This window comes from Vagococcus fluvialis (assembly GCF_048815235.1).
Taxonomy (GTDB): Bacteria; Bacillota; Bacilli; order Lactobacillales; family Vagococcaceae; genus Vagococcus.
Genome location: NZ_JBMEAO010000004.1, coordinates 57,672 through 161,191, shown reverse-complemented (window position 1 = coordinate 161,191; position 103,520 = coordinate 57,672). Strand labels below are relative to the sequence as shown.

Below are 103,520 nucleotides of genomic sequence, written 5' to 3'. Positions count from 1 at the left end.
ATGACTTAACGTACAGGGGGCCACCTGTACGTTTTTATTTTAACTAAAAAAAGCAATCAAATAAATGAATTTTACTCATAAATTTGATTGCTTTTTTGTTTTATTCAGAGACTTATGTCACAGCCTCTTTTTTATTGGTTTTTGATTACAATTTTAACTAACAGGAGTAGTTCTTTTTTAGCTTTATCATCAAATGATGCTCCCTGTCCATACAAATGTGATTCATATAGTTCTGTTAAATCGCTAAAATAAGGCTTGTAATCAGAGTATTGCATCTCAACTAAACTAGCATATTGAATCAAAGGCATGTTTTCTTCTCGATACACTTTTTGCTCAATTTTAGCTAGTACTTTTACATAAATATTGTCCCATTCTTTTTCTTGGTATTTTAAAACAAAGAGAGCATTTAAGTATAATCTGTAACGCCAAGCTACAAATAAAGATACAGAGGCAATAAACAATAAAGTATAACCTATAAATTTACCTATTGTAGCCAATTCTTTGGAATCAACTTTTTGTTTTTTTACTTCTTCTTTCTCTTCTGTAACCGTTTCTTTTGTCTCTGAACTCTCAGACACTTGATTAGAGTCTTTTGTCTCTTTTACAACCTCATTAAGTTTGTCATTGTCATTAACTGACTCTTTCTTGTCAGTAGTTGGATAAATAAACGTCGGGGTTGGTTCAAATGGTATCCAACCGAATCCATCGAAATAAACTTCTACCCAAGAATGAGCATCTTGATTTCTAATAGAATAAACATCTAAATCACCTTCTCGTGCAGTGACGATTCCTGTATTAAATCCTTTAACCCATCTTGCCTGTATCCCCACACTTCTTAACATCACAACCATAGACGTTGAAAAGTTATCACAATAACCTACTTGTGATTCAAAAAGAAAATGTTCCACATAATCTTGTTTATCATGTGGATAAACTGTTTCGCTTTTTGAATATCTTAAATCAGGTGATGTTTTTAAATATAGTTCAATACTTTCTACTTTATCCATTAAATTATGTTTATCTTTGGTCAATTCATTAGCTAAGTCTGTTACTTTTGGAGAATAATTTCCTGGTAATTGTAAATAATCAACTTCGCTAGTCAACTGATTCCCTGGCGTGTCTTTAGGTATCTGATTTCGTTCTAGTGACGGGGTCAACTCAATTTCAAGTTGACTTTTCAAACGACTTCCTTCTAAATCAATTCGATTAGTAGTCATATCCTTAATAAAATTTTTCTTATTATTAATTGCACGTATCTCAGACTTTCCATACATCGTTGGCACATAATTTTCAGAAGTTAAAAATAATAATTTAATTTTCTCAGAGTCACTACTAAACATTTCTCCATTTTCAACCATTACCAATTCTTCTGATTGACTGACGTCTTGTCTAGTACCTGTTGTAGTTTCCCATCCTTTTCCCGTGTAGTAATCTTTGCTATCAATTCGCCAATAATGAGGGGAATCTTGATAGGCTTTAAATTGCACTCGGTGATCATCTTGAACTGCCCCACCAAGTTCAGAATCATCCTCACCAAATCCTGTTTGAGAAACAGAACCATACTTTCTTTCATTAATTGCTAGATAAAAACCCTTATTGGATAGTTGATTTCTAACGGTAGTCGTTTTATCGAGAAAAAAAGTTTCAAGTTTTTCAGTTGGTGTCATATAAGTGATACATAAAATCAAACTCACTAATCCTAATGGTAATACAACTGATTGCCAATTGATTACTTGAGATGATATCAGTGCCTTTAGAAATAAACTAATCATCATGATTAAAAGAACTTGAACAGTAATAGTAATATCATTAAAGATATTAAGTAATAACAAATAACTAATTAAAGAGCAGCCAATCAACAAGACTTTTTTACTAACAAATTGAAGTTCCACTAGTATTAATAACGATAGTAATAAAAAAAGATGAGGTAATAGCTGTGGATATTCAGTGACCGTTCCAGATGTTACTTCTTTTAGTTCAAAGATTAATCTCTTACTAATGAGCCACATAGTACCATTTTGAAAATAATAAAAGCTGGAACTGACAATCAATAAGTAGATTGGTATTTTCAAAAAATAATTTTTAATAAAAATAGCAATTAGAATAAGGATTAACATTGTTAATAAAAAGCCAGACTGGTTTGGTACATTAAATACGGTTAAGATAGCAGGAAGAGCTAATGAAAACATAAATATAGACAGAAAAATAAACAAAATAGCATCTAATTTAATCTGTTTCATTTTTAATTACCTCCTTCTAAAGTCACATATTCAACAACATAAACTATTTAATGAGGTGATAATTTGTCTAGCTCTCTATCTAAAATTTTTGATTTTCTTGGCGTAAAGACAATCATTTTTTTACGAAGATTACTTGGTAATTCTCCCGGATCTTCACTGGCTTCAATAACAGAAAAATCTTTCGTTTTATTATCATTCTGACTATCAATTCCTTTTCCTACCAAATAAAATGAAATATCAGGATTTTTGATTGTTTGATACAAATAAAAGAATTCAGCTAATAAACTTTCAAAATGTTTCGATTCACGGCCATAAAAAACAAACATCCAAGACATTTCTGAATCTACTTGATATTCTCTAATCATAAGTTGTTGTCTTTTACTAGATTGTTTCCAATCAATTTTTTTAGGTGAATCTCCCGGTTGATAACCTTTGATTTTTTCTAAATCAAAATTATTTTGCCCAAAAGGGATACTTGGATAATAGTTATTTATTTGATTCAATACAAAGTCAGTATGATTAATAGATGATGGTAATACCAAAACCTCTTGATCAAATATTGTCCTTTTACTTTTTTTGAAAAAATAAAAGAAATCATAACTCGCTATTTCAATTTCTAATTTTGTTATTTGAGTTCTTTTTTTAGGAATCCATTCAACCTCTAAGGATAACTCCTTTTTAAAAAATAAAAATAATTGTCGCTTAATTCCCAGCTGTTCACACTTTATTAATAGTATAGGATAAAACAATCTTTTTTTATTCTTGCTAAAAATATCTATAGTTATTTTATTTGATTCACTCACACGTGTAGAAACAAGATTAATAGGTTTGACAGAAAGATGTTTTAAAGATTGATACATTGAAAAGAGATTGATTATTAAAAAAAGCGTCAAAAATAAAAACAACAACCAGCCTACTAAACTACTAAAAACAAGCCAATAAACACCTGTGCCAATATAAAAAAAATTAAAACATAACACGGTTGCTAACTTCTTTAACTTAGTCACCCTAATCCCTCCTCACAGGAATAGGAACTCGGTTAATAATTTGCTGGATTATCTCACTCACTTGTTCTTGATTTGACATGTCTTTGTTTTTTAATTGAATTCGGTGGCTAAAGCAAGCTAACATAATATGTTGAAAGTCCTCAGGGGTAACATAATCTCTTCCTTTCAATAATGCATAAGCCTTCGCCCCTTGAACGAAATCAAGACTTCCTCTAGGACTCACCCCTAACAGAATACCATCATGAGTTCTAGTTCCATTAACAAGTTGCAGAGCATACTCAGCTACTTTTTCAGATAAATAAACTTGTTTAACTTCTTCTTTTAGAAAAGCCAACTCTTCTAAGGTTAGTATTGGGGTAATCTTTATTTCTTCTCTTTTTTCTCCTAATAATAAGTTTAATTCATCTTTAAAATCTGGATAGCCAATATTTAACTTAAACAAAAAACGATCCAATTGAGCTTCTGGTAAGGGATAAGTTCCCTCATATTCAAACGGGTTTTGTGTCGCTAATACTGTAAAATGTGGTGATAATGAATAAGTATGATTATCAATAGTGACACTTTTTTCAGCCATTGCTTCTAAAAGAGCGGCTTGTGTCTTTGGTGTCGTTCGATTGATTTCATCAGTTAATAATAACGTTGTAAAGACTGGTCCTTCATGGAAAATAAATTCTTGGGTTTTTAAATCATAAACAGAGACACCTAAAATATCACTAGGTAATAAGTCTGGTGTAAACTGAATTCGATTATAATCCATCTGTATACCTGAACTGATTGTTTTAACTAATAATGTTTTTCCTACACCAGGTACATCTTCAAATAAAACATGGCCTTGAGCCAAGATTGCTGTTAACGTTAATTCAATTACTTCTTGTTTACCTAAAATGACTTTTGAAATCTCATCAATGAGTAAAGGTAATTTTTTCACTAAATCCATAGACCTATCGCTCCCATCTAATACAATTTAAATTGTTCTATCCATTATAGCAAAATATTGTCTTATTTTTATAAATAAAAAGAGTTTTATAGGTAAATTTTGTTAACTAAATAAAATTACTCTATAAAAAAAGCTATTAACCCAAAATTATTATTCTGAGTTAATAGCATATTCTTACGTTAATTAGTCGTCCATCTCTACTTGCAAAACATCACCAGTTTTAGCATCTAATTTCACTTTATATTCTTTATTACCGTCTTTAATCTGTACTTCCCAATAAGTCGTTGATAATTCTCTATCTAATTCCCACTCGACAGCTTTTCCACTTTTAGCTTCTTTTTCAGCTATTTCAGTGGCTTTATCTAAGCTGATTACATTTGTTAAATCTAGTTTGTCGGCTTCTCTTTTTACACCTGCTTGTTCATCTTTATCTAGCTTTTCTGTTTTATCTTTGATGGTGTCTTTGCTCTCTGCATTAATTTTTAGTTCATATTCATTATTATCATCTACACCTTCGACTTTATAAACAAAGCCACTTCTTTCATTCTCTAACTTAATTGAAGTAATATCACTATCAGCAAACTGTTTTTGATACAAAGTAACTACATCTTCCACACTAGCAATCTTTGTTTCACTTGTTTTTTCAGAAGATACTTTTTCTGCATTTGAACTACTTTCTTTTGTAACAACCTCACTAGAAGTATTGGTTTCAGTTACTGGTTTCTCAATTGCTTGTTGCTTACATCCTGTCATTGTTACAGCTAATAATGCTCCTAAAGTAATTAATATTTTTTTCTTCATGTTCTTTCTCCCCTTCTCTTTATCTATATTTATTATATGACGTCTTTGAAATCTATAAATCAATTTAATGTAAACATCTCATGAAGATTTCTTCATCTTGGTAATAGAACAATAAATTTACTTCCTTGAGGATGATTATCTTCTACTTTTATACTTCCACCATAATATTCTACATTTTTTTTCACAATAGATAATCCAACACCAGATCCTTCTGCTTTACTAGTTCTTGATGTATCTGCTCTATAAAATCTTTCAAAAACATTGGGTTTATCTGTATCAGAAATTCCTATTCCCTCATCAGCAATTTCTAAGTAAATATTATTGTCTCTAGTTTCCAATATCACAGTTGTCTTAGTCTCTGCTTTTGAATATTTAATCGCATTTTCAATTAGATTTTGAACTACTTGTTGTAACTCACTTCGTATACCTACTAGGGTCACATCATTTTTAATCTTTGTATCAAATTCACGTAAATGAATAGAATGACTCTTTTCTACTTCCTCTCTAACTAATTGAGATAAGGAGATTTCTTCTAACTTTAATTCATCTCTTCCTTTATTTAATTCCAGTAATTGTCGACTAAGTTTTTCTAGTCGTTGTGATTCAGAATCAATAAAAGATAAAGATTTTGGTATGATTTCTGGGTGACTTTCACCTCTTCTTTGAATCAGTTGAACGTGTCCTCTAATAGCTGCGATTGGCGTTTTTAAGTCATGTGAAGCATCAGTAATAAATTGTTTTTCTCGTTCAATACTAGCTTCTTTATTGTGTAATAACTCATTAAAAGCCATTGCGACTTCTTTCATTTCAATCGGTTGTTCTGGAATTGACAATTGATTTCTATTACCGTCATCTAGTGTTCTAATTTCTTCAGACATTTGATTTAATTCGCTACTCCAGTTCTTGACACTGCGATAAATTAATAAACTACCTATCAGAACTGCTAATAAATTAAGAACTAGACTAATCATAAACATTCCATAAACAAGTTCTACAGCCGTCTCGCTATTAATCGCTAACTGAACAGTGAAAGTATCATATTTTTGTTGAGTCACATAATAAATCCCTTCATCACTAAAAATTAATTTAGGTACAAAAGGCAACGATTTACCTATGTATAACTCCTCAAAAAGTTCTTTGGATTTACTAGAGTAGTAACGTTCGTTGTTACTTGTTGTTACTACTAGGCTATCTTCGTCTTTAGGAGAAACTATTGTATTAATTTGTTGCTCCCAGTCTATTCCTTTTTTATTTTGAACATTAATAGACTCATATACAGTCATCGCTTTATTTTCAAGAAACTCGTAAACAAAACTCGACGCTGCAATTAAATAAATGATATTCATTGCTAGTAACAAGCTTAAGAAAAGATAGATAAATCTTTTGGTTAATTGATATTGTGTGGTTTCTGTCCTCTTTTTATTTCCGAAGAACATAACCAACACCTCTAATCGTTTGTATCATTTTATCTTTATTAACAGGAGCTAGTTTGTTTCTTAGAGTTCGAATATAAACATCTACTACATTTGTTTGGCCAAAATAATCATATCCCCAAACGTCATTTAGCAACTCTTCCCTTGTTTTAACAATATCAGGTTCTTTCATTAGCAAATACAAAACACCAAACTCTTTAGGTGTTAATTCAATAATCTCAGAACCAACACTTAATTGATGTTTACTAATATCCATTGCTAAGCCTTCAAAATTTAATTTTTCTATTGTTTTTTCCTGTTGCTCCATTCTTCTTTGAATCACTCGTATCCTAGCAAAAAGCTCTTCAATTTCAAATGGTTTAGTTAAGTAATCATCTAAACCAGTATCTAAACCAATCACAATATCTCTTGTTTCATTTCTTGCAGTCATCATAATAATCGGAATATCACTTTTTTTCCTAATTCGTCTTGCCACTGTAATCCCGTCATAAACAGGTAACATCCAATCTAGTAATATCAAACTTAGGTCTTGTTGATACTTTTCATAAAAAGTTAAAGCTTCTTCACCATCTTGTGCCCAAATAACACTATAACCTTCTAACTCTAATTCTGTTTGAATAAAACTAGCTAAACTTTCTTCATCTTCCACTAAAAGAATTTTTAATGTCGTCATAAGTTACCTCCTTGATTGTTTCTTTAATGTTAGTTTACTAAACTTTTTACAAAACTACTATTAAAGTAACCACTATTTTCATGAAGATTTCTTCATAATAAAAAGACAAACCAATTACTTTTAATAATTGGTTTGTCTTCAAAATATGTAATATTAGAATAATTAGTCTCTAACACCATATGCCACATAATTAGTATTTAACAACTGCGCCACATGAACGTTTTCTGATAAACTACTACCACCAACAGAACCACATCCTAATGTTAATGATGGGTTTAGGTTTGTTGTGCCTCCAATTGCTCCTAGAGCTGCTAGTGTATTAACTAAAATACGAGAAGCTGGAATTCGAACACCAAACTCTCTAACAATAGTGTCATCTTCTGAGTGAATCATTGCTGTATGTCCTGCTCCTTCATTTCTTAATAAAGCTTCACATGTTTGAATACCTGTTTCAGTATCTTTCACTGTAAATAAAGCTAAAATGGGAGAAAGTTTTTCACGAGAATAAGGATTAGCTTTACTAATTTCTGATTGCTCTGAAATCAATATTTTTGTTGTTTTAGGGACTTCTATACCACTTAATTCAGCAATCTCAACAGCTGGTTTCCCAACGATTTCCGGATTCATGGCCCCATTTTCACGCATAATAAACGCACCAACTTTAGCTGATTCTTCCTCATTCATTATATAAACATCTTGTTCTACTAATTCTTTTAATACTTCTTCTTTAATAGCTTCTTCAACTACTAATGATTGTTCCGAAGCACAAATCGTTCCATTATCAAATGTTTTACTTGCAATAACACGCGAAATAGCTTGCTTAATATCTGCTGATTTTTCAATCAAGACAGGTGTATTACCAGGACCTACTCCAATCGCTGGATTACCTGATGAGTAAGCCGCACGAACCATTGCTTCTCCACCAGTTGCTAAAATTAATGCCGTTTGACGATGAGCCATTAATTCTTGAGTTCCTTCCAATGAAGGCTCTGCTATAACTTGTACTAAATCTGCTGGGGCATCTAAATCTACTAAGACTGACTTGATAATATTCACCGTCTCAGTAATTGCTTTTAAAGCTTTAGGATGAGGAGATAAAATAATCGCATTACGTGTTTTAAGAGCTAACAATGATTTGTAGATAGTTGTAGAAGTTGGGTTAGTTGAAGGAATAAGTGCTGCAACAACTCCCATAGGCACTGCTACTTTTAGCATTTTCTTTTCTTCTAATTCTTCAATGATTCCTACTGTTTCAATATCTTTAATACTATTATATAAAACTTCACTCGCAAATAAATTTTTAGTCGTTTTATCTGTCGCATTACCAAATCCTGTCTCTTCTTGTGCTAATTTAGCCAATTCGACTGAGTGATCTCGTAAACTGAAAGCTACTTCTTTTACAATGTTATCTACTGCTGCTTGGTCAAAGGTTTCATAATCCTTTTGTGCGGCTAAAGCTTTGTCCATTAATGTCGTAATCATATTTGGTTTTTCAATTGTTGTTGTCATAATTTTTTCCTCCTCGTTATCTATGTCTACACTATACAACGAGTTAAGCGGTTTCTTTTAGGACTAAAATGATGTCTTTTTGTATTATTATATCTATCTTTGTTAAAAATATAACATGATAATTTTTAATTTAACTTATTCGTTACTCATCTGTTTCACACAGTTATTTTGTGCTATACTCGACGTATAAATTTTGGTTAAGGAGCGGTTAATATGTGTTACGTTCAAATTGCAACGCCTTTTGAAAAAGATCGATTGTTTATTAAAAAGATTATTAGACAAGATTTTTTTAATATCACATTACTAGAAGATGCTTATTCAACGGAAGATGTTCTTCAAACAGCTAATAAAGAAATCATTAACATCCTAATCCTATCTCTAGCTAAAGAAATGAAAGAACCTTTTAGATATAAAACTGAAGTTCTTCAGAAACAACCAAATACAAAAGTCATACTAATTGACACTGAAAAAAACTTTGATAATCTCCAAAAATCTATTCGTTGTGGCGCCATTGATTATTTAGTTGCTCCACTTGATGAAAAGGAATTACAACAAAGTATTCATCGAAGTATTTTATCTTTAAACCAAATTTCATTACTACACTATTCGACGACTCAAATAACCGATAATCGGTCAGAACAAATTAATCAAATTATCCAATATATTCACTTAAATTTTAAAGATGAAATCTCTCTTGATACATTAGCTAACTTTTCTCACATGCATCGGAACTATGTTAGTCGCTTATTTAAAGAAGCAACTGGTATGTCTTTTACTGAATACCTAACCTTTTATCGAATTGAACAAGGTAAAAAATGTTTAGTCTCAACAGATGATTCCATTTCTTTAGTATCTGAAGATGTTGGCTACGCTGACCCTGCTTATTTCAGTCGAATATTTAAAAAAGAAACGGGTTATACTCCTAACCAATACCGACAACAATTTACTTCATCTTATGTCCCAGCAGACACTGATTTTGCTTTAACGTAAAAAAAGAGAACCTTTTGACAGGTTCTCTTTTTGATTATCTTTTTCTTAAATCTCTTTCATAAGTTGTTTCATTAGCTTTACTTACTCGGCGCATTCTACCCTTAATAGGCATTTGCTGAAGAGCTCTAAATACTGTTTCACCTTTACCATTCAGAATTTCTACAAAAGTTGAAATATCCATTAAATCGATCACACCAATATCATCACCTGTGACACCTTCGATATTACAAATCGCACCCACTACGTCTCCTGGTCGCATTTTTGTTTTCTTTCCAGCGTTAATATGAATTTTTAAAATCTCATCTTTAAATTGATGACCTTTTTCTTCTTTTAAGACAACTCGTTGACTGATTTTTTGTCTAAATTCATCTTTACTGATTTGAACTGCTGCTTTTGAAGGACGTTTTAATTCTTCAATTAATCTTTTTTGAGAATCTAAAATTAAGTTAAATTGTTTTCTATCTCCTGGATTAACAATAGATAGCGTTGTTCCCGTATTCTCAAAACGAGCTGTTCGACCAATTCGGTGGATATAACTCTCTGTTTTTTCAGGTATGTCATAATTGACAACTAATTCAATATCAGCCACATCAATTCCTCTTGCCGCAACATCAGTAGCCACTAAATGACTGAAGTAACCACGTTTAAAATCTTGAATTGTTTGGCTTCGGTCTCTTTGCTCCATACCACCATGTAGTTTTTCTACTCGAATGCCTAACTGTTTTAAAGAATCTGTTAAACGGTCTACCATTATTTTGGTATTACAGAAGATAATACTACTATTTGGATTTTTCACCACAAATAAATCTTTCATAACCGCTTGCTTATCATCGTCTTCAACATAAATAAATTCCTGTGTGATTTTAGGTTTAGTTGTAGCTGTTGCTTGAATTTCAACAAAATGAGGTTTCTTTAAAAGTTGTTGTGCTAAATTCATAATCTCTTTAGACATTGTCGCTGAAAAAAGAGCGGTTGTTTTTTTATTCGGTAAAGCTCGTAAAACACTTTCTACTTGCTCCACAAATCCCATAGCTAACATCTCATCTGCTTCATCAATGACAACAGTTCTGATTTTACTTAAATCAATTGTGCCACGCTCAATATGATCCATTAATCTTCCTGGCGTTGCCACAACAATATGAGTTCTTTGTTTTAAGTTTTTTACTTGAGATTGATAAGAACTTTTCCCAAATACCGCCTCTACTTTAATTCGTTTGTATCGACCAATATTAAAAATCTCATCTTTAATTTGTGTAGCCAATTCTCTTGTCGGTGTTAAGATAAGTGCTTGTGGTGCACGTTCTTCCCATTTTAATCTTTGACATAAAGGAATACCAAAAGAAGCTGTTTTACCACTTCCTGTTTGAGATTTTACTAATACATCTTTTTTGTCTAATAAAAGAGGTATTACTTCCTTTTGTACTTGGGTTGGTTCATTGTATTTTAAGACAGATAAAGCCTTAATAATACTTTCATCTAAATGATAACGTTCAAATTTATTTTCAGTCATTTTTTACATCCTTCTACTTTAATAAACAAGTAAAAGATGACCCTTTTTCCTCGTTTAATATTATTTTTAGCTTAAACAGTTTAACACGCTAGAGAAAATAAGACACGCAAAAAGAAATATCTATCATTGAAATCACACAAACAGAAAATAACTATCTGGTTCTTCTTTATTTTTTAAAATATTTTCTAGCATGACTTTAAATCTATTTTCTAATGTTGGTTGCTCTAAAATTTTAAATATCGAGATAGCTTGATAACAAGATTGGAGACCTTCTTCTTTATCACCAAATACAATTGTGTACCAGCCTTCAAAAAATAATTGAAACGTACTACTAGTTAAATCTCTTTCATCTTTTAATAATCTTCTTGAAAGCTGTAAGGCTTCACTTGCCCACTTTTGATGACGGAAATTAACAAAATAAGAAAAACTAGAAAAAATAACTTCAATCTTTAAATGCGACATAACGTGTAGCTGACTTTCTTTTTCAGTCCTTGAAATAGCAACCTTTAACAAATGATTGACCTGTTCTCCATTAAATGTAAATACAAAAATCCTAAATAAAAGAACTTCAAAAACTCCCCAATCTTCAACTTTATACAAATAAGAGACGACAGGCTTTGTTAAATAGTTAATTTCTCCCATTATTTTTTCAACTGTCTTATCATCGCTATCATCAAGATTAGATTGATAGGTAAAAATACAAACGTCACAATAAATAATCACGAAACGTTGCCACCCTATTTTAGGATTTAATTTTTCTTTAAAACCCTTCATTTCAATAATACCTTGTTCAAAACCAATTTGATTAATATTTGTAATAACTTGCATAATCTCTGCTAAACAAAAATAAAATTCACTTGTTAAATAACCACGTAATACTTTTAAATCACGATTAAGCGTTGGACGACTTTCCAGTTCTCTTAAATAGAAAAATTCCTCAAAAGACACATTGATATTTTGTAGCAATCTTTCTAATCGATGCATGCTAATATTTGAATTACCTTTTTCAAACTTGCTAATAAAAGAAACACTATTCAACTCATCAGCAATCTGTTCCAATGAAAAACCTCTATCTTTTCGTAGTTTTCTAAATAAAGTTCCTTCTTCCAATACCTCACCTTTTTTCCACTATAGTAGAATTTCTATCTTCATTCATTCTACCCCATCTATACTTAGTTTAACAAATAAACTTTGAGGTGATTGATATGAATATCTATTTAAAAAATAAAGGCTATCGTACTTTAACAAATGCTTCTTTACTAAATGCCATTGGAAACAGTCTTTATAATATTGTATTTATTGTTTACGCTAGTACGTTACCCTTTAATACCCTAGCTGTTTCACTCGCATCTATGGCTATCTTTATCCCTAGTTTCTTTCAACCCTTTGTTGGCTATCTAGCAGATAAAACAACTAAAAAACTGCGATGGAATGTTTTATCTCGACTGATTCAAGCAATGCTTTTTATCTTACTAGCAGTATTGATTTTATTAGAACCTAATTTTTCTCTATTTATCATTTTACTTTTAATTAATGTTCTAGGCGATTGCTTCGGCTTTTTCAGCAGTGCGTTACAATTACCTTTTGTTAAACACTTGATTCCAGAAACTGACTTAAGAGAAGCTATGGGTTTTCAAAATGCTCTTCAAACATTAGTTCAATTGATTTTTCAAGGAATCGGTGCCTTTTTCATTGTTAAATTAAATTATAATTTTTCATTATTCGCTATCATTAACGCCCTTACATTTGTACTCGCGGCATTAATTATTATTAGTCGTTATTCTCTTCTTTCTAAAATCAATATTCAAGTCGAAGAAGTAACAAGTCATTTATCTTCGTCATTTAAACATGATTTCAAAGAAACCTTCCATCTATTATGGAAAAACCCTTTCTTAAAAATGATAGTTATCTTTGCAGTCCTTATCAATTTACTTGGTTCTTCAACAGATGGTTTACTAAATATTTCTCTGCTTAGTCGCGAAAATTTATGGGTTAATAATCTCCCTAATACATTGGCTCTTGTTGGGATTAGTACGTCTATTGGTTTATTACTAGGTTCTCTTTTAACAAAAGACTTTTTCAAAAATGTATCTAGTTTAACTCTGATTAGTCTCATTTTACTAAATACTCTTTTACTACCAATAATTGTGTTAGTCATTAAATCCAAATTTATTTTGTTTGGTTTACTTTTCACTTTAGGTTATTTATTAGGTAAAATAAATCCAAGAACCTCTGCTTATATCATAAGTGAAGTGCCACAAGACAAATTAGGTCTAACAAGTGGTATCTTTAGTATCTTAGTCATGGCAGGAACTCCTATTGGCCAACTTATTTTTTTAGGAACTGCCAATATAGCAACTGACACATTAAGTTGGATAATTTTTGCTATTTTCTCTTTAATATTTTTACTTATTTCACTAGTCTTTAGCAAACAAGTTGTTGATCCAATCACTTCTAATTAATTTTCAATCAGCCAAATGACAAAATAGCAGATGAAAACAATGACTACTTCCTGTTTTCATCTGCTATTTATTTTACGCTAATCCTAAAGCTGCAATAATAATTGAAAAGACTATGACACCTACTAAAAGTGTAGTGGTTTTAACTTTTTTACCTAATAACCAATAGATAACAATAAAGAATAGCGCTGGGAAAAAGCCTAACATAATTTGATCAACATACTCTTGTAGTGGCACTGCAATTTCACCAGAACCAACTTTTTTAGTTAACTCAAATACAACGTTTGAAGCAGTCATTCCCCCAATAACCATCAGCCCAAGCATCGAAGCTGCTGAGGTTATTTTCTCAATTAAGCCACTATCTCCTAAATCACTAAAGAATTTAGCACCATATTTAAACCCTTTATCTAAACAGATATAGCGTAAGATAAAATGAGGTACATTGATAATTAGTAAGAATAAAATCGGCCCTAAGATATTTCCTTGAGTAGCTAAAGAAATCGCAATCCCTGAAGCAATAACTTTTAAAGTTCCCCAAAAGAAAGAATCTCCCACACCAGCAACCGGTCCCATTAAACTCGATTTAACAGCGTTGATACTTGCTGGGTTAAAGTTAGGATTTTTACTATTCTCTTCTTCCATTGCACCAGAAATACCAAATAATAAGGTTGAGATATGTGGTGTTACTGACATAAACTCTAAATGTCTTTCTAAAGCTTCTTTTTTATCTTCTTTATTTTTATACAAACGTTTAATTATTGGAGCCATTGTATAGGCATAAGCCATATGCTGCATTCTTTCATAGTTCCAAGATGAATCTAGAGTCAATGATCTAAAATAAACTGACCAAAAATCTTTTCTAGTAATCTTCGAGTTTTCTGAAATTGTTTTTTCTTGATTATTAGAATTCGTTGTCATCAGCATATTCCTCCTTTTGTTTACTTCCTTCAAAATTCATAAATAGCATCACAACAACAATTCCAAATAACGCAATTCCCACTACTGTTACTTTAAGGTAAGCAGCAAGTAAAAAGCCTAATAATAAAAATGGAACTGTTTTTTTAGACATCATCATACGCGCTAACATGGCAAAACCAATAGCTGGAATAATTCCTGCAGCAATATCTAAGCCGTGTGTCACAAATTCTGGTACATAAGATAATACTTTTTCAATAAAAGGAACACCTAAATAAAATCCTAATGCTACAATTAGTGCTAAAATAACTTTATTTCCAATACCTGCAATAATATGAATTCTTTCGACACCCTTAATATCCCCTTCAGCTGCTTTTTTATCTGCTCTATGAGCTGCACCTGTTAAAAGGAATGTCATTTGTAAGTTATCAATTAATAAAACAAGTGTCGCAATAGGCACAGCTAGAACAACAGCTGCTGATACAGATTGACCACTCATAATAACATACGAAGTTGCGATAATTGTTCCTGACACAAAATCAGGTGGATTACTTGCCCCAACAGGAAACGCTCCCATAAATACTAACTCTAAAGTCGCTCCTAAAGTAATCCCAGCGGTTATGTCCCCTAATGCTAAACCAACAAGTGGTGCAACAACAATTGGTCTGTTCCACATCGTTGATCCAAACCAACTATGTAAATAAGCAAATAATGCTATTAAGAACATCCAAAGTACATTCATAAATGTAACTTCCATATTAATCTCCCCTTAATCTCTTATGGCAATAACTTTTCAATATCAACAGCTTTTTCATCTGGTACTAATTGAACCGTTTGTTTAATCCCTTTAGCTGACATTTCGTTGATTAATTTAATATCATTTTCTGATAAATGAACCGCTTTTGAAATTTGTTTACGATCTTCCCCATTTTTCATACCACCAAGATTAATCTCTGTAATTGCTGGCACTAATTGACTTAAGCGGTAAACATCCTCAACTGATTCTGATAAGATAAATAATTTATATTTATCTGTTACACCTGAATTTAATGCTTTAGCTGAATCTTCAATGTTTTTCATAACTAACTTCACACCAGATGGTTTAGCCATCTTCATAGCGCTCATTTTTAAACTATCATTCATCAAATCGTCACTAGCGATCAATATACAGTCTGCATCTAAAAATTTAGTCCAAGTAAATCCTACTTGTCCATGAATTAAACGATGGTCTACTCTTACTTTTTTAATCATTTAGCTCACTCCTTAATTGTTTGACAACGTCCATAAATTCTTTAACGTGTTCTGCTTTTAAATCTCCTGTATCTTTTCTAGTGTCTTTGAAATAACTTCCAACAATAGCAGCATCCCCAACTGCTAATTGTTCTTTAACATTGTCCTTAGTTAATCCAGCAGCCACTACTAATGGAAACTCACCCAATTCTTTTCTAAATAGCTCAATTTTGTCCATTGATGTTTCTTGACCTGTTGCATTCTCTGTTACAGCGATTGCATCACATCTTGTTTGCCCAATAGCTAAATCCTCTTCGACAGTTTTCTCAGAAAGCATTGGTTGATACTTGAATCTAACTCCACCAATTAGTAAAGCATCTGTTTGACTACGGTACATCTCAAAAAACTTCTCTAATGAATATTCATCTCTTGGTTTAACGTGTCCTACGACTGAATCAATTTGCATAAAATCTAATTTGTATTGGTTAGCTAAATAAAAGCCTAGAGCATCTACATTTAATACATTCACCCCAATAGGAATTGATAAATCTAAAGAAGTAATATAGTCTAAAGCTTTTACAAGATGATTGTAATTACCATAATAGTTTTCCATTAAAATAGCGTCTATGTCATTATCGACATAAATTTGAATTTCTTTTTTTGCTCGCTTTAATATGTCAGCTTCAGTATCACCTTTTAAATGGATTACACCGATAATCGGTTTTTTATTTTTAAATAAATTTAAGAAGTTACGTTTCATTTATTTCCACTCACTTTCAAAAGTCATCATTGTCTTCTTCAATTAATTGAACTCGTTTAATACCATCTCTTGCATTTGAAATAACTGTATCTACTAAATCTTCAGTTAATTCTCCTGGTGTTAATAAAAATTCAAGAGCAAGATTTAGGTTTACACCTGACACTAAAAATACATTTTGTTCCTGAGTTAACGGAACAAATGAGTTAACAACGCTTGCTCCAAACAAATCTCCTAGTATTAAGTATTGTTTATCAGATGCCAAATTTTTAGATAATTCCTCAGCAAAATCTGAGGCACTCTCACCAGGTCTTAATTGATAAGTAATAATCTCATCAGCAGACTCTCCTGCAATCATTTGAAGTGATTGTTTAATGCCTTTTGAAAAATCCCCATGAGTAGCTATAATCATTTGTCTCATAACTAATCCTCCCCTAATTATTGTATGAACGAATAGCAACTTTATAAACGTCACTCTTAATAAATTGTTCGTTAAAGTAAATAATCTCATTGTTTTCCCCTAAAACAGTTTGATTTATTTTAACGAGTGGTTCTTCATGCTCTACATTCAATGAGTCACTTAATTCATCATCAGCCAAAGCAATTTCGATAATATTATCAAAATACACAGGCTTTAATCCATAGTTTTTTAATGTATTTAATAAAGACGTATCGGCTAAATCAATCTTTTCTAAAAAATCACAATCGGTTCTGAATGAATCTGTTTCAAAGATTGCTGGTTCCCCATCAAGCAATCTTATTCTTTTTAATCGAATAATTTCCGTTCCTTCAGAAACCCCTAAGTACTCACTAATCCTTTTTCTTGCAGGTTTTCTTTCAATCGAAATTATTTTAGTGGTTGGTACTTTTTTCATTTGTAGACCTGACTCTGTAAAACTGCCCCCAGCAGACATCGTCTCTACATAAACTGGCATTGCCACAAAAGTTCCCTTACCATGTTTTTTTACTAAAATATTTTCTTCCACTAAAAGCTTAATCGCATTTCTAACAGTCACTCTAGAGACACCATAAATATCCATAATTTGTTCTTCAGAAGGAATCTTATCCCCTACTTTATATTCCTCTTCTTGAACTTTTCTTAAAATAATATCATGTAACTGTTGGTATAACGGACTCATTGAATTAGAATCTAACTTACTCATGATATCCTCCTTTCTTTAATACGTGTTAATACGTCTTGTTGATTCATATACTAAAGCGTTTGCATTTTTTTGTCAAGCGCTTTCTCTCCTCTATTTTTATAAAGAACATCTTTATGTTATTTAAACAAAAAAAGTAGACTAGCTTTAACAAAAGCCAGTCTACTTTTCCTTATCTTATCTTGCTGCCATTTTTTTAAATCTTTTCATACCAACCATTCCCATTATAACTGTAAAAATAGCAATTCCCGCTAAACTAAACCATAATGGCATTGCTGTTGTTGTTTCAATCATTGTGCTTCTAAGGGCTTCATTAATATAAACTAATGGATTAAGTAACACTAAACCTTTCATAATTGGAATAACTGATAACGAATCCCAACTAAAGAAAATCGCTCCTGTAAAAATAATTGGCATTAAAAATCCAGGGAACATTGCTGCTATTTGCATTGGTTTCACAATCGTTCCAACCAATAATCCCAAAGTTGCTGAAGTAACTGAGCTTAACAATAAAATAACTACTAACATCAGCATATCAAAACTTGTCATAGAAAATTCTAAATTACTTGCCATAAAAATGAGTGAAATAGGTAGTACTAATAATGCACCAATCCACGATTCAATAATTCCTACTACCATTTTTGACCACGCTGTTACTTTGATACTAACAGGCGCTTGTAACCTGTCTTCAATTTCTCGCGAGTTGTTAAAATCCATTGAAAGAGGAACTGCTGTCCCATGAATCCCTGTTATTAATAAACTCATTCCAACCATTCCAGGAAACATTTGATTTGGAAAATCAGATGATAGAATCCCTATTTTAGGCAGTACATACCCATAAGTTAGGATTAAAATAAAAGGTAACATGGCTACTCTAAAAATAAATTCTCCCCAGTTTCTTAATTGAATCATTAAATCTCTTTTTACCATTATCCAAAAAACCATTGATGTTTTCACTTGATTTCCCATTTTATTTGTCCCCCTCGTTTGTTATTAAATGAATGAAAATATCATCTAAAGTAGTTGAACTTAATTGAATATTCTCTAATTGAATCACTGAATGATCAAATAAATGAAGAACATCCGTTAAAGCTTCTTTACTTGATTTAGGATAGATAACATAGTTTTTTCCATCTACAACTTTGACACTTTTAACTGTTGCTAATTTCTCTATTTGTTTTGTAAAAATATCAGATACTTGACCAACTTTTAAATAGATTAAGCTTTCAGAAGGTATCTGTTTTCTTAATTCGTCTATTGTTCCAATAGCTTTAATTTCTCCTTTATTGTAAATGGCTACTCGATCTGAGAATCTTTCTGGTTCTTCCATGTAGTGAGTTGTTAAAAAGACTGTGGTTTTATTTTCTTTATTTAGTCTTAAAACATGTTCCCATAAAATTTCTCGGTAAGCTGGATCTAATCCTGTTGTTGGCTCATCTAGAAAAAGAATAGCTGGTTTATGCATAATAGCACGAGCAATTTTTAATCGTTGGGCCATTCCCCCAGAAAAGCTCTTCACGTAATCATCTTTCCAATCATATAAACCAAAATCTTTTAATAAACTTTCTGCTCTTTTTTCTGATTCTTCTTTACTTAGTCCAAAATAACGGCCATGATACAACAAGTTTTCATGAGCTGTTAATCCTCTATCTAAGTTATTATGTTGAGCAACAATCCCTATTTTAGTTCGCGCATTAATCGGATTTTTCTTAATATCCTCACCATCAATTTTAATTGTTCCTGATGTAAGTGATAACTGAGTTGTTACCATATTAATGGTTGTACTCTTTCCTGCCCCATTAGGCCCTAAAAAACTAAAAACTTCACCTTCATATAAATCAAATGAAATACCATTTACTGCTGTGTGCGATTCGCCATTAGCTTTTTTAAAGACCTTTTTTAAGTTATTAACCTCTAATATTTTTTTCATTTTTATCCTCCTTCTATAATTTACATTTGTAACTTGAATTCATCTTAACTTATTAATTTACAAACGTCAACTATGAAGATAAAAAAAGTGATAGGATTATCTCCCATCACTTCTCTTGTTACGAACGTCTTCTTCTAATAAATAGTCCCATGCTTGAAATTGACACAATTGCTATTCCTATTAAACTAGACAACAGAGTATCAGCCTCACCTGTTTTAGGTAAGAATGAACTACTTCCTGATTTAGGTAGGTGTCCTTCTCCAGGAGTTTTTGGTTCCACTGGATTAGTTGGATCTGTTGGGTCAATTGGTTTAACCGGTTCCTCTACTAACGTATTGGTAATGGTTGTTCCATTCACTTTACTAGTATAGCCTTTGACTGGAATTTCTTTTACTGTGTACTCATATTCATTTAATTCTTTATCGTATTTTGGTAAATCACCAAAACTAAAGTCCCAGTTGCCAGAAGCATCGGCTTGAACTGTTTGAGATTTAAATGCTTCTTTTCCACCATTTTGATACAGCTCTACAATAATTGAATCTGGTCGCTTATTGGCTTTATTATTATTATCTTCCCATAACTTTTGACCACTAATTTCTGTTAATTCTTCATTACGGTAAGTATTTGTAATAATAGTCCCCGCTACCTCACTGTCGTAATTAGCAACAGTTTTTTCTTTTACCGTGTAGGTATATGGATTTAATTCCGCATCATATTTTGGTAAGTTTTCAAATGAGTAATACCATTTATTATCTAAATCCGCACTGACTTCTTGCGTTTTAAATACTTCTTTACTGTCGTTTTGATACAACTCAACAGTGATACTATTTGGTCTAACTTTTAATTTATCATCAAAGTCTTTCCAGCGTTTTTCACCTTCTACTTTTGTTGTTTCATCATTACGATACGTATTAGTAATAGTTGTGCCTTCGACTGAAGAATCATAGTGTTTCACTACTTTTTCTTTAACAGTATATGTATATTCATTTAAGTCATCATCATATTTTGGTAACTCTTTAAATGAATAATACCATTTACCATCTTCATTCGCCTGAATTCGTTGTGTATCAAATGGTTTTGCTCCACCATTTTGATACAGTTCCACAGTGATTTCATCTGGACGAGACTCTAATTTGTTATCAAAGTCTTTCCATAATTTTTCACCTTCAACTTCTGTTACTTCATCGTTACGATAGGTATTAACAATGGTTGTTCCTTCAATTGAAGAATCGTAGTGTGGTACACCGTGCTCTTTAATAGCATAAGCATACTCATTTAACTTTGGATCATACTTAGGTAGATCTTCAAATGTAAATGACCAACTACCATCTCTTGCCATTTTAACTTCTTGGGTTTTAAATGGTTCGCTACCTTCATTTTGATAAACATCCACAAAAATCGATTGTGGACGATATTCAAGTTTATTCCCTGAATCTTTCCAAATTTTTCTACCACTTAATTTAATTAGATGGTCATTTCTAAAAGTATTGGTAATGGTTGTTCCTTCAATTTGACTACTGTACAGTGGTACAAATTGTTCTTTAACAGTGTACTCATACTCATTTAGATTCTCATCATATTTCGGTAAGTCTTTAAATGAATAGTTCCAGTCACCTTCTTCATTACCACTTACTTCTTGTGATTTAAACGGTGTTTCTCCACCATTTTGATATAAGTGAATAGTAATACTTTCTGGTCTTAGATGTAATTTATTATCTTGATCATCCCATATTTTCTTACCACTTAATTCGGTTATATCATCATTACGGTAAGTATTAGTAATTGTAGTGCCTACAACTGATGACTCATAGTGTGATACTTTTTGTTCTTTCACTGTATAAGTATATTCATCTAAGTTGTCATCATATTTCGGTAGATTCTCAAATGTGTAGTTCCAATCACCTTTTTTATCAGCCTTAATAGTTTGTGATTTAAATGGCGTTTTCCCGTTATTTTGATACAGGTCTACTGTAATGGTTTCTGGACGTACATTTAATTTATTATCTAAATCATCCCATACTTTTTTACCAGCCACTTTTGTCACATCATCATTGCGATACGTATTAGTAATCGTTGTTCCACTAACATCAGAAGTATAATGTGGTACTTCTTGTTCTTTTACTGTGTAACTATATTCATTTAAGTCTTTATCATATTTTGGTAAATCTTCAAATGAATAGCGCCAATTATTATTTTCATCTGCTTTTACTTCTTGTGTTTTAAATGGTTTTTGACCGTTATTTTGATACAACTCAACTGTAATTGATTTAGGTCTAGCTTGTAATTTATCTTGATTATCCTGCCAAATTTTCTCACCATTAACTTGTGTTAAATCATCATTTCGATACGTATTAGTGATTGTTGTTCCACTAATTGCTGTTTCGTAATGCGGCACTTCTTGCTCTTTCACTGTATAAGTAAATTCATTTAACTCTTCGTCATATTTGGGTAAGTTTTTGAATGAATAACGCCACTGCTTATCAATTCCAGCTTTTACTTCTTGCGTTCTAAACGGCTTATCCCTGCCATTTTGATATAATTCTACAGTAATTGTGTTCGGTCTGATTTCTAATTTGTTATTAACATCTTCCCAAACCTTCTTACCTTTTACTTCAATTAAATCATTATTTTGGTAGGTATTGGTAATCGTTGTTCCTTCAATATTACTTGTATAATGTGGAACAACTTGCTCTTTTACAGTGTAATCATATTCATTTAAATCAGTATCATATTTTGGTAAGTCTTTAAATTCATAGGTCCACTTGTTAGCTGAGTCTGCTTTTACTTCTTGTGTAGCAAAAGGCTCAAGTTGATTATTTTGATACAACTCAACAATAATTTTTTCTGGACGAGAGTTTAATTTATTATCAAAATCTGTCCATACTTTTTCACCTTTGAGACTGGTTTTATCATCATTACGATAAGTATTTGTGATGGTTGTTCCATCTACCTTACTGTCATAATGATGGACTTCTTGTTCCTTAACTGTGTAACGATATTCAGTTAAGCTCTCATCATATTTTGGTAAATCAGTGAACTCATAGGCCCATTTATTATCTTTTCCAGCTTTTACAACTTGTGATTTGAATGGTTTTTCACCTTCATTTTGGTAAAGGTCAACAGTAATTGAGTCTGGACGAGAGTTTAGTTTATTTTTCTCATCTTTCCACACTTTTTTACCATCAATACTAACTTTTTCATCATTACGATATGTATTAGTAATCGTTGTTCCACTAACAGCAGAATCATAATGAGGGACTTTTTGTTCTTTCACTGAGTAACTATAAGCGACTAATTTCTCATCATATTTTGGTAAGTCATTAAACGCATACTTCCAATTACCATCTTTATCAGGCACTACTAATTGTGAACGGTAAGCATCTTTACTGTCATTTTGATATAAATCAACAGTAATAACACTTGGACGAACACCTAATTTATCATTGAAGTCTTCCCATTTCTTTTCACCTTTAACTTTAGTTGTTTCAACATTTTTAAAGGTATTGATGATAGTTGTTCCTTCAATAATAGTTGTATACCCTTCTACAGGTTGTTCTTTCACTGTATAAACATACTCGTTTAAATCTTTATCATATTTGGGTAAGTCAGTAAATTCATAAGCCCAATCATTGTCTTTACCAGCTGTTACTTGTTGCGTTTTAAATGGCTTCTTACCATTATTTTGATAAAGTTCTACAGTAATTGAATCTGGGCGTTTATTTAGCTTATCCCCTTCATCATTCCACTGTTTATTCCCTTCAACTTTAGTAAGATCTGTATTTTGATAAGTGTTAGTGATAGTTGTTCCTTTAATTTTACTTTCATAATGAGGAACAGATTCTTCTGTTACTGAGTATTTGTATTCATTTAGTTGATCATCATATTTTGGTAATTTCTTAAATGAATAGTTCCAGTTACCATCTTCATCAGGTGTTACTGTTTGGGTTTTGAATACTTCTTTATTGTCATTTTGGTATAAATTCACTTGGATAGACTCTGGACGAGATTCGATTTTATTATCAAAATCACCTTTCCAAATCTTTTCACCAGTTACCTCAGTCGTTTCTTCATTTAGATAAGTATTTTTGATATCCATACCTGTCACTTGACTAGTATAGTTATTAATTGAATGCTCTTTCACTGTATAGATGTACTTGTCTAGATGACTGTCATATTCTGGTAAATCTGTAAATTCATAAGTCCAATGACCTTTTTTATCAGCTGTTACTTTTTGAATTTTAAATGGACTTTGACCTTCAACTGGCGTTGGTTGATCTACAGTTGTTTGATATAACTCAACAAAAATACTATCTGGACGTTTGTTTAGTTTATCTTCAAAATCATCCCATGTTTTCTCACCTGTTAAAGAAATGGTTGAAGTATTTTGATACGTATTTCTGATTAACGTACCTTCGACTTTACTATCATAATTCTTCACTGTTTTTTCTTTTACAGTATAATCATAAGCTTTTAGTTGGTCATCATATTTGGCTAAATTCTCAAATTTGTAAGACCAATTACCATCACTATCAGCTTTCACTGTTTGAGTTTCAAGTGGTTGATCGCCATCATTTTGATATAGTTCTACTTGGATTGATTTTGGACGTGTATTCAGTTTGTTGTCCTCATCTTGCCAAATTTTTTGTCCTTCAATACTTACTTTTTCATCATTGCGGTATTTGTTCGTAATAGTTGTCCCTTCAATTGTTGTCTCATAATGAGGTACTACTTTTTCTGTGACTGTGTAAGTATACTCATTCAACTCATCATCATACTTAGGAAGATCAACAAAATCATATTGCCAATTACCTTCACTATCAGCAGTGATTTCTTTTTTATCCATAGCATCTTTAGAGTCATTTTGATGTAATTCAACAACAATTGATTCTGGGCGACTATTTAGTACGTTGTTTTCGTCATCCCATACTTTTTTACCACTAATACTTGTTGTTTCATTATTTTGATAAGTATTTGTAATCGTTGTGCCATCAATTTCTGTTGCATAGTTTTTAACTGGCTGCTCTTTAACAGTATAAGTATATTCATTCAAAGCATTATCGTACTTAGGTAAGTCTTTAAAGCTATACTTCCAGTTACCATTACTATCTGCTTTTACTGTTTTCACACTGTAAGGAGCTGTTTGCTCATTTTGATAGAGTTCAACTCGAATCGATTTAGGACGTTTATTTAATTTGTTATCTAAATCGCTCCATTTTTTCTCACCAGTTACTTCTACTTTGTCATCATTGCGATAAGTATTTTTAATAGTTGTTCCTAGTATTTCACTATCGTATTTTGGTACTTCTCTTTCTTCAACATGATAGCTAAATAATTCTAACTGTTCATCATATTGAGGGAGGTCTGTAAACTCATACGACCATTTCCTATTACTATCAGCTATAACTTCTTGAGTGGCATAAGGCTTTTCTTGATTATTTTGATATAAATCAATATAAATTTTATCTGGTCGAGTATTTAATTTATTACCTTCATCTTCCCAAATTTTCTCACCTTTTAGACTAATCGTTTTTTTGTTGATATATGTATTGGTAATGGTGTTACCCTTCGTTTCAGTCTCATAGCCAGGAACTTTTTGCTCCTTAACTGTGTACTCATAAGGAACTAGTTTATCATCATATTTTGGTAAATCTTTAAACTCATATGACCATTCATCTGTTCCACTCGGTAATAGAACTTCAGTTTTATATGGTTTTTTTCCACCATTTTGATAGAGATCTACTTTAATCATAGAAGGACGAGTATTTAATTTATCACTTTGATCTTTCCAGATTTTTTTAACAGGAACTGTTACTTTTTCATCGTTTTGATAGTAGTTTGTAATAGTCGTGCCTTCAATTTCTGTTTTGTAACCAGGAACTTTAGGTTCTCTTATTGAATACGTATATTCTTCTAGGTTTGCGTTGTATTTAGGTAAGTCTTTAAATTCATACAGCCATTTACCATCTTTACCTTCAACAACATCTTTGGTTTCTAATAATTTATCGCCTTGATATAGCTCAACTTGAATTGATTCTGGGCGAGTGTTTAATTTATTTTCTAAATCTTTCCAGATTTTTTCACCAGAAAGATTCACTGTCTCATCATTTCTATAACTATTAATGATATTAGTGTCACTAACAGCACTATCGTAATGAGCAACAGGTTGTTCTTGAACTGTATAAGTATATAGATTTAACTCGTCATCATATTTTGGTAACTCTTTGAAAGAATAGTACCAATAACCTTTTTCGTTTGGAGTCACTTCTTGAGTTTGGTAAACGTCACTAGAATCTGATCGATACAAATCAACTTTAATTGATTCAGGACGAGATCCTAATTTATTATCATGGTCTAACCAAGCTTTAAATCCATTTACCTCGATGGTTTCAGGATTATCATATTTATTAGTAATCGTTGAAACATTACTAACCGGATCATCTATGATAGTTGCTGTGTAATCAGATACCTTCATCTCTTTTGCCGTATATTCATATAGTTCTAGATTATTATCATACTTTGGTAAGTCTTTAAATTCATATGACCAATTCCCATTAGAATCTGACAAAATAGTTTGTGTTTTATAAGGAAGACGACCGTTATTACGGTAAAGGTTAACACGAATACTTTCAGGTCTAGTATTTAGCTTGTTACCTTGATCTTCCCATTTTTTAATAATCTTAACATTAGTTTTATCATCATTTACATAGTGATTGTAAATAGTATTTTCTGACCCTTCATAAATAACACTTTCATAGTGAGGAACCTCGACTTCTTTTACTGTATATTCGTAAAGATCATAGTTCTCATCATACTTCGGTAATTCTTTAAAATCATACTTCCAATCACCTTGAGCATTTGGTGTCACCTCTTGTGTTTGATAAGGTTGGTCATTACCATTTTGATAAAGTTCTACAGTAATTGAGTCTGGACGAGTACTTAATTTATTTTCTAAATCCATCCAAATTTTTTCACCAGACACTTCTGTTTTTTGATTATTTTTATAAGTATTAGTTAAGTCATAACCATCAACATTCAGTGTATAATCAGGAATTTCAACTTCTTCAACACGATAACTATATTCATTTAACTTACTATCATATTTAGGTAAATCAGTGAAACTATATTCCCAATCACCATTTTCATTTGGCAACAAAACTTGTTCTTTAAATGGTGTTTTTAAGCCACTTTGATAAAGTAAAACAGTTATTGATTCTGGACGGGTTTCTAATTTATTTTCTAAATCTTTCCAGATTTTTTTACCATGAACCTCAACTTTTTCATTGTTGATATAACTATTGATAATATCATCATTAGCAACCATAGTCTCATAGTGATCTACTTCAAGTTCATTTACAGAATACAAGAATTCATTTCCAAATTCATCGTATTTAGGCAACTCATTAAATTCATATCGCCAACCATCTAACACACTAATTTCTTGGGTTATCAGTTGATTATCGCTACCCATCATTGGTTGTTCATTTTGATACAACTCAACTGTAATACTTGATGGACGAGTACCTAGTTTGTTCTTTTCATCGTTCCAAATCTTAGTACCAGAAATACTTGTTTTAGCATCAAGTTCAGTTGCTCGGTTAATGAATTGTGTAGCTCCATCATCATGAGTAGCCGTGTAACCTGGTACAACCTCTTCTTCCACCCAATAGTTAATTTCTTCTCCCATTTCATCATAAACAAGTAAGTCTTTAAACTCGTGTTCCCAATTATTTTCTTCTGATAAATTCACTACTTGATTAGTTGGGTGTAGTGTTACTTTTAATTCTGTTGGGCGGATATTAAATTGGTCCTCAAAATCGTCCCATTTTTTACTAACTCCTAAAGATGTTTTTTCAGTATTAACATATTTATTAGTAATTGTATAATCTTCAATAGTTGTTGTGTATTTAGATACCTTTTTCTCTCGGACAGAATACTCAATCTTATTTCCTAAAGCGTCATATACAGGATAACCTTTATTAAATTCATATTTCCAATCATGCTTAGCATCTGTTTTAGTTTCGTCAATTTTAGTATCCCCATCATACAGGTATATAGTTACTGAACCTGGACGAGTTTTAAATTTATTATCATAATCATCCCATACTTTTTCTCCAGAAAAATTAATTTTCTCTTGATTAACATAGTGGTTAATTAAATCATTTCCTACTACCTCAGATGTGTAACCATGTTGGTTATTAATAATTACTTCTTTTACAGAATAAGTATATTCATTACCTTTGTCATCATACTTAGGCAATTCTTTAAACTCATAATGCCAATTAGTTTCAGCCGTTACCACTTGATTTGTTACTTGTCCGTCATTTCTTACTAATTGAACTGTCACATCTGAAGGTCGCGTGTTAAATTTATTTTCATAATCATCCCACGTTTTTTCGCCTTCTATTGAAATTGTTTCAGTATTTCTATAAGTATTAGTTAAGGTAACAAGTATTGTATTATTTTCCTCTGTAACTTCTTTAGATACAGTATATGGCGCTGGTACTTCTTCTGTTACGCTATATTTATAAATAACACCATTTTCATCATATTTAGGTAACTCTGTAAATTCAAAGGAATAACCTTCTGATTTTTTCACTTCTTTTGTTTCAATCACATCATTGTCTTGTAATAAATGAACCTTAAAAGATTCTGGACGTGTCTCAAATTTATCATTATAATCGTCCCACAGCTTATAACCATTAATTGTTATTTTTTCATTATTACGATATTTATTGATAATATTACTTCCGTCATAAACTGGCTCATTATAACCATTTCCAACAGCTTCTTCTTTTACTGTATAGACATAATTTTTGTTTGTAGTTCCGTTAATTTTAGGCAGTTTCTCAAAAGCATATTCCCAATTACTTTCTTCACTTACTTGCTGACTCATTATTTCACCTTTGTCATCAAGCATTACTTCACCATCTTGCAATAAAGTAATTGTTACAAAGTTCGGGCGTAATTTAAATTGGTTTTCATAATCGTCCCATATCTTCATTCCACTTAAACTTGTTAAAGCTTCATCTTCATTTAGTTTATTGTTAATTGTTACTAAATCATTTTTGGTGTTATGAGTTGTAATATAGGTTGATATCCCCTCTTCTACTACGGTATAAACATAGGCTTTTCCATTGTTATCGTATTTGTCTAAGCCATCAAATGTATGCTGCCAGTTATTACTTTCTGAAAGTTCAGTGGAGCTTAATTGTGTTCCATTTTTTAGTAGATTAACTTTTATTTTCTCAGGTCTTATGTTTAACAAGTTATCTTTATCTTCCCATTTTTTTATAACAGAAATTTCTGTTTTCTCAGTGTTAACATAAGTATTATAGATATCATTTCCTTTAACACTTGTTGTGTACTGGTCAACTGGCTGTTCTTTGACACTGTATTTTATTTCATTACCTGATTCATCATATTTAGGTAAATTGGTAAAACTGTATTTCCAGTCACCTGATTTATCTGGTTTTACTGTTTTAGTTTCTACAATTTTGGTTCCATTATAAAGTTCAACTTTAATTTCAGAAGGACGTGTTTTAAATTGATTGTCATAATCGTTCCAAATTTTTTCACCAGTAATTTCTGTTTTTTCAGTGTTTCTATATACATTGGTTATTTTATTATCACTTATCGTTGATGTGTAACCATTAGGTACATTATCTTCTTCTACTCGGTAGATGAATTTATTACCTTTATCATCGTATACAGGTAAATCAGTAAAACTGTACTTCCAATCCGTTTTTTCAGATACCTCTTGATCTTGTAACCATGTATTACCTTGATATAATTTTACAGTAATTGCTTTAGGACGAGTATTGAATTTATTGTCGTAATCATCCCATACTTTTTGACCCGTAACTTGTGTTACTTCATCATTCAAATAAGTATTCGTAATATCATACTCATTTACCGACTCTTTATATCCTTTAGGAACAGTATTTTCTTTAACTGTATAGACATGCTCTTCTTTACTATTTCCTTTGAATTTATTAAGTTCTTTAAACTCATATTTCCAATTAGTTGCTTTTGATACTTCTTGGAAATCAATTTTTATATCATCTTGATATAAATCTACAGTGATACTTTCAGGTCGTTTACCAAAAGCATTTTGTTGGTCTTCCCACTTTTTCTCACCTGATATAGAAATTTTTTCAATTGGTTTTACCGTATGTTTATTTCTTACAATAATATGATATGGATCATCTTTATCTACTGAATGATAATCAGTGTATCCGTCAACTTTATCTTCTTTGACAGTGTATTTAATTAGTTGCGAACGACTATCATACATGTCCAAATCATCAAATGAAAATTTCCAATTTGTTTTAGCTGAAACTTCTCGAACTTGATTTGGTACTTCAACACCATTGGCTTGTAGTCTCACAATGACTTTATCCGGACGAATTGAATCTTTATCTTCTTCATCATCCCATCGTTTTTCACCGGTTACTTTTGTCTTGCCTTTTAAATTTAGTGTATTCAACAAACTATATTGTAAATGCTTGCCACCTATGTAATTTGGTACTACAGCTTCTTCTATCCAATATTCATATTCTTTATTTGCCGTTTCATATTTGGGTAGGTCTACAAATTTGTATGACCAATTATAATTCCCAATCGGGCTTACCACTTGAGATTCGTAAGGTTTATTAGGATTATCATTTCTAAATAAATTAATAGTTACATTTTCGGGTCTAGTATTATATTTATTTGAATGATCATCCCAATTTTTATTCCCTTCAATAATAATAGTTTCTTTTGGAACTGGTTTGTAAGAATTAGTTATCGTTGTTCCTGATACTGTTGAGGTGTACCCATCTGGTACGTTTACTTCTTTTACTGTGTAATCATATGGTTGATCTTTACTATCATAGATTGGAACCTCTTTAAAATTATATTCCCAACTATCCCCTTTAGCTTCTGTTTTTTTATAAGGAGTACCATTTTGTAATAGTTCAACAGTGACACTATTGGGACGTTTGCCATCAACGTTTTCTTCATCACGCCAGATTTTTTTCCCGTTTATATCCATCGTTTTTGGTTTAATCAATGTATTAGTTAAATCGTATTTCCCTGTGTTCTCTGTTTCATAGTCTTTAACAGGAACTTCTTTTACTGAATACTTATATTCACGGTTATTTTCATCGTATTTAGGTAAATCAGAAAATTTATATCTCCATCGATTATCACTACCTGCTGTAACTGTTTTAGTTTGATAAGGCTTGATACTATTATCACTTCTCATTAGCTGAACTGTAATATAAGCTGGCCTTGTGCTTTCTTTATTACCATTATCTACCCAAATTTTTTCACCTTCAACAACAGTTGTTTCTACAGGTTTTTCCGTGTAAGTATTGGTAATTAGTGTTCCATCAACTTTTGATGTATACCCTTCTGGTACATTTACTTCCTCTACTGTATAGCGATAGAGATTACCATTAGTGTCACGTTTGGGTAACTCGGTAAAGGTGTATTTCCAGTCATTTGCTGCTGTTGCTTCCGTTTTAGTTAAAAATTTATCATTTTGAAGTAATTTTACTTCTACACTCTTTGGACGTTTTCCCGCTAAGTTCCCATCATCTTTCCATTCTTTTTTACCTGAAACACTTATTAATTCAATTTTTGTATAAGTATTAATTATATTGTTTCCATCTACTTTAGACTCATACCCATCTGGTGTATTTTTTTCTTTGACTGTATATTTATAGTCATCTCCTGTAGACTCATTTACTTTTGGAAGGTCCTCAAACTTATACTCCCAATTAGTGTTTGAACTAACTTTGGTTTCAGTTAAATAAACCTTATCTTGATATAACTCTACAATAATACTTTCTGGTCTATCTCTAGCTGCATCTTCGTTATCTTTCCATATTTTTCGACCTGATAAACTGGTTGTTGCTGCCTCTTTATAAGTATTGGTAATCGTTGTACCATTAACTGAAGTTTCATAACCATCTGGTACCTCAACTTCCTTAACAGTGTATTTATATTCTTGACCTGTTTTATTATTTATTTTTGGTAACTCACTGAACTCAAACTTCCAATTATCCTCTTCGTATACATAGTCATATTCATAATGATTGTTATCCTGTAACAACTCAATTTTAACTCTTTCTGGGCGTTTCTTAGCTTTATCGCCATCATCATTCCATTCTTTTTTACCTGAAAGACTTGTTGTTTCTTTGTTATGATATGTATTGGTAATGACATACTCATCAATTGATGTGTCGTAATTCGGTATATTGTCCTCTTTAACTGAATAATTTATTTTTTTACCATTTTTTTCTTCTGGTAAATCAGTAAACGTTCCTTTGTAATTATTATTTTTGTTTAGTGTTAACGTTTCACCTTGTACCGGTTCGTTGTTAGCATATAGGCGAACTGTTACTTCTGGAGTCTCTATTCCTGATGGAACATTTTTCCATTGTTTCTCAATAGGTATATCAATTGTTTTTACTGCTTGTCCTTCTTTAGGATTTGCTACAACTTCTTCAATTGGAGTTGTATTGTCATCAACAACCTTAACAATACGGCCATTCTTCATTTCATTACTAATTTCATAACCTTTAGGTGCTTTAGTTTCTACTAATAAATAATCACCTTTAGTTAATTTTCCAAAATTAGCAATCCCTTGATTATTTGTTGTTACTCGGTCAACAACCTTATTCGGGTCTTTTGATGTCCCTCTGTACAAAGTAAATTCAGCACCGCTTAATACCTCTTTGTTGTCATCTTCTGAAACTTTTTTCACAGTAAAATCTCTTAATTTCCCTTGAATCGTTCCTGAACTATCAGATACTTTTACTGGAATAGTAATATCTATTGGTTTGTCTGTTTTAATCACTCTATCTGCTGTAATACGAACACTATTTTTAGCTGTTTGATCACTCCCAAGAGGTGTTCCATAAGGGAATAATAATCTCCCTTGATAAGTTAATAATAATTTTTTATCAACTTCATCTTTCATAGTTATTTTGAAGTAACGTTCTGTATAATCAAGTTCGTAATCTTTTCCTTCAACTAATTTAGTTCCAGTTGCTGGATCTTTTATTTCGATAGTCTCTCGAATAACGACTTGATTTTCCCAATTTTCATCATAAATAACCACATTATTTAATCGGTAGCCATGAGGATTGATATCTACTTCCCAATCAACTTTATTAATATCATTAGCATTTTGTTTCCCTCTTTTTTTCAATAAATAATTGTTAGCATTATCAATTGTTAGAGAAGCTGTTGCTGATTTTTCCTCTGTAAAGTCATCACTATAATAAGCAGTATTTCTAACTTCTTTTGTTAAAACATCTAAATCATTGACGAGTTTTGTTCTGAATACCACTCGTTGGGCATTAGACGTCTGTTTAAGATTAGTTACTGTTAATTGTTTTTTTGAATCACTATAATCCACTGTTGCTGAAGATAAAGCATTCCAAACAGTCCCATCACGGTACTCTACTTTAGCTGACCCATTGACATAAGTTTGATCTGTCGGAATAGGATCTCGAAGTAAATTATCCTTAGAAATAGGAACATTAGCTCTTTCATTAACTTGAACGGTCCACTCAATTTCACGTGAATCTGGTATGTATTTACCGGATTTAGAAAGACCTATTTCTCCTACTTGTGGTGGATCGTAAGTTTGTCTATCTTCATCTTCTTTTTCGTTTCCATTAACAACATAGTGGTAATTTGCTTGATTGCTTTGTGATGTGTTTCGTTCATAATCTGACGTGTAAGTCACTGAAAAACGATCACTTGTTGGTTCATTATAAGTAATTGTAAAACCTGTGGCTGTTGTTGATGTCTCATCAAACCACTCTAACTCAAAATCTCTTCCTGGAGCCAGTTGTTTTTTAGTTGTTTCATTCATCACCTTTAAGGTTGTTTTTCGTATCGTTCCTTGATTAAGTTTATCCGTTACCCACCATTTATCTAGTTTTTGTTTTTCTGGATTGATATCCAATGTCCATAAAGCTCCATCTAATGAGGGACGAGGTTTACTCTTAGTAATCGAGCTTTGTCCATCGCCTTCTCCGTTGCCATTATCTTCAACTTCTTGCGGGACATCTACTACTTGCTCGCCAGAAATCACTTTATTTCTAATCGAACCTACTTTAGGATCTTTAACTTTAGTTTTATATTTTATAACAACTGGTTTAGTTACATCTTCTTTAAAACTAAATTCAAAAGATTCTCTGTTACTCGCTACATCTACATCGTGACTTAAATTAGGATTCACATTCATAGGGTCTTCTGTTAGCGTTCCATTTGTAATCTCATCTTTAAAATGTGCATCTTTTTCTTGGATATAAAAAGAATTTGGATTATATGTAATTTGCCATTCAACTATTTGGCTTTCTTTGTCATAAGATAATACTTTTTTATCCATTACCCCTTGGCTACCAGCATTACTAACTGCATCTGCATTTAGCATGATCTGCTTACCTTTAACATAACTCTCTAATAAAATGTTATTTTCTACATTATTTTTGATACCAAAAGGAAACGGTGTACTAATATACATAACATGAGGTTGATTTATTGAATCAAATCCTAAATCGATGTTACCATTGCTATCAAATGTCTTATTTTTTACATTAACTTCTTCTCTTTCAGTGATATTACCACTTAAATCAACATCTGCTTTGACCATCTTATCAATGTTGATACTTTCAGCAACGGCGTTTCCACCGCCAAGTTCTCGTGTTGTTTCTGTTAACTTAATGTTTTCCATCTCTTCATATGTTGGGTTTAATAAAATCTTCCAATAATAAGTGAACCCATCATTTCTTAAATATTCTTTTTGAATATAGGTATTAATTTTCCCTACTACATAAATAAAACCACTTTCTGAATTAGACACATAGGGAACTTCTATTTCATATCCACCAGGAATGGTAATACTTTTTTCAACAAATTCTACTTTAAAAGCTAAGTGACCATCCACATCATCATGGGTTTGAACTTGCTCATTAAAGACCATTGTGACATGTCCTTCTTTACTAGAATAATATTTCCCATAAATAGCGCCGTTGTCTGGATCTACCAAGTCTCCTTCTTGATCTTTTGTTAAACTAATATGTTCAGATTTAGGTAGTTCAAATTCAAAATAATCTCCTGACTCTACTTCTTTACCTAATTGATCTGGAATGGCAAAAGTATAGTGAATTTCAAAAACATCTCCAATTTTTAATGGATTTGACTCACTTATCTCTTCTACTTCTCCTTTTTTGTTTGTTAATTTCATTTCTACATCAGTTAGAATTGTTCTATTACCTTCTTTATCTTTTGGTAATAAATGAGCACTTGGTTTATCTAATATACTTTGACCTTGCCCTTCTGCAAAAGCTTGAATCGTTCCAATCGTTGTTATAAATTGACTTAAGATACTCATTGTCAAAACCATTAACATGAAGATTGATTTTTTTTGTTTCATCATTAATCCCTCCATTTTTACATTTCATTTAATAAACGTTTTTTATATTTACATATTTAAATAAAAACGATAATCTCTAACCATTAAGTCTATTTAATACACATTTTTAATAATTAAGTATAGATTCTTCGTCTATTAAATTTTATCATAACTTTTTATCAAATAAAATTATTTTTTTATTTAATGAGATATCTTTTATTATTTACAACTTCCTCAGAACCCTTTACCTCTCTATTTTAAGTCTATTTAATACGATAATTTTATCACTTACATTTATTTATTTATGACAATCTATGTCTATTCAACAGACATTCTAAACGATGTTCATTTAACAAGCTTTTAATAAAAAAACAAAAAAAGATACTCTGACAAGTTCGTTAACTTATCAAAGCATCTTTTTCTACATTATTTTTCATATCAACTTTATCAATTGTTTTACCTAACACAAAATTTTCAGTAGTTTGATGAATAATTTTCCCCTCAACTACTTTATATAAATTATAACTAAAACGTTGATCAAATCTTACTAAACCATCTCCTTCATCTTCTCCTACAAAGGACATTCCCCCAACAGTATAATATTGAATACCGTTAATATCACCTGTAAAGGTATGATGAGTATGACCATTTAGTAAGCAGGTTACTGGGTATTGACTGATTAAATCTATTAATTGATTCGACTGAGGTAAAGCTGGTGTACTACATTGATTTTCAAACAAATGATGATGAGTCATTAAATAAATCTCTTTATCCTGAAATGTATTTAGCTGTTCTTCCAACCATTTGAATTGTGATTCTAACATATCCCCATCATTTGCTTCATAAATTGCACTATCAAATGAAATTAAATAAAAGTCCTCAAATTCAGTTACAGCATTATAGTAATCTTCATTACCTTCACTCTCATTAAGCCAACCTAAACGAAAGTTTGTTTTAATATCGTGATTACCTAATGTGATAACTATTGGTATTTCAGGCATTTCAGCTTCAAGCCATTTTTTTAGATGGGCGTAATCTTCTGGAGTGCCGTCTTCAGTTAAATCCCCACTGATTAATAACAAATCTATATCTGCCATTGATTTAGCATGATCTAAAGCTGTTTTCAAATGTATTAACGGATTATCCATTTTCGATATCATTCCTTTATAACCCGTTACAAAGGTCTCATATTGTAATCGAAAATGAATATCTGATATATGTAATATATTCATACTATCGTAATTTCTTTCTTAAGATTCCCGTAATATAGTCTAGAATAAATACCATTAAGACAACTCCTAATAAAATGATACTCACTTTACTCCAATTACGAGTTTGAATCGCAAAAATAAGTGGTGCGCCAATTCCACCTGCACCAACTAATCCTAATGTTGCGGCACTTCTAACAGCAATTTCAAAATGATTCAATGATAAAGAACTGTAGATTGGCATAAGTGACGGTACTCTAACAAAAAATAAAGTTTGCCAGAAGTTAGCACCAACTGCCTCTGCTTCTTCTATTAATTTTTCATCCATTGCTTCTAGTTCTTCTGTATATAATTTACCCAACATTCCTATATGATGGACACCTATTGCCATAACCCCTGCAAAAGGTCCTGGTCCAACAACTTTAACAAAGATAATAGCAAACACTAATTCTGGAAAAGCTCGTAATACATTACAAATTATCTTTCCTATCTTGGCAACAATAGGTGCTTTTTTCCATAGGTTAGAAGCACTAAGCAATGTAAAAGGAATAGCGAAAAGTGTTCCGATGAAAGTACCCAAAAAGGCTATGCCAATCGTTAAAATAAGCAAACTAATTAAGTCTTCCCCACTTCCATCATAAACAAAGGTCCAATCAGGATGACTTAATCCTTTTAAAACATCGAGTCCCATTTTAGGTGAAAAAGTACTTAGTCCTGAATAATCTATACTGACGGCTGAATAAATTAGTAGTATTAAGAGAATCAAAAGAAAGATTATCGTTTTTCGACTCATTTCTTTAATCATCATACAAATGACCTCCTAATTCTTTCACTCATTTTATCAACAATAAAGACAGTAACTAAAATAGTTAAAATAATAATCGAGACTCGTTCATACTTCATTAATGCTAATGATGAATTTAAAATAACCCCAATACCACCTGCACCAACATAGCCCAATACAGTAGAGGCGCGAACATTTACTTCAAAAGCATAAAACGAATAACTTACAAATTGACTAAAGATTTGCGGAGCGATTGCCCAAACAGCCATTTGCGTTCTTGTTGCTCCCACGGCTAATTGTGCTTCTATTGGTTCAAAATCAATTGTTTCAATCGCTTGAAACATCAACTGAGATACCATTCCAAAAGTAAATATTGCAATGGTAATAACACCTGTTGCTTCCCCAATACCAAAAACAGCAACTAATAAGGCAGCTAGTAGCAAAGTTGGTATCGTTCTAATAACACCTAATAAAAATCTAAAGAAAACTGAAATAATTTTATTACCTGTAACAATAGGTGTTGCTAAAAAACTAACTGGTACAGCAAGAAGGACACCAAGAAATGTTCCTAATAGAGACATTTGTAGGGTTTTTATTAAAGGAGATACTAACTTAGGAAAGTAACTAAAATCTGGATGCATTAGCCTTGATAAAAAAGCCCACATTTGGTCAGAGTTTGTAATGACTTTCGTAAAATCAGCATCTGTTATTCTCATACTAAATAAAAGAAATAAACCTAACACAATAATTGTCATCGCTTTTTTGTACCAAGCAAAATGGACAGTATCTTTAATCTTCACTGGCTATCACTTGCCTTTCATCAAAGATACTTTGACCATAAATTTTTTCTAAACGCTCATCTGTCAGTTCATCTGGATTGCCATCAAATACAACTTCCCCTGCTTTTAGAGCAATAATTCGGCTTGAATATTCTCTTGCTAAGGGAATTGAGTGTAAGTTAACCAAAATCGTTTTGTTCATCTCTTGATTAATATGATGTAAATCATCCATCACTTTTTTGGTTGTAATGGGATCTAATGATGCAACTGGCTCATCTGCTAGTATAACTGGTGCTTGTTGAACTAAGGCTCTAGCAATTAGAACCCTTTGTTGCTGACCACCACTTAATTCATCACTTCTAGTATGTAGCTTATCTGAAAGTCCCACACTCTCTAAAGCTTCTATCGTTCTCTCATAGTCTTCTTTGGTAAATAAACCAAAAATACTTTTTAATGTTCCGTAATAACCTAATCTACCTGACAAAATATTTTTTTGAACGGTACTTCTTTTCACCAAATTAAAGTGTTGAGATATTAAGCCTATCTCTCTTCTAATAAGGCGTAACTCTTTCTTATTAGCTTTTGTCACTGAACGTTTATTAACTGTGATCTCACCTGAAGTGATTTCTTCCAACCCATTGACTGTTCTAAGAAGAGTACTTTTTCCTGCACCACTTAAACCAATTACTGAAACAAACTCACCTTCATTAATTGATAAGTTAATATTTTGGAGCCCCTTCACACCATTTGGATACGTTTTTGACACATTATCAAAAATAATCACGCCTTATTCCACCTCATTCTTTCATGTAAAGAGCCTAGAATAATCCCCACTATCCAAGGCTCTACTTTTATTTATCTTATTCTGCTGCTTTTTCTGTATACTGACGAACTGTATCATAAGCTGAGTCTGCTGCTTCTTGATAACCTAAGTGGCTCCACATGCTCATAGCTTCTGCCCCTTTTTCATCATCTTTCATATTTAAGAAGGCTTCTTTAACTTGTTTTTTTAATTCATCATCCATTGACGGTTGCACTGCAATAGCATCATTTGGAATATCACCTTCTGTTAAGTATAAAACACGTAATTCTTTAAATAAATCTTTGTCTGAAAAAGCTGAACCAAATACGTTTCTCGCTCCTTCAAATACAAAAGCTGCGTCCACTTGGCCATTTAAAACAGCTGTCATTTCACTTGGAATATCGTTAACAGTTGTTAGAGTTGAATCTGTTGTTGGATCAATCCCTGCGTCTTTCATCTCTGCAACTGGATAAATATAACCACTAGCTGAATTAGGACTTAAAGTAGCAATTTTTTTACCTTTTAAATCTTTTAATTCTTTGATGTCACTATCTGCCTTAACTAATACTTCACCTTTGAAAGTGTTTGATAATTTTCCTTCAATCGGTAAACCTGTTTCTAAATCCATATCCCCAATTTGAGAAGTTAAAATTGCCTCAGCTGCTCCCATATCTTTTGCTTGAACATAAGCTGCTGGTGGCATAATCCCAATATCAACTTGTCCTGAAGACATTGCTTCAACAATCGTTGAATAATCTGTTGCTAAAGTAACTGAAACTTCTTTATCTAGAGCTTTTGATAAATATTCAGCAAAAGGTTTTGTTTTTGCCTCCATTGAACCATCATTGTTCGTTGGAACAAATTGAACGACTAATTTTTCTTTTTCACCTTTAGTAGCTTCCTTCTTGTCTGCTTTTGTTCCACAACTTGCTAATGTTGCAATTGCTAAAACACTTAATAAACCTGTTGCTAATTTCTTAAAACTCATTTTTCTCCTCCTATATGGAAATATCTTTGTCTTACATTAACAGAATACCAAGTTTTTTCTTTTTTTGAAGTGACACACGTCACATTTAACTTGATTTTACATTCATTTTACATATAAATCACTAAAAACGTTCGTATTGTACCATATTCCTATATAAGATATAATATAATAAAACATCGAAGTTAATTAAGGAGCTTAGAAAACAACATGAAAAAAATTTCAGATGGTTCAAGCTTAAACAAATATATCCAAACATTTAACCTACAGTCCTATCTCTCTCATGACCTTCCAACTATTTCGACTTTAGTTTCATTTGAAAAAGACGAACATCTCATCACAATCGATACACCTTCTGATTATCTATATTTCTTAGTAAAAGGAACTGTCAGAGTTTATTCCTATTCTTCTGACACCCAAAATATTGTGATCAGTAGAAGTCAACCTGTCGCCATTCTTGGAGAAGCTTCATCTCTTTGGAATATGCCTCCAAAAGGAAATGTAAAAGCAGAAACATCGTGTATTTGTGTCGGTATTAGTCTCAAAAAATATCGTGAACTTTTACAAAATGATGTGTTGTTCTTACAAAATATTTGCCAAATCCTAAGTTACCGTTTAAACAACGGGATTACCTTGGCCACTTCTTTAACAGAACCTGTAGAAACCCGTTTAGCACGTTTTATATTAGATAACTCCATTAATAATAGATTTTCTTTCCAATTAACAACTTGTGCAGCCATTCTTAATGTCAGCTATCGCCATCTATTAAGAACGATTAATAGTTTCAAAAAAGATGGCCTCCTTGAAAAAGAAAAATCTTATTATATTGTTCAAGATAAACAGCAATTAGAAATAATTGCAGAGAATTTAAGTTAAAAAAATAGAGGCTGACCCAAATGTCAGCCTCTTGTTTAATTATACGAATCATTTTTAATAGTCAGGGGATAAAAAGTCTGCTCCTACGACAACTTCACAAAAAGTGAGCAATCAAAAATCACGATTGTTCACTTTTTGCTCCAGTTGCTCAGAGCAAAACGACTTTTGACCCACCCTGTTTTTAATGTTCGTTTGGATCATCAATAGCATCTTGATGAGTTGGGTGAACTGTTCCTGGTACGTGATCTGGTCCAGCATAAAGTGTATAAAGTTTTAATGGTGTGTCACCGATATTTTCTACATTATGCCACATATCCGCAGGTACAAAAATAGCATCATCATCAGATACTTCTTTGACAAAAGTCAAGTTATCTTCTGCATCTCCCATTTTACATAACCCTTTACCTTCTTCAATTCTTAAAAATTGGTCGATTCCTTCATGAACTTCTAGACCAATATCGTCTCCTGGTTGAATAGACATTAATGTCATTTGCATTTTACTACCTGTCCATACTGTTGTGCGGTAATTATCATTCGCTAAAGTCCACTCTTCAATATTTTCTACCACTGGTGTTTTTCCTCTATCTGTAAAATCAAAATTCATTGTTCATTCCTCCATTTTCTCTTTGATAATTAAACTATAACACTTTATATTTTATATTAATAATAATAACTATTAAATAAGAATGATTATCATTAACAAGTGAAAAAGAAGGAATGACCTTAATCATTCCTTCTCTTCCATATAGTAGAAAATTTAAAAATATCTATATTACTTCAACTTCTTCATCCAACTCTGCCCAGTGATTGGTCGGTCCATGACCATGACCTACAAATAATTCTTCCTTTATCGCTCCTTGAATAAATTGTTTACCAATAATGATAGCTTCTTTAACCTCTACTCCTTTTGCTAGTTCTGCTGCAATACAAGAAGAAAATGTATCTCCTGTTCCATGGGTTTTTATCGTATTTAATCTAGGACTACTTAACCAAAAATCTTCTCCAGATTCAAGTAAAACATAATCACGAGCTAGTTCACTCTCTGAATGCCCGCCTTTTACAATCACGTGGTTTACTCCTAGCTTTTGTAAATCAACAGCCGCTCGCTTCATTTCTTCTTCTGTTTTAACTTGATAGCCGACTAAAACCTCTGTTTCAGGTAAGTTTGGAGTTACAATAAAAGCTAATGGAAGCAATTCATTTTTTATAGTTTCAATTGCATCTTCATTTAGTAAAGCGTGTCCTCCTTTTGCAATCATCACAGGATCAACGACTAAAGGACCAAAATTCACTTTTTTTAAATTTTCAACAACACATTTAACATGTTCGTTATCAGCTAACATACCAGTTTTAGCAGCTTTGATATCAAAATCAGCTGCTAAGGAATTAAATTGGTCTGTTACAAATTCAACAGGAATGGGAAAAGCATTTTGTACACCTAATGTATTTTGCGCTGTTAAAGCTACGACAATACTCATACCAAAAGCTTTTCTGTTTTGAAAGGTCTTTAAATCAGCTTGGATACCTGCTCCACCACCTGGGTCACTTCCAGCTATTGTCACAACTTGTGGCGTGCTATTAGTCTTCATCAACATTTGCTCCTTTAACCTCATCTATTAATTCTTTTAATTTTGAAACTTTAAGAGGAACGTTTTCTGCCTTCATAATATCACTTACAATTGAAACCCCAGCAATGGGTGTCCCTTCAAATGAAAGAATATTTTCTTCTTTAATCCCACCTATTGCTACAGTTGGAAGTTTACTCTCATTGATTATTTGAGTTAAAGTTTCCATTGATGTTAAATGGGTTTGAACTTTTGTTGTTGTTGGATAGATAGCTCCCACACCTAAATAATCGGCACCATCAAATTTAGCTTCAATTCCTTTAGCTACTGTTTTTGCTGATACTCCTAGTATTTTATCTGGACCAATTAATTCTCGTGTTTTCCAAATCGGTAACTCATCGTCCCCAATATGAACACCATCTGCATCAATGGCTAAACAAATATCAACTCGGTCATTAATTAATAAAGGAATTCCATAACGATCTGTAATCTCTTTTACTTTCACAGCTAGTTCATAAAAATCACGAGTAGATGCTTCTTTTTCTCTTAATTGAAGCATGGTGATTCCACCTTCACAGGCTTCTAAGATAGTCTCTAAAAACTTGTCATCACTCATTCCATCACGATTAGTGACCAAATATAATGTTAATGCTTCCTCAATCATAACCATTCTCCTTTGATTTCTTTCCACCAAGTATTGTCTGTATAGACTAAAGAAAGATGATTCATTAGTTCATTTCTAAAATTAGACATGGGTGCTGGCGTTCCTACTTGTTCAAAAGCTTTTTCTCCACAAATATTAAAGTAACTAACTGCCATCACTAAACTCGTTCCAACTGTTTCACCTTGTGCTAACAAAGATGTAATTAGTGCCCCTACCATATCCCCTGTTCCTGTAATTTTATCCAGTTCAGCTACACCATTTGCTAGAAAATAAGTAGCTTCTTTCGTCACAATCACATCTGTTGCTCCTGTTGCTAAAAAGGCTGTATTAGGGTATCTATCGGTATATTCACGAAGCTTATTAGCTAAACCCTCTAAAGATTCTTTTGTTTGATCTGAAGCATGTCCATCTACTCCACGTCCTTCAGAAGTTAAGTCACATAATTTTTTCATCTCGGATGTATTGCCTTTAACAACTTGTGGCTTATTTTCCATTAATCTTAAAGCCAATTTTTTTCTTAAACTTGAAGCTGAAACGCCCACAACATCAATAACTGTTGGCGTATTAAAGGTAACTGAGTAGTCACTTGCCTTCATTAAGCTTCTCTCTCTTTCAGGATTTAAATGACCTAAATTTAAAAGTAACCCATTTGTTTGTTGGAATAACTCATCAAACTCTCTTGGTTCATCTGCCATAATCGGCTTGCTATTAACATACAATAAGGCGTTAGCCATACTTTCACAGGTGATTTCATTTGTCATACAATGAATTAAAGGTGATTCTTGAAAAAATTTAGCTGTTCTTTCTTTTAGAAATAAGGGTTCCATCTATCATTTCTCCTCTAAAATAAGCTTGTAATTGTTTAAATTTAGGTACTTCTTTTAATTTCTGATACACTAAAAAACCAATTAAAGATCCTGAAATTGCTCCTCCAAAAAAGCGTGGTGTGTAAATGAACCAATACATTTCTTGAGCACTTCCTGTAAACCAAACCATTACTGGATAAGAAAGTAGCGAACCAATAAAGCCTGTCCCAATAATTTCTCCAATCATTGCCCCATAAATACTTTTACTATATTTATAACCAAGGCCTGCTAAAAAGGCTCCAAACACAGCACCAGTTAATGCAAGTGGAGGTACTCCAAGAAGCAGCATACGTAACAAACCGCAAATTAACGCCATTGCAGTTCCATACCAAGGTCCCATTAAAGCGACTCCAATGACATTCATCACACTCGACATCGGGGCCATCCCCTCTATTCGAAACAAAGGAGATAGTACGACATCTAAAGCAACCATAAAAGATAAAATAATTAACTTTTGAAGTCTAGTATTTACTTGTAGCATTCGTATCACCCTTTGGCCACGTTTGTAATGTATACGACATTTCCCAGAATAGATATTCCATTCTAGAACTAATGACAAAAGCATCAATCATTTGTTGTTGCTCAATTTCATCAGCTGTATCATATAAACGATTGATTAAATCACATTGGTAAGCAACTTCTTGAGCAGCTTCTTCTCCTGCATAAGTTTCAATCCAGCGCTGGTAAAGTGAAGTTGGCGAACCTGTTTTTATTAGTTCAACACCTATTTCCTGATATAGCCAAGCACAAGGTAAAAGACCTGCTACGGCACTTTTTAACGAGCCATCTAATAATTGGCGGTACATATGAGATACATAATTATAAGCAGTTGGAGCGATTGGCGTATTATTAATTTCTTCATCTGTGATATTTAACTCTTTAAAAAAGCCCTCACGTATCGAAATTTCTCCCTCTGCTAAATGCATCGCTCCATCTAACAACATTTTTTTAACTTCTTTATCTTCTATTTTTTCTGCTATTAACAAATGGATGTTACTAAAATGCTCTAAATAATAGCGATCTTGAATCAAGTAATATCGAAACTCTTCGGCTCCTAAAGTCCCTTCTTGTAATTCTTTAATAAAAGGATGAGTAAAACTGCCTTCCCAGTGGGGTGTCGTTAATTCTCTAGCTTTTTTTGTAAACATTTAATTTCCTCCTAAAGTGTGATAAATAATAAACTATTTCCTATTAGTAAAATGCCTATTGATAAAGCAATATAAGTAGTCGGTGTGACAAAAGATAAAGATAGAACTCTTTGACCTTGATCATCAAACCCTCTTGAGATCATGGCTTCTGTATAATCGTCTCGCCAGTTATAGGCAATAAAAATTGTTTTTAAATAGAGAAAGGGTGAAAATACAGTTAATCTTTTTCCACGTAACAAACTAGCATTTCTAAGTCCTATTACTTCATTTTTGATAGTTGGAATAGAGTGCACAACGACTAAAATGCCATAAACAAAACTCTTAGAAAATCCTTTTTGCTCCATCATTAAAAGAAGTTCCTCAATATCAATCCCAAAAGCAAACATCATTCCTAAAGATGCAAAGGCAAAGGTTCGACTAAATAAAACCCACGCGTCGTGTAAACTTGCCCCGTGAACGGCAACTGACCAATAAGTTGAAAGAGCCGGTATAATCGGAATAATAAAAACACCGATTAAGCCAATATAGCTTTTTTTATAAATCAGATAAATAATACTCAGCACTACAACAAATAAATTAAGAGGAATTGATTTGATAAATGATAGTTCTAAAGTAAAAACCATTAAAAGAATAGCTAGATTAAGCGTATTGGTTTTGACTACATTCAATTATTTCCCCTCCTTGATGTATTTGTTCTCCCACAAAACTCAACGTCTTGTGGCTTAAATTAACATGGTAATCACTGTTTCCTGATAAAGGAGCTAACCTATGAGAAACGATAATAAAACTTTGCTTATCTGATTTTTCAATCATCCAATCCATAAACAACTGACAGGCCACTTCATCAAGCCCTGTAAAAGGTTCATCTAATAGTAACAACTCTCTATCTAAGCTCAACATACTTACTAGTTGAATCATCTTTTTTTGCCCTTCACTTAAATGAAATAAGCTACCATCTAATTTGTCAGCAAGTCCTAATCTACCCAACACTTCCTTTTGCTTTTTCTTCTGTTCCTCAGATAAAGTTGTGTTAAAACTTAATTCTTCTCTGGGTGTTAGTTGGACAAACTGATGAGACGCATCTTGAACAGTTAAAGTTAATTGTTGGTACAAAGCTTTATTTCGTTTTATTTTTTTCCCGTTTAGATACAACTTACCTTTGTGTTTTTTCTGTTGAACAATCGCACTTAACAAAGTTGATTTTCCAACACCATTATCTCCAGTCAAAGTTGTAATCCCTTGGTTAAATAGGTAATCTGTTGGTTCCAGTAAAATACGTTTTCCATGTCCATACGACACTTGATTTAATTGTAATAACGGACTAGAAATCTCAGTTTTTTTCGAAAGAATTGGAACTAGTTGGCTATCTAAAATACTTAAATTTTCTTGAAATAAACCATTTTTACCAAGTGTTACCACCTGGTCAACTAATCCTTGATATCCTGACAAATCGTGATCACAAAGAATAATCGTTTTTCCTAAGTCTCTTAGTTCTGCTAGTAAGGCAATCAATTCATGTCTAGATTTAATATCAATACTCGCAAAAGGTTCATCTAATAAGAGAATAGGTGCATTCATTGCTAACAAGACTGTAAGGGAGGCTCTTTGTTTTTCTCCTCCTGACAAACTAATTAAATCTTGATCTAAGAAATGAGTTGTTTTCGTTAACGCCACAGCCTGATACATTCGCGTTTGAATTTCCTCGTAAGAGTAAGATAAATTTTCCAAAGCAAAAGTTATTTCTCTTCTTAACGTTCGCATTGTAAATTGTTGATTGGGATTTTGAAATACCATTCCGATTTGAGAAGCTTTTTCATGAATCGTTTTATTTCGCATCTTCTCTCCACTTAGAAGAACTTCTCCTGAATAATCTAAGTCAGCAAATCCTGCTATAATTCTTAAAAGGGTTGATTTTCCACAACCACTGTCCCCCCTTAAAATATTAAAAGTTCCTGGATGGAAACCGTAATTTAATTGTTTAAAAATGAATTGCTCTTTTCTTTTAAAAGAAAGATTGTCTAACAAGATATTCATCATTATCTCGCTCCTGCTAATTGCTGAACTCGGTTATAACTCTTCATAATTAACTGCACCATAACAACTCCAAAAAACATAACGGAAAGTAATCTCACAACAAAAAGAGCGGCAATCATACTAATGCTATAAGTACTATATCCCATTCTAAAAAACTCATAACCAAAACTTAAAACTGTCGTACCAATCGCTCCATAAACAAGTGGCAACGTATCAAAGCGTTTATAGCCAGTTGCCATAAAACCAAGCTCTGTTCCTAACCCTTGAATAAATCCTGATAATAAAACGGCTGGTCCAAAGTAAGACCCATATAACATCTCAGCCAAAGCTGCTAAAACTTCTCCTAATAATGAACTCCCTTTTTTAGGAATTAACACACCAGCCATTGGTGCAGCCATTGTCCACATCCCAAATAGTATTGTGTTAGCAAATGGTGCTAATCCCATTGGTGTTAAAGCTGCTGAAAGAATGGCATATAAAAAGCCTGCTCCCATAAAAATACCACCAAATAAAAATGCTAAAAATGCTAACAAAACAACATCCTGTACTGTCCATTTTGAACTCACAAAAAAACCTCCTTTTATTTCCTAATAAGTCAGAAACAAAAGAAGGTTTTACTTAAGCAAATTTTCCCCTAATCTTTTTATTCAAATAAAAAACCCCACCAAAAAAAATTGGTAGGGTGTTATGACAGAATAAATTACATAGGTTAAACAAATTACTTTTGTTCAACGTTCATTGAATACATTTCTCTTCGCCAGTACTAACTGGAGCAGATTCAATGGGTATTATCTCAGCTTTTACGCACCCCAAATGTTTCTTCTATTAAGTTATGGATTGAGTATAACACGCTTTCATTTAGGAAACTAGATGAAAACTAATCTAATGATAGACATTTAAGACAGAAACCCTCTAGAAGCTTAATCTCATCATCTTCTGTTTGTGTTTTTTTACTAAATAACGATTGTTTATTATCATTAAAACTCTCTCATAGTGAATTATTTTAGTCTAGTATTGCTAGACAGCCTAAAATACTTTGATATTTTATATCAGCCAAAGCTCCTCTAGAAGATAAAATAACAGGAACCTGAGCTCCCATCACAATTCCAATGCCTATTCCATTACCAAAAATGCCTAAACCTTTAGACAATAAATTTCCTGCTAGTAAATTAGGCATTAATAAAATATCCGCATCTCCTTGAATATTCCCTTTAAAATGCTTACGTTCTGATCTACCTGTATCCATTGCAATATCAAATGAAATAGGCCCTTCTATGATACAATCTTTAATCAGTCCTTGCTGATTCATTTCTTTTAGTTGGTTTGCTTCAACTGTTTCTAACATTTTAGGATTCACTTTTTCAATAGCACAAACTGCCGCTACTTTAGGCATGTCGTAGTTCAAAGCTTTTAATACTTTCACCGCATTAGCTAAAATGACTTGTTTTTCTTCAAAAGTCGGTGCAATATTAATCGCTACATCTGTTAATACAACTAGTTTAGGATATTTTTCTAGTTCCATAATATTAACATGAGAAACCACAGAATCCACTGCAATTCCCGTGTCTTTATTAACAACTGCTCGAATGATTTCAGCCGTATCTAAATGCCCCTTCATTAAACAATCTACTTTATTTTCCTTAACAAGTTCAACAGCCCTTTTAGCGGCTTCGTTATTATCTGGTAAATGAATGATTTCATAGTCTTTAGGGCTCTCATTTTGATAGCCTAATAGATGTTCAATTTCCTCTTCTTTACCAATCAAAATAGGACTAATCAAACCTTCTCTTTTAGCTTTGACTACTGCTTTTATCGTTTCTGGATCATGAGCTGCCGCCACTGCTAAACGCTTACATTTTTTATTTTTAGCTAACTCAAAAACTTCTTCTAAACTTCTTAACATCCAAATACTCTCCCTTATATCATCACTATTAAAAAAGACTTGAAATACTTTCTCTCAAGTCTTTTTAACTTTATTTTCTCTTACGTTTACTACTTTTTTGATGGCTTTCTTTTTTTGAACTGGGTGTTCTTTTTGTAGATTCTTTTACTTTTTTAACGTTAGACCTATTTGATTGTTTCTTGTTGCCCTTAGTATTATGATGTCTTTTTTTAGATGCTTTCGTATTCTTTTCTTTGCGCTTCTTATAAGCATAAACACCTAAACCAACTCCAATTAAAACAGCAAGGAATATAGCTAAGTTTCTCCAAAAATTAGATTTCGCTTTTGCTTTTTCTTTGATTTTCATTTCCGGTTTAAAAGGTGTGACACGTTCTCCTCGAACTAAGATACGATGTGTATTAACCATATAAGGTGTACACGTTAGTAAGGTGACATAGTCGCCTCCTGGAATTATTTGTAATTCAGAAAAATCATCTGGGTCAATAACCTTAATTTGGTCAACTTTATAGGCAAGGGTTTCATCCGCCACATTGATGAAAAAACTATCTCCTTCTTCTAATTGAGGTAAATCTGTAAACAGTTTGGCTGTTGGAAGTCCTCTATGGCTGGTCATAACAGAGTGGGTATTCTCGCCACCAAAAGGCATGGAGGTTTCTTTCATAACACCAACTCCGTTACTAATTTGCTCATTATTAGTCCCGTAATACACTGGTAACTCTAATTTAATTTTAGGAATTTCAAGTACCGCAATCACATCACCTAGTTTTTCTTTATGAGCAAAACTAATTCCCTGTTCTTCTAACCTCTTCTCTGCCTCAACAGAAAAATTGTCTGGTGTTAATTTAGCTTGATCTTCTTCTAACTGGGCATTATGTTCTTCTAATTCCTTTTTGATTTGCTCCAAACTTTTAGCATCTTGATTCGTGACTGTTTCTCGGTAGTTTTTAGCCACACTTTCTAAGGTCCAAGAATGATACATTTGTGCAATGAATGGATAAATAAAAACTAAGACTCCAACGATATAAAATAACCAAACAAGCAACATCAAGTGCTTACGGTTCAGCTTCGTTTTTTTGCTTTTTCTTTTCTTCTTCACAAGTTATTGCCTCCCTTATTGATTATTTTTTTCGTCTTTTCTTAGTTTTTTTATTTCTCTTACTTTTTCGTTTCTTTAGCCAAATAATAATCCCTATTACCAGAATAACAATCAATACTCCGATTAACAACTTCTTATAATGATCTTTATTCCCTTGTTTAATCGCTTTTTGTTCATCTTCAACTCGATATTCTGTTGCTTCTCCGCGAACTAGAAGGCGATGAGTATTAATCATATATGGGGTGCAGGTAAGTAAAGTGACATAATCTTTTCCAGGAACAATTTTTAATTTCTCTATTTCTTCTGGCTTGATAACCGTAATATCATTTACTTTGTATGCAAGTTTCTCCCCTAAAGTCTCAATAAAAAAATAATCTCCTATTTCTAATTTAGGTAAATCTGTAAAAAGTTTAGCACTAGGTAAACCTCTGTGAGCAGTAACAATAGAGTGAGTACTTTCCCCTCCACCAGGTAAAGAAGTTCCTTTAATTAAACCTGCTCCATTCTTTAATTGAGCTTCATTAGTCCCATGATAAATCGGTAACTTCACTTGTATTTTTGGGATAGATACAACACCAAGTGTATTTCCTAACTGTTTTGAATCCACTCCTTCTAATAATGACAATGGATTGGTGTCAAAATCGGGCATATCAAAACTTTGGGCAAAAGTATCAGATAACTCTTCATTATAAAGTTTAGTGACCTCTTTCTCCTTCTCTATTTCCTTTGGATCTTTGGTACCTTCTTGACTATAATAAGCTTTAGTTATGTCATTTTGAATATTTTTATAATACAAATTAGAAAAAACTGGATAAAGAGCAATCAAAGCTCCTATCAAATACAAACAATAAACGAAGATATCCTTTTTCTGAAATCTTTTTTTGGGAAGTGACTTAGAGTGTCTGCTTTTTTTACTTCTTTTCTTAGTTTTTTTTGCGATTGGTCTCACCACCTAATAAATCATTAAACAGAAAAATCGGTAGATTAATCTCTACCGATTTTTCTAAGTTAATCTGACTACATTCTAACATTGATCACTTTTAATGAGCAGTTTTTCCTCTTCGTTTAATCACAAATCCGATACCAACAAGAGCAATCCCTGCTACTAAGAAGATAATTGTACCGATACCACCTGTTAATGGAATCTTAGGCATTTTCGCGTTGGGTACAGCTACTACGTTGTTATCTGGGTCTTTTAATTCACCATTATAATCTGGAATACCGTAAATCGGTTGTGAATTTTTATCAAGTCCAGGTACTGTAAAGGCAAATGGATGATTGTAAGGATCCGTTTCAGGTGTTGGGTTGTCATCTGGCTCGTCATATTTAACGTTTTCAATTGGAGCGTATCCTTCTGGTGCACGAACCTCGATTAATTCGTAGTTATTTGTCTTGTCACCTAGGTAATCAATAGAATTTTTCGGGTCAGCCATCTCTGGGAATTGTTTAGCACTTGCATCTGATTCTTTGTAGAATTTCCAAGCACCATCACCTTTAGCATCTCCTGGATGTTTTCCTAATATTCCCTTAATTTCACTATCAATATCTTTTGGTTCTGTATCGGCAGTTCTAGGTTCAGCTAAAACATACTTATAATCTCCGACAACTTCAACTTCTGTTCCTTTGTCATTTTTCACAATTTTCATTTCAGAGAAGATATACATCTTACGGAAATGTACTTCACTTGTATAAGCTAAACCTTCTACATGAAATTGCCCTTTCGCGTCGGAATTAATTGTCCAGCCATTTGTGTATGCTGCGTTGTAGTCAGTAGTCCAACCAGAAACAGTTTTACCATCTTTAATAATTCCGTAAAGTTGTGTTCCTGCCGGATGAGTTACCATTACATCTTTTTCATTAAATGCTGTAATTGGTTTTGTCGATGTGTTACGAACTAAGAACTCAGCACCTTCAAGTTTTAAACCATTATTTAATTTGTCTCGTTTTTCAAAATAGCGTTGTCCTAAAACAGTATTAACTGATTCAGATGGTTTTGGTGCTGTTGGAATTTTTGGATCTTCTGGAACTTCTGGAGTTGGAGGTTTTGTTCCGTATCCCCATTTGTTGACAAAGTCTAATTGAGCATCATTATAAAGAGCTCCATCCTGACCTAATTTTTCATTTGTTAAACCAGAGAAGTATAGCTCAATACGGCTACCGTCACCTTCTTTAATTCCTGTTAATAAAGCAATACCAGCTGGAGTAAATGTCCAAGTAATTGTTCCACCACCTGTTTTGGCTGGTGTATCCACATTGTAATGTACTCCTGGTTCCATAACTACTTTGTCACCAGTACCTGTTCCGCGGAAGAAAATAACACTTTCAGTTCCTTTAGGTCCATCTGTATGGCCTAATTGATAAAAGTTTAATTCTTCTGCTAGCTCATCTTTTACTTCTAATTCTTGATACTCATTCATGTTAAATGCAAGTGGTGAAATTTTTAAGGTATATTTCACTTCTTCACCTACAGTATGAGTTGGTTTGTCTACCTCTTTACCAATATTTGGTTCTGTTTGATGATAGTTTTTCATAAATAAATTAACATCATAAATGTAGTTATTTACTTCTTTACCTGGTGCATCTTTTTCAGGATTAGTAACTGGTACGTTAACAATTACTGGACGAGATGGTTGTTGAACAATTGGGTTACCATCTTTATCAGAGTTAGGTGTTTTAGTTTCAACTACTAAATACATGTTATCAGCTAAGTCAAATGTGTTAATCGGAATCTTATCAAACTTAACTTGACCATTAGCTTCAGTTAAACCTTTAAATTTAGCTGTCTTACCCTCAATAAATTTACCTACTTTAAAAATATCTAGAGGTTTTGGATCATTAGCATCATAACCACCGTCTTCAGGTTTTGTAGATCCATCTTGAGAACCATCAATCATTAATGATTCTACTTCCGCAGTTGTTAAACGACCATAAACTGAGAATTCAGCTCCTGGTAATGGCTTCATTCCACCATTTTGGGTATTCGGATCTGATGTTCCTGGAAGTCCAGTTCCAGAAGTTCCATCTCCTTGAAAATCTCCTTCTAATACATTAGGATTTAAAAACTTATGAATCGTTAAACTACCTTCCTTTTCAATATTCATAATTCTTGCCTCAGCTTTAATCGGTACCCCTAACAGGCCAACAAATGAAGCGACTGATAATACAGCAACTAAAAACAAATGAGTTAATCTATTATTTCCTTTTTCCATGTCTTTTCTCTCCTTTTTTAATGGTAATAAACAACAGTGAACCAATTAATATAAATAATAAACTTGATAGGGTATATAAGGTGACGCCGATTCCACCTGTCATCGGCATCTTAGGCATGGCTGTATTTTTTACTTTCATAGCCATATTGAGATTAGTTCCATCCCATGTATAATCTTTGTTACTGCCTTCCTCTAAAACAGTTATTTTACCTGTTTCATCTTTTTTAGAGACTTTCATTTGATTATTTAAATCTAGTTTAATGAGATATTCATCTGTCCTTGCACCATAACCTTCTGGTGCTTTACTTTCTACGACTACATACTCACGTCCAATAACTAAATCATCAATTTCAAAAACACCATTAGTCTCTTTAATGACTCGTTTATCATTAGGTTTATCTTTTTCATAAACCGTAAATTCAGCACCTTTTAACTGGTTACCATTGACACTATCAATTTTTTGTAGAGTTGCTTTGTACCTGATTAACTTGTTTTCTAAAGTTAAATTATCTACAACTTGATTAGTCCCTTTATTCGTATTGGTTCGTAACTCATCAATTGGAATCGCAACTGAAAAATCGCTACCAGGTTTACCATCTTTTTCTTTTCCAGTTGCAGGATATTGTGGATCTACTAATCCTCGACCTGGTGGAACTTCACTTTCTCTAAATCTAAAGTATTGATAGTTACTATCCACCATGCCCTGAATAAAGTCAGGATGGGTCGTACTATCTATGTGAATCATTCCATTTTTATCTGTTACAAAAGTTTCACCAGAATAACGCTCCCAATCACCATTATTTCTTCCTTGAATAACAAATTTAATGCCTTCAGAGGAAGTCGGAGTATTTTGCCCCGTATTAAATTCAATTGATTTTTTGAAGTTTAATTGGTGGTTTAGCTTCTTATTTTGCATTTTTATGGTAACTGGATCTTCATCCTCATTCGTAACTATGCCATTAATTGAATACTCTTCTAGATGAAATTCTTCTGAGTAAGCTTCATTTGACCCCGAATTAGGTAATTCATAACCATATGGCGCTTTAGTCTCCATAAATCGGTAATACTTATCAGCATCTAAATCTTTAAAATCATCTTCCTCTAATAAAATCTCACCATTTTCATCTACCTGATAAACTTTGTTATTAGCTTGCTTCCATGTTGACCCATTTTTTACTTGAAGTATAAACTCAGCTCGTTTAGCACTATCAGGCTGTTTTATAGGAGTTCCTTTTTTACCTTCTTTAATAAAGAGTAATCTTCTATCCGGGACGCGAGTATTTTCGACTTCAACTAGCTTTGTTCGACCTTCCTTAATATCTTCTCTAGAAATTTCAAACTCAAACTCATTATCTTCAGGCATTCCATAACCTTCTGGAGGGTTAGTCTCTACAAACTTATACTCGCCCACTTTTAAATTACTAATAATAATTTCTCCATCATCATCAGTTATTAAATTAATATTCTCAAGATCCCATCCATTTTTAGTCCGTTGATACAAATCAAATTCTGCATTTTCCAAGAAATCTCCCGAGTCAGAGTCAGTTTTTATTAATTTGACTCGTCCAGTACCACCACCAGCAGTCCCTCCTCCTGTTGTCCATTTAACAGAAGATTTTAATGTATATTTTATTTCTTCGCCATTATTTTTTCCCTTAATAGTTACAGTTGCTTTATTGTCTAAATCCTGTTCTACTAATGGATTTAGTGGCATTGCGTAATATTCAATAGTATATTCATTAAATTCTTCACCTGGTGGATTTTCATCAGCTAATCTTTTTATAGGATCCTTTAAATTAACAACCATTCTTGTATCATTATCAAATAACTCTGCCTCTTCATCGTAAACATGTCCATATCCCCAACTACTGGCTGGCCAGTACATAAAATGATAAGCAAAATCTTCAGACCATCCATAAGCTTCTTGACCTGAAACAATACGCTGATTTCTGGGTTCATCTTCTAAGGTAATCGACTCTATATCATCAAAACTGTCAAATACTTTAACATAGTCTCCTTGAGCATTAACATTCCCAAAAATAGCTTTATATCCTAATGTCACTCGCCACTCTACATATCTAATACCATCCTCGCCATTAATAATTTTCCCTGTTTTTTGAAGTTTTGTTTGACTACCATAACCGCTACCATCTCCTCCAGTACCACCTTCCTCTGGCTCAGGAAATATAACTTCTAAATCATGGTCTGGAAATTCAATGACACCTTCTCCGCCTTCGATAATATATGTTTCATTTAAGTGAGTAACAAACTCGAATTCACCACCAATAGCTGAATTTCTTTCTACATAATCTGTCAGCTCAAATTCTAGACGATATCCTTTTTTACTATCACCTCTAACGTAGGCTGTTCCTACAACTTCTCCATTTGGAGACTCTACGTTAAAATCAAATATATCATCTAAAAGAAGTTCAGGAGGAATAGTGAATACTAAAACATCTCCTTCACGAAATTCACCATCTGGTAATTCCCATTCATAAAACAGACGATACTCTGTATTAAATTCAACTTCATCACCATCGTAGATTGGTGTCCCATTTTCAGTAGTAAACGTAGAATTAGTTACATATTGATTCCCATCAACTGACTTTCTTTCACCTGCTCTAGGAGTAACTACAACAGGATTACTCCTACTTACTTTTCCTTTAGAAGTTCTTTTCTTACTAATAGGTGCTACTCTTTTTTTAAATAAATCTTTACCTGCTATGTCTAAAATACTTTGAGGTATTTTTTTCCACTCACCTGGTAGCCTATTTTTTTTCGTTTTTAACGGCTTAGACAATTCAGGTAGACTAGGTACAATTGATTTATCTAAAGGAGGGGCAATTTCAAATGTTGTCTGATTATGACTCTCATCTTTCATTTCTAATTTAGTTTCATTATTGCTCGTTTCAGCTGAAACATTCACTAGATTAAATTCAAAAACTATATTGAACAACATAAGTCCTATTATAAGAAGTGGAGAGTATTTTCTTAATTTCTTCATCTCACTCCCCCCTTTCCATTATCCTTGTTGTTTTTAACACGATAATAAAAAGTTAGTCCTATTATTGACAATCCTACAACTAACATAACTACAGTTGCTACTTCACCTGTTTTTGGTAATCTTCCTGTTCCTGTTTTCTTACCAGTTTTCGGTAGTCTCATATCTTTTCGATTAGTAATAATCTTTGGTGAAGTTGCTTTTGTGTTTAATCCTTCTGTTTGAAACATTAATGGTTTCTTAAAGGGAGTAGTAACACCACTATTTACTTCAAATAAATTTTGATTAGATACTTTACCAAAGTCCTGTTTTTTATTTAGTTCTTTAGCAATTTTCTCTTCATCCTCTAATCCGATATAGTCTTTAGGTGCTTGAACTTCGATTAATGAATACTGATTGGTTGTATCAGTTATAAAATCTACCGATTCTTCTAAAGACAGCGGATAAATGTCAGGATCTATTTCAGATTCTTTATGGAACAACCACTTACCTTTGCCGTTAGCATCTCCTGGATGGCTTGCTAATAAATTACTTACCTCAGCTACTATACTTTCTTTTGTGGTTGTACTTGTTCGTTTGTTAGCTAAAGCTGTTTCGTAGTGACTAATGTAAGTAACATTTCGACCATTTACTTGTTTGACATCTAAGACAGCAAATTGATACATATTTCGATAATTAATTTTTTTAGTTGCTGCTAAACCTGAAACATCAAACTTACCTGATGTATCAGACGTTAAGAGCCAGTTATTACTGATTGCTTCTTGCCAGTTTGGTGTCCATCCAGTAATTTTCGATTGTTCGATAATAGCGTATAAGACAGTTCCTTTGGCGTAAGTTACTGGTGCTTTATTACCAGGTTGGCTAAAAGCTGTTATTGGTTCTTCAATCTCATTTTTGACTAAAAACTTAGCCCCTTGTAGACCTTTAGATTGTTCTAATTCATCTCTTTTTTCAAATTTTGCCTCATCATTAATCGTATTAACGACTTCTGATGGCTTTTCAACTACCTTCCCGTTTTTATCTTGATAAGTTAGCTTGGCTTTATTTGAAATTAATTTTTGAGAATTTGCGTTCTCATTGAATTTAGCTGAAAATGTAAAGGATAGATAACTTGCATCCCCTGCCTCAACTCCAGCCATTTTCTCTAATCCTTTATTGGTTATCAGCCAGCGAACTTCACCACCAGCACCAGTTGGACTTTGAACGGTATAATCAACGTTTTCACTTAGAATAGTATCTTTTTTCGAAGTGCCATTATGGAAAATAACACTTTTTCCCGGTTCAACAGGGCCATTCATTTTTTCAGCACCAACACCACTACCTGGAAAACCTAATTGAACAAAATTCAATCCTTGATCAAGTTGATCCACAACTTGAAGTTCTTTCATCTGACTCATTTGGCTTCCTAAATTATCAACTTGTAATTGATATCTAATTAATTCACCAGATGAGTGACTACTTTTATCAATTGTTTTTGTTAATTTAGGTTCAATTGAGCTAGTTGGCTTCATAAATATGTCTACATCATAAATATATTTCAGTTCATTTCTTCCCTCGATTGGATTAGTTATCGGGACATTAACTATTAATGGTATCGAAATGTCACTTGAACTATTCACTGGTCCTTCTGATTCAACAATTAAGTACAAGTTATTAGCTAGATTTTCCGTATCTATGGAAATTCCTTGCCACATAACTGCACCATCTTCATTAGTAACACCACTAAAAGCTGGCTCTCTACCTTTAATGAAATCGTTCACCTTATTTGTATTAGCTTGATACAAATCCTTACCAAACATCTGTCCTGTAGTCAGATGTTTTAATTCTTCTTGAGTTAGTTTGCCGTAAATTGAAAAATGCGCCCCTTCTACGGGGTTACTGATACTTTCTTTCTGTTCATCATTGTCTACGAAATCACTATTGTCTGAATCTCCACTCGAATTTAGTGATTTATGAATAGTAATAGACCCTTTTTTTTCAACATTTATATTACTTGCATTAACATCATTAGAAGAAAATGATATCAAGATTAAACTAATAGAAAGATAAAACAAGATTAAATAACGATTTTCCACTTTCATTATTATCATCACACCCTTCTCAACATAGAGATTTTTATTGTTTATTAAAAATAATATAAATCACTTTCTAGATAGTTTATAACTAAATGATACTATAAAGGTAATATAAAATACATTCGTTTTACATTAAAACACAAAATGTTGTTTTAACGTTAAGTAAATGAACTTTAGTGACTTTATTAATTAACTCAATCCTATATTTCATTTAATAAACTCCTATATTTAAAGGACTTTTTGTTAAAAAACACACAATTAATGAGGTTCTTATTCACTAACCTAAATTAAAATTAATTAAATATCTCGTTCGTTAAACATACTTAATTATTCTTAATATAACTAAATCTGTAACTTATTCTAATCTCATGAATCCCCTTTCTTTTATCATTTCTTTATGTTATATTCTGCGTTATAATTTTAATAAAGGAGGTTTTAATATGGTCAAAAGTCTTACATTTGGTTTTGATTCATTTGGTAATAGTGATGTGTTAAAAGAAGCTACAATTGAAGTAGATTTAACTGAAGAAAAAGATGTCTTAATTAAAACAGAACACATTAGTGTGAACCCAGCAGAAATTTCTATGAGGAAAGGATTGTTTTCTAAGAAAAAAGCTCCTACTAATTTTCGTATTTTAGGAAATGAAATTCAAGGCACAGTCGTCAAAACAAACGAGAATGTGACAAATTTAAAAATCGGAGATAATATTTTAGCTTATATTCCTAATGGTGGTGACTCTGAGTATGCCGCTATTAATCATAGGAAAGCTTTTAAAGTTCCTTCTAATATGTCTAATGAAGTAGCAGCCGGTTTCCCAATGATTGCAACGACTGCTTACTGGTGTTTAGATGATTATTTTTTTAAATCTAACAAGATGACTAAATTAGCTATTGTTGGCGCGTCTGGAAGTGTTGGCAGTATGATTGTGCAATTAGCTAAACAAAGAGGGATAACCGTTTTAGCTGCTGCTAGTCAAAAAAATAAAGACTATTTAGTCTCACTAGGGGCAGATTATACGCTTGATTATCGTAATTCTGAAGAAGTTGATAGGTTCAAAGGATGGGCTGATTACGTCATTAACGCTTCTTTGTTTAACGCTGGAGAGGAACTTGCTTTATCACTATTGAATAAAAAAGGAACTTATCTTGGGTTAAATGCTCTGCCTAATTTAGAAAATCGACCGGATGTTACTGCCTTTTTTATGAAAAAAACAGCTGAAATGAAAGACGAAGATGCTTTAAAAAATCTTTTAGAAATGTATCAAGAAACTAAATTTGAACTGAGAATCGGGCATGTTCTTCCCTTCTCTTTAGGGAGTTTGAAAGAAGCACATACTTTGATTGAATCAGGTAAAAATAACGGTAAAGTCATCCTTAAACGATAAATAAGACATGTAAGATAACAGGTTAAATAAAAAAATAAGAGGCTAACCTATGAAGGTTAGCCTCTTAAATTGTTATTTATCAAATAAGTTCTCTAATAATTCTGAAGTTAAATAAGTCATGTCTGAGATAATAACGTCTGCTTTTGTTTGATCTACAGCATGATAAGCTGGATTATTATATGCTACACAAAGCATTTCGGCATTTTTAGCTGCTTGAATACCATTAGTTGAATCTTCAATAACAATGGCATTTTCAGTTGGAATATTTAAATCTTTTGCAACTGCTAAAAAGACATCTGGAGCAGGTTTTGAATGTTCAACTTCCTCACCTGATTTGATGTAATCAAAGTACTGACTTAAATTTAAGTTATCTAGATGACTTTGAATAATAGGTTTTTCAGTTGATGAAGCCACCGCTAATGTATAACCAGCTGATTTTAATTCAGCAAGACTCTCAGCTATATTTGGGATTAATTCTACTTTTTCAGTTTCAAATAAGTGCAGTAATTGTTTTTTAGCAATTACCTTTAGCTCTTCTAAACTTTGTGGTAAATCAAAATCTTTTTTCAGATTTCCCCATATATTATCTTGAGTTGTTCCACAAAAACGACTGAAATAATCAAGTTCCACTTCTTTACCAAAACTCTTAATAATTTGATACTCAGATTTCATATAAAATTTTTCCGTATCAATTAATACGCCATCCATATCAAAAATAATCAATTCTAATTTTTTCACTTCGTCACCTCATGCTATTTTAGAAACAAATTAATCTCTTTTTTCTATTATAACTTACTTTGTAAACAAATCTATTTTCTTGTGTCAGCTGAAAGGCTTGTTGCTGAAAAAATAGCTTTTATTAATAATGGGGTAATAACAACGGCTGCTATCATTTCAGGAATACCATTTGTAGCAACTAAAGTTAGTAACACTGTTGTTAATCCTGAAGACGTTGTGTTATATGCTGTTGCCATTGGTTCTGTATAAATCGCTCCCATCAATCCTAATACTAAAACAGTATTTGTTAAAGCTCCTAATGCTGCTGATATTGCTGTTGAAATATATACTTTTTTGGTCTTTTTATATAGCAATGTAAACACAACACCTGCTACTAAACCAACTAAAATTCTTGGTAGTACTGAGATAACTGGATTAGTAAAAATCAATGTATCTAAGGGAGTCGTTGGCATTGTCCACGCTCTATACATTGTAAGTAATCCCCAAATTAATCCAATTAACATTCCATCTTTTGTACCTAATGTAATAGCTGCTACGATTACAGTAATATGAATGATAGTGATACTAACAGCAAATAATGGAATGAATCCAAGAAATGGAACCATAGACTGTACCATTATTATTGCAATCAGTATCCCCCTTATAGTTAATCGATAAGCTTTACTTTGAGTACCTGACATCATCTTTTTCCATCTCCTATGTAAAATAATTTAGAACTACTATACCATTTAGATGTATAAAAACCCAATAATTGAACTGAACTTTTATTTTGTTAAATCTTATTGCTCTTTGACTTTGAGTAAAGTAGCAAATTTCTTAGGCATTTTAGAATTAAATTTTAATTTTTTTCCAGTAGTTGGATGGATTAATACTAATGTTGCCGCATGTAATCCTAAACGTTTCATTGGATTTCCGTGAGCTCCGTATTTTTTATCTCCTACGATTGGATGACCCAAGTCCTCCATATGAACACGAATTTGATTTTTACGACCTGTTTCAAGATTAACTTCAAGTAACGTGTAATTTCGGTTACTTCTTATTTTTTTGTAATGAGTAATGGCTTCTTTTCCACCATTATCAAATGAACTTGAGTACATTTTAAATGTTTTACTTTCTGTTAACCAAGATTTAATAGTTCCTTGATTCTTTTTAACTTCACCTTCAACTACAGCTGTATAAGTTCTTTCAAGGACTTTTTCTTTCCAATTTTCTTGTAAAGCTTGTTTAGTTTGTTCATTTTTAGCAAATAACATAATACCTGATGTATCTTTATCTAAGCGGTGCACCACATAAATACGATTTTTAGGATGATCTCTTTTAACATATCCCATTAATTGATTGTGAGCTGTTACTTCAAATTGGTTTTGTCCTGCAATAGAGAGCATACCTGATTCTTTTTCAATGATAATAATATCTTCATCTTCGTAGACAATTTCAATGCCAACAAGCGCTTGCTCACTCATAGCTGTTTTATTGTCTTGAGTCATCACTCGTTGACCTGGTTTTAACGGGTGATTATGTTGCGTGATACTTTGACCGTCTACATAAATCTGCCCTCTTGTTAAAACTGATTTAATAGCGTTACGACTTTTTCCTTTCATTTCCTCTAATAGAAATGGTAACAATGTCGTTTCTTCTTTAACAACATAATATTGTCCTGAATTATTTTTTTCTTTAGTTGCCTTTACTGGCTTTTTTTTATTCTTCATATATAGTGACTCTCTTCTCTGATTTATTTATATCTAGTTTACTTTAACATGTTTTCAATGATTTTTCATTTTTATCTGTCATCTTTTTAATTTAATCCCTTTTGATTTCATTTCTTTTTTTCGCTATAATTAAGATTTGTAATCATCTATAAGGAAGAAGGAATATTATCATGAAATGGAAAAAGTTAGTACTTGCTTCACTTTTAACCACTCTTTTTTTAGGAGCTTGCTCATCTAATAACAAAAAAGAGAGTAAACAAGCCAGTGATACCATAGGCGGAGAGTTAACAGTTTTAACGAATCGTACTGATGGGGATACTATCTTTAAACAAATAGAAACTGATTTTATCAAAAAATACCCTGACGTTACTGCTGTCAAATTTGAAAACATTGCAGATTACGATCAAACAGTCATGACTCGTATGAATGGTGGCGAATACGGTGATGTGTTATTCATCCCTTTCTCAATGGCTGGAAGTAGAGAAGATTATCCAACTTACTTTGAAAAATTAGGAACAACTGAGGAACTTTCAAAAGATTACCTTGATGTCTATGAAGCTGATTATAAAGATGATGTTTATGGATTACCCGTTGCCTTAAACTCACTTGGAATTATATACAACGAAGCAGTTTTAAAAGAAGCGGGAATTACAGAACCTGCTACAACAACAGAACAATTTATTAAAGATTTAGAGACAATCAAAGAAAAAACAGGAGCAACTCCTTTTTATTCTAATTACCAAGCTGTTGCCGTTTGGGCAGGAGCACTAACTTCGTTTGGCGGAGAACAATTCAAATCTGAAACATTAAAATCAGGAGATGCCTTTAAAGAAGGAATGCCAATAAGAGAAGTCATGGATTTATTCTATGAAATGGCATCAAAAGGTTTAATTGAACAAGATCCGATGACTTTAGATAGCCAAACTGCTTTTTCTCAATTAGCTGAAGGTAAAATTGCTATGCTAATGAATGGTTCTCAAGAAGTTTCTGGTATCCAAGAAATGACTAAAGATCCGATTAACATAATGAATTTCCCTATTGAAACAGATGGTAAAACTAGCTTACCACTAGGAGCTCCTGCTGTAATGGGCATTAGTAAAAAATCAAAAAATACTAAAACAGCTGAAGCTTTTGTTGATTTCTTTTTATCTGAAGAAAGTGGCTATGCTAAAGATTTAAAAGGTATGCCTAATCTAAAAGCTGATTTGTCAGCAGACGAACAAAAATTAATTGATAATAGTAACGTCATTCTAACTGTTGCTACTGAAACACCAGAAACAAACGCGACTTATTCAGCTATCGCTGATGAAGTTGGTGTGTCTCGTTTAACTGATTGCTTACAACAAGTTATTAACATCGGTCTATATCCTGATAAAAATATGTCTTATGAAGATTATATAAAAGAATTATCAGATAAATGGACGACTGCTGCTAAGAATCATGAGTAAACTCAATAAAAAACAGCTTTTTATTTTTCTTATTTTCCCAGTTAGTTTGCTATTTATTTTTGGCATTCTTCCTATGATTAACTTAATCATTATTAGTTTTACTTCATGGAATGGGATGGGCTCTGATTTTGAATGGGTGGGGTTTAATAATTACGCCACCCTTCTTTCAAGTCCTGTTTACTGGAACTCTTTAAAAGTTAATAGCTATTACCTTATTTCTGGTATGTTACAAATGATTCTAGCTTATTATTTTGCTGTTATTCTATCTGAAAAAACATACGGAAAAAACTTTTTCAAAAGTCTTTTTCTGTTTCCATCTCTTATCAGTAGTATTGCGGTAGCTATGATTTTCAGATTATTTTTTAGTCCTGATGGGGCTTTTGATCAACTACTGACTAGTTTACACTTACAACAGTGGCAAACGTTTTGGTTAGGCGATCCCGATCAGGTCAATATTACACTTGCCAGTATTTCTTTATGGAGAAACTTAGGTATCAGTTTTTTACTTTATTACAGTGCTATTCAAAGTGTACCTAAACACTATCAAGAAGTTTGTATTCTTGAAGGGGCTACCCTTTGGCAAAAAACTTTTTTAGTGACGATTCCACAAACTAAAAAAATCATTCAACTTAATACGTTACTGCTAATCATTGGGGTGATTTCAGTTTTTGATATTCCCTTTATTTTGACAAACGGCTCTAACGGAACCACTACGATAGTTGTTCAAACCATGAAATTAGCTTTTGAGCAAAAAAAATACGGTTTGGCTTCTAGTCTTTCTGTTCTAATTACTTTATTGATTGTCTTATTAAGCGGACTACTTCAAATATTGAAGAAAAAAAGAGAGGTGAATTCATGAAATACTTAGGACATTTTATTAAATACACCTCTCTTTTGATTTGGGCTTTTATTATTTTATTTCCTTTAAGTATTCTTTTTTTAGGTTCATTTATGAGTCTTAATGAATTTTCATCCTCACAAGGTCTTCGCTTACCTGAGAGTTTTTTATACCTAAATAATTATTCAGAAGCTATCAAAGAAAGTAATTTAGTCAAAAGTTTTCTTGTGACCTTCACTATAATATTAGTAAGTGTTTTTCTAAGTGTTTTCATTGGTTCAATGGTTGCTTATGTGTACCATCGTTTCGATTTTAAATTAAAAAAAGGTCTGCTTTTTGCTTACTTTTTAGTCTCTGCAGTGCCTATGGTAGTTACTCAAGTTGGAACATTTAATATTATGACAGGGCTTGGTGTATACAATACCATTTGGGCACCTATTTTACTTTATGTTGGGGCAGATGTTACCATGATTTATCTTTATTTACAAAATATGGAGCAGATTCCTTTGGAGTTAGATCAAGCGGCGATGATGGATGGTGCTTCTTACTTTCAGATTTATCGACATGTTATTTTCCCCATGTTGATTCCAGCAACCACGACAGTTAGTTTGTTGAAAATGTTAAGTATCTACAATGATTTCTACATTCCATATCTCTATATGCCAAGTAGTGACTTACCTACTATTTCAACTGCTATTTTTAGGTTTGTTGGCCCTTATCAAATAAACTGGCCGTTAATTTGTGCTTTTATATTAATAAGTATTTTACCAATGCTTATCATTTATTTGTTTTTACAAAAATATATTGAAAAAGGATTATCTCAAGGGAGCGTAAAAGAATAATGATTCAAAAATTATGGAAATGGGGAATCGGATTTCCTGCTCGTGCTTATACCGTTATGGAAATTCGAACTGGGTTTGCTACTGGACTTCCTATCTTAAGTTCTAGTTTATTTGCAGCCTATCTCACAGGAAAGTTAAATCTACTTTATTTAATTCTCTTTTTTGTGAGTGGCTTTTCTTTCAATATTGTCGCCAATGTGGCAAATGAAATCCGTGCTTATTTAAAACAAGAAGAAAATGAAGATACTTTTACAGGCCATTTAGGAAGTGAAGGCTTAGTGCGTGGAGATGCTACCTTTTTAGATGCACTTTTAACTCTATTAGCATGGATAGGTTTAGGTGGTTTAAGTGGACTAGCATTAGTCTTTTTTACTAAAAGCATGGGACTACTTCTTTTAGGTGTCATTGGGTTACTTGCTTCCATAACTTATTCACTAGGTCCTGCTCCTTATATTGTTCTTCCGATTGGCGAGTTTGTCTCTGGCCTTTTAGTTGGGGGACTTAGTTCTCTCGTTGCCTTTTGGCTACAAGCTGGCTTTTTAAATACTTCAGCGTTTGCCTATGCTTTTATTTGTATGATGTTAACTGTCTTTTTAATGAGTACCAATAACACAGGTGATTACGATAAAGATTTAGGAGTCAGAAAAACCTGGCCCCATGTGATTGGTTTTAGACGATCTATTTTGATTCTGATTCCCGAAAGTATTTTAGTATTATTCACATGGACTTATTTAGGTTTTACCGTTTTAACTTGGTGGCAAACACTTATTGGATTCATCTTATTTTTTATTGATGGCTACTTAAGATGGCTAAAGGATTATCTTAAAATTCAAGAAGTTTATCCTGAAATGGGACGAGATTTTGGTCCTAGACCCTTATTATTAATTCGCTCATTTCATACAGTAATGGCGATATTATTTTTTGTTTCCATGTAACTCAGAAAGGACGATACTATGGCAACTATTAGATTACAACAAAATAGAATCAACCCTCTATCTCTTCCCTTAATTCTTGGACAAGAACTAGGTATATTTCAAAAAAATCACTGTTCAGTTGAGTTACAATTAGATGATCAGTTTGTTTTCCAAGGAAAAAACGCCTTCTTAAATGGAGAGATAGATGCTCAAATGGGTGATACAACTTTTTTCTTTTATTATTTAAAAGAAGGTAAAAACGCTGTTATCACTTCTACTTTAACAAGAACCATTCAATTAGTTGGTCAAAAAAATTGGCAAGCTTTAAATGAATTAACTGTGGGAATTAGTCGTACTGGTCTCTTTAGATTCTTTGTTGATACTTATCTGCATGAAGAACTACCTCCAGTGACCTATGATTTCATTAATAATACTTATGAGAGAATTCAATCTTTAGAGGACAAAAAAATTCAAGCTTTAGTAGCGATTGAACCTTTTGTAACAACTGTTCTAAGTCTACCTGAACAAGAAGTTATTTGGCATTCCAATCAACTCGATGCTTGCTTTGTGATGTGGTGTTTTGATGCTGAATTTGCGAATAAGTACCCTGAAGATATCAGAAGTTTCCACAGGTCACTTGAAGAGGCTCAAACTTACTTTAATCAACAGTCAGCTGAAGAAAAAGTGGCGTTACTTGTCAAACATTGTCATTTACCAGAAGAAAAAGCTTTGATTTTTAAAGATTTTTCATTTGAACCACAGCAAAACTATGCTGAATCTGACTTTGCCTTATGTCAAGATTGGATGTTTAACAATCAAGAAATCGATAAAAAAATAGCCCCTAAAGAAGGACTATTTCAAACATTTTAAAAGTGCTAGTTATAGCTATGTTAAGAACTCCAAGTGTTTCTTACATCTCTATAGCTAGTTTTTTTATTTACGACTAGCTAAAAATTCTCTAACTTCAACTAAATCATTTAATTGATAGGTTGGTTGATAAGCTCGTTCTTTATTAACTGGTAATTGTTTCTTTAATTCATATTTTCCAGTTAAAGGAGCCAAATCTGTAATATCATCCTCAACTAAAATAGAGGGAATACCACCACGGCTTGCAGCCTCAATCCCTGCTAAAGAATCCTCTAAAACTAACGCCTCTTTAGGATCAATCTGTAATTTTTCACATGCCGTAACAAATATCTCTGGATTTGGTTTTCCTATACTTACTTCGTCCCCTGCTACAATGACATCAAAAACATCAGGCATATTTTCTATTTCTAAATACAAATCAATAATCTCTCTTTTAGATGAAGATGCTAAAGCTATGAGATAGTCATTTTCTTTTAAGTAAGCTAGTAACTCTAATAATCCTTTTTTCTTATAAACTCTTTTTTCTTCAGCTAAAATTTCTTTTTTAGTAGCAATCATAAATTCTCGCCAAGTATCCGTAGGTAGTTCTTCACCGTATAATTCTTTTAATTCTGCTCTAAAACCAGCTTCATTTCTACCAGTTAATTGGTAATACACATTAGGATTCAATTCAAAATCAAATTCCAAAGCTGTTTTACTGTACACTCTATAGGCTAATCTCCCTGTATCAAACATTAAGCCATCCATATCGAAAATAATTAATTTCATTGTAAACTCCTCTTCTTACATTATATCCATTATTATAGCATACAAAAAACTAGCCTTTTTCAACAGTAAGGCTAGTTTTAATCAGTTTATCTTTAGAGTACTTGCCAAGCATTATATAAATTAATTAATAGAACCAAAATAATTACATATTGATACACTTGGTTAACTCTCTGGTCTGACACTTTTCCACTTACATACGAACCTAAAAAACCGCCCATAATAGCTGCTGGTATCACATAATACAATATCGTTAAATCGTAACGTTCCATGTTAGCTGTTAATAAAACTGTTGTCACTTTTGTTAGTTGAGAGAAAAAAATAGTGATTATGGAATAGACTGTTGCTTGCTTGATTGGCATATCAAATAAAAACATAAGTAAAGCAACATTTATCGGGCCACCACCGATTCCTAACAAACTAGCTAAGAAACCAAGTAATAAACCAGTGCCTATTGCAAGCAGATTAGATTGGTAATGATGATTGTTCCAAACTCCTTTACTATACATAAATGATAACAAAAGTGTTGCTACTGTTAGAGCAATCTGAATTAACTGTACTTCGCGTCCACTTGGGAAAGCTATTAATATTTTTTCAAAAACGCTATTCCCTAAGAAACCACCTAACATAGCTCCAAAAGAAACTTGAACAGCAAAAAGCCAATTAACTTTAACACCGTTTTGTAGTTGCTTACTAGTCGAAACGATTGACATCGTTAAAACTGCCACACTTGAATAAAAAGAGATAGCCGCCACTGAATGGATATTAATCAAGTCAAATATCGGCTTGATTAATACGCCACCTCCCATTCCTGAAATAGCTCCAAGGGTGTTAGCAAATACTATGACAATAAAATAAACTATTCCAACCATTTGTACTCCCCTATCTTCATATCATTCTCATTGTCTCACATTATTTTTAATAACTCTGTATCCCTATCAACTTTGTCTTTAGTTGTCGGGATAACATTTTTGAACTCTGCTGAGTTTGTTATGATAATTGGCGTTTGTAATGAATAGCCACTAGCAAGTATTCTTTCCCTATCAAATTCAATTAGTAACGCCCCTTGTTTCACAATGTCCCCTTGCTCCACAAAAGAAGTGAAATAGTTTCCATTTAAATTAACAGTGTCAATTCCAATATGAATCAACATCTCTATTCCATTATCAAAGGTTAACCCAATCCCATGCTTAGTTGGTAATAAAGTCGTTACTACACCATTAGCTGAAGCATAGACTTTATTGGTTAACGGAATAATCCCCACACCTTTTCCTAGTAACTCTCCCGAAAAAATATTGTCCTCTATTTCCGAGAGTTTAATCACTTTTCCTTTAATGGGAGCTAATATACTTTTTTCTTTTAGTTTTAGGTCATTTTTTTCTTCAATCACAGGATCCATACTATTAGAATACGCTATAGTAAGAGATAGTAACAAACCTACAATAAAAGCAACTGAAATAGCCATTAAATAACCATAAAAGGCTTTTTCCACTCCTAACTCTGGATTAATATAGTTTGGTATGCCGAATATGCCAAGCCCTCCCATGTTAAACAACTTTGAACCAAACAAACCAATAATCATGCCTGCAATAGCAGAAGCAAATAAAGTCGCATAAAAGGGCTTTTTACGAGGTAAGGTTATTCCATAAATTGAGGGTTCAGAAACACCTAGCAAGCTAGATATAAAAGCAGAGATACCTAAACTTTTAAGATTCTTATTTTTTGTTTTAATGACAACTCCTAAAACAACTCCAGCAGTAGCAAACGAGGTCGCACTTCCTAATGCCAAAATCGGATCAAATCCCATTGTAAGGATATTATTAATTGAAATAGGTATTATCCCCCAGTGTAGGCCCAACATTACTAATAACTGCCAAGTTCCTCCAATAATAATTCCTGCTATGACTGGATTAAGTTGATATAAAGTTAACGTAAGCCAGCCAAGTAAATCTCCCATCCAAGTTGCTACAGGTCCAATTACCAAAAAAGTAAGTGGTACGACTATTAATAAAGTAACTAATGGAACTAAAAATGATCTAACTATCGAAGGGATGATGTGATAAATTTTTTTATATACCTTTGAAGCAAAATATATAGCAATGACTATCGGAATAATACTAGCCCCGTAATCCATTGTAATCACTGGAATACCTAAAAAAGTAATATAAACTGGTGATTCAATTAAAGTTCCTTTAAACAATACATATAGTGGCTCAGCACTAGAAGACGCTATCCCTGTCATAACTGGGTGAACTAAGGCTGCACCTATAATCATTCCTAAGAAAGGTGGCAATTTAAATTTCTTAGAAGCTGTATACCCTAAAAATATTGGAAAAAAATACATTAAACTGTCACCAGTTGCTTGAAGTATTTTATACGTTCCTGAATCAAGGGTCAGCCAATTAAATGCTAAAAAAGTAGCCGTTAATCCCTTAATCATCCCTGTAGCAGCTAAGACTCCTAATATAGGTGTAAAAATACTAGAAATAATATCAATAAATCGATTAAATATTCCATTTGATTCAATTTTTATTGTCTCTGTACTTTCATTGCGTTCTAACAGTTTTAGTAGTTCTTGGTACACTTCTGATACATGATTGCCGATTACTATTTGAAACTGCCCTCCACTTTGAACAACTGCAATAACACCTTCCAATTTTTCAACTGCTTTTTTATCTATTTTTGCCTCATCGTTTATATTTATTCTCAAACGGGTCATACAATGTTTACACTCTATAATGTTATCTTTTCCACCAATTGCTGCTAATATTTCTTTTGCTAAATGTTGGTATGTCATTGTCTACCACTCTCTCTATATAAAATACGAAAAGCAAAACGAAAAAAATGGTTACTAGACATTCTTTTAGTTTTGCTAACTTTATCAGGATTTTTTTAACGTTCAATAAAAAATGAATAATCCATTTATCATAAAAATAATTGAATCTAAATCTAGAGTATTATGAATTGTTAGTAATGTCAAAACATCTTTTAACGTCTATTCACTTCTATACTCTTTATAAGAGAGATTTTCTAGTACAAACGATATATAATAACATTTTGCCACTTCTTAAATAAAAAAAACACATTTTGTTTAATTTATAATATTTAAGTCATTTTATTAATCAAAACCACTTATTTTTTTGTCGTTTCAGGTTAATTTTTTTTTAAATCCGTCGATAATAATTAGTATAAACTACTTACATAAAACGTTCCTTAAATAACAAGAAAAGGAGATTATTTATGAAAAAAGGAACATGGGTATTCATGATTGTTTTAATGCTTACTGTAGGTGGAATCAAAACGGCACACGCTTATTCGAAAAAGAAAAGTGGTAACCAACAAGATAACATCACCATTAAAGTAAAACCAATCACTTCAAATAGCAAGGAACTCGTAGAAACAACAGAAACATCCGAAAGGAAACAAGCAGAATCAAAAAAGACTCAACCAAGTAAAACTGAGAACTCTTCTGTGGCAAATGTTGCAGCTTCTCCTCCAAGTGAAGTAGATACACACGATTTATCTCTTGAAACACCCACCCATAAGGATGACGTAATTATTGAAGAAGTTTATGAAAACATCGTTGAAGACACTATTCCAGTGGAACAATCTAATCAAGAAAATTTTAGTGGTGTTAGCTATTTAGGCTATGACTATGAGCTAGGCTACTTTAGTGGATTTGATTATTTACCACCTTGGACCAATATGGTTTACCAGTGGACTAATTTTCCAAATCATTATCTCGTAGAAAAAGCTAGTTATCCTGGACAAACTATTTTTGGGTTACAAATTGGATCAACTGTCGTTATTGAAGGTGTCTCTTATAAGGTTTATGATATTGTGTATAATCATCCAAATAATCAAGAAGCTTTAGATATGGTGCTTTATTCTGGAGCAGCAGCATCTATGCAAGTTTGTGTTTCTCTGGATGACGACGCTGACTTAAATCTATACTTCCTTAGATAACTAAAACTAAAATAAGGCATCAAACACAAAAATTAGGAAACTCTTTTTGTATTTAATGCCTTATTTTTTTATCATTACGATATATCTAAACTTTCACCAACTGCCATTACTTTACCAGATTGTTCTTGTAGTAAATTAACAAAGTCCAATGGATTTTGCTTAATAACTGGAAATGTATTGTAGTGAATAGGAACATTTATTTTGGCTCCTATAGCTTTAGTTGCCTTCACTGCATCTTTTATGCCCATTGTAAAATTATCGCCTATAGGTAAAAATGCCACATCCACTTTAAAATCTTCTTTAATTAAACTCATATCAGAAAAATATGCTGTGTCCCCTGCATGATAAACAGTCTTCTCTCCACTCGTAATGACAAAACCACTTGGATTTCCCATGTAGATTGAACCATCTTCAACATCAAAAGCTGAACTATGTTGAGCGTGTACCATCTTAACTAAACCAAATGGAAAAGTAAAACTGCCTCCAATATTCATGCCATGAGTTCTTTTTACGCCCTGTCTTTCAACATAGCCTGTTATTTCTGGACAGGCAACAACAATCGCATCATTACTTTTGGCAATAGCAACTGTATCACCCAAGTGGTCATTATGACCATGAGTTACTAAAATATAGTCTACTTTTATTTTTTCAACATCTAAATCACTTAAAGGATTACCTGTAACAAATGGGTCAATTAATAGTCTGGTTCCATCTGTCGTTTCAATTATGATACAAGAATGACCATGATATTCTAATTTCATTGTTAATTCCTCCTTCTATTATATTAATTGTACCTTTTTATACAAAAATTCTCAAAAAAAAAAACAAATAACCTTCTTTAAAGAGCATTTGTTTCTTTCTTAATATATTCACTAGGTGACGAACCAGTGTATTTTTTAAATAATTTACTAAAATGATAAGCATCTTGATAACCAACAAGATTGGCAATTTCTTTAATGCTTAGTTCCTTTTTTAATAATAATTCCTTGGCTTTTTCCATTCGTATTTTGATTAAATAATTTATCGGACTCTCTCCTGTTTCTTGTTTAAACAATTTAGACATGTAAGTTGGACTGATATACATCGAACTAGATAGACTGTCTAAGCTGATATCTTCAGAATGATGCGCCTCTAAATAGTATTTAATGGAATTAGCTAATACAGTTTTACTTTTTTCTTTTTGTTTAATCGGTCTAATGGCTAATTTTTTTTCTGCGATTTCTCTAAGAAGTAAAAATAATAAATCTGTTGATAATAACCTCATTACAGATTCTTGATACAACTTACTCTCTTCTTTTTCAATCAATATACGTTTAATGAGCTGTTGAAATATTTCTGAATCTCCCATCTTGATGACAGGATGAATAACTGGTATCTGATTTTTTTCGTAACCTAATAATTGAAAATTATCCAAACCTAAATGCATATGATGACTGATACCTTTTTTTTGCTCTTCATAATGAAGGTCGTAAGGGTTAATAATAATCACGTCCCCTGTGTTAACTAGGTAACTTTCGTGATTGATATGATAGTATGTAGGCCCTTTCAAAACAATGCTAATCTCGATTGAATCGTGATAATGAGGGTTCGCTTTAGCTCCTTCATGGAAGTAACCATCTGCTGCATATAAGACTTCAGGTTTGAATGAAGGTTTCGCTATTTCTAACATAAACTTCCTCCCTTTAACTATAATCATATATTACATCAAAAGGGCAAGATATTCCATGTTTTAAGTCCTAAATACTCGGTAAGATAGGGCAAGTATTTTAGTTTAGGAGTTGATAAAAATGGACCACATTAAGTGGATTGCACGCTACATTAAACCCTATTGGAAAAAAGAAGCCTTAGCAAGTATTATTTTAATCATTAGTTCACTTCTTCAAATAGTTAATCCGATTATTATTGGACTAATTGTAGATAATATTGTTAATGGCAAAGGAGAAGAAAATTTAGTCCTTTACTTAAGTATTCTAATTGGGGTAACCGTTTTAAAAATCATTACCCGCTACTTGTATCAAAATATGTTTGAGCGAGTAGGACAAGATGTTTTATTTGATTTAAGAGGTGATATGTATAAAAAAATCCATGAATTAGACTTTGATTTTTTTAATCATACTAGAGTTGGAGATTTATTAGCTCATATGACAGGTGATATCGACATGATTCGTCACTTTGTTTCTTGGCTAGCTTCTACTATTGTAGAAAACGTTCTTTGGTTTATTTTAGCTATTATTGTTATGTTTAAAATTGATGTGACTCTAACACTATTTATGTTAGCCGTTACACCTTTCATTTATTTATTCCAACGTCGTCTTTCAAAAGAAGTCTTTCCAAAGTTTTTTGCTATTAGGGAATCATTCTCTCAATTAAATTCAATGGTTGAAGAAAACATTGGTGGAAATCGAGTGGTAAAAGCTTTTGCTAGAGAAGACTATGAAATTGAGAAATTCAACACAGTTAATGATGATTACATGGAAAAAAACATGGAATCAGCTGATGTTTTAGCTAAAAATTTACCTTGGTTAGAATTTTTCTCTGCTAGTCTATCTGTTCTTAGTTTAGTTGTTGGAGGTATTTTAGTTATCAATTCTTCATTAACAATTGGTGCTTTAGTTACTTTTACTAACTATTTATGGATGTTAAACAATCCATTAAGAAACAGTGGTTGGATTATTAGTGACACGCAACGTTTCTTTGCTAGTTCAGTAAAAGTTCGTGCTTTACTTGATGAGCCTATCCAGATTAAATCGAAACAAGAAAACGATCAAATACCATTCACTGGAGAAGTTACTTTTGAACATGTTAACTTTTCGTTCCCAGATGATCCTGAAACATTGATTTTAGATGATATTAATTTCTCTGTTAAACCTGGACAAGTCGTGGGGATTCTTGGTCAAACGGGTTCTGGTAAATCTACATTAGTTCAGCTTATTGGACGATTCCACGAAGCTACTTCTGGTCAAGTTTATGTTGGTGGTAAAAAAATTGAAGAGTGGTCATTAAGAAAGCTAAGAGAAAATATCTCACTTGTTATGCAAGAAGCTTTTCTTTTCTCAGACTCGATTGAAGAAAACTTATCTTTTGGTGTGGATCAATTAGACCCAACACACCTAGAAAGAATGTCTCGAATTGCTGATGCCCATCAATTTATTGAAAAGTTACCAGATGGTTATCAAACAATAGTTGGTGAACGTGGCGTTGGTTTATCAGGCGGACAAAAACAACGTATCTCTTTAGCTCGTTCCTTAATGACCAAACCAGCTATTTTAATTTTAGATGATACTACTTCTGCTGTTGATATGACAACTGAAACGAAGATTCAAAAAGGATTAAAAGAAGCAATTGATGATGCGACGACTTTTATTATTGCTCACCGCATTAGCTCTGTTAAAGATGCTGATATTATCCTTGTATTAGAGAATGGTCGTATTGTAGAGACTGGTAATCATGAATCATTACTTGAAAACGAATCTGGTATCTACGCAACGATTTACGAAAAACAATTAGGACTTAAGTAGGTGAAATCATGGCAAAGAAAAATACGTTTCGAACAGACGAAAAATTAACTAAATCTTTTAGCCTAAGTGATTTTAAACGCTTAGGGACTTATATCAAACCATATAAAAAATCAGTTACTGTTATACTAGCCATTATTATTATCTCCAATATGGTCGCTATGCTTGGACCATACTTCATGAAGATTACTTTAGATGTCTATATTCCAAATCAAGACAAAACAAAAATTTTACAAATGGGTGTTGTGTACCTCATTTCTCTATTAATTATTTCTTGGAGCATGAGATATCGAATCTTAAAAATAACTGAGCTTGGGCAAAAAATATTAAAAGATATGCGTTCTGATATTTTTATCCATATTCAGAAACTCCCATTCTCTTATTATGATTCTAGACCTCATGGTAAAATCTTAATTCGTGTTGTAAACTACATCAATACTTTAAGTGATTTACTAAGTAATGGACTAATTAACTTTTTATCTGATTTAATTAATATGGTTATTACATTAATTGTAATGTTCACTATTGATGTAAAGCTTGCTCTATATAGTTTGATTTTTTTACCGTTACTAGTAATTGCGACTCTTGTCATTCAAAAATTCCAACGAGTTGCTTATCAAACCCTTAGTAACAAACAATCAAACCTGACTGCTTACATTCACGAAAGTATTGCTGGTGTTAGAATTACTCAATCTTTTACCAAAGAAGATAAGAAACAAGAAACTTTTGAAGAATTATCACGTGAGTATCGTTCTTCTTGGATGAAGGCTGTCAAGATTATGCGTCTTTTATGGCCTGCTGTAGAGTTAACCTCTATTTTCACTATTTGTTTCCTCTACTACATTGGAGCAAAACAAATTGGTATTCAGGTAAGTATCGGAACACTGATTGCCTTTATGGCATACATGAGTAACTTCTGGAACCCAATTATTAATATCGGAAACTTTTATAACCAATTAGTGACAGCTACAGCTTACTTAGAAAGAATTTTTGAAACCTTAGATGAAGATCCGACTATTTTAGATTCAAAAGACGCTATTGAATTACCATCAATTGAAGGTACAGTTACATTTGAAGATGTGTCATTTAAATACGAAGAAAACGGACCAAATATTTTAAATGATTTAAACTTTAATGTAGAATCTGGAAAAAATATCGCTCTTGTTGGACCAACTGGTGCAGGTAAAACAACTGTTATTAATCTAATCAACCGTTTTTATGATGTTAGTAGCGGTAGTGTTAAAGTCGATGGTTACAATGTTAAAGATGTCACTCTCAATTCTTTAAGAAAACAAATTGGTGTGATGTTACAAGATACATTTGTATTCTCTGGTACTATCCTAGAAAATATTCGCTACGGGAAACTTGATGCAACAGAAGAAGAAATAATTGCTGCTAGTAAAGTAGTTCGAGCTCATGATTTTATTAGTAAACTGCCAAACGGCTACAATACGGTTGTTGAAGAACGTGGAAGTACCCTTTCTGCTGGACAACGACAATTAATATCTTTTGCCCGTGTCTTACTGGCTGATCCAAAAATCTTAATACTTGATGAAGCAACAGCTAATATTGATACTGAAACTGAAGAACTTCTTCAAAAAGGATTAAATGAATTACTTAAAAATAGAACATCCTTTATTATCGCTCACCGTTTATCAACTATTAAAAACAGTGATGAAATTTTTGTTATTGATAAAGGAAAAGTCCAAGAATCAGGAACTCATGATGAGCTTCTAAAAACAGGCGGACATTATTCACAACTTTATTACGCACAATTTGCTGCAAATGATTAATAAAAAAAGCTCTCAAATGATTAAATCATTTGAGAGCTTTTTTCGTTTCTAGTAAACCACTTCTTCTAAAAATAATCCGTGAGATGGAGCTGTTGGACCAGCATCTTCTCGCTTACGACTTGTTAAAGCTTCATCAATTGACTCCATTGGACGTTCTCCTGAACCAATTTGAAGTAATGTTCCCATTAAAATTCTTACCATGTTATAAAGGAAACCATCTCCAACAAAACTAAATTTAATTAAATTGCCTTCTTGAGTAATTGAAATTTCCTTAATAGTTCTTTCTGTCGATTTTTTACTTTTCTTAAGAGCTGAAAAAGCTAGGAAATCATGTGTTCCTACTAATTTTTCTGCTGCTTCTTCCATTAATGCCATATCTAACTCATCAAAGTAGTGGAAACTATGCATACCGTTAAATACAGAAGGAATCGTACTATTCCAAACATTATAGCTATATGTTTTTTCTTTGGCATTATATCTTGAATGGAATCTCTCTGGAACTTCTTCAATATCATTTACAACAATATCATTTGGTAAGTAACGATTTAAATACTCTAACATATCATCTAAACTCATTGTGCTTTCAGTTTTAAAGTTTGCTACTTGGCCTCTAGCATGAGCTCCTGCATCCGTTCTTCCTGAACCAATGATTTCTATTTTTTCTTCAACCATTATTTCAATAACTTTTTCGATTTTTCCTTGAACTGTTTTTTCTGAGTCACCTAATCTTTGCCAACCTAAATAACGTTTCCCATCATATTCTACAGTTAATTTTATATTTCTCATTTCTTACCGTCCTTTTTATTTGTCTTAGTTTCATTGTAACAACATTTACTTCTATCTACAATTAATCAAAATAAAAAAACTGGCTCGTTCTGAGCCAGTTTAACCTAGTCTACATCTACATTATGATAAACATCTTGCACATCTTCTAAATCTTCTAAGACAGCAATCATTTTATTAAATTGTTCTAAGTCAGTTCCTTCTAAAGTAACATCACTTTGAGGTAGCATTTGAATCTCTGTAATAGCAAATTCTTCGATTCCTTTTTCTTTTAAAGCTGTTTGAATTAAATGGAAGTCTGTTCCTTCACCGTAAACAATTACTTGACCATTTTCTTCAAATACATCTTTTACTTCAATGTCTTTTTCTAATAAGTATTCAAAAATCTCATCAGCATCTTGATCTTTTAAACCGATAATCGCTGTATGATCAAACATATAAGCAACAGCACCTGATACACCCATGTTACCACCATTTTTACCAAAAGCACTACGTACTTCAGCAACTGTACGGTTAACATTGTTAGTTAATGTATCTACGATTACCATTGAACCATTAGGACCAAAGCCTTCATAGCGTAACTCAGAGAAATTTTCATCTCCAGAGCCTTTTGCTTTTTCAATCGCACGGTCAATAATATGTTTAGGAACATTATAAGTTTTAGCACGGTCCATTACGAAACGTAATTTTTGATTTGTTTCTGGATCGGGATCACCTGATTTTGCTGCTGCATAGATTTCAATACCAAACTTAGCATAAATTTTACTATTATTAGCGTCTTTGGCTGTTTTCTTTTCGACGATATTTTCCCATTTACGTCCCATAATTTCACTTCGCTTTCATTTCGTTAAACTTATTTCAATAATTTTTCCTTTTCCATTATACTCCTATGATTTCAATTATCAAAGGTTTTTTTACCACTCTTTTTCTTCATAATCTAAATCATCAAATAGTCTGGCTTTTTCTTTCTTACTTAAATAGCGCCATTGCCCTACTGGTAAGTTCCCTAATTCAACGTTCATAATACGTAAGCGTTGTAATCGGTACACATTATAGCCTAACTCCTCACACATACGACGAATTTGGCGGTTTAATCCTTGTGTCAAAATAATTTTGAAATCATACTTAGACAGCTGTTCTACCTCACAAGGAAGTGTTTTAGTTCCAAGAATTTTAACGCCTTTTGACATATTTTCAACAAAGTCTGGTGTGATTGGCTTATCAACAGAAACAATATATTCTTTTTCATGTTCCCCTTCTGAGCGTAGGATTTCATTCACGATATCTCCGTCATTAGTTAATAGAATCAAGCCTTCTGAATCTTTATCCAAACGACCAATATGAAAAATTCGCTCTGGATAGTTAACTAAATCAACAATATTTCCTTTAACTTTTTTCTCAGTCGTACTTGTAATGCCAACTGGTTTATTTAAAGCAATATAAACATTACTTCTAGGGGCAATAAATAATTGATTCCCATCAACTTTCACTTCGTCTCCTGGATTAACTTGAGTTCCTATTTTGGCTCTTTTACCGTTAACAAATACTCTACCTTCTTCAATAAGTTTATCTGCTCCACGTCTTGACGCTTTTCCAGATTCACTAATAAATTTATTTAATCGCATATAGCACTTCCTTCATATTAATATACTCACTAATAACTATACTGAATCAATTCCTTAAAGCAAGATATTTCTTACTAGATACCACCAAAAATAACTCTTTTATCTCATAATTAGATGCCTCATGTTACAATAAACCAAAGAAATCAATAAAGGAGCATTAGGTAAATGGTTAGAATACTTGTTGTAGATGATGAAATAAATACTAGAAAATATTTAAAAACAATTTTAGAAAGAGATCATTACGAAGTTGAACTTGCTTTTGACGGCGAAGATGCCCTTGAAAAACTTGCTTCAACGCATATTGATTTGATTGTCTTAGATATTATGATGCCCAAAATCGATGGGTATGAATTAACAAAATTACTTCGGGAAACTAATAATGAATTACCGATTTTAATGCTTTCAGCCAAACACTTACCTGTTGATAAAAAAAAAGGGTTTGTTGTTGGAACCGATGATTACATGTCAAAACCTGTTGATGAAGAAGAAATGTTACTTCGAATTAAAGCCTTATTAAGACGAGCTAAAATTGTTAACGAACGTAAAATCACCATTGGTTCAGCTGTTTTAGACTTTGATTCTCTATCAATCAAACGGGATGACGATGCGCAAGTCTTGCCACAAAAAGAATTTGAACTCCTCTACAAACTTCTTTCTTATCCAGATAAAATATTTACCCGTATTCAGTTAATGGATGAGATTTGGGGACTTGATAGTGAAACAGGATGGGAAACAGTCACCGTTCATATTGCACGGTTACGAAAAAAAATTGAAGGCTATGAAGAATTTGAAATCGTTTCTGTTCGAGGTCTGGGTTATAAAGGAGTGAAACATGTATGAAAGTCAAACGTCCTAATCGCTGGTTTTTAACCCTGCTTTTTTCTGGTGCTGTTTTTTTCATTATTTTTATTACCATGTTAATAACCGGTACAACTTTTTTTGCCTTAAACAAATTAAATATTTTAAGTTCCAAACCTGAAGATTCCCCTACTCTTGCCTTAATTATTTTTATTATTGCAAGTATCATTATTGGCACTTTGATAGCAACTCTTTTTAGTCGTATTCCATTAAAGCCTGTTCATATTCTTATTGACGGGATGACTAATCTGTCTAAAGGTAATTATGACGTTTCTATTAAATTAGGGAAAAAAAATCCAGTAGGTAAAGAATTAACCAAAACATTTAATTTACTCGCTAAAGAGTTAAGTCAAACTGAAGTCCTTCGTTCTGACTTTGTTAATAATTTATCCCATGAGTTTAAAACGCCAATTGTTTCTATTTTAGGATTTGCTAAAATTTTACAAACCACTGATTTAACAGAAGAACAACAAGAATTTGTAGATATCATTGTGTCAGAGTCTTCTCGTTTAACTAATATGACAACTAATATGCTTGCATTGTCAAAAATTGAAAATCAACACATATTGACTGACACCTGTCGTTATAATTTGTCAGAGCAACTAAGAGAATCTATTATTCTTTTAGAAAAAAGATGGTCAGATAAAGAACTAGAGATTGAAGCTGATTTCAGTGAATTTTCCATAGATGGAAACAAAGAACTACTAAAACAAGTGTGGATTAATCTCATGGATAACGGGATTAAATTTTCTCCTCGAAAAGGAACACTGGCCTTTTTTATTGAAGAACAAGAAAGCCATTTAGTAGTGACTATTTTAAATAAAGGACCTATGATTCCAGCAGATATTCAAGAGAGAATCTTTAATAAATATTGGCAAGCAGATTTATCCCATGCTTCAGAAGGAACAGGAATTGGCCTTTCCATTTCCAAAAAAATCATTGAACTCCATGAAGGAACTATTTCAGTTAGCAGCTCTCCTGAAGAAACTAAATTTATCGTTTCCTTACCTACTAACTTATAAAAGCTCGTGAAAACTATTTAAAAGTTTTCACGAGCTTTTTTAGTTTATTTACAGTTAATGTTTCTCCTATAAACTAATCATAATCGATTGTAAGGGAGATAAAATAATGATTAAAATATTTAGATATTTAAGTAAAACGGAGTATACCCTTGCTGGAGTTAGTTTACTCTTTATTGTGGCTCAAGTCTGGTTAGATTTAAAATTACCAGATTACATGAATGAGATTACTCAGCTTGTTCAAACTGAAGGTAGTCAGATGAATGATATCCTTTCAGCTGGTGGCATGATGCTCTTATGTGCTGTCGCCAGTTTAATAAGTGCTGTTATTGTGGCCATTATTGTGGCAAAAATAGCTGCTAACTATAGTGCAAGATTACGTGGAAAGTTATTTGGAAAAGTTCAATCTTTATCTACTGAAGAAATTAACCACTTTTCAATTCCAAGCTTAATTACTCGTACAACAAATGACATTACCCAAGTTCAGATGTTAATTGTCATGGGACTTCAAGCAATGGTTAAAGCTCCTATCTTAGCTGTTTGGGCAATTATCAAAATTTCAAATAAAAGTTGGCAATGGACTTTCGCAACAGGAGTTGCTGTTGTTGTTCTGTTAATTTTTGTTATTACTTGTATGGTTTTAGCCTTACCAAAAATGAAAAAAATTCAAGGTTACACGGATAAATTAAACTCTGTTACTCGTGAAAACTTAACAGGCCTTCAAGTTGTAAGAGCTTATAACGCTGAGGATTATCAGGAAAATAAATTTAATGATGCCAATGAAACGCTAATGAAAACAAATGTTTTTACTAACCGTACTTTTTCTTTCCTAATGCCAGGGATCCAACTTGTCATGAGTGGTTTAACTCTTTCTATTTATTGGTTAGGAGCAACTCTTATTAACAATGCTGCTCTTGAAAATAAACTTACTCTCTTCTCTGACATGGTTGTTTTTTCATCATATGCGATGCAAGTTATTATGGCTTTTATGATGTTAGTTATGATTTTCATTATGATTCCTCGAGCAAGTGTGTCAGCTAAAAGAATATTAGAAGTTTTAGACTCAAAATCACAACTAGTTGACGGAACTCTTGATAATACACCATCAACTACAAAAGGAAAAATTGAGTTTAATCATGTAAGCTTCAAATACCCTTCTGCTGATGGTTTGGCTCTTGAAGATATTACTTTTACTGCTAATCAAGGAGAAACAGTAGCCATTATTGGAGCAACTGGTAGTGGTAAAACAACATTAGTTAATCTGATTGCTAGACAATATGATACAACAAGTGGCGATATTCTAGTTGATGATATTAATGTTAAAGATTACACGCAATACCATCTCAATAATAAATTAGGATTTGTGACTCAAAAAGCAACTCTATTTAGTGGAACGATTGCTAGTAATGTGGCTTATGGAGATAATGGTAATCCGAATAAATTAGATTCGGATATCGTAGAGTCTGTCTACACTGCTCAAGCTGCTGAATTTGTTGAGAAAATGCCTCTTGGTTACGATAATGCCGTGGCTCAAAATGGTGGTAACTTATCTGGTGGACAAAAACAACGTTTATCAATTGCTCGAGCTATTAATAGACGATCAGAGATTTTAATTTTTGATGATTCATTCTCTGCGCTTGATTATAAAACAGATCGTAATTTACGAGAAAGTCTGAAAAAAGATTGTCAAAATACAACTAAAATTATTGTGGCTCAACGAATTGGGACAATAAGAGATGCTGATACTATTTTAGTTTTAGATGAAGGTAAGCTTGTTGGCATAGGAACTCATGATGAGCTAATGGCAACTAGTCCTGTTTATCAAGAAATCGCTTATTCTCAACTTTCTAAGGAGGAATTAGCCTAATGACTAAAGACAAAACAAAGAAAAAAAATAATTTTAGTGGCAACTGGAAAAAATTAATCGCTTATTCTAAAAAATACATGCCGATTATCATTATCGCATTAGTTGCTTCAATGATTGGATCAGTTCTAACATTGATTGGTCCTGATAAACTATCAGAAATAACTGATTTAATTACAGAAGGTCTTATGACTGGGATTGATTTAGAAGCAGTTAAACATATTGGAATTCTACTTATTTTCTTTTATGGATTTGGCTCTCTTCTATCTATTCTACAAGGCTTTATCATGGCAAGTGTCACTCAAATTATCTCTCGCAATTTAAGAGATGATATTTCTAAAAAAATAAATAAATTACCACTTTCTTATTTCAATAATCATTCAACAGGGGACGTTTTATCCCGTGTTACAAATGATGTTGATACTATTGGACAAACTTTAAATCAAAGTATCGGGACTCTTGTTTCTGCTATTACTTTACTATTTGGCTCATTATTTATGATGTTAAAAACAAACGTCACATTAACTGCGACAGCTGTTGGAGCAACCTTAATTGGTTTTGTTTTAATGACTTTAATTATGAGTAAATCTCAAAAGTATTTCTCTCAACAACAAAATGATTTAGGTCGTATCAATAGTCATGTTGAAGAAATTTATTCAGGGCAAGCTGTTGTTCAACTTTATAATGCTGAAGAAGAAACCAGAAAAGTATTTGATGAGATGAATAATAGCCTTAAAACAAGTGGCTTTAAAGCTCAATGTTTATCAGGTTTAATGATGCCAATTATGCAATTTATTGGAAACTTTGGTTACGTGGCTGTTTGTATTGTGGGGGCACTTTTAGCTAATAACGGCACTATCAGTTTTGGTGTTATCGTTGCTTTCATTCTTTATGTTCGTTACTTTACACAACCTTTAAGTCAAATTGCTCAAGCTTTCCAATCACTACAATCGACTTCTGCAGCAAGTAAACGTGTCTTTGAGTTTTTAGGCGAAGCAGAAATGACTGATGAATCTCATAAAAAAGATACGCTACAAAAAGCTAGTGGTAGTGTTAGCTTTAATCATGTTAGTTTTGGTTATACTCCAGAGAAAAAAGTTATTAACAATTTCTCTGCAAATGTTTTACCGGGACAAAAAATCGCTATTGTTGGACCAACTGGAGCTGGTAAGACAACCTTAATTAACTTGTTAATGCGTTTTTACGAAGTTGATAGTGGTGATATTAAGATTGATGGCATTAAAACAAAAGACCTTCCTCGAGAAGTTGTTAACAATCAGTTTAGTATGATACTACAGGATACTTGGTTATTTGAAGGAACTGTAAAAGAAAATATCGTTTACAACATGACTGGTATAACTGATGCAGCTATTAAAGAAGCTTGTCAATCAGTTGGTATTCATCACTTTATCGAAACTTTACCAAATAAATATGACACTATTTTAGATGATCAACTAAGTCTTTCATCTGGTCAAAAACAACAATTAACAATTGCTCGTGCTATTGTGGATAACAAACCAATGCTGATTTTAGACGAAGCAACAAGTTCTGTGGATACTCGAACTGAGTTACAAATTCAACGTTCCATGGATCAACTCATGGAAAATAGAACTTCTTTCATTATTGCTCACCGTTTATCTACAATAAAAAATGCGGATGTTATTCTTGTTATGAAAGATGGCGATATCATCGAGCAAGGTAACCACGATGAATTAATTAAACAAAATGGTTTTTACTCTGAACTATACAATAGTCAGTTTGAAGAAAAAATAGCCTAACTAAAAAAACTCGTACCTCCACTGGAGATACGAGTTTTTTTATTATTTTTTCTTACTTAATTTGAGACACATCATTGCTGCGACAATAGAAATAACTGTTACAACAATATAAGCAACTTGAATGCCATGAAGTGTTGCTTCTTCTATACTAATTCCTACATTTTCTGCAGCAAAATTACTTGTAGAAATGCTCATTATGGTTACCAATAACGCTGTTCCTAATGAACCCGCAATTTGTCTAATGGTATTATACATCGCTGAACCATGAGACATTAAATCTAAAGGTAAATCATTCAGAGCATCTGTTTGTATTGGCATTAAAGCCAAACCTAAACCAAATGAACGAACCCCTTGCATGATTGCTAAGTAAGTGACACTTGTGTTCATATCAATCAATGTAAACATAAAGGTTCCTATAGATAAAATAATTAATCCTGTGAAACTTAAATATCTGGCACCCATTCTGTCATACAAAGCTCCTGTAATAGGAGACATAATAGCCATAATAATAGCTCCAGGAAGTAATACCATCCCAGATGCCATTGGAGATACACCTCTTACATTTTGAATATAAAGAGGTAATAAAATCATTCCGCCATAAAGTCCCATAATAACAACAAAATTAGTAATCGATGAAATCGTAAAGATAGGATGTTTAAAAACTGAGAAATTAAGCATTGGCAATTTTGTATGAGTTTGTTGATAGATAAAAAGGCCTGTAACAATTAAACCGATTAATACAAATCCAGCCACTTCAAATGTTAACCACGGCTTATCCCCTGCATTACTAAAACCAAGTAATAAAGTTCCTAAACCTACTGTGGATAAAATAATTCCTAAGAAATTAAATTTAGGATAGGTTTGTTCTCCAAAGTTTTTCAAAGCAAAAGTTGCTACTAAAATATTAATAATTCCTAGTGGTAAAATAACATAAAAAATAGAACGCCAGTCATACGATTGAACAATCCATCCTGATAAAGTTGGGCCAATAGCAGGAGCAAAGTTCATCGCTAAACCAATGAACCCCATCGCTTTTCCACGACTTTGAACCGGAAACATATTCATAATGACAACTGTCATTAAAGGGCTAATTGGACCAGCTCCTAAAGCTTGAATCATACGACCTGCAATTAGCATGGGATAGTTAATTGAAATCGATGCGATAAAGGTTCCTAAAGTGAAGATGACCATTGACGTTAAATAAAGATGACGCGTTTTAAATCGATCAATTAAAAAGGCTGTGGCTGGGATCATCACACCACTAATTAACATGTAACCATTTGATAACCACTGACCTTGGGCTGCTGTTATATCAAAATCCTTCATAACACTTGGTAAAGCTACGTTCATAAGTGTTTGATTCAAAAAGCTTAGAAAAGTCCCAAATAATAAAATCGCTAGAACTGTTATATCTTGCTTACTTTGTTTGTTATTCTCCATTCGACACTCTCCTTTTCTTTAACAACTCAATCATTTCTTGTTGGGTTTCATAAAATATTTGTAATTTTTCTTCACCAATTTCATCGAAAATAGCAAAATCCTCAATCCAATCAGCATAAGTTGATTTAAGAGTTGTCAGTCCTTTTTCAGTCAAAGATAATTCAATTCTTCTTCTGTTAGTGTCACTTTGCTCTCTGATAACAAGCTCTGATTGAACCATTTTTTCAACTACTTCTGACGTGGTACTCGGACTAAGATTGACACATTTAGCCAGTTCCCTTAACGAAATTTTCGGGCTTTTTCTAATGCGGTCAAGAACAAAAATCTGCGTCGTTGATAATTGGTATTTTTTAGATTGTTCTTCTAACATAGTATGAGTTTCTTTACGTAATTCTCTTAAAGAAAGCATAATGTTTTTTATTAATGGTTGATTCATTACTTCCCCTCCATAAACGGTAACGAACTATTCGGTTCCGAACAGTTACTAAAAAATAATAACTCTTATCTATGTCGTTGTCAATTCTGAAGTTTCAAAAAAAGACTAACCTTTTTCAGTTAGTCTTTCTTTATTTATTCGTGCCCCATAATCACATGTGGAACATATGCTTCTTCTAAATAATCGATTTCTTCCTTAGTTAACTCAATTGCTAATGCCTTTATTGCTGTTTCTAAATGAGCTTTTTTTGTGGCTCCTACAATGGGAGCAACAACTTGTTTCTTTTGAAGTAACCACGCTAAAGAAAGAGATGCTTTTTCAACTCCCTTTTGATGAGCCAACTCAGCCACACGTTCAACGATTATTTTGTCTTGCTCCAATGTTAAATCGTATTTACTTTTTGCTACATTATCAGTTAAAAATCGTTTTGTTGTTGCTGACCAATCTCTTGTTAAACGACCTGAAGCTAATGGACTATACGGAGTTACTCCTACTTGTTGGTCTTCACATAAAGGTAACATTTCTCGTTCTTCTTCTCGATATAATAAATTCAAATGATTCTGCATTGAAATAAATTTTGTCCAACCATTTTTTTCAGCAACTGCTTGAGCCTTAGCAAATTGCCACGCATACATCGCTGAAGCACCAATATATCTGATTTTCCCTTGAGTGACTAAATCATGTAAAGTTCTCATAGTTTCTTCAATCGGAGTCTGATAATCCCAGCGATGAATGATATACAAATCTACATAATCCATTTGTAGTCTTTCTAAGCTTTTATCTAGTTGGTTAATAATTTCTTTACGAGATAAACCACTACCATTAGGACCTTTTCGCATTGTTGAATAAACTTTAGTAGCAATAACTACTTCTTCTCTTTTAGCAAATTGCTTAATTCCTTTCCCTAGTATTCGTTCACTATCTCCATAAGAATAAACATTAGCTGTATCAAAAAAATTTATGCCTAAATCTAAGGCGTTCTTAATAATTTTTAAGCTTTCTTCCTCTCGTATTACCCACTCATGAAAACCACTTTCTGGATTGCCAAATCCCATTGTCCCTAGGCAAATTCTTGAAACATCTAGACCTGTATAACCTAATTTTCTATATTCCATGACTTTCCTCCTCAAAATTTGTTCTTTAATTTTTTTACAAAAAAAGGATTTACTTGTAAACTAAGTGTACTACCTCAAGTTCACTTTAGGTCAAGGCAAAGGAGAGATTTTTTATGGCATATTCCATTGGTGAAGTTTCTAAAAAAACAGGGATCAGCATTTCCGCTATCCGTTACTACGACAATGAAGGATTACTCCCATTTCTCAAAAGAAAAGAAAATGGTATCAGAGAGTTTGATGAAAAAGATTTAGATCATCTAGAATTAATTGAGTGTCTCAAACGTACAAATATGCCAATTAAAGATATTAAGCAATTTTTTGACTGGTATTTAGCGGGAGACAGCACCCTCAAAAATCGGCAAACTCTTTTTCATCAAGGTAAAAAAGCTATTGAAGAGGAAATCGAAACATTACAAAATGTGTTAGAAACTCTTACATACAAATGTTGGGTTTACGATGTTGCTGTTGAAGAAGGTTCTTTAGATGCTTATAAAAATGTTTCAGAACACAATCTACCTTCAGACATCAAACGTTATTTAGAAAAAAAGAATCAGATATAGCAAAAAATCTTATACTCAAATCAAATGAATGATTTGGATATAAGATTTTTTCATTAAACCAAATTATTATCTATAAAGGCTTGATACTCTCGTTTGTTTACAATATCTTCATTATTTTGATACCATGCCCACGACTCTTTAATTCCTTGCTCAAAATTATAAGTCTCTCCGATTAACTTCATTTGTTTACTAACATCAACCTCATATTGATAATCAGCAAAACTAAAGTAGTTAGTCGATTTAACATCAGAGTTCACTTGAATGATTTCTAGTTCCTGACCGACAGCTTCATAACATAATTTTACCCATTCATTAATCGTTACTAGCTCTTCATTACCAGCATTATAAATCTGTTGTTCAGGATGAGTAGTTATTAACTGATCAACCATACGACAAATATCTATCATATGAATAAATTGTAATTTCATCTCCCCGTTACCTGGAACATAAAAGGGTCTTTTCTCTTTAGCACAATCAAATACAAACGCTTCTCTATAAGCATTGTTGTACGGGCCATAAATATAAGCGGGACGAATAATATAAGCTTGAGGAACTTTACTCATTAGTAGCTCTTCTGCTTCTATTTTATTTGTACCATAACTTTGCCAGTAAGCATTTTCTCCAACTTTTTGCTCTTCTTTAAAAGGTTGTTCTAAGTCTTCTGGATACACAGCACTTGTACTAATAAAGACATAATCTTTAACAGATGGTAAGGCCTCTAGTAGCAAATTAATTTCCTCTGCCGTATAGGCGTTAGCATCTACAACTACATCAAAAGAATAATCGGCCAAAATATCACCTAAATTGTAACGGTCACCTTCAATCAGGATAACACCTTCTGATTGCTTTTTATTATTTCGATTTAATACATAAACTTCTTCTCCTTTAGCCACAAAATACTCAGCTAACGTTCGACTAACAAATACCGTTCCACCAGTTATTAAAATCTTTTTCATAGTATCCTCCTCTAATTTGAAGTTAATAGTTTAAAGATAGCAATCTTCACTAATAAATACAATTTATATGAAAAAAGTTCTCGAAAAATATCTTTCGAGAACTTTAATTGCATTATTTATTTTTTTTACCTAAAACTAATTTAGTTAATTCCATGAATACAATTGCTGCTAATGCTAAACCAATTGAAATTCCCATTTCAGTTAAACCAAATGCTTTTGGAATTGAGAAAACTGATCTTAAACCAGGTAATAAGGTTACTCCGTATAAAACGGTACATAAACTCACTGCGATAATAACCATTCTGTTAGAGAATAGACCTGCTTTAATAGCTGATTCACTGTTTGAACGTGCTGGGAATGTTTGTAATGTACGACTCCAAATTAAAGTTGAGAAGGCCATCGCCACTCCCATTTCTGGTGAAGTTTTCATTCCAACAAATTGAGCGATAATAACAGCAATACCAATTAAAGAACCACGATAGATTACTGAAACTAATGTATCTCCTGAGAAAATACCTTCGTTAGGATCTCTTGGTTTACGATTCATAATACTTGGTTCTGCTTTTTCCATTCCTAAAGCAATAGCTGGTAATGAGTCATTGACTAAGTTAATGAAAAGTAATTGTAAGGCAGTAAACGGATTAGCCCAACCTACTACTAAAGCAAAAAGAATGGCGATAATCGCACCTAAGTTACCTGAAAACAGATAGGCAATTGCTTTTTTAATGTTATCAAAGACATTTCGTCCAACTTTTACAGCACTAATGATAGATGCAAAGTTGTCATCCGTTAAAATCATTGCAGAAGCGTCTTTTGCTACATCTGTACCTGTACCCATAGCAATACCAATATCAGCTTGTTTAAGAGCTGGAGCATCATTTACACCGTCTCCTGTCATCGCTGCAATATTACCTTTTTCTTGCCACGCACGAACGATACGGATTTTATTTTCTGGAGAAACACGCGCATAAACTGTAATTTTTTCTAAATCACGTTTTAATTCTTCTTCTGTTAAAGCATCTAATTCAGTACCTGTTAATGCCATGTTACCATCTTCAGAAATACCAATTTCACGGGCGATAGCTACAGCTGTTGTTTTGTGGTCACCTGTAATCATAACTGTTTTAATTCCAGCACTTTTAGCGTCACGAACAGCATCTTTTACTTGTTCTCTCGGTGGATCAATCATTGCCATTAATCCAACAAAGACTAAATCATTTTCATCTTCTAATGTTAATTCACGATTTTCTTCTAGAGGTTTGTAAGCAAATGCTAAAACACGTAACGCTCTATTTGAGAATCCTTCATTTTTCTCTTGAATCGTTGCTAATAATTCTTCAGTTAATGGCACGACTTCACCATCAATTAACACTTTTGAACTTCTGCCTAATAAAACGTCTGGTCCACCTTTAGTCATTAATAAATGTTCGCCATCAATTAAATGAAGTGTTGACATTAATTTACGATCTGAATCAAATGGTAACTCTTGTAAACGTGGATATTTTTGACGTGTTTCACGATACGGTGCATTTAATTTTTCTGTGTAATCTAGGAAAGCAACTTCAGTTGGGTCCCCAATTTTTTCACCTTCTTCAGTGATGGCTGCATCATTAGCTAATAAACTAATATCCATAATACGTCGCACTGCTTCTGGCCATTCGGCTTGATTATCAGAAATGACGTCTGTTCCACTACTTGGCAAGTAATGATCTACCACGGTCATTTTATTTTGTGTTAATGTTCCTGTCTTATCTGTACACACAACGCTTGTTGAACCTAATGTTTCAACGGCTGGTAAATGACGAATAATAGCATGTTGACTAGCCATTCTCTTAGTTCCAAGAGATAAAACAATCGTTACAATCGATTGTAAGGCTTCTGGAATAGCTGCTACAGCTACGGCTACAGCAAACATAAAGGCATTTACAATATCAGTTGTTAAATCTTCTGAACCTCCACCAATAAAGATACGAGCGACTTGAACAGCTAGAATAACAATTGATAATACTAAAATCCAAAGACTTAGTTTTTTACTAAATAAATCTAAACCACGTTGAAGTGGTGTTTTTTGTTCACTTGTACTTTCTAACAGACCTGCGACTTGTCCAATTTCTGTGTTATTTCCTGTTGCAGTTACTAGGAAAAGACCACGTCCGTAAGTAACAATCGTTCCACTAAATACCATATTAGTTCTGTCACCAATCGGCACAGTTCCTGAAATAACTTCAAGGTTTTTTTCAACTGGAACAGACTCACCAGTAAGCATTCCTTCATCAATTTTTAAAGAACCTGCCTCAATTAAGCGACCATCAGCTGGTACATAGTCTCCAGCTTCTAAAATAACCACATCTCCAACCACTAATTCTTTAGCTAAGACAACAGTTTCTTTACCATCTCGAATCACGTTCGCATCAGGAGCTGATAAGCTTTTTAAAGCATCTAGTGACCCTTCTGCTTTTTTTGTTTGAACAACACTCACAACTGAGTTCATCATTAATACAATAAAAATAACTAATGACTCAACGTAAGCTCCCATAAACATTTGAACAACAGCTACAACTAATAAAACAATTACCATAGCATCTTTAAATGTATCTAAGAATAATGCCATTGTTGATTTTTTAGGGGCTTCTTTTAATTGATTATAACCATTTTTTTCTAATCGACTACTTGCCTCTTTCTGACTTAACCCTGAGGACTGACTACCTACCTCTTTCATCATGTCATCAAGACTGACTTGATATGTTTCCTTTTCCAATAATTTTCTTCCCCTTCTTTTCTCTTAAAAGTAGCTCCCATGTAACAAAAAAGAGACTTAAGACAAGTAATAACTAACTTGTCTTAAGTCTCACCATTTCATCTAATACCAGAAAACGACAAGTCGTTAACTTACTGTTGACATTAGCGCGACAATCTCCTTGCCACCGGTTACTCCCCTAAGAGGTAATTTGTATTATCATAGTAACAAAAAGAGGTTCATTTAGCAAATAAAAAGATAAATTCTTTTATACTTTCTTATTTCGTTTTAGTCCTAGTATCAACCAAATAATGAGAACAACGGATAAAATCGTTAATTGCAGCCATCCGTATGACTGATCCACTTTAGGTAAATTAATATTCATCCCAAAAAAACCTGTGATTAAAGTTGGAATGGCTATCGCTAATGACCAGACTGTTAAAAATTTCATCGTATCATTTAAGTTATTATTCATGATACTATCGAATATTTTAGCAATTTTATCCACAATTTTGCCTTCTAATTCTGCCATATGAACAATCTGTTCTGCTTCAATGATGGCATCTTCTAATCTTTCCTTTTCAACCTCAGATAAGTTTTTACCGAATTTAGATTTTTCCACTAAGATTAATGCCTCAACATTACTTTCAGCTGCATTTAATATGAAAGTAAGTGACTGTTGTAAATAAGCCAACTTTACTAACTCTTTATTGGTTAATTTTTTAGTTAACATATCATCTAATACATGTCTTTGTCTTGTCACTTCTCGTAAAACAGGAAAAAAACTACCCATTAAAAAATAAATTTTTTCTAACATATAAGAAGTAGGAGTATCAAGTGACTCATAGCCAGTTTCTTTTTCCATATCCTGATTCATAATAGTTGAATCACTTTCATTAAAAGTAAATAATGTCTTATCTTTTATCAAAAAACTGATTGGTTTAGTTATATAACGATTATTTTCACCAGATCTTGCTGGCATATGTAAGATAATCAATTCTTGTTCGTCAACAGGTTCATGAATGTAATTACTCTGTTCATAAGTATCTGTAACGTACTCAAGGACTTCTTCTGAAATTTTATATTCGTCCAGTAACGTATTTTTTTCTCTTGTATTTAAGGTTCTTGTTTCTATCCAATTTAGATTAGGGTTAATTTGATGTTTTGCTAGCATATTGGCTCTCTCCTCTCACCCTGAATGATTGTATTTTACTAATTCTATCATATCTGAACAAAGCACTTTATAAAAGTCTTTTTCTATTATTCAAAAAGAAAGTTCTAATAAGTAAATAAACATACTTATTAGAATCTTCTCTAATTATTTTCATTTTCAATCATTAATAAATAATGATATAAAGAACCTAAAAGGTTAGCATTATTCTTAAACTGGCATGACTCAATTCTTACTTCAACAAGAGAATTCTCCATCATAGGTAAAGAATGTCGCAAAGCTTGATATTGTTCCGTTATTTCTTTTATCAGAAGTGGTTGGACACTCATTCCACCGCCGATAACTACTTTTTCCATATCTAATACTGACTGTATATTGATGATGACAACAGCTATTTGCTGACAAAACTCTTGAAATAGTGGATAGATAAGTTCATTCTTTTTTTCCAACTCTTCAAAAACTTTGATACCATCTAACTTATCCTCTAAACCTAAAACTTGGCTAGCTTGAGTGACAAATCCTACAGCTGAACCTTTTTCTGCCACCACAGCTTGTATACCAGTCTTGTCATAACTTCCTACACCAAAACTAATTTCGCCGGCTTGAAAATGAGCTCCTTCTAAAAGTTTTCTATTAACAACTAGTCCGCCACCAATGCCTGTACCCAGTGTTAAACAAACACCGTGCTCAATACCTTTCAAACCACCTAGCCAGACTTCAGCTAAAGCTGCTGCTTTCCCGTCATTGATAATAGCAGAAGGCAACTGAAACTCTTTAAAAATATGTTCTTTTAACTTCAAACCATCTAAAAAGGCTAGAGCTCCACCATAATGAATAATCCCTTCTTTTGTATCCACTTTTCCTGGTGAACTAATTGTGACTGCTTTTATTTGCTCTTTGTATAAATCGATTAACTGATTAATTGTTGTTAAAAATGCGCTCTCATTATTTGGTGTACTAACTTTATTTGATTCTATAATTTGTCCTGAACCATTAATTAATGCGTATTTAATAAAAGTACCACCAACATCGATTCCTAAATAATTACTCATAAGTTTTCCCACCTTATCTCATTCTTATTGTAAGCATAGCACATCTAATTAAATAAAATGGGCAATTATTAACACGAAAATAGTCATTTTATGCCCTATTTGAATAACCAGATAAAATTTCCAGTGATTTGTGGTATATATGAATTATGAATAATAATGACTGCTGTTTTGAAATAGCAAGAAAGTAGGTTGTACTATGTACCATCATGAAATAGTTGATCTGAGTGAAGATTCTTTTCCTTTTAAATTAATTTTACACAACAATCAAAGGCAAGTTCCTTTTATTCCTAAACATTGGCATCGATCTTTTGAAGTGAGTTTTACTTATTCTGGAAGTATCGAATCGTTTTCAATCAATCGGACAACTTATGAGACTGCAGCTGGTGATATTCTGCTTATTAATCCTAATATTATCCATGAAATAAATGCGCCAAGTCACGCTCAAGGAGATAATATCGCTTTATCCATTTTATTTCCAGTCGACTTTATGAAGTTACATATACCTGATTTTGACAAACGATATTTTCTACAACCACAGGAACATCAACAGACTATTAAACAAAAAAAGGCATTAACTGATTGTCAGGTATTATTATCTCAAATAGTAGAAACTATGCTCCATCCTGATGAATTTTCGCCATTAATCATTAACGGTGCTATCTTCACTTTCTTATATAAGATAACAAAATATTTTTCTACCCTTGAAACTACGGCTCACACTTGGAATTCTAAATCAGACTTTTATCAAATGTCTGAGATTATTAACTTCATTGATAATCATTTTAAAGATTCTTTAACCATCTCACAATTAGCCAAAGAATTTAATTTATCTGAAGGTTATTTTTCTCGTTTCTTTAAAACTTATATGGATACTTCAGTTATGGCTTATGTCGACGAAATCCGGTTAAGAAACGCTTATCAATTACTATTAAATACCGATTTGCCTATTAATATTATTTCAGACCAATCTGGTTTTCCAAATATCAAATCCTTTAATCGTGTTTTTCGAGCCAAATATGAAACCACTCCTGCCCAATATAGAAAACTTGTTTAACAGGTCAGTATTTGACTCTTTTTATGTTTCTTTTACGCCTCAACAAGAAAGCGGTTTCTGATATAGTGAACTCATCAAAAGAAAGGTGTGTTCATTCATGAATCAAAAATCAGATGGATTGTTATTCAAACTATCCTTGTTATCTATTTCAACTGTCTTAATGTTAGCAGCTTCTATTGCACCAGCTCTACCTTTAATGACTCAGCATTATGCTAATCAGTCGCAATCTTCAGTTGAACTATTATTAACTGTTCCAAATTTCGGTATTATCTTAGCTCTTTTTGTTAGTCCAATTTGTGTTAAATTTTTAGGTAAAAAAGTAACCGTTCTCATTGGACTATCACTTGCCCTATTAACTGGAGCAATTCCACTATTTATGGATTCGTTCCAACTTGTGTTTGTTTCTCGTTTTCTATTTGGATTTGGCGTTGGGTTATTTAACTCTCTTGCTGTTAGTCTTTTAGCTGATTTTTACACTGGGGATGAATTAGCTGGGATGATGGGATTCCAAACAGTTGCTAGTGCTATTGGTGCTGCAACAGCTTCTTTTGCAGTTAGTTTTTTAGTAACAAAAGGATGGCAAGCTTCTTTTGCTATTTACCTATTAATTATTCCAGTTTTAGTTCTATTCGCTTTATTTGTTCCGATTAAAGAAAATAAACAAGTGAAAGAAGCAACGATTGTCAAAGAAAAACAAACCGTTAATTCATCTGTTTTAGTACTTACAGGACTTATTTTTGCTCTATTTGCCTTCTATATGGTCATCCCTATTAAATTACCTGAGTTTGTTATGACTAAAGAGTTAGGTTCCATGAGCTCTGTTTCAATTATAACTGCTATTTCAACACTCGTCGGGATTCCTATTGGGATTCTTTATGGTAAGCTTAATAAGTTATTTAAAGAGAATTTACTTTTAATTGGATTAAGCATCATTACACTTGGCTTTACTACGATTACGTTTTCTAATAGTTTATTACTCGTAACAATTGGTGTGTTATTAGCAGGTATTGGTTTTGGTATCACCATTCCTTTTATTTACACTAAAGTAGCTATGGTTGCACCAAAAAATTCTGTTAACCTTGCTTACACTTTTATTTTAATCGCTACTAACATCGGCGTATTTTCTTCACCACTTATCATTAATTCATTGGGAAAATTATTTAATATGCAACGAGTAGAAAGTAGCATGTTACTTGCAGTATTCGGCTTTGCTTTCTTACTTATTATCGCTTTTATCAGTCGTTTAAAAACAAAAAATACAACTCATTCAGTTGACGCTAAAGGGGAAATTTAAAATGGATATGAATAATATTGATATTAATCAAATGAGAATAGATATGAAAGAAGGAGATGCTATAAGAGATGCAGGGCTTGTTGCTCCTGAGTCTATTTTAGCTAAAAAAGACATTAGTTACGGAGAATTTGGTATCTCTAATTTATTAGACGTTTATTATCCAAAAGAGACAGTTGGTAAGTTACCAACAATTGTCAACATTCATGGCGGTGGTTTCTTTTACGGAGATAAAGAACTTTATCAATTTTACTGTATGAGCCTAGCTGAACGAGGTTTTTGTGTCGTTAACTTTAACTACCGATTAGCACCAGAGTATCTATTCCCTTCTCCACTTGAAGACACTAACAATGTACTACTTTGGATGCTCGCAAATGTTGATAATTACCCATTTGATTTAACAAATCTTTTTTTAGTTGGAGATAGCGCTGGAGCTCAGCTAACAGAACAATATGCAACCATCTCAAGTAATCCTGATTATGCCCAATTATTTTCTTTTAAAGCAGCTCCTGTAACTTTTAATGCAATTGGTGTCAACTGTGGCGTTTACTTTTTAGGGCAAGAGGAATCAGCTAAAAATGCCTTTCCTTATTATTTTGACGAACAAGATACAGATTCACTAAGTAAGCTATTCCCTGTTGAATCATTTATTACTAATCATTTTCCACCTACTAGTATTACAACCGCAACAGATGATTTCTTAAAAGAATTAGCACAACCATTAGACGCATTTTTACAAAGTAAAGGCATTGAAACAACCTATAAACTATACGAACAGCCATCTGGAGAACCTCTTTATCATGTATTCCATATTGGCCAAAAAGAAGCTATCTCTCATCAATGTAATGATGAACAAATGGCCTTTTTCAAACGATATATAATATAAAAAAACAGAGAGTGACTTAATTAGTCCTCTCTGTTTTTCATATTATCCTAATGTAATCCCACTACTTGATAAGGCTTTGTCAACTACTTCCATGACTAGTTCACTATGATCCAACTGCTTTTTAACTGCTTTCATATCGTGAGTTGAAATCATTCGATAAAATTCAGCAAACTCTTCATGCATACGGTGTGGATGAGCATTGTCATTATAAACAACTGCTTCTTCCCCATTCATTTGTTTTTCAACTTCTACAATAAGGCTTGAAGAACCGTTAATTAATATCGAACCTTTATTTCCTTGAATCGTTGAACGAATTTCAGAAGTAGAGTCTTTCGCCCCAATACAAACAACTTTAGTTTCTGGATAATCCAGTACTAAAATACCTGACGTATCGATATCTCGTTCAATATTTGGTAAGTAAATCACTTCTTTAGGTCTTCCTAATAAACCAACAACAAAATGAATATTATAAATGTTAATATCCATTAAAGCTCCGCCACCCATTTTAGGATTAAATGCTGGTAGAACTGTTCCTTCTTTAAACGCATCATATCTAGATGAATATTGAGAGTAATTACACTCAATAAGTTTTAATTCTCCTAATTCAGGCATAATCTCTTTAATTGTTTGGTAGTTACCTAAATATTGGTTAGTTATCGCTTCTACTAGTACAAGATCTTTTTTTTGTGCTAATTCTTTTAACTCTAAAAATTCTGCTAGAGTTAACGTAAAAGGTTTTTCACAAATAACATGTTTGCCATGTTCTAGTGCTATTTTAGCATATTCAAAATGTAGATGATTTGGTAAGGCCACATAAACAGTATCCATATCGGCTTTCTCAAGCATTTCTTCAAAATCAATAAAAGCTTCTGAAATATTATTTTCTTTTTGAATCGTTAATAGTTTTTCTTTGCTACGTTTAGTTCCTAAAATCGCAGTTAACTCAATTTTTGGTAATTCTTTCACCATTTCTAAAAAATGACCTACAATCATTCCTGCTCCTAAAATACCTAATTTCATGTTTACTTCCCCCTCATTTTTTATCTACCTAAATTATACCCTACTACTTTAAGAAAGTCCTAATGTGACTGAGTTTAAAATCTTTAGTTGCTCAATTGTTTGTTCTTTTGTCACAAGTTGAGGCGCACCTTTTTTTAAGGTGTTGTAAAGTGCTTGGTAAAACAAACTGTAATCCCCTTTTTCTGAAATCACTTTCTCCTCATGATAAACTCCTTTATCATCTAGATAAGTTAACGTGCCATAGTGTTCTGGTAAATCAATACCAAATTCTTGATTAGTTGGCATAAAAAATTGTTTTAAATGTTCTTCTTGGCGGTCTTTTGTTGCCTTAACAAAGACTCCTTTTTTGCCATAAATCACAAAACTTGGTCTCTCTTTTAATCTGAAATAACTTGATTTAACGGATACCTTCAACGACTTATCATAAAATAAATCTAAATCAAAGTAATCGTTCATTCTGCCTTGTCCTAATAATTGTCTAACATCTGATTGAATTGATTTTGGACTTCCAAAATAAGACAGCACTTGATCAACTGTGTGACAAGCATGTGTATAAACAAAGCTATTCGGTTTCGAATATTCTACTACACTCTCTGGTACTTCAGGGCGATAGTAATCATAGTGCATTTCAACTTCTAGTAAGTCTCCTAACACACCACTTTCAATTACTTTTTGGACTGTTAAAAAATCTGAATCAAAGCGTCTATTTTGGAAACATTGAATCATTAAATTTTGAGACTCTGCCAATTCAAAAAGTTCTTCTGCTTCTTCAACAGTTTCAGTAAAAGGTTTTTCAACTAATACATTTTTTCCCTTTAATAAAGCTTCTTTTGCAAGAGAAAAATGTGTTTTAGGTGGCGTTGATAACACAACTAATTCAATACTTGCATCATTATAAATTTCATTGATATCATTCACATACGTCACGCCATCAATAGTTTCCCAATCTGACGAATTTCTTTGATAAATTTTTTTGATTTGTATTTCAGGAATTTGTTGTGCAAACGGAATGTGATAACGATTGGTACTTTTACCATTTCCAATATAAGCTATATTTAACATGGTTTTTCCTCCACTTATTTAGTTGACTCTAGTTAAGCATAAGGGTTTAATGAAAGTAAATACTTACAGAACTCTTTAACATTTCATTCAAACATTTGGTTTGTTTGGTGAAAATACTGGAACATTATTCCAACTCATTAAAAAGAAAAGAGGTTAATTATGGATATTATTTTAGCACTCAATAAACAAGATAATTTTAATCCGACTGAACAATTTATTGCCGATTTTATACTTAAAAATCCACAAGCTATTTTAGAAATTTCTATTCAAGAATTAGCCCAAATGACATTTTCTTCAACTTCAAGTATTGTTAGATTATGTCGAAAGATTGGTTTAAAAGGATTTAGTGATTTTAAAATTCAACTTTCAGCACAACTTCAGATTAAACCAACTGACATTATTGAAGTTAATCCTAACTTTCCTTTTTCAGAAAATGATACCTATGAGGATATTTCAAAAAAATTAAGTGGTTTGTACATTGATTCTATTACTCAAACCTCTCTTCTTTATACAAATGAACTTCTTGAAAAGGCTGTTACTATGCTTATTCAAGCTAAACAAATTGGTTTATTTTCTTACGGAGACACTACAGTTCCAGCGTTAAATTTCCAAAATAAAATGATGAAAATTGGATTTAATATTCAAATGCCTAATTTACCTGGAGAAAACAGACATCTAGCAAGTAATTTTTCATCAGAAGACTGCGTTATCCTCCTTTCTTACAGTGGAGAAAGTAAAAATAGTTATCGAATTGCTAAAATATTAAAAGAGCAGCAAGTACCACTGATTGTTGTAACCGCCTATCCAGAATCTCATATTGGAAGATTAGCTGATTTTATTTTACCTGTATCTGTTAGCGAAAGTCAGACCATCAAACTGTCTACCTTTGCATCGCAAATTGGAATTGATTACGCCTTAAATAATCTTTTTTCATGTTTATTTGTTTCAAATTATGATATAAATTTAAAAAAGAGGATTACGTCAGAAGAATACTTTTTGAATGATCGATTCGTATAACACTTTAAAAGCTTATCTAGATATTTTTTAATCTAGACAAGCTTATTTTTAATGCCATTGTTCTTTTATAAACGCCACATCTAAAGATTTTAATATCCCTACTTCCCCAAGATGTTTTTCAAAATATTCTTGTCCTATTATAGATAAAGGTAATATAGTTCTATCTTCTTCCTTGCAATCTTCAATGAATCGTTTCATTAATTTATCAGAACCATTCGGATTTTCTATCTTCGTTAAAATCCTAACTCCTCCGCCTGCCATACTCCATTTTAAACGATTGATTATCTCATTTTTTTCTATTAACTCATAACTATATTCTTTTCTGTTAATCATTATTATCACCCTTTTTTAAAATTGTCAGAAAATTAATTCTTTTTACTTTGACTTAATTATAATAATATTATAAAATCATTAAAATACAAGGAGGAATTTATCATGAAAAAGATATTTTGGGGAATTTTAGCTTTGGTAGTCTTTTTAACAGGTTGCCAATCAAAAACAAATACAGATAAAAAAGAAGAAAATACAGAACCTGAACAAAAGATAACAATGGCTGTTAATCAAGAACTATCATCTCTTGATAGTGTACTAGCTACAGACACGTATAGTATTACCGTTCTTAACAACGTTATGGAGGGATTGTATCGTTTAGACGAGAATAACCAACTAATTCCAGCAAGTGCTAAAGAACTACCTGAAGTCTCAGAAGATAAATTAACTTACACGATTAAACTAAGAGACGATATGAAATGGTCAAATGGTGAAAGTGTAACAGCTAATGACTTTGTATATGGCTGGCAAAAAGCCGTTAACCCTAAAACAGGTTCTGAATATAGTGGCTTATTTACTGGTATTAAAAATGCCAATGACATTATTGAAGGGAAAAAAACTGAAACAGATTTAGGTGTTAAAGCTCTTGATAATACCACTTTAGAAATCACTATGGAGACGCCTGTTCCTTACTTTGAAAGTTTATTAGCATTTCCAACTTTCTTCCCACAAAACAAAGCTTTTGTTGAAAAAGAAGGGAAAGAATACGGAACAACCAATGAACATTTAATTTACAATGGACCTTTTGTTTTAGAAGATTTTGATGGTCCTGGAACTGATACTGAATGGAAATTAACAAAAAATGATTCTTACTGGGATAAAGACAAAGTTAAATTAGATACAATCGTTAATCAAGTAAGTAAAGAACCTGCTACTAGTGTGAGATTATTTGAAGCTGGCGAACTAGATGATGTCACTCTATCTGGTGAATTAGCTAAACAATACAAAGAAGATCCTGCTTTTTTACCACTTGAAAAAGCTGGAACAACTTACCTAACTTATAACTATACAAATGATTTTTTCAAAAACAAAAAAGCCCGACAAGCTATCTCACTTGTGTTAGATCGTAAAAATATTACTGAATTTATTTTAGCAGATGGTACTAAAGAACCTAAAGGATTGGTTCCTAACGGCATGTCATATTCGCCTACTGATAAAAAAGATTTCGCTGATGTATCAAATCCGATGGTCAAAACAGATGTAGATGAAGCTAAAAAACTTTGGGCAGAAGCTAAAAAAGAAACTGGTGTTAAAGATATTTCAATTGATTTATTATCTTATGATGATGAAGTCATTAAAAAATTAGCTGAAGCGATTCAATTTGATATTGAAGACAAATTAGAAGGAGCAAAAGTAAATGTCAATATCGTTCCTCTAACGGTTGCCATTGAAAAAGGTCGTAATACGGACTTTGACTTATTCCTATTCGGTTGGGGGGCAGATTACCCTGATCCTAGCAGTTTCATGGAACTTTTAACAACTGATTCTGCTTATAACTACGGTAAATACTCAAATAAAGCATACGATGAACTTGTCTTAAATGCTTCGACAAAAGATGTAACGGATGCTGAAAAACGTTGGAATGACTATATCGAAGCTGAAAACATTCTTACAGAGGATGCAGCAATTAGTCCTATTTTCCAAAAAGCAGAAGCTAAATTACGAAATCCAAAATTAAAAGGAATTGTTAACCATTCTACTGGAGCACAATTTGATTTTAAAGAAGCCTACTTAGAATAATAAAAAACTCGAAAAAGCACCTATATGGTTGTTTTTTCGAGTCTTTTTTTTATTTCTTTGATATGATGAGTTCATTCATCTGAAGTAGGAGGAAACCACATAATGCAATCTCATCCTGTTAGTTATTACGCTATCATAAATGCTCTTTATCAATTACTAGAGACTACTGATTTTAAAAAAATTACTATTAATGATATATGTCACCAAGCTAGTATTAGTCGTTCAACATTCTATAAACTTTTTAAAGACAAATATGACATACTCGAACAAGAAAATCAGAAAATCTGTGACACTGTAGATATGGCACTTAAAGAGTTTTTAACTATGGCTAATTTAGAAGATAGTTTAAAACAACTTATTAATCAAATCAATCATGAAAAGTTTATTCAATTAATTCCAATTGAGGAATCTTCTGTTAATCTTAGAAAAAATCTCAGATTAGTTTTTAAACAAAATTACATGCTTTACTACGAAAAAGAACTCATTGACCAAAAATGGCAAATTGATTCAACTTTTGCATTGGATATGTTTTGTTCCATTGCCCTAACCTACTTAGAAAATTCTATTAAAAGTAAAAACAAAATAACTATTGATCAAAATACAGCTTTCATCAAAGAAATGGTTAACATGTTTTTAATATTAAAATAATCAACTAAATTTGATTTAGTAATGTTTCAAGGTGTTCATCTTTTTTTATTGGCTTTTTATCAATAAGAATCCCAGCTTTTATTACTTTATCAACATGTTCTAAATCTCTAATATTCTCGGCAGGATTCTCTTTTAATAAAATCAAATCTGCTACTTTACCTACTTCAACGGTTCCGTAAAGGTGGCCTAATCCTAAGATTTCAGCATTTTTTTTAGTTGCCATTTCAATTGCTTTAATTGGAGATATTTTTCCTAATTTTACAAAGTACATAATCTCTCTCCAAAAATCATAATGAGTCACATAAGGCATAGAGGCGTCATTTCCAACTCCTAT

83 protein-coding genes and 1 riboswitch (1 of these 84 only partly in view) are annotated in these 103,520 nt (G+C 32.4%); of the genes, 23 read left to right on the top strand and 60 right to left on the bottom strand.

Translation table 11 applies throughout. From position 1 onward, the window contains the following. Window positions 1–131 precede the first annotated feature (131 nt). The 7 genes from ACODH8_RS04225 to ACODH8_RS04195 all read right to left on the bottom strand — a co-directional run bounded on the left by ACODH8_RS04225 (window position 132) and on the right by ACODH8_RS04195 (window position 8,600). Entirely contained in the window at window positions 132–2,240 is a 2,109-nt protein-coding gene (locus ACODH8_RS04225; protein ID WP_332466970.1) for a transglutaminase domain-containing protein, read from the bottom strand. A gap of 47 nt (window positions 2,241–2,287) precedes the next feature. After that, the gene (locus tag ACODH8_RS04220; RefSeq protein ID WP_420517558.1) at window positions 2,288–3,247 is read right to left on the bottom strand and encodes a DUF58 domain-containing protein; all 960 of its coding nucleotides are present in this window, start codon (window positions 3,245–3,247) and stop codon (window positions 2,288–2,290) included. 1 nt (window position 3,248) lies between these two features. Further along, window positions 3,249–4,184, bottom strand: a complete 936-nt coding sequence (locus ACODH8_RS04215; protein WP_332466968.1) for a MoxR family ATPase — start codon at window positions 4,182–4,184, stop codon at window positions 3,249–3,251. A gap of 183 nt (window positions 4,185–4,367) precedes the next feature. Beyond that, on the bottom strand, window positions 4,368–4,985 hold the full coding sequence (locus tag ACODH8_RS04210; protein WP_332466967.1) for a PepSY domain-containing protein: 618 nt from the start codon (window positions 4,983–4,985) through the stop codon (window positions 4,368–4,370). 92 nt (window positions 4,986–5,077) lie between these two features. Further along, window positions 5,078–6,421 (bottom strand): HAMP domain-containing sensor histidine kinase, encoded by a 1,344-nt coding sequence (locus ACODH8_RS04205; RefSeq protein ID WP_332466966.1) that lies wholly within the window; start codon window positions 6,419–6,421, stop codon window positions 5,078–5,080. Continuing rightward, a complete protein-coding gene (locus ACODH8_RS04200; RefSeq protein ID WP_332466965.1) occupies window positions 6,405–7,091 on the bottom strand; it encodes a response regulator transcription factor in 687 nt (228 codons plus the stop codon). Before ACODH8_RS04200 ends, ACODH8_RS04205 begins: the two co-directional genes overlap by 17 nt. Before the next feature lie 162 nt (window positions 7,092–7,253). Continuing rightward, complete coding sequence (locus ACODH8_RS04195) at window positions 7,254–8,600, bottom strand: aldehyde dehydrogenase family protein (RefSeq protein ID WP_332466964.1); 1,347 nt, start codon at window positions 8,598–8,600, stop codon at window positions 7,254–7,256. Between the two features lie 213 nt (window positions 8,601–8,813). Between ACODH8_RS04195 and ACODH8_RS04190 the strand changes: the two genes are divergently transcribed. Continuing rightward, window positions 8,814–9,590, top strand: coding sequence for a DNA-binding response regulator (locus tag ACODH8_RS04190; protein WP_332466963.1), 777 nt, complete (start codon window positions 8,814–8,816; stop codon window positions 9,588–9,590). 34 nt (window positions 9,591–9,624) lie between these two features. Here ACODH8_RS04190 and ACODH8_RS04185 read toward each other — a convergent pair whose 3' ends face one another. Together ACODH8_RS04185 and ACODH8_RS04180 are read right to left on the bottom strand one after the other, a co-directional pair. Continuing rightward, a complete protein-coding gene (locus ACODH8_RS04185; protein ID WP_332466962.1) occupies window positions 9,625–11,100 on the bottom strand; it encodes a DEAD/DEAH box helicase in 1,476 nt (491 codons plus the stop codon). 132 nt (window positions 11,101–11,232) lie between these two features. Then, window positions 11,233–12,210 (bottom strand): helix-turn-helix domain-containing protein, encoded by a 978-nt coding sequence (locus tag ACODH8_RS04180; protein WP_332466961.1) that lies wholly within the window; start codon window positions 12,208–12,210, stop codon window positions 11,233–11,235. A gap of 95 nt (window positions 12,211–12,305) precedes the next feature. Between ACODH8_RS04180 and ACODH8_RS04175 the strand changes: the two genes are divergently transcribed. Continuing rightward, entirely contained in the window at window positions 12,306–13,562 is a 1,257-nt protein-coding gene (locus ACODH8_RS04175; protein ID WP_332466960.1) for an MFS transporter, read from the top strand. 72 nt (window positions 13,563–13,634) lie between these two features. Here ACODH8_RS04175 and ACODH8_RS04170 read toward each other — a convergent pair whose 3' ends face one another. The 14 genes from ACODH8_RS04170 to ACODH8_RS04105 form a co-directional block, all read right to left on the bottom strand. Continuing rightward, window positions 13,635–14,477 carry a PTS system mannose/fructose/sorbose family transporter subunit IID gene (locus ACODH8_RS04170; protein ID WP_332466959.1) on the bottom strand — a complete coding sequence of 281 codons (843 nt, stop codon included), beginning with the start codon at window positions 14,475–14,477 and terminating at the stop codon, window positions 13,635–13,637. After that, on the bottom strand, window positions 14,461–15,231 hold the full coding sequence (locus ACODH8_RS04165; protein WP_332466958.1) for a PTS sugar transporter subunit IIC: 771 nt from the start codon (window positions 15,229–15,231) through the stop codon (window positions 14,461–14,463). Before ACODH8_RS04165 ends, ACODH8_RS04170 begins: the two co-directional genes overlap by 17 nt. A 20-nt stretch (window positions 15,232–15,251) precedes the next feature. Beyond that, window positions 15,252–15,725, bottom strand: coding sequence for a PTS sugar transporter subunit IIB (locus ACODH8_RS04160; RefSeq protein WP_332466957.1), 474 nt, complete (start codon window positions 15,723–15,725; stop codon window positions 15,252–15,254). After that, complete coding sequence (locus tag ACODH8_RS04155; protein ID WP_332466956.1) at window positions 15,718–16,464, bottom strand: BtpA/SgcQ family protein; 747 nt, start codon at window positions 16,462–16,464, stop codon at window positions 15,718–15,720. Before ACODH8_RS04155 ends, ACODH8_RS04160 begins: the two co-directional genes overlap by 8 nt. A gap of 16 nt (window positions 16,465–16,480) precedes the next feature. Next, a complete protein-coding gene (locus ACODH8_RS04150) occupies window positions 16,481–16,882 on the bottom strand; it encodes a PTS sugar transporter subunit IIA (protein ID WP_332466955.1) in 402 nt (133 codons plus the stop codon). 13 nt (window positions 16,883–16,895) lie between these two features. After that, window positions 16,896–17,624: a GntR family transcriptional regulator gene (locus tag ACODH8_RS04145; protein ID WP_332466954.1), complete on the bottom strand. Its 729-nt coding sequence runs from the start codon at window positions 17,622–17,624 to the stop codon at window positions 16,896–16,898. A gap of 174 nt (window positions 17,625–17,798) precedes the next feature. Beyond that, window positions 17,799–18,590: an ABC transporter permease gene (locus ACODH8_RS04140; RefSeq protein WP_332466953.1), complete on the bottom strand. Its 792-nt coding sequence runs from the start codon at window positions 18,588–18,590 to the stop codon at window positions 17,799–17,801. A 1-nt stretch (window position 18,591) separates the two neighbouring features. Continuing rightward, complete coding sequence (locus tag ACODH8_RS04135; protein ID WP_332466952.1) at window positions 18,592–19,551, bottom strand: ABC transporter ATP-binding protein; 960 nt, start codon at window positions 19,549–19,551, stop codon at window positions 18,592–18,594. 118 nt (window positions 19,552–19,669) lie between these two features. Beyond that, window positions 19,670–34,990 carry a Cna B-type domain-containing protein gene (locus ACODH8_RS04130; RefSeq protein ID WP_420517554.1) on the bottom strand — a complete coding sequence of 5,107 codons (15,321 nt, stop codon included), beginning with the start codon at window positions 34,988–34,990 and terminating at the stop codon, window positions 19,670–19,672. 377 nt (window positions 34,991–35,367) lie between these two features. Then, complete coding sequence (locus ACODH8_RS04125) at window positions 35,368–36,201, bottom strand: metallophosphoesterase family protein (protein ID WP_332466950.1); 834 nt, start codon at window positions 36,199–36,201, stop codon at window positions 35,368–35,370. Between the two features lies 1 nt (window position 36,202). Then, complete coding sequence (gene phnE / locus ACODH8_RS04120; RefSeq protein ID WP_332466949.1) at window positions 36,203–36,985, bottom strand: phosphonate ABC transporter, permease protein PhnE; 783 nt, start codon at window positions 36,983–36,985, stop codon at window positions 36,203–36,205. Next, window positions 36,982–37,761: a phosphonate ABC transporter, permease protein PhnE gene (gene phnE / locus ACODH8_RS04115; protein WP_332466948.1), complete on the bottom strand. Its 780-nt coding sequence runs from the start codon at window positions 37,759–37,761 to the stop codon at window positions 36,982–36,984. Before phnE (ACODH8_RS04115) ends, phnE (ACODH8_RS04120) begins: the two co-directional genes overlap by 4 nt. Beyond that, entirely contained in the window at window positions 37,751–38,524 is a 774-nt protein-coding gene (gene phnC, locus ACODH8_RS04110) for a phosphonate ABC transporter ATP-binding protein (protein ID WP_332466947.1), read from the bottom strand. The genes phnE (ACODH8_RS04115) and phnC overlap by 11 nt, the downstream gene beginning before the upstream one ends. Before the next feature lie 76 nt (window positions 38,525–38,600). Beyond that, window positions 38,601–39,530 carry a phosphate/phosphite/phosphonate ABC transporter substrate-binding protein gene (locus tag ACODH8_RS04105; protein WP_332466946.1) on the bottom strand — a complete coding sequence of 310 codons (930 nt, stop codon included), beginning with the start codon at window positions 39,528–39,530 and terminating at the stop codon, window positions 38,601–38,603. 207 nt (window positions 39,531–39,737) lie between these two features. Here ACODH8_RS04105 and ACODH8_RS04100 point away from each other — a divergent pair, with 207 nt between their 5' ends. After that, on the top strand, window positions 39,738–40,403 hold the full coding sequence (locus ACODH8_RS04100) for a cyclic nucleotide-binding domain-containing protein (RefSeq protein ID WP_332466945.1): 666 nt from the start codon (window positions 39,738–39,740) through the stop codon (window positions 40,401–40,403). A 181-nt stretch (window positions 40,404–40,584) separates the two neighbouring features. Here ACODH8_RS04100 and ACODH8_RS04095 read toward each other — a convergent pair whose 3' ends face one another. The 15 genes from ACODH8_RS04095 to ACODH8_RS04025 all read right to left on the bottom strand — a co-directional run bounded on the left by ACODH8_RS04095 (window position 40,585) and on the right by ACODH8_RS04025 (window position 57,979). After that, window positions 40,585–41,007 carry a cupin domain-containing protein gene (locus ACODH8_RS04095; RefSeq protein WP_332466944.1) on the bottom strand — a complete coding sequence of 141 codons (423 nt, stop codon included), beginning with the start codon at window positions 41,005–41,007 and terminating at the stop codon, window positions 40,585–40,587. A 163-nt stretch (window positions 41,008–41,170) separates the two neighbouring features. Next, the gene (gene thiD / locus ACODH8_RS04090) at window positions 41,171–41,995 is read right to left on the bottom strand and encodes a bifunctional hydroxymethylpyrimidine kinase/phosphomethylpyrimidine kinase (protein WP_332466943.1); all 825 of its coding nucleotides are present in this window, start codon (window positions 41,993–41,995) and stop codon (window positions 41,171–41,173) included. Beyond that, a complete protein-coding gene (gene thiE / locus ACODH8_RS04085; protein WP_332466971.1) occupies window positions 41,982–42,629 on the bottom strand; it encodes a thiamine phosphate synthase in 648 nt (215 codons plus the stop codon). Before thiE ends, thiD begins: the two co-directional genes overlap by 14 nt. After that, window positions 42,629–43,459 (bottom strand): hydroxyethylthiazole kinase, encoded by an 831-nt coding sequence (locus ACODH8_RS04080; RefSeq protein WP_332466942.1) that lies wholly within the window; start codon window positions 43,457–43,459, stop codon window positions 42,629–42,631. Before ACODH8_RS04080 ends, thiE begins: the two co-directional genes overlap by 1 nt. Continuing rightward, window positions 43,425–43,979 carry an energy coupling factor transporter S component ThiW gene (gene thiW, locus ACODH8_RS04075; RefSeq protein WP_332466941.1) on the bottom strand — a complete coding sequence of 185 codons (555 nt, stop codon included), beginning with the start codon at window positions 43,977–43,979 and terminating at the stop codon, window positions 43,425–43,427. Before thiW ends, ACODH8_RS04080 begins: the two co-directional genes overlap by 35 nt. Next, window positions 43,960–44,646, bottom strand: a complete 687-nt coding sequence (tenA, locus tag ACODH8_RS04070) for a thiaminase II (protein WP_332466940.1) — start codon at window positions 44,644–44,646, stop codon at window positions 43,960–43,962. Before tenA ends, thiW begins: the two co-directional genes overlap by 20 nt. Window positions 44,647–44,657: 11 nt before the next feature. Continuing rightward, window positions 44,658–45,314, bottom strand: coding sequence for an energy-coupling factor transporter transmembrane component T (locus ACODH8_RS04065; protein WP_332466939.1), 657 nt, complete (start codon window positions 45,312–45,314; stop codon window positions 44,658–44,660). After that, window positions 45,286–46,680 carry an ABC transporter ATP-binding protein gene (locus ACODH8_RS04060; protein WP_332466938.1) on the bottom strand — a complete coding sequence of 465 codons (1,395 nt, stop codon included), beginning with the start codon at window positions 46,678–46,680 and terminating at the stop codon, window positions 45,286–45,288. Before ACODH8_RS04060 ends, ACODH8_RS04065 begins: the two co-directional genes overlap by 29 nt. Before the next feature lie 2 nt (window positions 46,681–46,682). Next, window positions 46,683–47,246, bottom strand: coding sequence for an ECF transporter S component (locus ACODH8_RS04055; RefSeq protein ID WP_332466937.1), 564 nt, complete (start codon window positions 47,244–47,246; stop codon window positions 46,683–46,685). A gap of 166 nt (window positions 47,247–47,412) precedes the next feature. Beyond that, window positions 47,413–47,502, bottom strand: a riboswitch (TPP riboswitch). Between the two features lie 181 nt (window positions 47,503–47,683). Next, window positions 47,684–48,583: a phosphate acyltransferase gene (locus tag ACODH8_RS04050; RefSeq protein WP_332466936.1), complete on the bottom strand. Its 900-nt coding sequence runs from the start codon at window positions 48,581–48,583 to the stop codon at window positions 47,684–47,686. Between the two features lie 70 nt (window positions 48,584–48,653). Then, window positions 48,654–49,679, bottom strand: a complete 1,026-nt coding sequence (locus ACODH8_RS04045; RefSeq protein WP_332466935.1) for a class C sortase — start codon at window positions 49,677–49,679, stop codon at window positions 48,654–48,656. A gap of 22 nt (window positions 49,680–49,701) precedes the next feature. Next, window positions 49,702–50,523: a class C sortase gene (locus tag ACODH8_RS04040; protein ID WP_332466934.1), complete on the bottom strand. Its 822-nt coding sequence runs from the start codon at window positions 50,521–50,523 to the stop codon at window positions 49,702–49,704. Window positions 50,524–50,719: 196 nt separating this feature from the next. Next, window positions 50,720–52,888 (bottom strand): SpaH/EbpB family LPXTG-anchored major pilin, encoded by a 2,169-nt coding sequence (locus ACODH8_RS04035; RefSeq protein ID WP_420517553.1) that lies wholly within the window; start codon window positions 52,886–52,888, stop codon window positions 50,720–50,722. After that, window positions 52,872–55,892, bottom strand: coding sequence for a SpaA isopeptide-forming pilin-related protein (locus ACODH8_RS04030; RefSeq protein WP_332466932.1), 3,021 nt, complete (start codon window positions 55,890–55,892; stop codon window positions 52,872–52,874). Before ACODH8_RS04030 ends, ACODH8_RS04035 begins: the two co-directional genes overlap by 17 nt. Next, entirely contained in the window at window positions 55,889–57,979 is a 2,091-nt protein-coding gene (locus tag ACODH8_RS04025; RefSeq protein WP_420517552.1) for a SpaH/EbpB family LPXTG-anchored major pilin, read from the bottom strand. Before ACODH8_RS04025 ends, ACODH8_RS04030 begins: the two co-directional genes overlap by 4 nt. Before the next feature lie 425 nt (window positions 57,980–58,404). Here ACODH8_RS04025 and ACODH8_RS04020 point away from each other — a divergent pair, with 425 nt between their 5' ends. Further along, a complete protein-coding gene (locus ACODH8_RS04020; RefSeq protein WP_420504067.1) occupies window positions 58,405–59,349 on the top strand; it encodes an NADP-dependent oxidoreductase in 945 nt (314 codons plus the stop codon). A gap of 72 nt (window positions 59,350–59,421) precedes the next feature. On the opposite strand, the gene ACODH8_RS04015 is transcribed toward ACODH8_RS04020, so the two are convergent. From ACODH8_RS04015 to ACODH8_RS04005, 3 genes are all read right to left on the bottom strand, one after another. Further along, a complete protein-coding gene (locus tag ACODH8_RS04015) occupies window positions 59,422–60,087 on the bottom strand; it encodes an HAD family hydrolase (RefSeq protein WP_420504066.1) in 666 nt (221 codons plus the stop codon). A 71-nt stretch (window positions 60,088–60,158) separates the two neighbouring features. Then, window positions 60,159–60,767, bottom strand: coding sequence for an ECF transporter S component (locus tag ACODH8_RS04010; protein WP_332466632.1), 609 nt, complete (start codon window positions 60,765–60,767; stop codon window positions 60,159–60,161). A 99-nt stretch (window positions 60,768–60,866) separates the two neighbouring features. Beyond that, window positions 60,867–61,796 carry an RluA family pseudouridine synthase gene (locus ACODH8_RS04005; RefSeq protein WP_420517551.1) on the bottom strand — a complete coding sequence of 310 codons (930 nt, stop codon included), beginning with the start codon at window positions 61,794–61,796 and terminating at the stop codon, window positions 60,867–60,869. A gap of 170 nt (window positions 61,797–61,966) precedes the next feature. On the opposite strand from ACODH8_RS04005, the gene ACODH8_RS04000 reads away from it, so the two are divergent. The 5 genes from ACODH8_RS04000 to ACODH8_RS03980 all read left to right on the top strand — a co-directional run bounded on the left by ACODH8_RS04000 (window position 61,967) and on the right by ACODH8_RS03980 (window position 66,708). Continuing rightward, a complete protein-coding gene (locus ACODH8_RS04000) occupies window positions 61,967–63,244 on the top strand; it encodes an ABC transporter substrate-binding protein (RefSeq protein WP_420517550.1) in 1,278 nt (425 codons plus the stop codon). 73 nt (window positions 63,245–63,317) lie between these two features. Further along, window positions 63,318–64,103: a sugar ABC transporter permease gene (locus ACODH8_RS03995; RefSeq protein ID WP_332466548.1), complete on the top strand. Its 786-nt coding sequence runs from the start codon at window positions 63,318–63,320 to the stop codon at window positions 64,101–64,103. Next, entirely contained in the window at window positions 64,100–64,924 is an 825-nt protein-coding gene (locus tag ACODH8_RS03990; RefSeq protein WP_420517548.1) for a carbohydrate ABC transporter permease, read from the top strand. Before ACODH8_RS03995 ends, ACODH8_RS03990 begins: the two co-directional genes overlap by 4 nt. After that, complete coding sequence (locus ACODH8_RS03985) at window positions 64,924–65,859, top strand: prenyltransferase (protein ID WP_420517547.1); 936 nt, start codon at window positions 64,924–64,926, stop codon at window positions 65,857–65,859. The genes ACODH8_RS03990 and ACODH8_RS03985 overlap by 1 nt, the downstream gene beginning before the upstream one ends. Before the next feature lie 18 nt (window positions 65,860–65,877). Next, window positions 65,878–66,708 (top strand): ABC transporter substrate-binding protein, encoded by an 831-nt coding sequence (locus tag ACODH8_RS03980; RefSeq protein WP_420517546.1) that lies wholly within the window; start codon window positions 65,878–65,880, stop codon window positions 66,706–66,708. Window positions 66,709–66,771: 63 nt separating this feature from the next. Here the strand turns inward: ACODH8_RS03980 and ACODH8_RS03975 are convergent, their stop codons facing one another. The 3 genes from ACODH8_RS03975 to ACODH8_RS03965 all read right to left on the bottom strand — a co-directional run bounded on the left by ACODH8_RS03975 (window position 66,772) and on the right by ACODH8_RS03965 (window position 70,267). Beyond that, a complete protein-coding gene (locus tag ACODH8_RS03975; RefSeq protein WP_420517544.1) occupies window positions 66,772–67,473 on the bottom strand; it encodes an HAD family hydrolase in 702 nt (233 codons plus the stop codon). Window positions 67,474–67,565: 92 nt separating this feature from the next. Further along, window positions 67,566–68,342, bottom strand: coding sequence for a sulfite exporter TauE/SafE family protein (locus ACODH8_RS03970; RefSeq protein ID WP_332466553.1), 777 nt, complete (start codon window positions 68,340–68,342; stop codon window positions 67,566–67,568). Between the two features lie 35 nt (window positions 68,343–68,377). Continuing rightward, on the bottom strand, window positions 68,378–70,267 hold the full coding sequence (locus ACODH8_RS03965; RefSeq protein ID WP_420517542.1) for a beta-glucoside-specific PTS transporter subunit IIABC: 1,890 nt from the start codon (window positions 70,265–70,267) through the stop codon (window positions 68,378–68,380). Window positions 70,268–70,710: 443 nt separating this feature from the next. Here ACODH8_RS03965 and ACODH8_RS03960 point away from each other — a divergent pair, with 443 nt between their 5' ends. After that, window positions 70,711–71,436 (top strand): hypothetical protein, encoded by a 726-nt coding sequence (locus ACODH8_RS03960; RefSeq protein ID WP_420517541.1) that lies wholly within the window; start codon window positions 70,711–70,713, stop codon window positions 71,434–71,436. 74 nt (window positions 71,437–71,510) lie between these two features. Here ACODH8_RS03960 and ACODH8_RS03955 read toward each other — a convergent pair whose 3' ends face one another. After that, window positions 71,511–72,197, bottom strand: a complete 687-nt coding sequence (locus ACODH8_RS03955) for a metal-dependent hydrolase (protein ID WP_420517539.1) — start codon at window positions 72,195–72,197, stop codon at window positions 71,511–71,513. Window positions 72,198–72,274: 77 nt separating this feature from the next. After that, window positions 72,275–73,105 (bottom strand): AraC family transcriptional regulator, encoded by an 831-nt coding sequence (locus tag ACODH8_RS03950; RefSeq protein ID WP_420517538.1) that lies wholly within the window; start codon window positions 73,103–73,105, stop codon window positions 72,275–72,277. Window positions 73,106–73,223: 118 nt separating this feature from the next. Here ACODH8_RS03950 and ACODH8_RS03945 point away from each other — a divergent pair, with 118 nt between their 5' ends. Together ACODH8_RS03945 and ACODH8_RS03940 are read left to right on the top strand one after the other, a co-directional pair. Next, window positions 73,224–74,954, top strand: a complete 1,731-nt coding sequence (locus ACODH8_RS03945; RefSeq protein ID WP_420517536.1) for an ABC transporter ATP-binding protein — start codon at window positions 73,224–73,226, stop codon at window positions 74,952–74,954. An 8-nt stretch (window positions 74,955–74,962) separates the two neighbouring features. After that, a complete protein-coding gene (locus ACODH8_RS03940) occupies window positions 74,963–76,744 on the top strand; it encodes an ABC transporter ATP-binding protein (protein ID WP_420517535.1) in 1,782 nt (593 codons plus the stop codon). A 48-nt stretch (window positions 76,745–76,792) separates the two neighbouring features. Here ACODH8_RS03940 and truA read toward each other — a convergent pair whose 3' ends face one another. From truA to rluF, 3 genes are all read right to left on the bottom strand, one after another. Then, window positions 76,793–77,530, bottom strand: coding sequence for a tRNA pseudouridine(38-40) synthase TruA (gene truA / locus ACODH8_RS03935; protein WP_332466560.1), 738 nt, complete (start codon window positions 77,528–77,530; stop codon window positions 76,793–76,795). 104 nt (window positions 77,531–77,634) lie between these two features. Next, on the bottom strand, window positions 77,635–78,351 hold the full coding sequence (locus tag ACODH8_RS03930; protein WP_332466561.1) for a YebC/PmpR family DNA-binding transcriptional regulator: 717 nt from the start codon (window positions 78,349–78,351) through the stop codon (window positions 77,635–77,637). Window positions 78,352–78,441: 90 nt separating this feature from the next. Then, window positions 78,442–79,152: a 23S rRNA pseudouridine(2604) synthase RluF gene (gene rluF, locus ACODH8_RS03925; RefSeq protein WP_332466562.1), complete on the bottom strand. Its 711-nt coding sequence runs from the start codon at window positions 79,150–79,152 to the stop codon at window positions 78,442–78,444. A gap of 165 nt (window positions 79,153–79,317) precedes the next feature. On the opposite strand from rluF, the gene ACODH8_RS03920 reads away from it, so the two are divergent. From ACODH8_RS03920 to ACODH8_RS03905, 4 genes are all read left to right on the top strand, one after another. Further along, window positions 79,318–79,992 (top strand): response regulator transcription factor, encoded by a 675-nt coding sequence (locus ACODH8_RS03920; RefSeq protein WP_332466563.1) that lies wholly within the window; start codon window positions 79,318–79,320, stop codon window positions 79,990–79,992. Continuing rightward, the gene (locus ACODH8_RS03915; RefSeq protein WP_332466564.1) at window positions 79,989–81,032 is read left to right on the top strand and encodes a HAMP domain-containing sensor histidine kinase; all 1,044 of its coding nucleotides are present in this window, start codon (window positions 79,989–79,991) and stop codon (window positions 81,030–81,032) included. Before ACODH8_RS03920 ends, ACODH8_RS03915 begins: the two co-directional genes overlap by 4 nt. Before the next feature lie 106 nt (window positions 81,033–81,138). After that, window positions 81,139–82,896: an ABC transporter ATP-binding protein gene (locus tag ACODH8_RS03910; RefSeq protein ID WP_332466565.1), complete on the top strand. Its 1,758-nt coding sequence runs from the start codon at window positions 81,139–81,141 to the stop codon at window positions 82,894–82,896. Further along, entirely contained in the window at window positions 82,896–84,671 is a 1,776-nt protein-coding gene (locus tag ACODH8_RS03905) for an ABC transporter ATP-binding protein (RefSeq protein WP_332466566.1), read from the top strand. The genes ACODH8_RS03910 and ACODH8_RS03905 overlap by 1 nt, the downstream gene beginning before the upstream one ends. 42 nt (window positions 84,672–84,713) lie before the next feature. On the opposite strand, the gene ACODH8_RS03900 is transcribed toward ACODH8_RS03905, so the two are convergent. From ACODH8_RS03900 to ACODH8_RS03890, 3 genes are all read right to left on the bottom strand, one after another. Next, window positions 84,714–86,111: a DHA2 family efflux MFS transporter permease subunit gene (locus ACODH8_RS03900; RefSeq protein ID WP_332466567.1), complete on the bottom strand. Its 1,398-nt coding sequence runs from the start codon at window positions 86,109–86,111 to the stop codon at window positions 84,714–84,716. Beyond that, a complete protein-coding gene (locus ACODH8_RS03895) occupies window positions 86,101–86,547 on the bottom strand; it encodes a MarR family winged helix-turn-helix transcriptional regulator (protein ID WP_332466568.1) in 447 nt (148 codons plus the stop codon). The genes ACODH8_RS03900 and ACODH8_RS03895 overlap by 11 nt, the downstream gene beginning before the upstream one ends. A 134-nt stretch (window positions 86,548–86,681) precedes the next feature. After that, complete coding sequence (locus tag ACODH8_RS03890) at window positions 86,682–87,662, bottom strand: aldo/keto reductase (RefSeq protein ID WP_332466569.1); 981 nt, start codon at window positions 87,660–87,662, stop codon at window positions 86,682–86,684. 113 nt (window positions 87,663–87,775) lie between these two features. Between ACODH8_RS03890 and ACODH8_RS03885 the strand changes: the two genes are divergently transcribed. Beyond that, window positions 87,776–88,222, top strand: coding sequence for a MerR family transcriptional regulator (locus tag ACODH8_RS03885; RefSeq protein ID WP_332466570.1), 447 nt, complete (start codon window positions 87,776–87,778; stop codon window positions 88,220–88,222). Window positions 88,223–88,275: 53 nt separating this feature from the next. On the opposite strand, the gene ACODH8_RS03880 is transcribed toward ACODH8_RS03885, so the two are convergent. The 4 genes from ACODH8_RS03880 to ACODH8_RS03865 all read right to left on the bottom strand — a co-directional run bounded on the left by ACODH8_RS03880 (window position 88,276) and on the right by ACODH8_RS03865 (window position 94,138). After that, entirely contained in the window at window positions 88,276–89,178 is a 903-nt protein-coding gene (locus ACODH8_RS03880; RefSeq protein ID WP_332466571.1) for an NAD-dependent epimerase/dehydratase family protein, read from the bottom strand. A gap of 112 nt (window positions 89,179–89,290) precedes the next feature. Next, the gene (locus ACODH8_RS03875; protein ID WP_420504099.1) at window positions 89,291–91,900 is read right to left on the bottom strand and encodes a cation-translocating P-type ATPase; all 2,610 of its coding nucleotides are present in this window, start codon (window positions 91,898–91,900) and stop codon (window positions 89,291–89,293) included. Window positions 91,901–92,183: 283 nt separating this feature from the next. Continuing rightward, complete coding sequence (locus ACODH8_RS03870) at window positions 92,184–93,089, bottom strand: magnesium transporter CorA family protein (RefSeq protein WP_332466573.1); 906 nt, start codon at window positions 93,087–93,089, stop codon at window positions 92,184–92,186. 140 nt (window positions 93,090–93,229) lie between these two features. After that, window positions 93,230–94,138, bottom strand: coding sequence for an ROK family protein (locus ACODH8_RS03865; protein ID WP_332466574.1), 909 nt, complete (start codon window positions 94,136–94,138; stop codon window positions 93,230–93,232). A gap of 196 nt (window positions 94,139–94,334) precedes the next feature. On the opposite strand from ACODH8_RS03865, the gene ACODH8_RS03860 reads away from it, so the two are divergent. The 3 genes from ACODH8_RS03860 to ACODH8_RS03850 all read left to right on the top strand — a co-directional run bounded on the left by ACODH8_RS03860 (window position 94,335) and on the right by ACODH8_RS03850 (window position 97,369). Next, a complete protein-coding gene (locus tag ACODH8_RS03860; RefSeq protein WP_332466575.1) occupies window positions 94,335–95,192 on the top strand; it encodes an AraC family transcriptional regulator in 858 nt (285 codons plus the stop codon). 97 nt (window positions 95,193–95,289) lie between these two features. Beyond that, on the top strand, window positions 95,290–96,486 hold the full coding sequence (locus ACODH8_RS03855) for an MFS transporter (RefSeq protein ID WP_332466576.1): 1,197 nt from the start codon (window positions 95,290–95,292) through the stop codon (window positions 96,484–96,486). Window position 96,487: 1 nt separating this feature from the next. Continuing rightward, complete coding sequence (locus ACODH8_RS03850; RefSeq protein ID WP_332466577.1) at window positions 96,488–97,369, top strand: alpha/beta hydrolase; 882 nt, start codon at window positions 96,488–96,490, stop codon at window positions 97,367–97,369. Window positions 97,370–97,411: 42 nt separating this feature from the next. Here ACODH8_RS03850 and ACODH8_RS03845 read toward each other — a convergent pair whose 3' ends face one another. Together ACODH8_RS03845 and ACODH8_RS03840 are read right to left on the bottom strand one after the other, a co-directional pair. Continuing rightward, entirely contained in the window at window positions 97,412–98,389 is a 978-nt protein-coding gene (locus ACODH8_RS03845; protein ID WP_332466578.1) for a Gfo/Idh/MocA family oxidoreductase, read from the bottom strand. Window positions 98,390–98,437: 48 nt separating this feature from the next. Beyond that, entirely contained in the window at window positions 98,438–99,451 is a 1,014-nt protein-coding gene (locus ACODH8_RS03840; RefSeq protein ID WP_332466579.1) for a Gfo/Idh/MocA family oxidoreductase, read from the bottom strand. A 159-nt stretch (window positions 99,452–99,610) separates the two neighbouring features. Between ACODH8_RS03840 and ACODH8_RS03835 the strand changes: the two genes are divergently transcribed. Next, entirely contained in the window at window positions 99,611–100,468 is an 858-nt protein-coding gene (locus ACODH8_RS03835; protein WP_332466580.1) for a MurR/RpiR family transcriptional regulator, read from the top strand. A 48-nt stretch (window positions 100,469–100,516) separates the two neighbouring features. Here ACODH8_RS03835 and ACODH8_RS03830 read toward each other — a convergent pair whose 3' ends face one another. Further along, entirely contained in the window at window positions 100,517–100,801 is a 285-nt protein-coding gene (locus ACODH8_RS03830) for a hypothetical protein (protein WP_332466581.1), read from the bottom strand. Window positions 100,802–100,903: 102 nt separating this feature from the next. Here ACODH8_RS03830 and ACODH8_RS03825 point away from each other — a divergent pair, with 102 nt between their 5' ends. Beyond that, on the top strand, window positions 100,904–102,538 hold the full coding sequence (locus ACODH8_RS03825; protein WP_332466582.1) for a peptide ABC transporter substrate-binding protein: 1,635 nt from the start codon (window positions 100,904–100,906) through the stop codon (window positions 102,536–102,538). Between the two features lie 102 nt (window positions 102,539–102,640). Beyond that, window positions 102,641–103,186 carry a TetR/AcrR family transcriptional regulator gene (locus ACODH8_RS03820; protein ID WP_332466583.1) on the top strand — a complete coding sequence of 182 codons (546 nt, stop codon included), beginning with the start codon at window positions 102,641–102,643 and terminating at the stop codon, window positions 103,184–103,186. Between the two features lie 4 nt (window positions 103,187–103,190). Here ACODH8_RS03820 and ACODH8_RS03815 read toward each other — a convergent pair whose 3' ends face one another. Then, window positions 103,191–103,520 carry the 3' portion of an amidohydrolase family protein gene (locus ACODH8_RS03815; RefSeq protein ID WP_332466584.1) on the bottom strand. Its footprint extends 972 nt past the window's final position, so only the last 330 of its 1,302 coding nucleotides appear in the window; its start codon lies beyond the right edge, outside the window — the gene reads right to left on this strand; the stop codon is at window positions 103,191–103,193.

Bases quoted from the DNA above. Each gene is read 5' to 3' on its own strand.
- ACODH8_RS03835 (WP_332466580.1), top strand. From the start codon at position 99,611: ATGGATATTATTTTAGCACTCAATAAACAAGATAATTTTAATCCGACT.
- ACODH8_RS04135 (WP_332466952.1), bottom strand. From the start codon at position 19,551: ATGAAAAAAATATTAGAGGTTAATAACTTAAAAAAGGTCTTTAAAAAA.
- ACODH8_RS03860 (WP_332466575.1), top strand. From the start codon at position 94,335: ATGTACCATCATGAAATAGTTGATCTGAGTGAAGATTCTTTTCCTTTT.
- ACODH8_RS04125 (WP_332466950.1), bottom strand. From the start codon at position 36,201: ATGAATATATTACATATATCAGATATTCATTTTCGATTACAATATGAG.
- ACODH8_RS04025 (WP_420517552.1), bottom strand. From the start codon at position 57,979: ATGATAATAATGAAAGTGGAAAATCGTTATTTAATCTTGTTTTATCTT.
- ACODH8_RS03910 (WP_332466565.1), top strand. From the start codon at position 81,139: ATGATTAAAATATTTAGATATTTAAGTAAAACGGAGTATACCCTTGCT.
- phnE (WP_332466949.1), bottom strand. From the start codon at position 36,985: ATGATGATTAAAGAAATGAGTCGAAAAACGATAATCTTTCTTTTGATT.
- ACODH8_RS04035 (WP_420517553.1), bottom strand. From the start codon at position 52,888: ATGGAAAAAGGAAATAATAGATTAACTCATTTGTTTTTAGTTGCTGTA.
- ACODH8_RS04005 (WP_420517551.1), bottom strand. From the start codon at position 61,796: ATGAAGAATAAAAAAAAGCCAGTAAAGGCAACTAAAGAAAAAAATAAT.
- ACODH8_RS04145 (WP_332466954.1), bottom strand. From the start codon at position 17,624: ATGAGTAAGTTAGATTCTAATTCAATGAGTCCGTTATACCAACAGTTA.
- ACODH8_RS04160 (WP_332466957.1), bottom strand. From the start codon at position 15,725: ATGATTAAAAAAGTAAGAGTAGACCATCGTTTAATTCATGGACAAGTA.
- ACODH8_RS03905 (WP_332466566.1), top strand. From the start codon at position 82,896: ATGACTAAAGACAAAACAAAGAAAAAAAATAATTTTAGTGGCAACTGG.
- ACODH8_RS03955 (WP_420517539.1), bottom strand. From the start codon at position 72,197: ATGAAATTAGAATATCATGGTCATTCTTGTATCATAATTGAAACGACA.
- ACODH8_RS03890 (WP_332466569.1), bottom strand. From the start codon at position 87,662: ATGGAATATAGAAAATTAGGTTATACAGGTCTAGATGTTTCAAGAATT.
- rluF (WP_332466562.1), bottom strand. From the start codon at position 79,152: ATGCGATTAAATAAATTTATTAGTGAATCTGGAAAAGCGTCAAGACGT.
- ACODH8_RS03975 (WP_420517544.1), bottom strand. From the start codon at position 67,473: ATGAAATTAATTATTTTCGATATGGATGGCTTAATGTTTGATACAGGG.
- ACODH8_RS03950 (WP_420517538.1), bottom strand. From the start codon at position 73,105: ATGTTAGAAATAGCGAAACCTTCATTCAAACCTGAAGTCTTATATGCA.
- ACODH8_RS03985 (WP_420517547.1), top strand. From the start codon at position 64,924: ATGATTCAAAAATTATGGAAATGGGGAATCGGATTTCCTGCTCGTGCT.
- ACODH8_RS04225 (WP_332466970.1), bottom strand. From the start codon at position 2,240: ATGAAACAGATTAAATTAGATGCTATTTTGTTTATTTTTCTGTCTATA.
- ACODH8_RS03895 (WP_332466568.1), bottom strand. From the start codon at position 86,547: ATGAATCAACCATTAATAAAAAACATTATGCTTTCTTTAAGAGAATTA.
- ACODH8_RS03930 (WP_332466561.1), bottom strand. From the start codon at position 78,351: ATGGGACGTAAATGGGAAAATATCGTCGAAAAGAAAACAGCCAAAGAC.
- ACODH8_RS04030 (WP_332466932.1), bottom strand. From the start codon at position 55,892: ATGAAGAAATTAAGAAAATACTCTCCACTTCTTATAATAGGACTTATG.
- ACODH8_RS04020 (WP_420504067.1), top strand. From the start codon at position 58,405: ATGGTCAAAAGTCTTACATTTGGTTTTGATTCATTTGGTAATAGTGAT.
- ACODH8_RS04050 (WP_332466936.1), bottom strand. From the start codon at position 48,583: ATGTTAAGAAGTTTAGAAGAAGTTTTTGAGTTAGCTAAAAATAAAAAA.
- ACODH8_RS03945 (WP_420517536.1), top strand. From the start codon at position 73,224: ATGGACCACATTAAGTGGATTGCACGCTACATTAAACCCTATTGGAAA.
- ACODH8_RS03880 (WP_332466571.1), bottom strand. From the start codon at position 89,178: ATGAAAAAGATTTTAATAACTGGTGGAACGGTATTTGTTAGTCGAACG.
- ACODH8_RS03965 (WP_420517542.1), bottom strand. From the start codon at position 70,267: ATGACATACCAACATTTAGCAAAAGAAATATTAGCAGCAATTGGTGGA.
- ACODH8_RS04010 (WP_332466632.1), bottom strand. From the start codon at position 60,767: ATGTCAGGTACTCAAAGTAAAGCTTATCGATTAACTATAAGGGGGATA.
- ACODH8_RS04000 (WP_420517550.1), top strand. From the start codon at position 61,967: ATGAAATGGAAAAAGTTAGTACTTGCTTCACTTTTAACCACTCTTTTT.
- ACODH8_RS04060 (WP_332466938.1), bottom strand. From the start codon at position 46,680: ATGAATATCTTGTTAGACAATCTTTCTTTTAAAAGAAAAGAGCAATTC.
- ACODH8_RS03900 (WP_332466567.1), bottom strand. From the start codon at position 86,111: ATGGAGAATAACAAACAAAGTAAGCAAGATATAACAGTTCTAGCGATT.
- tenA (WP_332466940.1), bottom strand. From the start codon at position 44,646: ATGTTTACAAAAAAAGCTAGAGAATTAACGACACCCCACTGGGAAGGC.
- ACODH8_RS03885 (WP_332466570.1), top strand. From the start codon at position 87,776: ATGGCATATTCCATTGGTGAAGTTTCTAAAAAAACAGGGATCAGCATT.
- ACODH8_RS04215 (WP_332466968.1), bottom strand. From the start codon at position 4,184: ATGGATTTAGTGAAAAAATTACCTTTACTCATTGATGAGATTTCAAAA.
- ACODH8_RS04170 (WP_332466959.1), bottom strand. From the start codon at position 14,477: ATGACAACGAATTCTAATAATCAAGAAAAAACAATTTCAGAAAACTCG.
- ACODH8_RS03855 (WP_332466576.1), top strand. From the start codon at position 95,290: ATGAATCAAAAATCAGATGGATTGTTATTCAAACTATCCTTGTTATCT.
- truA (WP_332466560.1), bottom strand. From the start codon at position 77,530: ATGAGAAATATAAAATTAACTGTAGAATATGATGGGAAACGTTATTTA.
- ACODH8_RS03870 (WP_332466573.1), bottom strand. From the start codon at position 93,089: ATGCTAGCAAAACATCAAATTAACCCTAATCTAAATTGGATAGAAACA.
- ACODH8_RS03995 (WP_332466548.1), top strand. From the start codon at position 63,318: ATGATTAACTTAATCATTATTAGTTTTACTTCATGGAATGGGATGGGC.
- ACODH8_RS04155 (WP_332466956.1), bottom strand. From the start codon at position 16,464: ATGAAACGTAACTTCTTAAATTTATTTAAAAATAAAAAACCGATTATC.
- ACODH8_RS04200 (WP_332466965.1), bottom strand. From the start codon at position 7,091: ATGACGACATTAAAAATTCTTTTAGTGGAAGATGAAGAAAGTTTAGCT.
- ACODH8_RS04175 (WP_332466960.1), top strand. From the start codon at position 12,306: ATGAATATCTATTTAAAAAATAAAGGCTATCGTACTTTAACAAATGCT.
- ACODH8_RS04105 (WP_332466946.1), bottom strand. From the start codon at position 39,530: ATGAGTTTTAAGAAATTAGCAACAGGTTTATTAAGTGTTTTAGCAATT.
- ACODH8_RS03970 (WP_332466553.1), bottom strand. From the start codon at position 68,342: ATGGTTGGAATAGTTTATTTTATTGTCATAGTATTTGCTAACACCCTT.
- ACODH8_RS03850 (WP_332466577.1), top strand. From the start codon at position 96,488: ATGGATATGAATAATATTGATATTAATCAAATGAGAATAGATATGAAA.
- ACODH8_RS03920 (WP_332466563.1), top strand. From the start codon at position 79,318: ATGGTTAGAATACTTGTTGTAGATGATGAAATAAATACTAGAAAATAT.
- ACODH8_RS04140 (WP_332466953.1), bottom strand. From the start codon at position 18,590: ATGGGAAATCAAGTGAAAACATCAATGGTTTTTTGGATAATGGTAAAA.
- ACODH8_RS04100 (WP_332466945.1), top strand. From the start codon at position 39,738: ATGAAAAAAATTTCAGATGGTTCAAGCTTAAACAAATATATCCAAACA.
- ACODH8_RS03940 (WP_420517535.1), top strand. From the start codon at position 74,963: ATGGCAAAGAAAAATACGTTTCGAACAGACGAAAAATTAACTAAATCT.
- ACODH8_RS04150 (WP_332466955.1), bottom strand. From the start codon at position 16,882: ATGAGACAAATGATTATAGCTACTCATGGGGATTTTTCAAAAGGCATT.
- ACODH8_RS04205 (WP_332466966.1), bottom strand. From the start codon at position 6,421: ATGTTCTTCGGAAATAAAAAGAGGACAGAAACCACACAATATCAATTA.
- ACODH8_RS03980 (WP_420517546.1), top strand. From the start codon at position 65,878: ATGGCAACTATTAGATTACAACAAAATAGAATCAACCCTCTATCTCTT.
- ACODH8_RS04080 (WP_332466942.1), bottom strand. From the start codon at position 43,459: ATGGAACCCTTATTTCTAAAAGAAAGAACAGCTAAATTTTTTCAAGAA.
- ACODH8_RS03960 (WP_420517541.1), top strand. From the start codon at position 70,711: ATGAAAAAAGGAACATGGGTATTCATGATTGTTTTAATGCTTACTGTA.
- ACODH8_RS04185 (WP_332466962.1), bottom strand. From the start codon at position 11,100: ATGACTGAAAATAAATTTGAACGTTATCATTTAGATGAAAGTATTATT.
- ACODH8_RS04195 (WP_332466964.1), bottom strand. From the start codon at position 8,600: ATGACAACAACAATTGAAAAACCAAATATGATTACGACATTAATGGAC.
- ACODH8_RS03990 (WP_420517548.1), top strand. From the start codon at position 64,100: ATGAAATACTTAGGACATTTTATTAAATACACCTCTCTTTTGATTTGG.
- ACODH8_RS04095 (WP_332466944.1), bottom strand. From the start codon at position 41,007: ATGAATTTTGATTTTACAGATAGAGGAAAAACACCAGTGGTAGAAAAT.
- ACODH8_RS04130 (WP_420517554.1), bottom strand. From the start codon at position 34,990: ATGAAACAAAAAAAATCAATCTTCATGTTAATGGTTTTGACAATGAGT.
- ACODH8_RS03865 (WP_332466574.1), bottom strand. From the start codon at position 94,138: ATGAGTAATTATTTAGGAATCGATGTTGGTGGTACTTTTATTAAATAC.
- ACODH8_RS04190 (WP_332466963.1), top strand. From the start codon at position 8,814: ATGTGTTACGTTCAAATTGCAACGCCTTTTGAAAAAGATCGATTGTTT.
- ACODH8_RS03915 (WP_332466564.1), top strand. From the start codon at position 79,989: ATGAAAGTCAAACGTCCTAATCGCTGGTTTTTAACCCTGCTTTTTTCT.
- ACODH8_RS03830 (WP_332466581.1), bottom strand. From the start codon at position 100,801: ATGATTAACAGAAAAGAATATAGTTATGAGTTAATAGAAAAAAATGAG.
- ACODH8_RS03840 (WP_332466579.1), bottom strand. From the start codon at position 99,451: ATGTTAAATATAGCTTATATTGGAAATGGTAAAAGTACCAATCGTTAT.
- ACODH8_RS03845 (WP_332466578.1), bottom strand. From the start codon at position 98,389: ATGAAATTAGGTATTTTAGGAGCAGGAATGATTGTAGGTCATTTTTTA.
- ACODH8_RS03820 (WP_332466583.1), top strand. From the start codon at position 102,641: ATGCAATCTCATCCTGTTAGTTATTACGCTATCATAAATGCTCTTTAT.
- ACODH8_RS04165 (WP_332466958.1), bottom strand. From the start codon at position 15,231: ATGGAAGTTACATTTATGAATGTACTTTGGATGTTCTTAATAGCATTA.
- ACODH8_RS03875 (WP_420504099.1), bottom strand. From the start codon at position 91,900: ATGATGAAAGAGGTAGGTAGTCAGTCCTCAGGGTTAAGTCAGAAAGAG.
- thiW (WP_332466941.1), bottom strand. From the start codon at position 43,979: ATGCTACAAGTAAATACTAGACTTCAAAAGTTAATTATTTTATCTTTT.
- ACODH8_RS03825 (WP_332466582.1), top strand. From the start codon at position 100,904: ATGAAAAAGATATTTTGGGGAATTTTAGCTTTGGTAGTCTTTTTAACA.
- ACODH8_RS04210 (WP_332466967.1), bottom strand. From the start codon at position 4,985: ATGAAGAAAAAAATATTAATTACTTTAGGAGCATTATTAGCTGTAACA.